112 protein-coding genes and 1 other RNA gene (2 of these 113 cut by a window edge) are annotated in these 110,484 nt (G+C 62.5%); 44 read left to right on the top strand and 69 right to left on the bottom strand.

The window, feature by feature from the left end; translation table 11 throughout:
- Positions 1-133, top strand: partial view of an ATP-dependent RNA helicase DbpA gene (gene dbpA / locus AC5P6A_RS07335; protein ID WP_134730497.1) — the end only. It extends 1,244 nt beyond the left edge of the window; the window shows 133 of its 1,377 coding nt (coding positions 1,245-1,377); its start codon lies off the left edge, out of view; it ends in the stop codon at positions 131-133.
- Between the two features lie 78 nt (positions 134-211).
- Here the strand turns inward: dbpA and AC5P6A_RS07330 are convergent, their stop codons facing one another.
- The 4 genes from AC5P6A_RS07330 to AC5P6A_RS07315 form a co-directional block, all read right to left on the bottom strand.
- Positions 212-748: an adenine phosphoribosyltransferase gene (locus tag AC5P6A_RS07330; protein WP_019338396.1), complete on the bottom strand. Its 537-nt coding sequence runs from the start codon at positions 746-748 to the stop codon at positions 212-214.
- Positions 749-1,462: 714 nt separating this feature from the next.
- The gene (locus tag AC5P6A_RS07325) at positions 1,463-3,028 is read right to left on the bottom strand and encodes a protein adenylyltransferase SelO (RefSeq protein ID WP_346714727.1); all 1,566 of its coding nucleotides are present in this window, start codon (positions 3,026-3,028) and stop codon (positions 1,463-1,465) included.
- 32 nt (positions 3,029-3,060) lie between these two features.
- Complete coding sequence (locus AC5P6A_RS07320) at positions 3,061-3,750, bottom strand: glutathione S-transferase family protein (RefSeq protein ID WP_111099177.1); 690 nt, start codon at positions 3,748-3,750, stop codon at positions 3,061-3,063.
- 187 nt (positions 3,751-3,937) lie between these two features.
- Entirely contained in the window at positions 3,938-4,147 is a 210-nt protein-coding gene (locus AC5P6A_RS07315) for a cold-shock protein (RefSeq protein ID WP_004153307.1), read from the bottom strand.
- 301 nt (positions 4,148-4,448) lie between these two features.
- Between AC5P6A_RS07315 and AC5P6A_RS07310 the strand changes: the two genes are divergently transcribed.
- Complete coding sequence (locus tag AC5P6A_RS07310; RefSeq protein ID WP_021204710.1) at positions 4,449-4,937, top strand: YaiI/YqxD family protein; 489 nt, start codon at positions 4,449-4,451, stop codon at positions 4,935-4,937.
- A 6-nt stretch (positions 4,938-4,943) separates the two neighbouring features.
- On the opposite strand, the gene AC5P6A_RS07305 is transcribed toward AC5P6A_RS07310, so the two are convergent.
- Positions 4,944-5,822, bottom strand: a complete 879-nt coding sequence (locus AC5P6A_RS07305) for a pseudouridine synthase (RefSeq protein ID WP_021204711.1) — start codon at positions 5,820-5,822, stop codon at positions 4,944-4,946.
- 125 nt (positions 5,823-5,947) lie between these two features.
- On the opposite strand from AC5P6A_RS07305, the gene AC5P6A_RS07300 reads away from it, so the two are divergent.
- The 3 genes from AC5P6A_RS07300 to AC5P6A_RS07290 all read left to right on the top strand — a co-directional run bounded on the left by AC5P6A_RS07300 (position 5,948) and on the right by AC5P6A_RS07290 (position 9,838).
- Positions 5,948-6,496, top strand: a complete 549-nt coding sequence (locus AC5P6A_RS07300; RefSeq protein ID WP_164145478.1) for a YaeQ family protein — start codon at positions 5,948-5,950, stop codon at positions 6,494-6,496.
- Positions 6,493-7,677 (top strand): BaiN/RdsA family NAD(P)/FAD-dependent oxidoreductase, encoded by a 1,185-nt coding sequence (locus tag AC5P6A_RS07295; RefSeq protein WP_155029383.1) that lies wholly within the window; start codon positions 6,493-6,495, stop codon positions 7,675-7,677. Before AC5P6A_RS07300 ends, AC5P6A_RS07295 begins: the two co-directional genes overlap by 4 nt.
- Positions 7,678-7,768: 91 nt before the next feature.
- A complete protein-coding gene (locus AC5P6A_RS07290) occupies positions 7,769-9,838 on the top strand; it encodes an EAL domain-containing response regulator (protein ID WP_346714726.1) in 2,070 nt (689 codons plus the stop codon).
- A 113-nt stretch (positions 9,839-9,951) separates the two neighbouring features.
- Here the strand turns inward: AC5P6A_RS07290 and fabV are convergent, their stop codons facing one another.
- The 6 genes from fabV to queA form a co-directional block, all read right to left on the bottom strand.
- On the bottom strand, positions 9,952-11,211 hold the full coding sequence (gene fabV / locus AC5P6A_RS07285; RefSeq protein WP_111099175.1) for an enoyl-ACP reductase FabV: 1,260 nt from the start codon (positions 11,209-11,211) through the stop codon (positions 9,952-9,954).
- Positions 11,212-12,005: 794 nt separating this feature from the next.
- Positions 12,006-12,986 carry a protein translocase subunit SecF gene (gene secF, locus AC5P6A_RS07280; protein WP_021202635.1) on the bottom strand — a complete coding sequence of 327 codons (981 nt, stop codon included), beginning with the start codon at positions 12,984-12,986 and terminating at the stop codon, positions 12,006-12,008.
- A 15-nt stretch (positions 12,987-13,001) separates the two neighbouring features.
- On the bottom strand, positions 13,002-14,858 hold the full coding sequence (gene secD / locus AC5P6A_RS07275; RefSeq protein ID WP_019661260.1) for a protein translocase subunit SecD: 1,857 nt from the start codon (positions 14,856-14,858) through the stop codon (positions 13,002-13,004).
- Between the two features lie 61 nt (positions 14,859-14,919).
- Complete coding sequence (gene yajC / locus AC5P6A_RS07270) at positions 14,920-15,264, bottom strand: preprotein translocase subunit YajC (RefSeq protein ID WP_006434333.1); 345 nt, start codon at positions 15,262-15,264, stop codon at positions 14,920-14,922.
- A 133-nt stretch (positions 15,265-15,397) separates the two neighbouring features.
- Positions 15,398-16,528 carry a tRNA guanosine(34) transglycosylase Tgt gene (gene tgt, locus AC5P6A_RS07265; RefSeq protein WP_134735403.1) on the bottom strand — a complete coding sequence of 377 codons (1,131 nt, stop codon included), beginning with the start codon at positions 16,526-16,528 and terminating at the stop codon, positions 15,398-15,400.
- Positions 16,529-16,765: 237 nt separating this feature from the next.
- The gene (gene queA / locus AC5P6A_RS07260) at positions 16,766-17,842 is read right to left on the bottom strand and encodes a tRNA preQ1(34) S-adenosylmethionine ribosyltransferase-isomerase QueA (RefSeq protein ID WP_019661258.1); all 1,077 of its coding nucleotides are present in this window, start codon (positions 17,840-17,842) and stop codon (positions 16,766-16,768) included.
- A gap of 211 nt (positions 17,843-18,053) precedes the next feature.
- Between queA and AC5P6A_RS07255 the strand changes: the two genes are divergently transcribed.
- Both AC5P6A_RS07255 and AC5P6A_RS07250 read left to right on the top strand, forming a co-directional pair.
- Positions 18,054-19,550 carry an aminotransferase class III-fold pyridoxal phosphate-dependent enzyme gene (locus AC5P6A_RS07255; protein ID WP_134735404.1) on the top strand — a complete coding sequence of 499 codons (1,497 nt, stop codon included), beginning with the start codon at positions 18,054-18,056 and terminating at the stop codon, positions 19,548-19,550.
- A gap of 183 nt (positions 19,551-19,733) precedes the next feature.
- Complete coding sequence (locus AC5P6A_RS07250) at positions 19,734-20,327, top strand: LOG family protein (RefSeq protein WP_019661256.1); 594 nt, start codon at positions 19,734-19,736, stop codon at positions 20,325-20,327.
- A gap of 20 nt (positions 20,328-20,347) precedes the next feature.
- Here the strand turns inward: AC5P6A_RS07250 and AC5P6A_RS07245 are convergent, their stop codons facing one another.
- Positions 20,348-23,191 carry a bifunctional diguanylate cyclase/phosphodiesterase gene (locus AC5P6A_RS07245; RefSeq protein WP_188249812.1) on the bottom strand — a complete coding sequence of 948 codons (2,844 nt, stop codon included), beginning with the start codon at positions 23,189-23,191 and terminating at the stop codon, positions 20,348-20,350.
- 247 nt (positions 23,192-23,438) lie between these two features.
- Here AC5P6A_RS07245 and AC5P6A_RS07240 point away from each other — a divergent pair, with 247 nt between their 5' ends.
- The 5 genes from AC5P6A_RS07240 (at position 23,439) to AC5P6A_RS07220 (ending at position 27,625) form a co-directional block, all read left to right on the top strand.
- The gene (locus tag AC5P6A_RS07240; protein WP_229301621.1) at positions 23,439-23,957 is read left to right on the top strand and encodes an RNA polymerase sigma factor; all 519 of its coding nucleotides are present in this window, start codon (positions 23,439-23,441) and stop codon (positions 23,955-23,957) included.
- Complete coding sequence (locus AC5P6A_RS07235) at positions 23,954-24,958, top strand: hypothetical protein (RefSeq protein WP_346714724.1); 1,005 nt, start codon at positions 23,954-23,956, stop codon at positions 24,956-24,958. Before AC5P6A_RS07240 ends, AC5P6A_RS07235 begins: the two co-directional genes overlap by 4 nt.
- Positions 24,959-24,998: 40 nt before the next feature.
- Positions 24,999-25,595, top strand: coding sequence for a YigZ family protein (locus AC5P6A_RS07230; protein ID WP_134730516.1), 597 nt, complete (start codon positions 24,999-25,001; stop codon positions 25,593-25,595).
- Entirely contained in the window at positions 25,588-27,360 is a 1,773-nt protein-coding gene (locus AC5P6A_RS07225; RefSeq protein ID WP_019661252.1) for an ABC transporter transmembrane domain-containing protein, read from the top strand. The genes AC5P6A_RS07230 and AC5P6A_RS07225 overlap by 8 nt, the downstream gene beginning before the upstream one ends.
- Positions 27,361-27,430: 70 nt before the next feature.
- The gene (locus AC5P6A_RS07220) at positions 27,431-27,625 is read left to right on the top strand and encodes a hypothetical protein (RefSeq protein ID WP_019661251.1); all 195 of its coding nucleotides are present in this window, start codon (positions 27,431-27,433) and stop codon (positions 27,623-27,625) included.
- Between the two features lie 231 nt (positions 27,626-27,856).
- On the opposite strand, the gene AC5P6A_RS07215 is transcribed toward AC5P6A_RS07220, so the two are convergent.
- From AC5P6A_RS07215 to AC5P6A_RS07205, 3 genes are all read right to left on the bottom strand, one after another.
- Positions 27,857-28,981: a prephenate dehydrogenase gene (locus AC5P6A_RS07215; protein WP_346475023.1), complete on the bottom strand. Its 1,125-nt coding sequence runs from the start codon at positions 28,979-28,981 to the stop codon at positions 27,857-27,859.
- Entirely contained in the window at positions 28,978-29,886 is a 909-nt protein-coding gene (gene pdxY, locus AC5P6A_RS07210) for a pyridoxal kinase (protein ID WP_019661249.1), read from the bottom strand. The genes AC5P6A_RS07215 and pdxY overlap by 4 nt, the downstream gene beginning before the upstream one ends.
- A gap of 734 nt (positions 29,887-30,620) precedes the next feature.
- Positions 30,621-31,820 (bottom strand): MFS transporter, encoded by a 1,200-nt coding sequence (locus AC5P6A_RS07205; protein ID WP_058981748.1) that lies wholly within the window; start codon positions 31,818-31,820, stop codon positions 30,621-30,623.
- A 72-nt stretch (positions 31,821-31,892) separates the two neighbouring features.
- On the opposite strand from AC5P6A_RS07205, the gene AC5P6A_RS07200 reads away from it, so the two are divergent.
- Entirely contained in the window at positions 31,893-32,690 is a 798-nt protein-coding gene (locus AC5P6A_RS07200; RefSeq protein WP_069137857.1) for an AraC family transcriptional regulator, read from the top strand.
- Positions 32,691-32,749: 59 nt separating this feature from the next.
- Here AC5P6A_RS07200 and dnaJ read toward each other — a convergent pair whose 3' ends face one another.
- The 4 genes from dnaJ to hrcA all read right to left on the bottom strand — a co-directional run bounded on the left by dnaJ (position 32,750) and on the right by hrcA (position 37,773).
- Positions 32,750-33,871 carry a molecular chaperone DnaJ gene (gene dnaJ / locus AC5P6A_RS07195; protein WP_111104896.1) on the bottom strand — a complete coding sequence of 374 codons (1,122 nt, stop codon included), beginning with the start codon at positions 33,869-33,871 and terminating at the stop codon, positions 32,750-32,752.
- A gap of 154 nt (positions 33,872-34,025) precedes the next feature.
- Positions 34,026-35,948 (bottom strand): molecular chaperone DnaK, encoded by a 1,923-nt coding sequence (gene dnaK, locus AC5P6A_RS07190; protein ID WP_021202053.1) that lies wholly within the window; start codon positions 35,946-35,948, stop codon positions 34,026-34,028.
- 181 nt (positions 35,949-36,129) lie between these two features.
- Positions 36,130-36,645, bottom strand: a complete 516-nt coding sequence (grpE, locus tag AC5P6A_RS07185; protein ID WP_019661244.1) for a nucleotide exchange factor GrpE — start codon at positions 36,643-36,645, stop codon at positions 36,130-36,132.
- Positions 36,646-36,708: 63 nt separating this feature from the next.
- The gene (hrcA, locus tag AC5P6A_RS07180; protein ID WP_019661243.1) at positions 36,709-37,773 is read right to left on the bottom strand and encodes a heat-inducible transcriptional repressor HrcA; all 1,065 of its coding nucleotides are present in this window, start codon (positions 37,771-37,773) and stop codon (positions 36,709-36,711) included.
- 115 nt (positions 37,774-37,888) lie between these two features.
- Between hrcA and recN the strand changes: the two genes are divergently transcribed.
- Entirely contained in the window at positions 37,889-39,550 is a 1,662-nt protein-coding gene (recN, locus tag AC5P6A_RS07175; RefSeq protein WP_495222268.1) for a DNA repair protein RecN, read from the top strand.
- Between the two features lie 110 nt (positions 39,551-39,660).
- Here recN and AC5P6A_RS07170 read toward each other — a convergent pair whose 3' ends face one another.
- Complete coding sequence (locus tag AC5P6A_RS07170; protein WP_019661241.1) at positions 39,661-40,578, bottom strand: LysR family transcriptional regulator; 918 nt, start codon at positions 40,576-40,578, stop codon at positions 39,661-39,663.
- A 98-nt stretch (positions 40,579-40,676) separates the two neighbouring features.
- On the opposite strand from AC5P6A_RS07170, the gene AC5P6A_RS07165 reads away from it, so the two are divergent.
- On the top strand, positions 40,677-41,921 hold the full coding sequence (locus AC5P6A_RS07165; protein ID WP_329841770.1) for an SGNH/GDSL hydrolase family protein: 1,245 nt from the start codon (positions 40,677-40,679) through the stop codon (positions 41,919-41,921).
- 58 nt (positions 41,922-41,979) lie between these two features.
- Here the strand turns inward: AC5P6A_RS07165 and fur are convergent, their stop codons facing one another.
- Positions 41,980-42,396: a ferric iron uptake transcriptional regulator gene (fur, locus tag AC5P6A_RS07160; RefSeq protein ID WP_014646807.1), complete on the bottom strand. Its 417-nt coding sequence runs from the start codon at positions 42,394-42,396 to the stop codon at positions 41,980-41,982.
- 103 nt (positions 42,397-42,499) lie between these two features.
- Between fur and AC5P6A_RS07155 the strand changes: the two genes are divergently transcribed.
- The gene (locus AC5P6A_RS07155; RefSeq protein WP_005409234.1) at positions 42,500-42,892 is read left to right on the top strand and encodes an outer membrane protein assembly factor BamE; all 393 of its coding nucleotides are present in this window, start codon (positions 42,500-42,502) and stop codon (positions 42,890-42,892) included.
- 36 nt (positions 42,893-42,928) lie between these two features.
- Here AC5P6A_RS07155 and AC5P6A_RS07150 read toward each other — a convergent pair whose 3' ends face one another.
- The gene (locus tag AC5P6A_RS07150; RefSeq protein WP_329841768.1) at positions 42,929-43,186 is read right to left on the bottom strand and encodes an RnfH family protein; all 258 of its coding nucleotides are present in this window, start codon (positions 43,184-43,186) and stop codon (positions 42,929-42,931) included.
- A gap of 3 nt (positions 43,187-43,189) precedes the next feature.
- Positions 43,190-43,615, bottom strand: a complete 426-nt coding sequence (locus AC5P6A_RS07145; protein WP_329841767.1) for a type II toxin-antitoxin system RatA family toxin — start codon at positions 43,613-43,615, stop codon at positions 43,190-43,192.
- Positions 43,616-43,672: 57 nt separating this feature from the next.
- Here AC5P6A_RS07145 and smpB point away from each other — a divergent pair, with 57 nt between their 5' ends.
- Positions 43,673-44,176 (top strand): SsrA-binding protein SmpB, encoded by a 504-nt coding sequence (smpB, locus tag AC5P6A_RS07140; RefSeq protein WP_111099305.1) that lies wholly within the window; start codon positions 43,673-43,675, stop codon positions 44,174-44,176.
- Positions 44,177-44,337: 161 nt separating this feature from the next.
- Here smpB and AC5P6A_RS07135 read toward each other — a convergent pair whose 3' ends face one another.
- Positions 44,338-44,910 (bottom strand): hypothetical protein, encoded by a 573-nt coding sequence (locus AC5P6A_RS07135; RefSeq protein WP_329841765.1) that lies wholly within the window; start codon positions 44,908-44,910, stop codon positions 44,338-44,340.
- A 219-nt stretch (positions 44,911-45,129) separates the two neighbouring features.
- Between AC5P6A_RS07135 and ssrA the strand changes: the two genes are divergently transcribed.
- The 3 genes from ssrA to AC5P6A_RS07120 all read left to right on the top strand — a co-directional run bounded on the left by ssrA (position 45,130) and on the right by AC5P6A_RS07120 (position 47,460).
- Positions 45,130-45,483: a transfer-messenger RNA gene (ssrA, locus tag AC5P6A_RS07130) on the top strand.
- 144 nt (positions 45,484-45,627) lie between these two features.
- Entirely contained in the window at positions 45,628-47,133 is a 1,506-nt protein-coding gene (locus tag AC5P6A_RS07125; protein ID WP_329841764.1) for a site-specific integrase, read from the top strand.
- Positions 47,134-47,181: 48 nt separating this feature from the next.
- Positions 47,182-47,460, top strand: coding sequence for a hypothetical protein (locus AC5P6A_RS07120; RefSeq protein WP_329841762.1), 279 nt, complete (start codon positions 47,182-47,184; stop codon positions 47,458-47,460).
- A 116-nt stretch (positions 47,461-47,576) separates the two neighbouring features.
- Here the strand turns inward: AC5P6A_RS07120 and AC5P6A_RS07115 are convergent, their stop codons facing one another.
- Positions 47,577-49,874: an AAA family ATPase gene (locus AC5P6A_RS07115; protein WP_329841761.1), complete on the bottom strand. Its 2,298-nt coding sequence runs from the start codon at positions 49,872-49,874 to the stop codon at positions 47,577-47,579.
- Between the two features lie 311 nt (positions 49,875-50,185).
- Here AC5P6A_RS07115 and AC5P6A_RS07110 point away from each other — a divergent pair, with 311 nt between their 5' ends.
- Positions 50,186-50,575, top strand: coding sequence for a GIY-YIG nuclease family protein (locus AC5P6A_RS07110; protein WP_495222267.1), 390 nt, complete (start codon positions 50,186-50,188; stop codon positions 50,573-50,575).
- Between the two features lie 121 nt (positions 50,576-50,696).
- Entirely contained in the window at positions 50,697-50,900 is a 204-nt protein-coding gene (locus AC5P6A_RS07105) for a hypothetical protein (protein WP_329841759.1), read from the top strand.
- Here the strand turns inward: AC5P6A_RS07105 and AC5P6A_RS07100 are convergent.
- From AC5P6A_RS07100 to AC5P6A_RS07085, 4 genes are all read right to left on the bottom strand, one after another.
- A complete protein-coding gene (locus tag AC5P6A_RS07100) occupies positions 50,889-51,338 on the bottom strand; it encodes a hypothetical protein (protein WP_329841758.1) in 450 nt (149 codons plus the stop codon). The genes AC5P6A_RS07105 and AC5P6A_RS07100 overlap by 12 nt on opposite strands.
- Before the next feature lie 9 nt (positions 51,339-51,347).
- Positions 51,348-51,722, bottom strand: a complete 375-nt coding sequence (locus AC5P6A_RS07095) for a hypothetical protein (protein WP_329841757.1) — start codon at positions 51,720-51,722, stop codon at positions 51,348-51,350.
- The gene (locus AC5P6A_RS07090) at positions 51,719-52,144 is read right to left on the bottom strand and encodes a hypothetical protein (protein WP_329841756.1); all 426 of its coding nucleotides are present in this window, start codon (positions 52,142-52,144) and stop codon (positions 51,719-51,721) included. Before AC5P6A_RS07090 ends, AC5P6A_RS07095 begins: the two co-directional genes overlap by 4 nt.
- Positions 52,145-52,205: 61 nt before the next feature.
- On the bottom strand, positions 52,206-52,868 hold the full coding sequence (locus AC5P6A_RS07085) for a hypothetical protein (protein ID WP_329841755.1): 663 nt from the start codon (positions 52,866-52,868) through the stop codon (positions 52,206-52,208).
- Positions 52,869-53,213: 345 nt separating this feature from the next.
- On the opposite strand from AC5P6A_RS07085, the gene AC5P6A_RS07080 reads away from it, so the two are divergent.
- The 3 genes from AC5P6A_RS07080 (at position 53,214) to AC5P6A_RS07070 (ending at position 54,918) form a co-directional block, all read left to right on the top strand.
- Entirely contained in the window at positions 53,214-53,480 is a 267-nt protein-coding gene (locus AC5P6A_RS07080) for a hypothetical protein (RefSeq protein WP_329841754.1), read from the top strand.
- 551 nt (positions 53,481-54,031) lie between these two features.
- Positions 54,032-54,523, top strand: a complete 492-nt coding sequence (locus AC5P6A_RS07075) for a hypothetical protein (protein ID WP_329841753.1) — start codon at positions 54,032-54,034, stop codon at positions 54,521-54,523.
- A gap of 107 nt (positions 54,524-54,630) precedes the next feature.
- The gene (locus AC5P6A_RS07070) at positions 54,631-54,918 is read left to right on the top strand and encodes a hypothetical protein (RefSeq protein ID WP_329841752.1); all 288 of its coding nucleotides are present in this window, start codon (positions 54,631-54,633) and stop codon (positions 54,916-54,918) included.
- A gap of 57 nt (positions 54,919-54,975) precedes the next feature.
- Here AC5P6A_RS07070 and AC5P6A_RS07065 read toward each other — a convergent pair whose 3' ends face one another.
- Together AC5P6A_RS07065 and AC5P6A_RS07060 are read right to left on the bottom strand one after the other, a co-directional pair.
- On the bottom strand, positions 54,976-55,347 hold the full coding sequence (locus AC5P6A_RS07065; protein WP_329841751.1) for a hypothetical protein: 372 nt from the start codon (positions 55,345-55,347) through the stop codon (positions 54,976-54,978).
- Positions 55,344-55,730, bottom strand: a complete 387-nt coding sequence (locus AC5P6A_RS07060) for a hypothetical protein (protein ID WP_329841750.1) — start codon at positions 55,728-55,730, stop codon at positions 55,344-55,346. Before AC5P6A_RS07060 ends, AC5P6A_RS07065 begins: the two co-directional genes overlap by 4 nt.
- Positions 55,731-55,892: 162 nt before the next feature.
- Between AC5P6A_RS07060 and AC5P6A_RS07055 the strand changes: the two genes are divergently transcribed.
- Positions 55,893-56,570 (top strand): hypothetical protein, encoded by a 678-nt coding sequence (locus AC5P6A_RS07055; RefSeq protein WP_329841749.1) that lies wholly within the window; start codon positions 55,893-55,895, stop codon positions 56,568-56,570.
- Between the two features lie 58 nt (positions 56,571-56,628).
- On the opposite strand, the gene AC5P6A_RS07050 is transcribed toward AC5P6A_RS07055, so the two are convergent.
- From AC5P6A_RS07050 to AC5P6A_RS07020, 7 genes are all read right to left on the bottom strand, one after another.
- Positions 56,629-57,024 (bottom strand): hypothetical protein, encoded by a 396-nt coding sequence (locus AC5P6A_RS07050; protein ID WP_329841747.1) that lies wholly within the window; start codon positions 57,022-57,024, stop codon positions 56,629-56,631.
- Entirely contained in the window at positions 57,021-57,359 is a 339-nt protein-coding gene (locus AC5P6A_RS07045; protein ID WP_329841745.1) for a hypothetical protein, read from the bottom strand. The genes AC5P6A_RS07050 and AC5P6A_RS07045 overlap by 4 nt, the downstream gene beginning before the upstream one ends.
- A gap of 268 nt (positions 57,360-57,627) precedes the next feature.
- Positions 57,628-58,200 (bottom strand): DUF6988 family protein, encoded by a 573-nt coding sequence (locus AC5P6A_RS07040; protein WP_425507690.1) that lies wholly within the window; start codon positions 58,198-58,200, stop codon positions 57,628-57,630.
- Positions 58,201-58,401: 201 nt separating this feature from the next.
- The gene (locus AC5P6A_RS07035; protein ID WP_329841741.1) at positions 58,402-58,803 is read right to left on the bottom strand and encodes an H-NS histone family protein; all 402 of its coding nucleotides are present in this window, start codon (positions 58,801-58,803) and stop codon (positions 58,402-58,404) included.
- A 100-nt stretch (positions 58,804-58,903) separates the two neighbouring features.
- The gene (locus AC5P6A_RS07030; protein ID WP_346714721.1) at positions 58,904-59,410 is read right to left on the bottom strand and encodes a hypothetical protein; all 507 of its coding nucleotides are present in this window, start codon (positions 59,408-59,410) and stop codon (positions 58,904-58,906) included.
- A gap of 5 nt (positions 59,411-59,415) precedes the next feature.
- Positions 59,416-59,994 (bottom strand): nucleotide-binding protein, encoded by a 579-nt coding sequence (locus AC5P6A_RS07025; protein ID WP_329841739.1) that lies wholly within the window; start codon positions 59,992-59,994, stop codon positions 59,416-59,418.
- A gap of 76 nt (positions 59,995-60,070) precedes the next feature.
- Positions 60,071-60,688: a hypothetical protein gene (locus tag AC5P6A_RS07020; protein ID WP_329841737.1), complete on the bottom strand. Its 618-nt coding sequence runs from the start codon at positions 60,686-60,688 to the stop codon at positions 60,071-60,073.
- Positions 60,689-60,886: 198 nt separating this feature from the next.
- On the opposite strand from AC5P6A_RS07020, the gene AC5P6A_RS07015 reads away from it, so the two are divergent.
- The 3 genes from AC5P6A_RS07015 to AC5P6A_RS07005 all read left to right on the top strand — a co-directional run bounded on the left by AC5P6A_RS07015 (position 60,887) and on the right by AC5P6A_RS07005 (position 65,420).
- Complete coding sequence (locus AC5P6A_RS07015) at positions 60,887-62,488, top strand: type 4 pilus major pilin (RefSeq protein WP_495222266.1); 1,602 nt, start codon at positions 60,887-60,889, stop codon at positions 62,486-62,488.
- Positions 62,489-62,611: 123 nt separating this feature from the next.
- Positions 62,612-64,630 (top strand): YadA family autotransporter adhesin, encoded by a 2,019-nt coding sequence (locus tag AC5P6A_RS07010; protein ID WP_329841733.1) that lies wholly within the window; start codon positions 62,612-62,614, stop codon positions 64,628-64,630.
- A gap of 121 nt (positions 64,631-64,751) precedes the next feature.
- Positions 64,752-65,420, top strand: coding sequence for a hypothetical protein (locus tag AC5P6A_RS07005; RefSeq protein ID WP_346714718.1), 669 nt, complete (start codon positions 64,752-64,754; stop codon positions 65,418-65,420).
- Between the two features lie 28 nt (positions 65,421-65,448).
- Here AC5P6A_RS07005 and AC5P6A_RS07000 read toward each other — a convergent pair whose 3' ends face one another.
- The 5 genes from AC5P6A_RS07000 to AC5P6A_RS06980 all read right to left on the bottom strand — a co-directional run bounded on the left by AC5P6A_RS07000 (position 65,449) and on the right by AC5P6A_RS06980 (position 69,402).
- A complete protein-coding gene (locus tag AC5P6A_RS07000) occupies positions 65,449-65,691 on the bottom strand; it encodes a hypothetical protein (RefSeq protein ID WP_329841730.1) in 243 nt (80 codons plus the stop codon).
- A gap of 121 nt (positions 65,692-65,812) precedes the next feature.
- Positions 65,813-66,286 (bottom strand): hypothetical protein, encoded by a 474-nt coding sequence (locus AC5P6A_RS06995; protein WP_329841729.1) that lies wholly within the window; start codon positions 66,284-66,286, stop codon positions 65,813-65,815.
- Positions 66,287-66,388: 102 nt separating this feature from the next.
- Positions 66,389-67,375, bottom strand: coding sequence for an ArdC family protein (locus tag AC5P6A_RS06990; RefSeq protein ID WP_329841727.1), 987 nt, complete (start codon positions 67,373-67,375; stop codon positions 66,389-66,391).
- On the bottom strand, positions 67,372-67,629 hold the full coding sequence (locus AC5P6A_RS06985) for a hypothetical protein (RefSeq protein ID WP_329841725.1): 258 nt from the start codon (positions 67,627-67,629) through the stop codon (positions 67,372-67,374). Before AC5P6A_RS06985 ends, AC5P6A_RS06990 begins: the two co-directional genes overlap by 4 nt.
- A gap of 126 nt (positions 67,630-67,755) precedes the next feature.
- Positions 67,756-69,402, bottom strand: a complete 1,647-nt coding sequence (locus AC5P6A_RS06980; protein WP_329841724.1) for a DUF5906 domain-containing protein — start codon at positions 69,400-69,402, stop codon at positions 67,756-67,758.
- Between the two features lie 750 nt (positions 69,403-70,152).
- Between AC5P6A_RS06980 and AC5P6A_RS06975 the strand changes: the two genes are divergently transcribed.
- Positions 70,153-70,590 (top strand): hypothetical protein, encoded by a 438-nt coding sequence (locus tag AC5P6A_RS06975; RefSeq protein ID WP_329841723.1) that lies wholly within the window; start codon positions 70,153-70,155, stop codon positions 70,588-70,590.
- Positions 70,591-70,641: 51 nt separating this feature from the next.
- Here AC5P6A_RS06975 and AC5P6A_RS06970 read toward each other — a convergent pair whose 3' ends face one another.
- The 5 genes from AC5P6A_RS06970 to AC5P6A_RS06950 all read right to left on the bottom strand — a co-directional run bounded on the left by AC5P6A_RS06970 (position 70,642) and on the right by AC5P6A_RS06950 (position 75,584).
- On the bottom strand, positions 70,642-71,097 hold the full coding sequence (locus AC5P6A_RS06970; protein ID WP_329841721.1) for an outer membrane lipoprotein: 456 nt from the start codon (positions 71,095-71,097) through the stop codon (positions 70,642-70,644).
- Between the two features lie 133 nt (positions 71,098-71,230).
- Positions 71,231-72,880: a hypothetical protein gene (locus tag AC5P6A_RS06965; protein ID WP_329841720.1), complete on the bottom strand. Its 1,650-nt coding sequence runs from the start codon at positions 72,878-72,880 to the stop codon at positions 71,231-71,233.
- A gap of 21 nt (positions 72,881-72,901) precedes the next feature.
- On the bottom strand, positions 72,902-73,426 hold the full coding sequence (locus AC5P6A_RS06960; RefSeq protein WP_329841719.1) for a hypothetical protein: 525 nt from the start codon (positions 73,424-73,426) through the stop codon (positions 72,902-72,904).
- 554 nt (positions 73,427-73,980) lie between these two features.
- Entirely contained in the window at positions 73,981-74,523 is a 543-nt protein-coding gene (locus AC5P6A_RS06955) for a DNA N-6-adenine-methyltransferase (RefSeq protein ID WP_329841718.1), read from the bottom strand.
- 137 nt (positions 74,524-74,660) lie between these two features.
- Positions 74,661-75,584, bottom strand: coding sequence for a hypothetical protein (locus tag AC5P6A_RS06950; RefSeq protein ID WP_329841717.1), 924 nt, complete (start codon positions 75,582-75,584; stop codon positions 74,661-74,663).
- Between the two features lie 341 nt (positions 75,585-75,925).
- Here AC5P6A_RS06950 and AC5P6A_RS06945 point away from each other — a divergent pair, with 341 nt between their 5' ends.
- Entirely contained in the window at positions 75,926-76,408 is a 483-nt protein-coding gene (locus tag AC5P6A_RS06945) for a hypothetical protein (RefSeq protein WP_111099304.1), read from the top strand.
- Positions 76,409-76,422: 14 nt separating this feature from the next.
- Here the strand turns inward: AC5P6A_RS06945 and AC5P6A_RS06940 are convergent, their stop codons facing one another.
- A complete protein-coding gene (locus AC5P6A_RS06940) occupies positions 76,423-76,884 on the bottom strand; it encodes a methyltransferase family protein (protein ID WP_308305738.1) in 462 nt (153 codons plus the stop codon).
- A gap of 144 nt (positions 76,885-77,028) precedes the next feature.
- Between AC5P6A_RS06940 and AC5P6A_RS06935 the strand changes: the two genes are divergently transcribed.
- The 6 genes from AC5P6A_RS06935 to AC5P6A_RS06910 all read left to right on the top strand — a co-directional run bounded on the left by AC5P6A_RS06935 (position 77,029) and on the right by AC5P6A_RS06910 (position 82,312).
- Positions 77,029-79,041, top strand: a complete 2,013-nt coding sequence (locus AC5P6A_RS06935; protein ID WP_134730629.1) for an esterase/lipase family protein — start codon at positions 77,029-77,031, stop codon at positions 79,039-79,041.
- Positions 79,042-79,125: 84 nt separating this feature from the next.
- Entirely contained in the window at positions 79,126-79,998 is an 873-nt protein-coding gene (gene hchA, locus AC5P6A_RS06930; RefSeq protein WP_049483081.1) for a glyoxalase III HchA, read from the top strand.
- 5 nt (positions 79,999-80,003) lie between these two features.
- A complete protein-coding gene (locus AC5P6A_RS06925; protein ID WP_111104704.1) occupies positions 80,004-80,708 on the top strand; it encodes a PA1136 family autoinducer-binding transcriptional regulator in 705 nt (234 codons plus the stop codon).
- Between the two features lie 87 nt (positions 80,709-80,795).
- Positions 80,796-81,032, top strand: coding sequence for a hypothetical protein (locus AC5P6A_RS06920; protein ID WP_032955425.1), 237 nt, complete (start codon positions 80,796-80,798; stop codon positions 81,030-81,032).
- A gap of 59 nt (positions 81,033-81,091) precedes the next feature.
- Positions 81,092-81,319 (top strand): hypothetical protein, encoded by a 228-nt coding sequence (locus AC5P6A_RS06915; RefSeq protein ID WP_227200225.1) that lies wholly within the window; start codon positions 81,092-81,094, stop codon positions 81,317-81,319.
- A 138-nt stretch (positions 81,320-81,457) separates the two neighbouring features.
- Positions 81,458-82,312 (top strand): endonuclease/exonuclease/phosphatase family protein, encoded by an 855-nt coding sequence (locus AC5P6A_RS06910; protein ID WP_043399271.1) that lies wholly within the window; start codon positions 81,458-81,460, stop codon positions 82,310-82,312.
- 19 nt (positions 82,313-82,331) lie between these two features.
- Here AC5P6A_RS06910 and AC5P6A_RS06905 read toward each other — a convergent pair whose 3' ends face one another.
- Complete coding sequence (locus tag AC5P6A_RS06905; RefSeq protein WP_021203970.1) at positions 82,332-82,595, bottom strand: hypothetical protein; 264 nt, start codon at positions 82,593-82,595, stop codon at positions 82,332-82,334.
- Positions 82,596-82,735: 140 nt separating this feature from the next.
- On the opposite strand from AC5P6A_RS06905, the gene AC5P6A_RS06900 reads away from it, so the two are divergent.
- Positions 82,736-83,113 (top strand): VOC family protein, encoded by a 378-nt coding sequence (locus AC5P6A_RS06900; protein ID WP_111104702.1) that lies wholly within the window; start codon positions 82,736-82,738, stop codon positions 83,111-83,113.
- 41 nt (positions 83,114-83,154) lie between these two features.
- On the opposite strand, the gene AC5P6A_RS06895 is transcribed toward AC5P6A_RS06900, so the two are convergent.
- The 6 genes from AC5P6A_RS06895 to AC5P6A_RS06870 all read right to left on the bottom strand — a co-directional run bounded on the left by AC5P6A_RS06895 (position 83,155) and on the right by AC5P6A_RS06870 (position 90,982).
- Positions 83,155-84,576 (bottom strand): efflux transporter outer membrane subunit, encoded by a 1,422-nt coding sequence (locus AC5P6A_RS06895; RefSeq protein ID WP_019661226.1) that lies wholly within the window; start codon positions 84,574-84,576, stop codon positions 83,155-83,157.
- On the bottom strand, positions 84,570-85,307 hold the full coding sequence (locus AC5P6A_RS06890; protein ID WP_021203972.1) for an SDR family oxidoreductase: 738 nt from the start codon (positions 85,305-85,307) through the stop codon (positions 84,570-84,572). Before AC5P6A_RS06890 ends, AC5P6A_RS06895 begins: the two co-directional genes overlap by 7 nt.
- 64 nt (positions 85,308-85,371) lie before the next feature.
- A complete protein-coding gene (locus AC5P6A_RS06885; protein WP_099494590.1) occupies positions 85,372-88,542 on the bottom strand; it encodes an efflux RND transporter permease subunit in 3,171 nt (1,056 codons plus the stop codon).
- A gap of 127 nt (positions 88,543-88,669) precedes the next feature.
- The gene (locus tag AC5P6A_RS06880; RefSeq protein ID WP_019661223.1) at positions 88,670-89,896 is read right to left on the bottom strand and encodes an efflux RND transporter periplasmic adaptor subunit; all 1,227 of its coding nucleotides are present in this window, start codon (positions 89,894-89,896) and stop codon (positions 88,670-88,672) included.
- 91 nt (positions 89,897-89,987) lie between these two features.
- Positions 89,988-90,758 (bottom strand): SDR family NAD(P)-dependent oxidoreductase, encoded by a 771-nt coding sequence (locus AC5P6A_RS06875; RefSeq protein WP_180877721.1) that lies wholly within the window; start codon positions 90,756-90,758, stop codon positions 89,988-89,990.
- Positions 90,755-90,982, bottom strand: coding sequence for a hypothetical protein (locus AC5P6A_RS06870; RefSeq protein ID WP_019661221.1), 228 nt, complete (start codon positions 90,980-90,982; stop codon positions 90,755-90,757). Before AC5P6A_RS06870 ends, AC5P6A_RS06875 begins: the two co-directional genes overlap by 4 nt.
- A 146-nt stretch (positions 90,983-91,128) precedes the next feature.
- Between AC5P6A_RS06870 and AC5P6A_RS06865 the strand changes: the two genes are divergently transcribed.
- On the top strand, positions 91,129-92,160 hold the full coding sequence (locus AC5P6A_RS06865) for a LysR family transcriptional regulator (protein WP_005409107.1): 1,032 nt from the start codon (positions 91,129-91,131) through the stop codon (positions 92,158-92,160).
- 222 nt (positions 92,161-92,382) lie between these two features.
- Here AC5P6A_RS06865 and AC5P6A_RS06860 read toward each other — a convergent pair whose 3' ends face one another.
- The gene (locus AC5P6A_RS06860; protein ID WP_005416156.1) at positions 92,383-93,078 is read right to left on the bottom strand and encodes a YiaD family glycine zipper/OmpA-like lipoprotein; all 696 of its coding nucleotides are present in this window, start codon (positions 93,076-93,078) and stop codon (positions 92,383-92,385) included.
- Positions 93,079-93,218: 140 nt separating this feature from the next.
- Positions 93,219-94,634, bottom strand: a complete 1,416-nt coding sequence (locus tag AC5P6A_RS06855) for a cryptochrome/photolyase family protein (protein WP_180877720.1) — start codon at positions 94,632-94,634, stop codon at positions 93,219-93,221.
- A 109-nt stretch (positions 94,635-94,743) separates the two neighbouring features.
- On the opposite strand from AC5P6A_RS06855, the gene AC5P6A_RS06850 reads away from it, so the two are divergent.
- A complete protein-coding gene (locus tag AC5P6A_RS06850; RefSeq protein ID WP_019661219.1) occupies positions 94,744-95,328 on the top strand; it encodes a hypothetical protein in 585 nt (194 codons plus the stop codon).
- Between the two features lie 19 nt (positions 95,329-95,347).
- Here AC5P6A_RS06850 and AC5P6A_RS06845 read toward each other — a convergent pair whose 3' ends face one another.
- Genes AC5P6A_RS06845 through AC5P6A_RS06830 form a run of 4 tightly spaced genes read right to left on the bottom strand, consistent with a single transcriptional unit; the run spans position 95,348 to position 100,965 of the window.
- Positions 95,348-95,962, bottom strand: a complete 615-nt coding sequence (locus AC5P6A_RS06845; RefSeq protein WP_021203979.1) for an inorganic diphosphatase — start codon at positions 95,960-95,962, stop codon at positions 95,348-95,350.
- Between the two features lie 10 nt (positions 95,963-95,972).
- Positions 95,973-97,322, bottom strand: coding sequence for a purple acid phosphatase family protein (locus tag AC5P6A_RS06840; RefSeq protein WP_258009955.1), 1,350 nt, complete (start codon positions 97,320-97,322; stop codon positions 95,973-95,975).
- A 14-nt stretch (positions 97,323-97,336) separates the two neighbouring features.
- On the bottom strand, positions 97,337-98,455 hold the full coding sequence (locus AC5P6A_RS06835) for a phytase (RefSeq protein WP_164145085.1): 1,119 nt from the start codon (positions 98,453-98,455) through the stop codon (positions 97,337-97,339).
- Positions 98,452-100,965: a TonB-dependent receptor gene (locus AC5P6A_RS06830; protein ID WP_495222294.1), complete on the bottom strand. Its 2,514-nt coding sequence runs from the start codon at positions 100,963-100,965 to the stop codon at positions 98,452-98,454. Before AC5P6A_RS06830 ends, AC5P6A_RS06835 begins: the two co-directional genes overlap by 4 nt.
- A gap of 218 nt (positions 100,966-101,183) precedes the next feature.
- On the opposite strand from AC5P6A_RS06830, the gene upp reads away from it, so the two are divergent.
- The gene (gene upp / locus AC5P6A_RS06825) at positions 101,184-101,816 is read left to right on the top strand and encodes a uracil phosphoribosyltransferase (protein ID WP_005409099.1); all 633 of its coding nucleotides are present in this window, start codon (positions 101,184-101,186) and stop codon (positions 101,814-101,816) included.
- 186 nt (positions 101,817-102,002) lie between these two features.
- The gene (locus tag AC5P6A_RS06820; RefSeq protein WP_019661214.1) at positions 102,003-102,296 is read left to right on the top strand and encodes a PsiF family protein; all 294 of its coding nucleotides are present in this window, start codon (positions 102,003-102,005) and stop codon (positions 102,294-102,296) included.
- Positions 102,297-102,336: 40 nt separating this feature from the next.
- Here the strand turns inward: AC5P6A_RS06820 and AC5P6A_RS06815 are convergent, their stop codons facing one another.
- The 6 genes from AC5P6A_RS06815 to rsmD form a co-directional block, all read right to left on the bottom strand.
- The gene (locus AC5P6A_RS06815) at positions 102,337-103,224 is read right to left on the bottom strand and encodes an MBL fold metallo-hydrolase (protein ID WP_019661213.1); all 888 of its coding nucleotides are present in this window, start codon (positions 103,222-103,224) and stop codon (positions 102,337-102,339) included.
- A gap of 119 nt (positions 103,225-103,343) precedes the next feature.
- Positions 103,344-105,074, bottom strand: a complete 1,731-nt coding sequence (gene ggt / locus AC5P6A_RS06810; RefSeq protein ID WP_155029341.1) for a gamma-glutamyltransferase — start codon at positions 105,072-105,074, stop codon at positions 103,344-103,346.
- Positions 105,071-105,352, bottom strand: a complete 282-nt coding sequence (locus AC5P6A_RS06805) for a YfhL family 4Fe-4S dicluster ferredoxin (protein ID WP_010484376.1) — start codon at positions 105,350-105,352, stop codon at positions 105,071-105,073. Before AC5P6A_RS06805 ends, ggt begins: the two co-directional genes overlap by 4 nt.
- A gap of 132 nt (positions 105,353-105,484) precedes the next feature.
- Complete coding sequence (locus AC5P6A_RS06800; RefSeq protein WP_010484374.1) at positions 105,485-105,976, bottom strand: hypothetical protein; 492 nt, start codon at positions 105,974-105,976, stop codon at positions 105,485-105,487.
- Between the two features lie 60 nt (positions 105,977-106,036).
- A complete protein-coding gene (gene coaD, locus AC5P6A_RS06795) occupies positions 106,037-106,546 on the bottom strand; it encodes a pantetheine-phosphate adenylyltransferase (protein ID WP_005416145.1) in 510 nt (169 codons plus the stop codon).
- Between the two features lie 26 nt (positions 106,547-106,572).
- Entirely contained in the window at positions 106,573-107,151 is a 579-nt protein-coding gene (rsmD, locus tag AC5P6A_RS06790) for a 16S rRNA (guanine(966)-N(2))-methyltransferase RsmD (RefSeq protein WP_164145082.1), read from the bottom strand.
- A gap of 675 nt (positions 107,152-107,826) precedes the next feature.
- Between rsmD and htpG the strand changes: the two genes are divergently transcribed.
- Complete coding sequence (gene htpG, locus AC5P6A_RS06785) at positions 107,827-109,719, top strand: molecular chaperone HtpG (protein ID WP_058980285.1); 1,893 nt, start codon at positions 107,827-107,829, stop codon at positions 109,717-109,719.
- 177 nt (positions 109,720-109,896) lie between these two features.
- Here the strand turns inward: htpG and AC5P6A_RS06780 are convergent, their stop codons facing one another.
- Positions 109,897-110,196, bottom strand: a complete 300-nt coding sequence (locus tag AC5P6A_RS06780; protein ID WP_021203986.1) for a hypothetical protein — start codon at positions 110,194-110,196, stop codon at positions 109,897-109,899.
- 129 nt (positions 110,197-110,325) lie between these two features.
- Between AC5P6A_RS06780 and ftsY the strand changes: the two genes are divergently transcribed.
- A protein-coding gene (ftsY, locus tag AC5P6A_RS06775; protein WP_019661208.1) for a signal recognition particle-docking protein FtsY crosses the window boundary here: on the top strand, positions 110,326-110,484 show its beginning. It continues 1,122 nt past the right edge of the window; 159 of the gene's 1,281 nt are visible here — the first part of the coding sequence; it begins with the start codon at positions 110,326-110,328; its stop codon lies off the right edge, out of view.

Here is a 110,484-nt window from a genome sequence, read left to right as displayed (position 1 = left end):
GTTCATCGGCAAGATCGCGATCTTCCCGACCCGCTCCTACGTGGCGATCGCCCGTGAGCAGGCCAACAAGGCCGTGGCCAGGCTGGAAGCCGGCAAGATCAAGGGCCGTCGTTTCCGCGTGCGGATGATGTAAGGAACAGGGTGGTCGCCGGGCGTGGCCCGGCGCTACCGGCATGCCGTGTGTAGCGCCGGGCCACGCCCGGCGACACGCTCAGAACACCAGTTCGGTGTGCAGTGGCAGGTCCGCTTCCCAGCGTGCGCGGCCGCCGAGTCCGTCCAGTTCGACCAACACGCCGGCACCCACCACCTCGACACCCAGGCGGCGCACCAGCGACAAGGCAGCGACCAGCGTACCGCCGGTGGCCAGCACGTCATCGATGATTGCTACGCGGGCACCGGCCGGCAGCGCATCGGCGTGCACTTCGATGCAGTCGCTGCGGTATTCGAGCGTGTATTCCTCGCGCAGCACCTGGCCCGGCAGCTTGCCCGGCTTGCGCACCGGCACGAAGCCCACGCCCAGTTCCAGCGCCATGGCGGCACCGAGGATGAAACCACGCGATTCGATACCGATCACCGCGTCCAGCTTCTGGTCGCGCCAACGGTCGGCCATCGCGGTGATGGCACCGCGGAAGTCCTCGCCATGGGCGAGCAGCGGCATGATGTCCTTGAAGAGGATGCCGGGCTTGGGGAAGTCGGCGATGTCGCGCAGGCGGGAGGCCCACTGCGGAGCGACGAGGGCGTCGGTCATGTCACGTTGGCTATCTGATGGCGGCATAGGGTACCTGTTCCGGGCGCCGGCTGCCTGTTGGGGTGTTCGGCCGGGCTGCGCCCGGCACCTGCAGAGGCCACCGCGCAAGCAAAAGCGAAAACAAAAGCCGCATTCCGAGGGATGGCGGGGTGGGTCCGGTTGCGGGGGGCGCTGCAAGTACGTCCGTCTAGGCTTGGCAGCCGCTTGCTCGTGTGCGCTTTCCTGCGCACACGGCAAGACCGGGGTTGGGCGTCCTGCCCAACCCGCCCGAGGCATGCCTCGGGCCCATGCGGCTCACGCCCCCGCAACCGGACCCACCCCGCCTTCGACAGATTCCTGCGATCTGTCGTAGATCCACGCCATGCGTGGATGAACTTTCATCGAAATCGAATATTTCGAGAATTGAACGAAAAGCATCCACGCATGGCGTGGATCGACCGTGTCGACCAAGGTCGACACCTACCCACAGCAGCGGGAATCTGTCGGAGGTGGGGCGGTGTGGGGCTGCAGGACCGTTGGCGCCATGGATGGTGCCATCGAGCCCCCAAGGATGGGTTTACGGCGTGTCCTGCAGCCCCACACCGCCCCGCCAGACCATCGACAATCCAGAGCCGCTTTGGCTCTGGCTTTGGCTCTGGCTTTGGCTCTGGCTTTGGCTTTGGATTCGGCCCTTGCCTCTGCAGGTGCAGGGCGCAGCCCTGCCGAAACCCACCCTCAGGAACTGCAGGACAGCATCGAGCAGCCGGCGCGGTTGTCGGCCCACGCCGGGCGCTTGCCGGCAAAGTGCTCCAGCCCGGCGCGTTCGGTATACGGGTCACGCAGTACGTCCTGCAATGCGTGAACACCGCCCAGGTCGCCCTGCTCGGCGCGATCGATGGCCTCCTGGGCCAGCCAGTTGCGTAGCACGTACAGCGGATTGGCCGCGGCCATTTTCGCCGTGCGCTCGCTGGCCGACAGCGGATCCACGCGCAGTCGCGCCGCGTAGTCCTGCAACCACTGCTGCAGCGGTGCCTGCACCGACTGCTGGCGCGCCTCGTCGTAGTACACCGCGTCAAGCACGCCCACATCGGGCGACGTTGGATCAACGCGCATCAGCGCGCGCCAGGCCAGCGTCATGTCCATGCTGCCGTCCTGCATCAGCTGCTGCCAGCGCAGGTAGAGCTGCAGGTCCTCATCATCCGCCGCTGCCAGGCCGAGCTTGGCCGCTGCATCGCGACGGGTGCAGGCAACGAACGTGGACTGGTACGCCGCCAGTCCCGCTTGCAACGGTTCGACATCGGCAAACAATGGCGACAACGCCTGCGCCAGTCGGCTCAGGTTCCAGTACGCCACCTGCGGTTGGGTGCCGAAACGATAGCGCCGGCCTTGGGCATCGGTGGTGTTCGGCGTCCAGTCCGGATCGAAGTCCTCGACCCATCCATAGGGACCGTAATCCAGCGTCAGGCCTAGCACGGACAGGTTGTCGGTGTTCATCACGCCATGCACGAAGCCGACGCGCATCCAGTGCGCGATCATCTCGGCAGTGCGCACCGCGATCTGCGCGAACCAGTCACCGTACAGCGCCTCGCCCTGCCCTTCGAGCTCCGGAAAGTCGCGGGCGATGCACGCGTCGACCAGCTGCCGCAACAAGCCAGTTTCACCACGCGAGGCCGGCAGTTCGAATGAGCCGAAGCGCAGGAACGACGGCGATACACGGCACACGATGGCGCCGGGTTCGGCGCGGGGATGACCGTCGTAGAACATGTCACGCACCACGTCTTCGCCGGTGCCGACCAGCGACAACGCGCGCGTGGTCGGCACGCCCAGGTGATGCATCGCCTCGCTGCACAGGAATTCGCGGATCGACGAGCGCAGCACCGCGCGGCCATCGGCGCCCCGCGAATACGGGGTGGGGCCGGCACCCTTCAGCTGCAGCTCCCAATGACACCCATCGGGTGCGACCAGTTCGCCCAGTGAGATCGCGCGGCCATCACCCAGCTGCCCCGCCCAGTGGCCGAACTGATGCCCGCCATAATTGGCCGCCCACGGCTGCATGCCGGGGTACAGCGCATTGCCACCGAACACATCGGCGAAGCCATCGCTCTCCACTTCATCGGCATCGAAGCCGAGCATCGCGGCCACCTCCGGCGACCAGGCCAACAGCGTGGGCGCCGCCACGGGCGTCGGCATCACCGGCGACCAGGCGGCGCCCAGCACTTCACGCCTGCGCGGGCCGGACTCTGGGTCACCCGGCAGGGCATTCAGCAGGCGATTGTCGAAACGGGGGCTGTCGTTATCCATGGTGTAGAAGATGGGGGCGACGGCCGACGGCCTCAATTGCCGCTCAGCGCCTGCAGATGTCCACCGTGGGCCTCGGCGCGCTGGTAGGCCGGGCGCTCGCCAATGCGCTTGAGGAAGCCGCGCAGCGCCGGCTTGTCGTCGAGGCCACCGCCGCGCGCGGCCGCAGCCTGGATCGGAAAGCTCATCTGGATGTCGGCTGCGCTGAACCGATCACCCGCGAACCACGGGCTCTCGGCCAAGCGGCGCTCCATCCAGTCCAGGTGCAGGCGCCGCTGCGGACCAATGAAGCCGCGTTCGGCCTTGTCGGCGATGCTGCGCGCGATCGGGCGGGCGAAGAACGGCATCGGCGCGTTGCGGATGCGGCCCATCACCAGGGTCAACAGCAGCGGCGGCATCGCTGAGCCTTCGGCGTAGTGCAGCCAGTAACGGTAGGCGATGCGCTCGGCGCCATCGGCCGGTGTCGGGGACGGCGACAGCTGGCGTTGGGTGTCATAGCGATCCGCGAGGTAGTCGAGGATGGCGCCGGACTCGGCCAGTACCAACTCACCGTCCTGCAGCACGGGGGACTTGCCGAGCGGATGCACCCTGCGCAGCTCGGGCGGTGCCAGCAGCGTCTTCGGATCACGGGGATAACGGCGCAGTTCGTAGTCCAGCCCCAGCTCCTCCAGCATCCACAGCACGCGCAGGGAACGGGAGTTTTCCAGGTGATGGACAATGCGCATGGGGATGATCCTTGGGGAGGCCCACATCGTACCGCGCGCAGTGCATGCCCTTTGTAGAGTCGAGCCATGCTCGAGTGGCTTTGAGAGCAGTCGAGCGTGGCTCGACTCTACAAAAAAACAACGGGCAATAAAAAACGCCGGAAGCTCTCGCTTCCGGCGTTCTGGCTACCAAACGGCAGCAGACGGATTAGACCGCCTGCACCTGGTCAGCCTGCATACCCTTCTGACCCTGGACGGCGATGAAGGTAACCTTCTGGCCTTCCTGCAGGGTCTTGAAGCCGGTGCCCTGGATGGCACGGAAGTGCACGAACAGGTCCGGGCCGCTTTCCGGGGTGATGAAGCCGAAGCCCTTGGCGTCGTTGAACCACTTGACGGTGCCGGTCTGACGATCAGACATTTGACTAACTCCTGAAACACATGTTGAAAAAATCGCAGCCACCGGGTATCGGGGCCGAGACTGAGTTGCAGGCGTTGGTAAAGCGGATCGATGAGCGGATCGTGAGATCAACTGCACCAGGCCACGATTCACGGTGACCCTAGCAAACACAGTGGGGCCAACGATACGCGTGTTTTCTGCAAAAAGCGATAGCCGGGGCGTTCATGGGCTGGCCCCGCCCCCTAGACGTGGCAAGGGCTGGCAGCCGGTCGAGGCTAACCCTGAGCCCCCATTCAGGATTTTCCTACCCTACACTGGGTAAATGACTGAAGCTGAAACCCAAGCTGAACTGGCCCTCCCCCGTATCTGGGTGGACGCGGACGCCTGCCCCGCCGTCATTCGCGACATCCTGTTCCGGGCCGCTGAACGGGTCGGGATCGAACTGACCCTGGTTGCCAACCAGTGGATCCGCACCCCGCCGTCGCGCTGGTTGCGCTCGATCCAAGTCCCCCAAGGCCTGGACGTGGCCGACAGCGCCATCGTCGAACGGGTCGCCGCCGGAGACCTGGTCGTCACCCAGGACATCCCGCTGGCCGCGCTGGTGCTGGAGAAGAAGGCCGTGGCGCTGAACCCGCGCGGTCAGCTGTACACCCCGAACAACATGGCCGAGCGGCTGTCGATGCGCAATTTCATGGAAGAACTACGCGGCGCCGGGGTCCAGACCGGCGGCCCCCCACCACTGGGCCAGCGCGACCGGCAGCTGTTCGCCGCCGAGCTGGACCGCTGGCTGGCGCGGCGCCCGGCCCGCTGAACGGGCCTAGTCGCCCTGACCCGGCAGCACCAAGCGGTGCTGGCTGCGGAAGCGCCGTCGCTCCCCGCTCAACGGATCATTGAAGGCCAAGCCCTGCGCCAGCAGCTGCAGGGGCGGCTCGTCCGCCCCCTCCGGGCGCACTCTGAGCTGCGGATACAGGTCGTCGCCCACGATGGGCGCACCCAGCATCGCCATGTGCACCCGCAGCTGGTGCTTGCGGCCGGTTTCCGGCAGCAGCCGGTAGCGCCAGATCGCCCCCTCGGCTTCGACCAGTTCGACCCGGCTGCGCGCATTGGGCTCGCCCGGCACTTCAGCCATGCGGAAGAACGGCTCGTCTGGCGCCAGCCGGCTGTGCCGCAGCAGCGGGAACGCCAGCCCAGGCAGCGCCGGTGCCAGCGCCTCGTAGGTCTTTTCAATGCGGCGCTCGCGGAACAAGCGCTGATAGGCATCGCGTGTCGCCGGCTGGGTCGAAAACAACACCAGCCCCGCCGTGAGCCGGTCCAGGCGGTGCAGTGGTACCAGATCCGTGTTGCCGGTGCGGGCGACCAGGCGCGACAGCAGGGTTTCGCGCACATACCCACCGGCCGGCGTTACCGGCAGGAAGTGCGGCTTGTCGGCCACCAGCAGGTGCTCATCCAGATGCAGGAGGGTCTCGGCGAAGGGAATCACCGGCTCGTCGGCAACCTCGCGGAAGTACTGGATTTCCAGCCCCACCTGCCAGGGCATGTCCGGCGCCAGTGCCCTGCCCTGCGCATCCTGCACACGGCCTCGGGCGAAGCGGTCCTGCCATTGCGCGCGACCGATGCGCGGGAAACGCGCGCACAGGCCATCGAGCAGGCTGGGCCAGTGGCCGGGGGGCAGCTGCAGGTGGCTGGGCAGGGTCATGGCGTCCATTCCGGCCACGGGAAAGAGCGCCAAGAGTGCCACCGTTGACGCTGCGCAGACAGCCCGGCAACGGACACCCTTCGAGCAAACCTCTATCATTGACGTCTTTAGTCCACGGATCCCCCATGGCTCTTACCGCCACCATCCGCAAGGCCGAACTGCAGATCAGCGACATGGATCGCGGCTACTACGCGACCCACAACCTGACCCTGGCCCAGCACCCGTCCGAGACCGACGAACGATTGATGGTGCGCCTGCTCGCCTTCGCTCTCAATGCCAGCGATCGCCTGGAGTTCGGCCGCGGCCTGAGCACCGACGATGAGCCGGACCTGTGGGAACACGACTACACCGGCGACATCCTGCAGTGGATCGACCTGGGCCATCCGGACGAATCGCGCATCCGCAAGGCCAGCAACCGCAGCCGACAGGTGCAGGTGGTCAATTACGGCGGCAACGCCTCGGAAATCTGGTGGGGCAAGCAGGGCAAGGGCCTGGCGCGCTTCGACAACCTGTCGGTGGTTGACCTCGATGGTGCCTTCGTCGAACTGTGGGGCCAGCAGATCCAGCGCGCGATGCGCTGGAGCGTGCTGATCCAGGACGGTGAAGTGCAGCTGCTCAACGATCAGATGCAGCTCGACGTGATCCCGAACTGGCGCAAGCGCGCCAAGGCATGAGCACGATCCGCTGCGACGTGGTGGTCATCGGCGCCGGCGCGGCCGGGCTGATGACCGCGATCACGGCTGGCCAGCGCGGTCGCCAGGTGCAGGTGATCGACCATGCCAACAAGGTCGGCAAGAAGATCCTGATGTCCGGCGGCGGCCGCTGCAATTTCACCAACACCGGCACCACCCCGGCCAACTTCCTGTCGGCCAACCCGCACTTCTGCAAGTCGGCGCTGGCGCGCTACACGCCCTGGCACTTCATCGAGCTGGTCAGCAAGCACGGCATCGCCTATCACGAAAAGGAACTGGGCCAGCTGTTCTGCGACATTTCGTCCAAGCAGATCGTGAAGATGCTGGTGGACGAATGCCAGGCGGCCGGTGCCCAGATCCGCACCGAATGCAGCGTGCAGCGCATCGAGCACGGCAGCGATGGTTTCCGCGTGCACACCACCCATGGCCTGTTCCACTGCGCCTCGCTGGTGGTGGCCACCGGCGGCCTGTCGATTCCGAGCATGGGCGCCACCGGCTTCGGCTACGAGATTGCCCGCCAGTTCGGCCACGAGGTGTTGCCGACCCGCGCAGGACTGGTGCCGCTCACGCTCAGCGGCAAGCACCAGGAGCGGCTGGCCGATCTGAGTGGTGTCGCCCTGCCGATCGAGGCACGCTGCAACGGCAAGCGCTTCCAGAACTTCATGCTGCTGACCCACCGCGGCGTGAGCGGCCCGGCGATCCTGCAGATTTCGTCGTTCTGGCAGCCCGGCGATGCGCTGGAGCTGGACCTGTTGCCGGGCCAGGATGCGGGCGAGTGGCTGCGCCAGATGAAGCGCGAGCGGCCCGCCGCCGAGCTGCGCACCGTGCTGGGCGACGTGATGCCCAAGCGGCTGGCGCAGCGCCTGTGCGAGCACTGGCTGCCGGACCGCCCGGTGCGTCAGCTGGACGAGCCGGTACTGCGCCAGGCCGCGCAGCTGCTGGGCGCGTTCCCGCTGGTGGCCAGCGGCACCGAGGGCTATCGCACCGCCGAAGTCACCCTGGGCGGCGTGGATACCGCCGAGGTGTCGTCCTCGACGATGGAATCCAAGCGCGTACCCGGCCTGCATTTCGTCGGCGAGGTGCTGGATGTGACCGGCTGGCTGGGCGGCTACAACTTCCAGTGGGCCTGGGCCAGCGGCCACGCGGCCGGTGGCGTGGTGTGAACCACATCGCCGTTCGTTGCGCGCAAGGGGTGCGCGCATGGACGGTTCGCCGCGCATCGTGTATCTAGATTCGCAGATTGGGGAGCAGTGCATGCAGAACGCGAACGACATCACCATCCGCCTGCTGATCGTCGATGACAGCGGCGAGAATGCCGAAGCCATCGTCAGCACCCTGCGCAACAGCGGCATCGCGGTGCGTCCGTGGCGCCCGCAGGATGCTGCCGAGCTGGCCCAGGTGCTGGCCAGCCAGGCCATCGACCTGGTGCTGGCCTCGCCTTCGCAGGGCATTCCGCTGCCGCTGGTGGCCCAGCATATTGCCGCCAGCGGCAAGGATATTCCGCTGGTACTGCTGGCCGAGCGCATCGACGAAGACGAACTGGTACAGGCCAGCAGCCATGGCATCCGTGCCCTCGCCCTGCGCCAGCGTTCCGAGCACCTGCTGGCCGTGGTCCGTGACCAGTGGGTGGACCTGCAGGCACGGCGTGGCCTGCGCCGCATCGAGGCGCAGATGCGTGAGACCGAGCGCCGCTGCGATGCGCTGATTGCCTCCTCGCGCGATCCCATCGCCTACGTGCATGAAGGCATGCACATCCGTGCCAACGACGCTTACCTGGAGATGTTCGGTTACGAGCATTTCGACGATATCGAAGGCATCTCGCTGCTGGACATGGTTGCCGCGCAGCACGTGGAAGGCTTCAAGCAGCTGCTGAAGGGCCTCAGCCGCGGCGAAGCGCCGCCGCCGCAGTACCAGCTTGACGCGCGCCACCAGGATGGCAGTGCGTTCCCGGCGACGATGGAATTCACCGCCGCCACCTACGAGGGCGAATCCTGCCTGCAGGTGGTGCTCCGCCGCCGCATGGAGTTCGATCCCGAGTTGGCACGCGAGGTCGAGGACCTGCGCCAGCGTGACCAGGTGACCGGCCTGCTCAACCGACCGACCTTCATGCTGCAGTTGGAAAGCGCAGTGGCCCAGGCCGGGCGCAGCGAGGGCCAGTTCGGACTGCTGCTGATCGAGCCGGACCACTATGCGCGCCTGCTGCCAGACATCGGCCTGGCCTCGGCCGATACGCTGATCGGCGCCCTCGCAGGCCTGCTGGCCGAAGTAGTTGGCGCGGACGCGCAACTGGCCCGCTTCGGCGAACACAATTTTGCCGTGTTGCAGGCCGGGCCCTACGCGCAGACCGTGGCGCTGGCCGAGCGCATCCGCGAAGCCTACGCCGCACACGTCTTCAGCATCGGCGCGCGTTCGGCCACGGTAACGGTCAGCATCGGTGGCGTGCAGGTGGGCGAGAAGATCGCCAGCATCGGCCAGGTGCTGGCACGCGCGAGCGAATGCACGCAGGCCGCCGCCGAATTGGGCAACACCTGCCGCATCTTCGACCCGGCCGCCGCCGACCGGGTCGAGGAAGAGCGCGTGCTGCGCTGGGTCGCCCGCATCCGCGAGGCGCTGGCTGGCGACGGCTTCCAGCTGCACTACCAGCCGGTGCTGAACCTGCAGGGCGAGCCACTGGAGCTTTACGAGGCCTACCTGCGCCTGGAACACAATGCCGAACTGCTGAGCCCGACCGCGTTCCTGGGCATCGCCGAAGAACACGGGCTGCTGGCCGACATCAACCGCTGGGTGGTCTCGCAGGCGATCGCGGTGCTGGGTGAACGCGCGCGTGCGGGTCATGCCACCCAGGTGCTGGTGAAGGTCACGCCGGAATCGTTCGATGACCCGCAGATGATCGCCACCCTGCGCCGCGAGCTGCAGGCGCAGGGTGTACCCGGCGAACGGCTGTGGCTGCATGCGCCGGAAGCGAAGGTGTTCACCCACCTGCGCAGTGCGCAGCAGTTCCTCGCCGAAGTGGCGCCACTGGGCTGCCGCATCGGCCTGGAACAGTTCGGTTCCGGGCTGGATTCGTTCCAGCTGCTCGCCCACTTCCAGCCGCAGTTCCTCAAGCTGGACCGCGGTTTCACCAACGATCTGGCCGCCACTCGCGAGAACATCGATCGCATCAGCCAGATCACCGCACGCGCGCAGGAGGCCGGTATCCGCACCATCGCCGAGTTCGTCAGCGACGCCAATTCGATGACCCTGCTGTTCAGTGCCGGCGTGGATTACGTGCAGGGCGATTTCGTCGGCCCGGCGTTGCCGGAGATGGGTTTCGAGTTTGGGTGATGCCTCTCTGTAGAGCCGAGCCATGCTCGGCTGCGGGACTCAAGCGAGGAGCAGCCGAGCATGGCTCGGCTCTACACAAAGAGAAGGCCGGCTTTCGCCGGCCTTTTCGTTGATCAGGTCATGTCGACCAGGTTGTCGATCTTCACGTCCGGATTGACGTCGGCCTCGTAGTCGACGCCCTCCACGCCAAAGCCGAACAGGCGCAGGAAGTCGGCCTTGTAACCAGCCAGGTCGCTGATTTCGTACAGGTTCTCGTTGGTCACCTGCGGCCACAGCGCGACCACCTTGCCCTGCACGTCCGCCGCCATTTCCTTGTAGTCGGCACGCAGGCGGCCTTCCTCGTCGACCAGCGCAACGGTGTGGCCATCGCCATCGACCAGATCGTGGCGCAGGCGGTCGACCGCCGTGCCATCGGCCCTGCCGCCGTAAAGGATGTCGTACAGCACGTCGAGCTGCTCGATGCAGCCTTCGTGAGTACCCTTTTCCTTCATCACCTTGAACAGCAGCGACAGGTACAGCGGCATGGTCGGAATGGCCGAGCTGGCCTGGGTCACCACGGCCTTCAGCACCGACACGCGCGCGTCGCCGCCGATTTTCGCCAGCTTCTCGCGCAGGCCCAGCACCTTGGTGTCCAGGTCCTTCTTGGCGGCGCCGATCGAGCCGTTCCAGTAAATCGCCTGGGTGATCTCTTCGCCCACGTAGGTGAAGGCCGTGGTGGTGCAGCCGTTGGCCAGCACGCCGGCATCGGCCAGCGCGTCGATCCACATCTGCCAGTCTTCGCCACCCATCACCGCAACGGTGCCGGCGATCTCTTCCGGCGTGGCAGGCTGCAGAGTGGTCTCGGTGATCACTTCCTTGTCGGTATCCAGGCCACGCAGGGTGATCGGCTCGCCGATCGGCTTCAGCGTGGAGCTGATGATCTCGCCGGTCTTGGGGTGCTTGCGGCGCGGTGCAGCCAGGCTGTACACGACCTGGTCGACCTGGCCGAGATCGGCCTTGATCATCTCGATGGTTTTCGCCTTCACCTCATCGGAGAAGGCATCGCCGTTGATGCTCTTGGCATACAGGCCGGCTTCGTCGGCGTACTTGTGGAACGCGGCCGAGTTGTACCAGCCGGCGGTACCCGGCTTGGATTCACTGCCCGGGCGTTCGAAGAAGATGCCCAGCGTTGCCGCGCCACTGCCGAACGCGGCGGTAATGCGTGCGGCCAGGCCGTAGCCGGTGGAGGCGCCGATCACCAGCACGCGCTTGGGGCCGTTCTGGATCGGCGGGCGCGCGCGGATGTAGTCGATCTGCTGCTTGACCGCGGCTTCGCAGCCGGTCGGGTGGGTGGTGACGCAGATGAAGCCGCGGACGCGCGGTTTGATGACCATGGATACCTCGGGTTGGCAGATGCGGCGCACGGGGCGCTCAGCAGGAATATGGGCGCGCGCCTGTGCGCGCGAACCGCAGGATCGTAGTGTGCGGGGGCCGAATGCACAACCGACGCTGGCGTAGGGTGGGGTTTCTTTGCAGGGTTGCACCCTGCACCTGCGGTAGTGCCGGCCGCTGGCCGGCAACCTCAACAGCAACGTCAAAAGCCGGGCTACTGAGGGATGCCGGGGTGGGTCCGGTTGCGGGGGACGCCGTTAACCCGTCCATAGGGGCTTGGCCGCGGCATCCATGCCGCGGACACCCCCGCAACCGGACCCACCCCGCCTTTGACAGTCTTCCGCGATCTGTCGGAACAGCTCTTGGGGTCAGATCCGTTTTTCGAAGGAAAACGGATCTGACCCCAGAATTGTTTCGATATCTGACAAATGTGTCGACCAAGGTCGACACCTACCCACAGCCGTGGGGATCTGTCAGAGGTGGGGCGGTGTCGGAGTGCGGGGTGTCAGCCGCATGGGCCCGAGGCATGCCTCGGGCGGGTTGGGCAGGACGCCCAACCCCGGTCTTGCCGTGCGCGCAGGACTGCGCGCACGAGCAAGCGGCTGCCAAGCCTACAGGGACGTACTTGCGGCGCCCCCGCACTCCGACCCCGCCCCACCAATCCACGGAATGCCGCTGTTGCTGTTGCTGTTGCTGTTGCTGTTGCTGTTGCCTCTGCAGGTGCAGGGCTGCAAGCCCTGCCAACAAAAAACCCCGCTTGCGCGGGGTTCTCTGCGTGTTGCGTGCAGCGGGACGCTTACGGGCGACGGGCCAGGGCCTCGACGTCCTTCGCCTTCGGCAGCAGGTCCTGCTTGCTGACGCGCAGGAAACCGATCGTCAGCATCGGCACCGCCACCAGGATCGAGGACAGCACCACGATCACCGCACCGATCATGTGCGTCTCGGCCAGGCCTTCCATCGAGCTGCCACCGTACAGGTACAGGGCCAGCGCGGACAGGAAGAACATCACCGCGGTGATCACCGTACGCGACAGCGTCTGGTTGATCGAGCGGTTCAGCACTTCCATCGAGTCCACGCGCAGGCTGCGGAAGTTCTCGCGGACGCGGTCGAAGACCACGATGATGTCGTTGATCGCAAAGCCCATCACCGAGAGCAGGCCGGCCAGCACGGTCAGGTCGAACTCACGGCCCAGCAGGGACACGTAAGCCACCGTCACGATCAGGTCGAACATCGCCACGATGCTCGCGGTGACCGCGAACTTCCATTCGAAGCGCACCGCGATGTAGATCAGGAAGCCGGCCAGCATGAAGATGGTGGCGTACAGGCCATTCATCGCCAGGTCCTTGCCGATCTGCGGGCCGACGAACTCGTTGCGCAGCACGGTGGCCTGGTTGTCAGCCGTGGACAGTGCCTTCACCACGGCAGCTGCAGTGGCCTTGTCCTCGGCAGCGGCATCACCGGTGCCCGGCGCATGCTCGCCGTGCGGCGCCAGGCGGATGAGCAGATCGGTGTTGCCACCGACGCTCTGCACCTGCGCGCCTTCGAAGCCGTTCTGCTCGAGCTTGGTGCGGACCTGCTCGACGTCCACCGCCTTGTCGAAGCGGGCTTCGATCAGGGTGCCGCCGGTGAAGTCCAGTGCGTAGTTGAAGCCCTTGATGCCGATGATGGCGACCGAGGCCAGGAACACCACGATGGTGACTGCCATGGCGACATGGCGCCAGCGCATGAAGTCGATCTTGGTGTCGTTCGGGAGGATGTGCAGCGGAAACAGTTTCATGTGCGTGTCGTCCCGTCAGATGGCCACGTTCTGGAGCTTCTTGCGGCGGCCGTAGATCAGCGTCGCCAGCGCACGCGACACGGTGATCGCGGTGAACATGGAGGCGAAAATACCGATGATCATGGTCAGCGCGAAGCCCTTCAGCGGACCGGTACCGAATGCAAACAGCGCCACACCGACGATCAGGCCGGTCAGGTTGGCGTCGAGGATGGTGCCCGAAGCACGCTCGTAACCGGTCACGATCGCGGTCTTGCCCGGCACGCCGGCACGCAGCTCTTCTCGGATACGCTCGTTGATCAGCACGTTGGCGTCCACCGACAGGCCGACCGACAACGCCAGGCCGGCGAAGCCCGGCAGGGTCATGGTCGCGCCGAACAGCGACATCACCGCCACCACGATCAGCAGGTTGAACAGCATCGCCGCCGACGTGATCACACCGAACATGCGGTAGTAGATGCTGAAGAACACCAGGGTGAACAGGAATGCGAACACGACCGCGCGCATGCCGTTCTTGACGTTCTCGGCGCCCAGGCTCGGGCCGACCACGCGCTCTTCGACGAAGTCCATCGGCGCAGCCAGCGAACCCGACTTCAGCAGCTTGGCCAGGTCCTCGGCTTCCTTCTTCTGCAGGCCGGTGGTCTGGAAGTTCTTGCCGAACACACCATTGATGTTGGCCACCGAGATCACTTCCTCGTTGACCTTGAAGCCACGCACTTCCTGGCCGTCGACGACGGTCACGGTCGGCACGCGCTCGGTGTAGACCACCGCCATCGGCTTGTTCACGTTGGCGCTGGTGAAGTCGAACATGCGCTGGCCGCCGACATTGTTCAGCGTCACGCTGACGGCCGGAGAGCCACTGTTCGGATCGGTCACCGCCTGCGCGCCGACCATCTGGTCACCGGTGACGATCACGCGCTTGTTCAGCAGCACCGGGCCCAGGCCGTCACGACGCTGGTACACCTTCGCCTCCGGCGGGATGCGGCCGGAATTGATGGCGTCCTGCGCATTGCCCTCGACCACCGCGCGGTACTCCAGGGTGGCGGTGGCGCCGATCATGCGCTTGGCTTCGGCGGTGTCCTGCACACCCGGCAGCTGCACGACCACGCGGTCCGCACCCTGCCGCTGGATGATCGGTTCGGCCACGCCCAACTGGTTCACACGGTTGCGCAGGGTGTTGATGTTCTGCTCGATGGCGCCATTGGCGATCTGGGTGATCTCGGTCTCCGGCACGGTGACCGTGATGCGGTTGCCACTGACGTCATAGCCCAGCGTCGGCTGCGCCTTCACCAGGGCGGCGCGCGCACGCTGCGCGGCGTCGTCGCCGGCGGACGGGCTCAGGTTGGCCACGATGCTGTTGTCGGCACGGCGTTCCACCGACTGGTACGGAATGCGGGCGTCGCGCAGCGTGCTGCGCACGTCTTCGGTATAGGCGTCCAGACGCTTGTCGAGGGCAGCCTTCTGGTCGACCTGCAGCACGAAGTGCACGCCGCCCTGCAGGTCCAGGCCGAGCACCATCGGGCGGCCACCGAGTTTGGCCAACCAGTCCGGCACGGTCGAGGCCAGGTTCAGGGCCACGGTGTAGTTCTCGCCGACGGTGTCACGCAGGGCGTCGCTGGCGGCGGACTGCGCCTTCAGGTCCGGCAGGCGGACGATCAGGCTTTCCCCTTCCTTCTCGGCGCCGACGGGAGTGATACCGGCCTTTTTCAGGTCGGCCAGCACACGGTCGCGCAGCGCATCATCGATCTGCCCGCCACGGTTGGCGGTGATCTGGACGGCCGGGTCCTTCTGGTAGATGTTGGGCAGCGCATACAGCGCACTGAGCGCCAGTACGATCAGGATGACGACGTACTTCCAGCGTGGAAATTCGAGCATTGCTTGGGTCCCGCGCGGCGCCATCCCCGGCGCCGCGGTTGTGCATCGGAAAGGGGGTGGCTTACTGGGCCGACTTCAGGGTACCGGCCGGCAGCACGTTGCCGACAGCGCCCTTCTGCACGCGGATGCGCACGTTGTCAGCCACTTCAATGGTGATGAAGTTGTCGCCGATGTCGGTGACGATGCCGGCGATGCCGCCGTTGGTCAGCACTTCATCGCCACGCTTGATCTTCTCCAGCATGGCCTTGTGCTCCTTCTGCCGCTTCATCTGCGGGCGGATCATCAGGAAGTACATGATGGCGATCAGGATGATCGGGAACAGCAGCGTGGTCAGGCCCATGCCCTGCGGTTGGCCGCCGGCGGCCTGGGCGTGGGCGGCGGGAATCAGGAAAGCAAGCAGGTTCATCGTTGGTCCTTTGGTTGGGCGGCGCTCCCGTCCCTTGAGGGGCGGGGGTGTCGACCGCGGATCTGGGTCAGCCTTGAAGTATGCCACGGCCCCGGGCGTTCGTCCTTGGACCGTTTGGCAGGGGGCGTCCGGGTTAGAGGGGCGGGGCCACCGCCCCGCGTGCCGCGTAGAAAGACTCACGGAAGGCCAGGAAGGTTCCCGCCTCGATGGCCGCACGGATGTCGGCCATGAGCTTTTCGTAATAGAACAGGTTGTGCAGGGTGCCCAGCATCGGCGCCAGCATCTCGTTGCAGCGGTCCAGGTGGCGCAGGTAGGAACGGGTATAGCCACCGGTGCAGGCCACGCAGCCGCAGCCCGGCTCGATCGGGTCCATGTCGCGCGCGTACTGGGAATTACGGATGCGGACGGTGCCGAACGAGGTGAAATAATGGCCGTTGCGCGCATTGCGGGTCGGCATCACGCAGTCGAACATGTCCACGCCACGTGCGACACCCTCGACCAGGTCCTCCGGCCGGCCCACACCCATCAGATAGCGCGGACGGTCGCTTGGCAGCTCCGGGTCCAGGTGGTCGAGCATGGCGTTGCGCTCGTGCTCCGGCTCGCCCACGGCCAGGCCGCCGATGGCATAGCCGTCGAAGCCGATCGCCTGCAGGGCATCGGCCGAACGGCTGCGCAGATCGGTGTGCACGCCCCCTTGGACGATGCCGAACAGGGCCGCGTCGTTGCCGAGCTCGTCATGCGCGTTGCGGCTGCGCTGGGCCCAGCGCAGGCTCAGCTCCATCGAGCGGCGCGCCACATCCTCGGTGGCCGGATAAGGGGTGCACTCGTCGAAGATCATCACCACGTCCGAATCGAGCACCTTCTGGATCTTCATGCTCTCTTCCGGGCCCAGGAACACGCGGGCACCATCGGTGGGCGAGGCGAAGGTCACGCCCTGCTCGGTGATCTTGCGGCGGTGGGCCAGCGAGAACACCTGGAAACCACCCGAATCGGTCAGGATCGGGCCATCCCAGCGGCAGAAGCCATGCAGGCCGCCGTGGTCGGCGATGATGTCCAGGCCCGGGCGCAGGTACAGGTGGAAGGTGTTGCCGAGGATGATCTCGGCGCCCAGCGCCCGCACCTGGTCCGGCAGGATGCCCTTGACCGAGCCATAGGTCCCCACCGGCATGAAGGCCGGCGTTTCCACCGTGCCACGCGGGAAGGTCAGGCGGCCACGGCGGGCACGGCCGTCGCGGGTCTGGAGCTGGAACTGCAATCGGGACATGGAGCGGTCATTCGGGCAAATAGTTGCCCATTGTCTCCCAAAACCGCCCTCCCTGCTCCGGTAGCGCCGGGCCACGCCCGGCGGAGCGGTTTGCCCGGGATGGCCGGGGCTACCGGATTCATCACGCATGGTGTGGATCTACCTGGGCAGTAGAGCCACGCCATGCGTGGCTTTCCTGGTCTCCAGGCACCTGCAAGTGCGCACCAACGGTGCGCACCCACCACAAGCAGGCAGAGGTCAGCGCCCTACCCCCGCCTGCGGGAACAGCAGCATCGCGTCGCCGTAGCTGAAGAAGCGGTAGCGCTGCTCGATCGCGTGCCGGTAGGCCTCGAACACGCGTTCTTTGCCGGCAAACGCGGAGATCATCATCAGCAGCGTGCTTTCCGGCAGGTGGAAGTTGGTCACCATCGCGTCGACGCTGCGGATGCGGTAGCCCGGGGTGATGAAGATCTGCGTTTCACCGGCAAACGGCAGCAGCTCGCCATCGCGCATCGCGCTTTCCAGCGCGCGTACCACGGTGGTGCCGACGCCGATCACCCGGCCGCCGGCGGCGCGCGTGCGCCGCACCTGCTGCACCAGTTCGGCGCCGACGTTCAGCCACTCGCGGTGCATCACGTGGTCCTTCAGGTCATCGGCGCGCACCGGCTGGAAGGTGCCCGCCCCCACGTGCAGGGTGACATGGCCGAAGTCCACGCCCTTCTCCTTCAGCGCGGCCAGCAGCGGTTCGTCGAAATGCAGGCCGGCGGTCGGTGCCGCCACCGCGCCTACCTCGCGCGCGAACACGGTCTGGTACCGCTCGCGGTCGTCCACGCCCGGCTCGCGCTGGATGTAGGGCGGCAACGGCAGGCGGCCGGCATGCAGCAGCCACTGCTCCAGCGACTCCGGCACATGGAACTGCAGCACGTAGAACTCGCCATCGCGGCCCAGCACCTCGGCTTCGCCACCGGCATCCAGCGCGATGCGACTGCCGGCCTTCGGCGACTTGCTGGCGCCGACCTGCGCACGCGCCTGCTGACCGCCGAGCAGGCGCTCGATCAGGATCTCCACGCGGCCGCCGCTGGCCTTCTGCCCGAACAGGCGCGCCGGAATCACCCGGGTGTCGTTGAACACCAGCAGGTCGCCCGGCTGCAGCAGCGACGGCAGGTCACGCACCTGCAGGTCGGTGAAGACGGCAGGTGCCGGCGGTACCAGCAGCAGGCGGCTGGCGGAGCGTTCGGCCAGGGGAGCCTGCGCGATCAGTTCAGCCGGCAGGTCGTAGTGGAAATCGGACTTCTTCAAGGCAGTGGGCGGCAACAGGTCGACAATGGCGCGCATTGTACGTCCAGCGTCTGCGAGCCGGCGCGCTTCGCGGCGAACGTCGCGCAAAATGCTGCTATGCAGCAGGTTTCTGCGGGGTTATCGCGCAAAAAAACAAGTGCTAGCATCGAGTTGGAAGTCCGCTGCACGAGCCTGCCCCCAAGCGCGCGTGATGACGCGCGTTTTGCATTTGAAGGCCCGTGCGACCCATCGTTTCAGGAGATCTGCAATGAGCTTCATCGAACGCCTCGCCCCCCTGCGCGCCCAGCCCGGCACCCGCCTCACCTCCGGCCTGGACGACGCCACGCTGACCGCCCTGTCCGCCAACCACCCGCAGCTGATCGCCGCGGTGGACGCCGCCGCCGAGGAATTCGCGCGCGTGCAGGCCGACCTGGGGCCGCTGCTGGCGCAGGACGAACAGGCGCAGATCGACGCGATGCAGGATGGTTTCGTCAACTTCTACGCCGATGACGCGGTGACCCCGTACGTGGCACTGGCTGCGCGCGGCCCGTGGGTGGTCACCCTGAAGGGCGCCGTGCTGTACGACGCTGGCGGCTACGGCATGCTCGGCTTCGGGCACACCCCGGACGCCGTGTTGGAGGCAATGGCCCGCCCGCAGGTGATGGCCAACATCATGACACCCAGCCTGTCGCAGCAGCGCTTCATCACCGCCCTGCGCGCCGAGATCGGCCATCGCCGTGGCGGCTGCCCATTCGCCCGTTTCATGTGCCTGAATTCCGGCTCCGAAGCGGTCGGCCTGGCCGCGCGCATCGCCGACGTCAACGCCAAGCTGCAGACCGACCCGGGTGCGCGCCACGCTGGCGCTGCGATCAAGCGCGTGGTGGTCAAGGGCAGCTTCCATGGCCGTACCGACCGCCCTGCCCTGTATTCCGATTCCAGCCGCAAGAGCTACATGCAGCACCTGGCCAGCTACCGTGGCGAGGATTCGGTGATCACCGTGGCGCCGTACGATGAGGCCGGCCTGCACAAGGTGTTCGAGGACGCCGCACGCAACCAGTGGTTCATCGAGGCGGTGTTCCTGGAGCCGGTGATGGGCGAAGGCGACCCGGGCCGCTCGGTGCCGCCGTCGTTCTATGCCGTGGCCCGCGAACTGACCCGTGCGCATGGCAGCCTGCTGCTGCTCGACTCGATCCAGGCCGGCCTGCGCGCGCATGGCGTGCTCTCGGTGGTCGATTACCCGGGCTTCGAAGGCTTGGACCCGCCGGACATGGAAACCTATTCGAAGGCGCTGAACGCCGCGCAGTACCCGCTGTCGGTGCTGGCGGTGACCGAGCATGCCGCGCAGCTGTACCGCAAGGGCATCTACGGCAACACCATGACCAGCAACCCGCGTGCGCTGGACGTGGCCTGCGCCACGCTGGCCCAGCTGACCCCACAGGTGCGCGCCAACATCGCCGAACGTGGCGCCGAAGCCGTACGCAAGCTGGAGCAGCTGAAGAACGAGCTGGGCGGCCTGATCACCAAGGTGCAGGGTACCGGCCTGCTGTTCTCCTGCGAGCTGGCGCCGCAGTTCAAGTGCTACGGCGCCAATTCCACCGAAGAATGGCTGCGCCAGCACGGCATCAACGTGATCCACGGTGGCGAGAACTCGCTGCGCTTCACCCCGCACTTCGGCATGGACAGCGAGGAGCTGGACCTGCTGGTGGGGATGGTCGGCCGTGCCCTGCGTGAAGGCCCGCGCCGCGAACAGGCCGCTGCCGCGTAAGCCTGCTTGGCGTTTGTAGAGTCGAGCCATGCTCGACTCGGCCTTTGCCGCGATCTGAACGAAGAGCAGCCGAGCATGGCTCGGCTCTACAGAAGGGCTCATAATCCAAGGACACCCCGTCCCCGACCGCCCTGCGGTTGGCGACGGGGCGTTTTCGTTTCCGGCCAAGAGACAGGAAGATCCATGAAATCGATCTGTGTGTACTGTGGTTCCAACGCTGGCAGCAAGCCGGCCTACACCGAACGCGCCATTGCCCTGGGCGACCGCATTGCCCGCGACGGCCTGCGCCTGGTGTATGGCGGCGGCAACGTCGGCCTGATGGGAACCGTGGCCAATGCCGTGCTCGCCGCTGGCGGCGAGGTGACCGGCGTGATCCCGCGCCAGCTGGCCGACTGGGAAGTGGCCCACCGCGGCCTGACCGAACTGGAGATCGTCGGTTCGATGCATGAGCGCAAGTCGCGCATGTTCGATCTTGCTGACGGCTTCGTCGCCCTGCCCGGCGGCTTCGGCACCATGGAAGAGATCTTTGAAATGCTGACCTGGCGCCAGCTGGGCATCGGCAACAAGCCGTGCGCCTTCCTCGATGTGGAAGGTTTCTACGCCCCGCTGATCGGCATGATCGATCGCATGGTGGAAGAGCGCTTCCTGCACCCGGACCAGCGCCAGGACCTGTGGTACGGCTCGGACATCGAAGCGATGCTGGAGTGGATGCAGAACTACCAGCCGGCCCAGGCCTCGAAGTGGATCGACGAGAAGCGTCGCGCTGCCCTGCGTTGATGCAGCCGCACGCGGTGGGCTCAGGCCGCCGCGTGCGACCACGGGGCGGGCCGCCCCAACAGGTAGCCCTGGCCGTAGTCGCAACCCAGTTCGCGCAGGGTCTGCCGCTGCGCCTCGGTCTCGATTCCTTCGCCGATGGTTTCGATGCCCAGCGTGCGCGCCAGCGACAGCACGCCCTCGACCAGCGCGCGCGTGCTCTGCACTTCCGGCCCATGCAGGCCAGCGATGAAACTCTGGTCGATCTTCAACGTGCTGATCGGGAAACGGTGCAGGTAGGACAGCGCGGAGAAGCCCGTACCGAAATCGTCCAGCTGCACCTGGATGCCGCGCTCGCGCAGCCCCTGCAGGATGCGCAGGGTGTGCGGGGCATCATCCAGCAGCGCCACCTCGGTTATTTCCAGCCGCAGCCGCTGCGGATCGGCGCCGTATGCATCCAGCAGGCCGAACAGGCGCCCGCTGAACTCCGCAGAGCGGAAATGCCGCGGTGATACGTTCACCGATACATAGCTGTGCCCGCCTTCGGCGAGGCCAATGATCACCTGTTCGTAGATCAGCCAGTCGACCTGCTCGATCAGGCCGCTTTCCTCGCCCAGCTCCAGGAACGCGCCGGGCAGCAGCAGGCCACGGCGCTCATGCTGCCAGCGCAGCAGCGCCTCGTGGCCGACCACTTCACCGTCGGACAAGCGCACGATCGGCTGGTAGAACGGTACGAAATCGCGGTTGTTGATCGCACGGCGCAGGTCGGCTTCCAGGTCCAGGCTGCGCATGGCTTCTTCGCGCATGTCCTCGTCGAAAATCGCACAGCGGTCATGGCCCTGCGCCTTGGCCCGGTACATGGCCGCATCCGCATCGCGCAGCAGCTCTTCTCCGGTGCGGTAGCGCGGATTCCACAGGGCAATGCCCAGGCTGCCGGACGGAAACAGTTCGCGCCCGGCGATCCACATCGATTCCTGCAACGCCAGCAGCAGCCGCTGGCCGAAATCCAGTGCCTGGGCCAGACCTTGCGGGCATTGCAGCAGCACCGCGAATTCATCACCGCCCAGCCGTGCCACCACGTCGTCGGCGCCGGCCATCGATACGATGCGCTTGGCCACTTCCTCCAGCATGCGGTCGCCGGCGGCATGCCCGATGCTGTCGTTGACCAGCTTGAAGCGATCCAGATCGAGGAACAGTACGGCGAACACCGGGCCACCCTCACGCCTGGCCAGCACCAGCGCATCCTGCAGTCGATCCAGCAGGTGCAGGCGATTGGGCAGGCCGGTCAGCGCATCGTGCATGGCCTGATGGGTGAGCCGCTGCTCGGCCCGCAGCCGCTCGCCGATCTGCCCGAGCAGCTTTTCGTTGACCTCGGCCAGCTCGCGGGTACGTTCTTCCACGCGCTTTTCCAGTTCGGCATGCGCCGAACGCAGCCGCTGCTGGTCGCGTTGACGGGCCAGGCCGGTACCGATGTTCTGGGCGACGAAGGTCAGCAGGCGCTGGTCGTGAACGCTGAACGTGCTGTTTTCGCTGTAGCTCTGCACCACGATCGCGCCGACCACTTCGTCGTCGCGCAGCAGCGGCACGCCCAGCCAGCAGTGCGAACGTGCACCGGATTCACGCACCTCGCCACTGGCCAGCAGCGCATCGATCTGCGCGCGCGAGGCCAGCAGCGGGCGCCGGTTGCGCACCACGTATTCGGTCAGGCCCCGGCTGAAGGGCCGTGGCGCGCGGCTGGCATTGTGCTCGTCCACCGAATACACGAAATCCAGGCCGTTGCCGGCCGGGTTGACCAGGGCGATGTAGAAATTGCGCGCGTCGAGCAGGCGCCCGACCACGCCGTGCACCTGCCCGTAGAACTGAGCCAGGCTGTCGGCCGACATCGCCATTTCGGCGATGTTGTACAGGGCGGTCTGCAGCTGTTCGGCACGACGACGCTCGGCTACCTCGTCCTGCAGGCTGTGGTTGGCCCGCTGCAGTTCCTGGGTGCGCCGCGCCACCTGCTGTTCCAACCGGACCTGCGCCTGGCGCCGATCCATCGCGGTCTGCACGTGCTGGGCGACGAAGCCCAGCAGTGCGCGCTCGGCCTCGCCGTAGCGGGCGGCCTGTTCATAGCTCTGAACCACGATGGCCCCGCAGACGCGGCCGTCGCGCAGCATCGGCACGCCCAGCCAGTCCAGGCTTTCGGGACCGCGCTGCGGGTCATGCTCCTGTTCCATCACCTGCGCCAGCAGTTTGCGCGAAGGGCCACTGAGCGGCTTGCCATGGCGCAGCAGCGCCACGGTCAGGCTGCGCGGCATCTCGCTGGCGTCATGGCTCTGCGTGGGATCGGCGACGAAGTCATCGACCTGATCGGCAAAGTACAGGAACCGGATCTGGTCGCGCACATCGTCGTATTCCACGATGTAGCAGTTCTCGGCATACATCAGCGTGCCGAGCACGCCATGCACGTGGCGCAGCATCTCGGGCATTTCCAGGTCGGCACCGGCCAGATCGGCAATCTGGAACAGGGCCTGCTGCAGCCGCTCGGCCTCTTCCAGTGCCTTGATCTGGCCGGCTTGGCGGCCGCGCTGCAGCGCCAGCTCCATCGCCTGCCGGGCAACCCCCCACCATGCAGGCGAAGGCGCCGCCCCGGCTACCGACAACAGCAACCGCGCACCGTCGTATTCCCAGCCATGCTGACCCTCGCCGATTCCCGGCTCCGCGGCCACCGGGCCGGCAACTGCTGGCGACGGCCAGCCGCCCTGGCCACGACCGAGCTGCGGGTCGTCCCAGCCAACGCGAACCACGGCCGTTTCCGGCAAAAGCGCATGCAACGCGCGCACCAGCGCCGTGCTCAGCACGGCCTCGTGTGGTGACTCTTCCGCCGGTTCAGCATGCGTGGACAAATGACAATCTCTTGGCGCCGTCTGTGCGTCGCCTCCCCTGAGCCGCCGAGCATAGCGCGCCACCCGGGGGGCAATGGAAGCCCGTAAACCCCGAATCGTGCACCCGTACGTTTTTCCTGCTGTCCGTAGCCCCATCCGAGCCATGACCCTCGCCCTGCCCGCCCCCGCCACCGGCTATGCGCCATCGCCCGCAGGCCTTACCCTGTACGCCGTGGAAGCCAGCGCACTGCCAACCGATGAAGCCTTGATGCTGGCCTGGGCCGGTGGCGACCTGCGCGCCTTCGAAAGCCTGTATGCGCGCCACCGCAAGCGCCTGTTCGGCTTCCTGCTTCGGCAACTGCGCGACAACGCGCTGGCCGAGGAGATCTTCCAGGACGTCTGGCAGCGGGTGATCAGCGCCCGCGCCGGCTGGCAGCCCGAGGCCGCGTTCAGCACCTGGCTGTTCCGCATCGCCCACAACCGCCTGAATGACCATTGGCGTGCCGCCCGTCATCGCCCCGCCGCGCCGGCCGACGCCGATCTGCGCCTGGCCGCGATCGAGGATGGGCAGACCCCGGAAGGCGAGCTATCCGAATTCGAGCAACGTCGCCGCATCCAGCTGGCGATGGAACAACTGCCGCCGGAGCAGCGCGAAGTGCTGCAGCTGCGGCTGGATCAGGAACTGAGCCTGGAGGAGATCGGCCAGATCACCGGCGTAGGCCGGGAAACCGTGAAATCGCGGCTGCGCTATGCGATGGACAAGCTGCGTGCGGGATTGAACGCATGAACCGAGACGAACCACTGACGCCGGAAGAACGCGAGCTGTCCCGGCTGCTCGGCCGTCGCGCCGAACAGGTACCGCCGGCTGCACTGGACACCGCCATTCTGGCCGCGGCCCGTGCCGCCGTGGATGCTCCGCCTGCCGATGCAGTGGCCTCTCCGGAGGCACCGCGCACGCAGCGCACACGCCCGCGTTGGCCGGCCGTGTTCGGCATCGCCGCCTCGATGGTGTTCGCCATCGGCATCGCCTGGCAGCTGCGTCCGGAACCGCCGCCGATTCCGGCCGGTGAGGCGGCCGTGGCTGCGGCACCGGCTGCGGCAGAAGACAGCGCGGCTGCCGATCAGGCCGCTGGCAACCGCGCAGCCGACAGCGCGGTGGTGGCAGCGGATCCTGCTACTGCGCCCGCAGCACCCGAGGCGGCCCCCGTTGCCGCCGCCCCGGCACCGGCCATCGCGCGGGCGTCCAAGCCCGTTCCGGCCGAACCCGATGAAGCGTCGGCCCAGGCAGCACGATCGATGGCTGCGGATGCGGCCGCCGATGTCTCCTTTGCGGCCCTCCCGCCCGCACCGGCAGCGGCGCAGCCTGCGCCACCTGCGCCACCGGCACCCGCCGCCTACCCGGCACCCACACCGGCACCGGCCCTCGCGCCGGCAGCGTCCGGGGCACTGAAAGCACGCGCGGCCAGCGCACCGGCCGCCAATGCAGCCGAGGTCGAGCGGGCGCAGGCGCTGGATCGGGCGGAGATCACCTCGATGAAGCGTGAGGCTCCCAGCCGTTCCGCACCGGGCATCATGCGCCGCGGCAGCGATGCGCGCCTGAGCGCGGATGCCGTGCAGGCCGAAGTGGACGCCGACGCACGACTGCCGCGCCGGCAGTGGCTGCAGAAAATCCGCACACGACGCGACGACGGCCAGCGCGATCTGGCCCGTGCCAGCCTGGAGCGCTACATGCAGCAGTACCCGGAAGCGCGCCTGCCGCGCGACCTGCGGCCGCTGCTGGACGATTGAAGCGGACGGGAACACCCGGCAACCCCGTAGAATGACGGGAATGCTCGATACCCTCGCCCAGCCGGTCAGCCACACGCTGGAAGTCAAACACAGCCGTTTCATCACCCAGGCCGCGCCCATCGACGGCGCCGCAGCGGCCATGGCGTTCCTGCAGCAGGTCGCGGTGACCGATGCCACCCACAACTGCTGGGCCTACCGGCACGGCCAGGACTATCGTTCCAGCGACGATGGCGAGCCGGCCGGCACGGCTGGACGTCCGATCCTGGCGGCGATCGACGGGCAGGGCTTCGACCGGGTGATGGTGGTGGTGACGCGCTGGTTCGGCGGCATCAAACTCGGCGCCGGTGGCCTGGTACGCGCCTACGGTGGCGCCGCCGCCGAGTGCCTGCGCACCGCCCCGCGCCTGCCGCTGGTGGCGCTGGCCCGGTTGCAGCTGCTGGCTGGCTTTGAGGACCTCGGCACCCTGCACGCCACCCTGCCCGCCTTCAGCGCGGAAAAGCGCGATGAACAGTTCGATGCCAACGGTGTGTGCCTGCGGATCGAACTGCCTGCCGATCAGGTCGACGCATTGAAAATCCGCCTGCGCGACGCCACCCGTGACCGTATCCGCATAGAAGACGACGACCAGGATGACTGACAAGGACGACGCCCCCGCTTCGACCCCGCCGCTGCGGCGCCTCGGCAGCCTGCGCACGCTGTGGCCATTCGTGCGCCGCCATAGCGGGCTGTTCACCGCCTGGCTGCTGGCCCTGGCGGTGTCTTCGGCCGCCACGCTGAGCCTGCCTCCGGCGGTGAAGCAGATGATCGATCATGGTTTCAGCAGCGGCGGCCAGATCAACCGTGCGTTCGCCCTGCTGATGCTGGTGGCGGTAGTGATGGCGTTGGGCACGGCCGCGCGCTTCTACTTCGTGTCGCTGCTTGGCGAGAAAGTCGTGGCCGACCTGCGCAGCCAGCTGTATGCCCACCTGATCCAGCTGGGCGCCGGCTTCCACGACCGCAGCCGCAGCGGAGAGCTGGTCTCGCGCCTGACTGCGGACACCGAACTGCTGCGCAGCGTGGTCGGCTCGACCATGTCGGTAGCTCTGCGCAGCACGGTCACGGTCATCGGCAGCCTGGCGATGCTGTTTGTGACCAGTCCCCGGCTGGCGGCGTGGTCGCTGCTTGGCATCCCACTGGCGGTGCTGCCGATCATCATCGGCGCACGCAAGCTGCGCACCGTCGCACGCAACAGCCAGGACCGCATCGCCGACGCCAACAGCCTGGCCAGTGAGACACTGGGAGCGGTGCGCACGGTACAGGCACATGCGCGCGAACCCTATGAACGCGGGCGCTTTGACAAGGCACTCGGTGATGCCATCGGTGCCGCTCGGCGCCGCATCGGCGCGCAGTCGCTGGTCACCGCCAGCGCCATCCTGCTCGTGTTCGGCGCCATCGTCGGCGTGTTGTGGCTGGGCGCGCACGATGTCATCGACGGACGCCTCAGTGCCGGCACGCTGGGCCAGTTCGTGTTGTACGCGCTGATCGGCGGCGGCTCGGTGGGCGCCTTGGCCGAAGTGTGGAACGAGCTGCAGCGTGCCGCCGGCGGCATGGGCCGCATCGGCGAGCTGCTGCAGGAAGACATCGAGATCCGCGCGCCGGCCCAGCCGCACGCGCTGCCGCAACCGCTGCGTGGCGAGATACGATTCGACGACGTGGTGTTCCACTACCCGCAGCGACCAGACCAGGCCGCACTGGACCACTTCAACCTGCATGTGCGCCCCGGCGAGACCGTAGCGCTGGTGGGTCCGTCAGGGGCGGGCAAGAGCACGGTGCTTTCGATGCTGCTGCGCTTCCATGACCCAGCCAGCGGCCGCATCGACGTGGACGGCATCGACGTGCGCCAGGTCGACCCGGCCGAGCTGCGCGCGCAGCTGGCGCTGGTGCCGCAGCAGCCGACGCTGTTCGCGGCCAGTGCACGAGACAACATCCGCTATGGCCGCCTGCAGGCCAGCGACGCGGAAGTCGAGGATGCCGCGCGTGCCGCCGAGGCCGATGCTTTCCTGCGCGCGTTGCCGCAGGGCTATGACAGCGAGCTGGGTGAGCGCGGTGCCCGCCTTTCCGGTGGCCAGCAGCAGCGTGTGGCGATTGCCCGCGCGCTGCTGAAGGATGCGCCGATCCTGCTGCTGGATGAAGCCACCAGCGCGCTGGATGCACAGAGCGAACACAGCGTGCAGCAGGCATTGGAACGGTTGATGGCGGGTCGCACCACGCTGGTCATCGCCCACCGCCTGGCCACCGTGCTCAAGGCCGACCGCATCGTGGTGATGGACCAGGGCCGCATCGTCGCCGAGGGCACGCATGCACAGCTGCTGGCCGAAGACGGGCTGTACGCTGAACTGGCACGCCTGCAGTTCATCGATTGATGACGTCCGGCTAACATCGGCGCGGCCAAGCTGGCCGCGCAACAGCAGCATCCGCTGAAGGAGGTGCACGATGTCGTTCCGTCAGTTCCCCGCCGTCGACAGCAACGGCGAAAGCCACATCATCATCGAGTTCAAGCCCGAAGCGAGTGGCAGCGGGCACCACTCCGAAGCTACGCCACGCTATGAGCTGGATGACGGGCGCCAGCTGGTGCGCAATGGCCGCGAATTCACGACAAGCGGCGGTGAGCTGAGGCTGACGATCTGAGGCTCGCCGGGCATGGCCCGGCGCTACCGGATTTCATTCCGCCCCGCTCTGGTGGGCGTCGACCTTGGTCGACATGCTTTTTGCCAAAGGCGGTCGAGCATGGCTCGATGCTACAAAAAAGCATGGTCAATTTTTGACCAACCATCTTGACAGCCTTGGCTGCCAAAGGCTGCGCGCGGTTATCCACATGTTTGCTCAGAATTCATCCACACCACCTGTGGATGAATGTGTTCAACCCAGCACCCGTCCGATGCCGCTGGCGTCCACCTCGGCCGCTGCCCGACGGATCGCCGTCGGATCACTGCCGGCCACGAATCCGATACGGAAATGCACCTCGCCCCCGGGCGTGCGTGAGGAATGGATCGAGGCCAGGCTGATGCGGTGCTGCTCGAACACGTTCAACAGTTCACGCAGCGAGCCCGGCCGGTCCTCCGGCAAATGCACCGACAGCGCGTTGCGCTCGGTCAGGTCCGCCAACAGGTAACCCACGCGTTCGAACGTGTAGTTGCCGTCAGCCAGTTCCTGCTCGCCGAAGGCAGTGCGATTGGCCAACAACAGCTGCTCACGGAATGCACTGCGTGCAGTGTCGTCGCCCTGCCCGACCTGGGCCTGCAGGGCCTGCAGCTGGCCGACCAAGCGCTCCAGCATCGGCGCCACGTACGGGTTGCCGAACTGGATGTCCTCGTAGATCGCGGGGTTCAGCGACAGGATGCGCGAGATGATCGCCGTATCCAGTTCGAACGATGCCGACCGGTACGGCATCATCGCGGCCAGGTCGCCCAGCTGCGGCTGGTACTGGCGCAGCACGCCGGCCTGGGCCAGGTGGGTGGCATGCACCATCGCCTGCACCAGCGCCATCATCTGGTCGTGATGCTGCGGCGTGGCGCGCACGCACTCAGCCTGCAACGCCGTGCACAGCGTATCAACCCACGGTTGCCAGTGCCGCAGCCGCGCTTCGCAGACCACCATCACCCGGCCCTTCAGGGTCGGCGCCTTGGGCGGCGCGGTCATCGGGTGCAGGCCGACCACTTCGGCTTGAGAGCCCAACATCGCCTGCACCGGCGCTTCTTTTACCGAGGTCACGTCCAGCCACAGCCGGTCCTGCTCGCGGCCGGCCGACTGCTGCACGTACGCGGCAATCAGCGCCGGCGTATGCCGGATCGGTGCCGAGAACACCAGCACGTCAGCCTGCGCCAGCAGCTGTTCCGGCGTATGCGAGTCCGGATCGGCCGGATCGTGGCCGATCACCTGCAGCTGCATGTGCTGCTGGAAGAAGCGGGTCAGCCAGCGCCCGTAGGCGCCGGCACTGCCGATGATGCCGACCGTGCGCGGCGTGCGTGGGTCCAGGCCGCTCATGCCACGCGTTCGGCGCGGAAGCGCGTTCCTTCGGCCAGCGCCGCCGGCGCTGCAGCAATCACGTCGAACTCTTCGAAGCCGTTGTCGAGGGTCGCCTCCAGCGCCGCATGGGTGCCGGCAATCGCGCGCGAGATCGCTTGCTGCATCGATTCGCCGCGCAGCAGGAACGACACCACCAGCGACATCAGCACATCACCGGTGCCTGCCACGTCCACTGGCAGCAACGGCGAGGTCCAGCGCCAGGTTTCCTCGCGGCCAACGGCCAGGGTTACCAGTTCACCCGGGGTGCCGCCCACGCTGTGCGCGATCACCCAATGCGGGCCGCGATCCAGCAGCGTGCGCGCGGCGGCGATGGCATCGGCCTCGGCCAGCGCTGGCATGCCGGTCAGGCGATTGAGTTCAAAGGCGTTCGGGGTCACCAGCCAGGCATGGGGCAGCAGGCGCTCGGCGAAGATCGCTTCCAGGCCCGGTTCCACGTACGGGCCGGTGTGGGTGTCTCCGATCACCGGGTCCAGGCAATAACGCAGTTGCGGGCAGCCCGGCAGGATCGCGTCCAGCCAGTCGGCGAAGGCGGCACCGTTGGCGGTGCTGCCGAAGTAGCCGGACACCAGCATCTTCGCGCGTTGCGGCAGGCCGCGCTCGTGGCTGCCGAGCAGCAGGTCGGCGAACCAGTCGGCCGGCAGCACGCGGCCACGCGTGGTGTCGTAGAACGGCGCGTTGCTGAGCAGCACCGTCGGAATGCTTGCCACACGCACGCCCAGCGCGCGCATCGGCGGGATTGCCGCGCTGTTGCCGGCATGACCGTAGACGAGTTGCGACTGGACCGAGATGACATCGATCGGCGACGGACCGTCGGGCCGCTGGCGGCGGCCGTGGACCAGGTGGTTATCAAGGGATTCGCTCATGGCCGCATTCTACGCCCAAGGGGGTTTTCGGCAGGGCTTGCAGCCCTGCACCTGCCGAAGCTGCAAGCAACGGCAACGGCAACGGCAAAAGCGAGCTATCCGTGGGGTGGCGGGGCGGTGTCGGAGTGCGGGGACGCCGCAAGTACGTCCGTGTAGGCTTGGCAGCCGCATCCATGCGGCTGACACCCCGCACTCCGACACCGCCCCGCCTTCGACAGGTTCACGCGGCTGTTGGTAACTGCGGCTGTTGGTGGGTGTCGACCTTGGTCGACACATCTGTCAGATATCGAATGAATTCATCCACGCATGGCATGGATCTACCGTGTCGACCAAGGTCGACACCTACCAGTGCCGGACGCTGTTCCAACAGATCGCGGAAAACCGTCGAAGGCGGGGTGGGTCCGGTGGCGGGGGCGTGAGCCGCATGGGCCCGAGGTATGCCTCGGGCGGGTTGGGCAGGACGCCCAACCCCGGTCTTGCCGTGTGCGCAGGACAGCGCACACGAGCAAGCGGCAACTGAGCTTGCATGGGTGAGGGCGCTTTGCTTGCGAAGCACCGCTTCGCAAGCGCCCGAACGCACAGCCGCCAGCGGCTGGGCCGGGCCCCGGAGGGGGACTTGCAGCGTCCCCCTCAACCGGACCCACCCCGCCAACCCACGGATAGCCAGCTTCTGCTGTTGACGTTGACGTTGCCTCGGCAGGTGCAGGGCTGCAAGCCCTGCAAACCAAAACCCCTCAGTGAGCAGCAGGCCGCGACGGCGGCAGCCACGCCGCCACGATGCCCAGCAGCGGCAGGAACGCAGTCAGCTGATAGACGTACTCGATGCTGGTCTTGTCCGCCAGCAGGCCCAGCACGGCGGCACCCAGCCCGCCCATACCGAACGCGAAACCGAAGAACAGGCCGGACACCATGCCGATCCGGTGCGGCATCATTTCCTGCGCATAGACCACGATGGCCGAGAACGCCGAGGACAGCACGAAACCGATCAGCACCGCCAGCACCGTGGTCCAGAACAGATCGGCATGCGGCAGCATCAGTGCGAACGGGGCCACGCCAAGGATCGAGGTCCAGATGATCGGCTTGCGGCCGATGCGGTCACCCAGCGGGCCGCCGAGGAAGCCGCCGGCCGCGGACGCCACCAGGAATGCGAACAGGTGCAGCTGCGCCTGTGCCACGGGAATGCCGAAATGGTGGATCAGGTAAAAGGTGAAGTAGCTGCCGATGCTGGCCATGTAGAAGTACTTGCTGAAGATCAGCACCAGCAGGATCGCCAGCACCTTGGCCACGGTGCGCGGCGGATGGCGCGGCGCCGTCGAGGCGGTGCTGGCCGGGCGCGGGATGCCCAGGTGCAGCGCGTACCAGCGGCCGACATAGGTCAGCAGCGCGATGCCGATCAGGGCGGCGCCGGCAAACCACGATGCGGCATGCTGGCCATAAGGCACGATCACCGCCGCTGCAATCAGCGGGCCCAGCGCGGTACCGAAGTTGCCACCGACCTGGAACACCGACTGCGCGAAACCGTGGCGACCGCCCGAGGCCAGCCGCGCGATGCGCGAGGCTTCCGGATGGAAGATGGCCGAACCAATGCCGACCATCGCCGCCGCCATCAGCACCACCGCGTAGTTCGGTGCGAAGCCCAGCAGCAGCATGCCGCACAGGGTCGAGGCCATGCCGATCGGCAGCGAGTACGGCGCCGGGCGGCGGTCGGTAGCCATGCCGATCAACGGCTGGAAGATCGAGGCGGTGAGCTGGTAGGTCAGCGTGATCAGGCCGATCTGGGTGAAGCTGAGGTTGAAGCCGCCCTTGATCACTGGATAGATGGCCAGGATCAGCGACTGCATCATGTCGTTGACGACATGCGAGGTGGAGATGGCGGCCAGCACGCCGGGGGCCACCGGGCGTGAGGTGGTTGCGGGAGAAGCCAGGGTCGACATGGATACAGTCAGGTTGGGGGCGAGCCACGCATGCTACGGTGACCTCCCCCTCCCTTCTGCCGCGTTCGGGTCATGGCATATCGCAAAAAGGACATCCCCTGCCAGGTCCGCGAGACTGCGCCGTGGAACGAGGTTCCGGTGCACCGCCCAGTGACCTGCCGCGCCCGCCATTACAAGCCCGGGACCCACATCGCGCCCCACCGGCACCGGCGTCACCAGCTGGTGTTCGCCATGTCCGGACTGATGGTGGTGCGTGCAGACGGCGGCCGCTGGGTAGTGCCTTCAACCCGCGCGATCTGGGTCCCGGCCGGCACGGCCCATGCGGTGGACTGCATCGCCGAAGTACACATGCGCAGCCTGTACGTGGAGCCGGACTTCGCGCCGCAGCTGCCGGACGAAGCGTTCGCGGTACAGGTGGCGCCGCTGCTGCGCGAGCTGCTGCTGGCCGCCAGCCTGATCGAGACCGCGCATGTGGACGACAGCCGCGACGGCCGCGTGGTGCGCCTGCTGCTGGACGAGCTGCACCGCATGGACGTGCTGCCGCTGCACCTGCCCTCGCCCACCGACCCGCGCCTGCAGCGGATCTGCCAGCACATCCAGAAGCATCCCGGCGACGACGCCACGTTGCAGGATTGGGCGCAGGCGCTGCAGGTAGACGTGAAAACCATCCAGCGCCATTTCGCCAGCGAACTGGGCATGACCTTCGGGCAGTGGCGACAACAGGCGCGGCTGCTGGCCGCACTGGAACGGCTGGCGGTCGGTGACAAGGTCATCGATGTCGCGCTGGCGATGGGTTACGACAGCCCGAGCGCGTTCACCAGCATGTTCAAGCGGCAGCTGGGGCAGACACCTGCGGCGTTTTTCCGCTGACCGCATACGAAAGCGCCGGGCATGGCCCGGCGCTACCGTTCAATGCTTGCGTTGAGAACTCAGGACGTCATGCGGTCCCAGAAGCCCTTCACGCCATCGATGAAGGTGGCCGACTTCGGCGAATGCTTGCGCGCTTCCTCACCGACGAAGGTGGCTTCGAACTGCTCCAGCAGCTTGCGCTGCTCGTTGGTGAGGTTGACCGGGGTCTCCACCACCACACGGCAGTACAGGTCGCCCTCGCTGCGGCTGCGCACCGAACGTACGCCCTTGCCACGCAGGCGGAACAGCTTGCCGGTCTGGGTCTCGGCCGGGATGCGGATCTCCGCCTCGCCGCCGAGCGTGGCCACGCGCACGGTGTCACCCAGTGCCGCCTGCGAGATGCGGATCGGCACTTCGCAGTGCAGGTCGTCGCCATCGCGCTGGAAGATCGCATGCTCGCGCACGCGCACTTCCACGTACAGGTCACCCGGCGGCGTACCGGCCGGACCGGCTTCGCCCTCGCCCTGCAGGCGGATGCGGTCGCCGGTATCGACGCCGGCCGGCACCTTCACCGACAGCACCTTGTCTTCCTCGACGCGGCCGTTGCCGTGGCAGGTCTTGCAGGGCTTGGCGATGATCTGGCCACGGCCGCCGCAGTTGTGGCAGGCCTGCTGCATGGCGAAGATGCCGCGCTGGATGCGCACCTGGCCACGGCCGTGGCAGACGTTGCAGGTCTCGACCTTGCCGTCCTCGGAGCCACTGCCATCGCAGTCGCTGCACTCGGCCAGGGTCGGAATCTCGATGCGGCGCTCGACGCCGCGCACGGCTTCTTCCAGGTCCAGCTCCATCACGTAGCCGATGTCGGCGCCGCGACGGGCCTGGCGCGGACCACCGCCGCCACCAAAGATGTTGCCGAAGATATCGCCGAAGATATCGTTCATGTCCGGGCCGCCCGGACCACCGCCGCCCATGCCGTGCTCGAACGCGGCGTGGCCGTGGCTGTCGTACATGCGGCGCTTGTTGCCGTCGGACAGTACTTCGTAGGCTTCCTTGCACTCCTTGAAGGAGGCCTCGGCCGCCGCATCACCCGGGTTGCGGTCCGGGTGGAACTTCATCGCGCAGCGACGGTAGGCCTTCTTCAGCTCGTCGTCGGTGGCGGTGCGGGCAACGCCCAGCACTTCGTAGTAATCGCGCTTGCTCATATCGTGAATCGGGTTCCGGAACGTCGGGATTCGTCAAAGCGGAAGAGCGGAACCAGGTCCGCTCTTGCGTCGGGCGCCCCGACACGCCGGTGGGCGGTCAGGACCCTGATGCGACAACGGGACGCTGGTGGCCAGCGTCCCGCGTCGGTCCGGATCAGGACTTCTTGTCGTCCTTGACTTCGGTGAACTCAGCGTCGACCACGTCGTCCTGCGCCTTGCCGGCATTGCCGGCGTCGGCACCCGGGGCACCGCCCTGGTCGGCCGAAGCAGCGGCGAACAGCGACTGGCCAGCTTCTTCCAGTGCCTTCGACTTGGCTTCGATCTGTGCCTTGTCGTCGCCCTTCATCGCGGTTTCCAGGTCAGCCAGCGCTGCCTCGACCTTGCCGATGACATCGCCGCCGACCTTGCTGCCGTGCTCGGTGATCGCGCTGCGGGTGCCGTGGATCAGGGCGTCGGCCTGGTTGCGGGCCTGCACCAGTTCCTGGAACTTCTTGTCTTCTTCGCGGTTGGCTTCCGCGTCGGCGACCATGCGCGCGATCTCCTCCTCGGACAGGCCCGAACCGGCCTTGATCTCGACCTTCTGTTCCTTGTTGGTCTTCTTGTCCTTGGCCGACACATGCAGGATGCCGTTGGCGTCGATGTCGAAGGACACTTCCACCTGCGGCAGACCGCGCGGGGCCGGCTCGATGCCGGACAGGTCGAACTTGGCCAGCGACTTGTTGAAGCGGGCCTGTTCGCGCTCACCCTGCAGCACGTGCACGGTCACGGCCGACTGGTTGTCCTCGGCGGTGGAGAACACCTGCGAGGCCTTGGTCGGGATGGTGGTGTTCTTCTCGATGATCTTGGTGAACACGCCACCCATGGTTTCGATGCCCAGCGACAGCGGGGTCACGTCCAGCAGCAGCACGTCCTTGACGTCGCCACCCAGCACGCCGCCCTGGATCGCCGCACCCAGTGCCACGGCCTCGTCGGGGTTGACGTCCTTGCGCGGTTCCTTGCCGAAGAACTCGGTCACCGCCTGCTGCACCTTCGGCATGCGGGTCTGGCCGCCGACCAGGATCACTTCGCTGATGTCGCTCGAACGCAGGCCGGCATCGTTCAGGGCGACGCGGCACGGCTCGATCGACTTCCTGATCAGGTCATCCACCAGCGCTTCCAGCTTGGCGCGGGTCAGCTTGATGTTCAGGTGCTTCGGACCCGACGCGTCGGCAGTGACGTACGGCAGGTTCACTTCGGTCTGCTGGGCGCTGGACAGCTCGATCTTGGCGCGCTCGGCAGCGTCCTTCAGGCGCTGCAGGGCCAGCGGATCCTTGCGCAGGTCGATGCCCTGGTCCTTGTTGAACTCTTCAACCAGGTACTCGATGACGCGGTTGTCGAAGTCTTCGCCGCCCAGGAAGGTGTCGCCGTTGGTGGCCAGCACTTCGAACTGCTTTTCACCGTCGACGTTGGCGATCTCGATCACCGAGACGTCGAAGGTGCCGCCGCCCAGGTCGTACACCACGATCTTGCGATCCTTGTTGTCGCCCTTGTCCAGGCCATAGGCCAGCGCGGCCGCGGTCGGCTCGTTGATGATGCGCTTGACGTCCAGGCCGGCGATGCGGCCGGCGTCCTTGGTCGCCTGGCGCTGGCTGTCGTTGAAGTAGGCCGGCACGGTGATGACCGCTTCGGTGACCTTCTCACCGAGGAAGTCCTCGGCGGTCTTCTTCATCTTTTCCAGCACCTTGGCCGAGATTTCCTGCGGCGCCATCTTCTTGCCGTCGCTGGTGGCCACCCAGGCGTCGCCATTGTCATGGGCCAGGATGCTGTACGGGACGTGGGCGATGTCCTTCTGCACCTCGCCATCGGTGAACTTGCGGCCGATCAGGCGCTTCACCGCGTAGAAGGTGTTCTTCGGGTTGGTCACGGCCTGGCGCTTGGCCGAGGCACCGACCAGGACTTCGCCGTCCTTGGTGTAGGCGACGATCGACGGGGTGGTGCGATCGCCTTCCGAATTCTCGATGACGCGGGCCTTGCCGCCGTCCATGATCGCCACGCACGAGTTGGTGGTGCCGAGGTCGATACCAATGATCTTGCCCATGGGGGAGACTCCTGAGGATACTTGTTGGGGTCAGTCCGGCCGTTCGGCCGGTGGATGAATACGATGTGGGGGAGGCTCGTGGAACATTCAAGCCATCCTCCGAACGCTGTGTTTCCGGTCATCCGGCGCGTTCAGCGTCGGGTCGGGTGGCGGTGGCTGTCCGCCGCCCGGCCCCGCGGGATCACTCGGCGGCCACCACCACCAGCGCCGGCCGCAGCAGGCGCTCGTTGAGCAGGTAGCCCTTCTGGAACACGGTCACCACGCTGCCCGGGGCGGCGCCCGGGGTCGGGGCCTGGCTGATCGCCTGGTGGTGTTCCGGGTTGAACGGCTGGCCGATCGGGTCCAGCAGGACCAGGCCGTTGTCGGCAGCGACCTTGAGCAGCTGCTTGTAGGTAAGCTCCAGGCCTTCGCGCAGCGGGTGCGGGTCGTCGCCGGCGGCCTTCAGGCCGGCGTCCAGGCTGTCGAACACGGGGAGCAGATCGCCCAGCAGCTTCTCGTTGGCGAACTTGCGGGCCTGTTCGATGTCACGGGCAACGCGCTTGCGCTGGTTCTCCAGGTCGGCGCGCTCACGCAGGGCATCGGCCTTGACCTGTTCGATTTCGGCGCGCAGGCGCTCGACTTCGTCGTTGACGCCGGCGGTGGCGGCCGCATCGGCGGCACTCTGCTGGGATTCGATATCTGGCTGTTCGTGGTTCATGTCTGGGTCCCTGGCGGTCAAACTCCGCCTCCAACCACCCTAGTGTGGGCGGGATGCTGCGTTTCAAGCGTCGGATGTTCCCGGCGTGCGCGAGGCCGGTGAAAAGGCCGCGCCGAGCACATCGGCCGTGGCCTGGACCAGCGGGATCACGCGGTCGTAGGCCATCCGCTTGGGACCGATCACGCCCAGCACGCCCAGCACCTGGCCGTTGGCGGTGTACGGGGCGGTGACCAGCGAGACGCCCTGCAGCGGCATCATCCCGGTCTCCTCGCCGATGAAGATGCGCACGCCCGGCGCCTGGATGGTCCGCTCCAGCAGCTGCAGGATCTCGCGCTTGCTGGAGAACAGCTCGAACAGTTCGCGCAGGCGCTCCAGGTCAGACAGGTCCTGCACCCCCATCAGCCGGGTCTGGCCGGCCACCAGCATGTCGTCGGCCGGCGGCTGCAGGGCCTGTTCGGCCAGTTCGATGCTGTGCGCCAGCAGCTGTTCCAGTTCGGACCGGGCATCGCGCAGTTCCAGCAGCAGGCGGGTGCGGATCTCGGCCAGCGGCAGGCCGGCGAAATGCGCATTGAGGTAGTTGGCGACCTGCTCCAGCTGCCCCGGCGCAAACTCCTGGCGGGTCTCAATGACCCGGTTCTGTACCTCGTTGTCGGCGAACACCAGGATCGCCAGCACCCGCCGTCCGTCCAGCGCCACGAAATCGATCTGGCGGAAGGCGAACTGCTCCCGCCGCGGGGCGCTGACCACGCCGACGAAGTGGCTCATCGCCGACAACAGTTCCGAAGCGCTGCCGAGCAGGGCCTGGGTGCTGCCACCGCCGGCCAGCTCCTGGCGCAGCCGGGCCAGCTCGCCCTCGCCCGGCGGCTGCATCTGCAGCAGGCTGTCGACGAATACCCGGTAGCCGTGCGCGGTCGGTACCCGCCCGGCCGAGGTATGCGGCGAGGCCAGCAGGCCCAGGTCCTCCAGGTCGCCGAGGATGTTGCGGATGGTGGCCGGGCTGACCTCCAGCCCGGCCACGCGTGCCAGCGTCTGCGAGCCCACCGGCTCACCGTCCTGGATATAACGCGCGATCAGCGTGCGCAGCAGATGGCGCGCACGCGGGGCAAGCTGGTCGGGAGAACCGTGCATGGAATCAACCTGTGAGACACGGACACTAGATAATGGCGGCGCATCACCTTGGCAAGTCATTGGACCTCCCGCGCCCGCGTGCTAGCGTTGCGCGGCTGCTGATACCCCCTTACCCATGCTCAGACATCTTTCGATCAAGGATTTCGCCGTCGTCCGCGCTACCGAACTGGAGTTCGGGCCAGGCATGACCGTGGTTTCAGGCGAGACCGGCGCCGGCAAGTCGCTGATGGTCGACGCGCTGGGCTTCCTGTCCGGCCTGCGCGCCGACAGCGGCGTGGTCCGCCATGGCGCCGCCCGCGCCGAGCTTTCCGCCGAATTCGCGCTGGAGCAGCTGCAGGCCGCCCGCCAGTGGCTGGCCGACAACGAGCTGGACGACGAGGACCAATGCCAGCTGCGCCGCGTGATCCGCGCCGACGGCGGTTCCCGGGCCTGGATCAACGGCCGCCCGGTGACCCTGGCCCAGCTGGGCGACCTGGCCTCGTTGCTGGTGGAGATCCACGGCCAGCACGAACAGCAGGCCCTGCTGACGCGCCCGTCGCAGCTGGCGCTGCTGGATGCCTATGCCGGCAACGAGAACGAACGCCGCCAGGTACGGCGCGCCGCCGCGGCCTGGCAGGCACTGGTCGATGAATCGCTGGCGCTGTCGCAACAGGGCGACGTCAGTGACCGGATCGGCTTCCTCGAGCACCAGCTGCGCGAACTGGACCGGGAAGACCTTGAGCCGGAATCGATCGCGGCACTCGGCGCCAGCCACCGTCGCCAGGCCCACGCCAGCGCCCTGCTGAGTGCCTGCCAGGCGGCCAGCAACCAGCTCAACGGTGACGACGGCAGCTCCGCGCTGGACCTGTTGCAGCAGGTGCGCCACGAGCTGTCGCGCCTGATCGAACACGACCCACGGCTGGGCGAGGTGGACGGCCTGATCGAGAATGCCTCGATCCAGCTGCACGAAGCCCTGTCGCTGCTTGACCGCGTGCACGACGATCTGGATGCCGACCCGGAACAGTTCGAGGAGAACGAGCGCCGCCTCGGCCGCCTGCACGACCTGGCCCGCAAGCACCGCGTGCCGATGGACGAGCTGGGCGCGCAACGCGAGCGCATGCATGCCGAAGTGGAGCAACTGCGCGGCGCCGACGAGCGCCTGCAGCGCCTGGCCGGCGAGATCGACAAGGCCGCCGCCGCCTGGCGCGTGCAGGCTGAAGTGCTGACCGCCAGCCGCCGCAGCGCCGCCGCCGAACTGTCGGCCACCACCACCAGCATCATCGCCGAACTGGGCATGGGCGGCGGCCAGTTCCTGATCGAACTGGAGCCGCAGGACGCCGACAAGCCGGATCCGCAGGGCGCCGAACGGGTGGAGTTTCTGGTGGCGGCCAACGCCGGCCAGCCGCCGCGCGCCCTGCGCAAGGTGGCCTCGGGCGGTGAACTGTCACGCATCTCGCTGGCCATTGAAGTGGCCGCGCTGGATCTGGACGCGGTGCCGACGATGGTGTTCGACGAAGTGGATTCAGGCATCGGCGGCGCGGTGGCCGACATCGTCGGCCAGAAGCTGCGCGCACTGGGCGAGAAGCGCCAGGTGCTGTGCGTGACCCATCTGCCGCAGGTCGCCTCCAAGGGCCATGCCCATTACCGGGTCAGCAAGGCGCCGGTGGAAGGCATGACCCAGAGCGCCGTGGAAAAGCTGGACAGCAAGGCGCGCGAAGAAGAGCTGGCGCGCATGCTGGGTGGCGTGGAAGTGAGCAAGGAAGCGCGCGCCGCCGCGCGCAAGCTGCTGCAGGTGTAACGCCGCCCGAGCCGGGCATAGGCCCGGCTTCCGCGCGGTAGTGCCGGCCGCTGGCCGGCAACCCAACACGGGTGGGCGAAGATCGTGAGGTTGCCGGCCAGCGGCCGGCCCTACCCCCGTGGCTGCGTCAGATCGACCTGTTCCACCAGGAAATCGAGGAACGCGCGTACCCGCAGCGGCAGGTAACCGCCCTGCCCCAGGAACACTGCGTGTACTTCTTCCAGGTCACCCGGATTGGCCTCTTCCAGCACCGGCAGCAGGCGCCCGGCGGCGACGTCGTCCTGCACCTGGAACGCGGCCAGGCGGGCCATGCCCAGACCACCCAGCACCAGCTGGCGCAGTGCATCGCCGTTGCTGGCACGGGCGTTGCCGCTGGGCAGCACCATCCGCTCTCGCCCCTCCTGCAGCAGCGGCCAGCCCTGCATCGCACGCGCGTGGCCGATGTCCAGCCGGTTGTGCGACTGCAGTTCGTCGGCGTTGCGCGGCATCCCGTGCCGCTGCAGGTACGCCGGCGCGGCCACGATCATCATCCGCGTCGCGCCCAGCCGTCGCGCCACCAGGCTGGAGCTCTTCAGCGGACCGGCCCTTACCGCAACGTCGGTGCGCTGCTCCAGAAGGTCGATCACTTCATCATTGAGGGTCAGGTCCACCCCCACCTGCGGGTTGCGCGCCAGGAACGCCGGCAGCAGCGGCAACAGGAAATGCTGGCCGAACGGCACGTTGGAGTTGACCCGCAGGCGTCCACGCGGTTCGGCATGGGCACTGGCGCAGCGCTCTGCTTCTTCCAGATCGGCCAGCACCCGCAGGCCCCGCTCGTAGAACGCGCAGCCTTCCGGGGTCAGCTGCAGCTGGCGGGTGGATCGCTGCAGCAGTCGCGTGCCCAGCCGCTGCTCCAATCGTGCCACGAGCTTGCTCACCGCAGACGGCGTCATGTCGAGCGTGCGCGCGGCGGCGGAGAAGCCGCCGGTCTCGATGACCCGCACGAACACTTCCAGCTCGCCGGATCGGTTGATGTCGGGTCGCGCCATGACGATGAATCCAGTTCACAGATGATTATCCATGCGCAGTCTAGTTCACAGATGGCCGGAGAATCACCATGGCGATTCCTCCTTCCCGGGATTGCCCGATGAACCGCTTGAGCCAGTTCACCGCCGCCGCATTGATTGCCCTGTCCGGCGCTGCCAGCGCGGCCACGGCCCCGCACTGGGTCGCCAGCTGGCAGGCCAGCCCGCAACCGGTCTGGGGCGCGGATTTCCTCTTCCCAACCCTGGTTCCGGCCGCGCTGCATGACAAGACTTTCCGCCAGACCGCGCGCATCAGCCTGGGCGGGGCGCGGCTGCGGGTGCGGCTGAGCAATGCCTACGGTACCCAGCCGTTGCGGATCGGAGCGGCCAGCATCTCCGCACGCATGGGCGGCGCGCCTCACCCGCTCAGCTTCGACGGCCAGCCCAGCGTGGTGATCGGTCCCGGCCAGGAACGGCTGAGCGATCCGCTGGCGCTTGCCACGGATGACCGGCAGGCGCTGCAGGTCAGTGTCTTCGTGCCGGGGCCGGCGGCGGTCCAGACGTTCCATTGGGACGGTCGCCAGACCAGCTGGATCGCCGCTGGCGACCAGAGCCGGGCCAAGGCGCTGCGCGCTGCCAGCAGCACCACCGCGCGCCTGCTCCTGGCCGGTATCGAGGTCGAGGCCAACGCCAGCGCGCGCAGCGTGGTGGTGATCGGCGACTCGATCACCGATGGCGCCACGGCCAGCCTCGACCAGGACCAGCGCTGGACCGACCATCTGGCCGCGCGCCTCGCCCCGCGCAGGGTGGCGGTGGTCAATGCGGGCATTTCCGGCAATCGGCTGCTGAGCGACGGCATGGGTGAGTCCGCCCTGGCCCGTTTCCAGCGCGATGCACTGGATCAACCCGGCGTGGCGAGCGTCATCGTGCTGATCGGCATCAACGACATCAGCTGGCCCGGCACGGCGTTCGCCCGGGGCCAGGCCAGGCCAACGCTGGCCGAACTGCAGGCGGGCTATCGCACCCTGGCAGAACAGGCCCGCAGGCGTGGTGTGCGGATAATCGGCGCCACCCTGCCACCGTTCGCTGGTGCCCTGCCCGGCACGCCGCTGGACGACTACTACCACCCGGACAAGGACGCCCTGCGGCGGCAACTCAATGCCTGGCTGCGTACGGACAGCCCGTTCGACGCGGTGATCGACCTGGACGCGGCGCTGCGCGACCCGGCCGAGCCGTTACGGATGGCCGCCGCCTACGACTCCGGCGATCACCTGCATCCGGGTGATGCAGGGAACCGGGCGATGGCCGAGGCGGTGGACCTGGACCTCCTGATGGGATCATCCAGGCGTGGCGGGAATCTACCGTAAGCAACGAAAAACCCCGGGCAGGCCCGGGGTTTCGTCGCATCCAGCGGGCCTGAACGGCCTACTTCCGCTTCTTGCGCACGTACAGCACCAGCGAGTGCTCTTCCAGCTCGTAGCCATGGTCGGCCGCGATCTTGCGCTGCAGCTCCTCGATCTCATGGCTCTCGAACTCGATGATCTTGCCGCTGTCCACGTCGACCATGTGGTCGTGGTGGCCACCACGGTCCAGTTCGTAAACGGCCTGGCCGCCCTCGAAATTGTGCTTGAGCACGAGGCCGGCAGCCTCGAACTGGGTCAGCACCCGGTAGACGGTCGCCAGGCCGATCTCGTCGCCATGCTCGAGCAGCTGGCGGTAGATGTCCTCGGCGGTCATGTGATGCTGGTGGTGCTGGGCATTGCGCTGCTCGAGCAGCGCCAGGATCCGCATCCGCGGATGGGTCACCTTCAGGCCGACTTTACGCAGGTCGTGGGTTTCCATAGGTCTCCGTTCATTGGCGATTTAGCGCCAGCTGCCTCGGATTGGGTCGCGGTGGCACGCCGGGAGTGTATCATCGGTTTGATTTCCCCAACCGCCAGTCCCGATGCGCAATCTCCTGTTGGTCGCCGCCGTCGCCCTGTCCACCACCGGGTGCGGCATCATCTACAAGCAACCCATCTATCAGGGCAACCTGATCCGGGAAGATGCCGTGGCCAAGCTGCAGGTCGGGCAGAGCAAGCAGCAGGTCACCGCGCTGCTGGGCACCCCGTCCATTCCCGACCCGTTCCACGCTCAGCGCTGGGACTACACGTCCAGCCAGCGCGTGAACCGCCTGGGCCGTACCGAAGTGAAGAACTTCGTGGTGTTCTTCGAGAATGACACCGTGACCCGCTGGGAGGGCGATTACTTCCCGGGCAACGACAAGGCCCTGGCCCAGCAGACCGTGCGCCAGTTCGGCCGCAACCTGCCCAAGGACAAGAAGAAGAAGGGCCGTTAAGCGCCCAGCCCCGTCCGCAGGGACGGGTTGCCGGGATCAACCGCCGAGCGCGCGACGCCGGCGGTTGTCCTTGGGATCGGCCAGCAGCGGGCGCAACAGCTCGACGCGGTCGCCATCCAGCAGCACCTGCTGCGGACGCGCCAGGACGCCGTGCACGGCAGCGGCCGGACAATCGGCACTGCCTTCCAGCGCGGCGGCGGCAATGGCATCGGCCACGGCGGCACCCTCCTCCAGTTTCAGTCGGCGCGACAGCACCTGCTGCGGCCAAGCCAGTACCACTTCGACCTCGATCACCGCTCAGTCCTCGTCGGCGACGCGGACGAAATCGTTGACCATCCGATCGGCCAGGCCCTGGAAGCCGATCGCCAGCGCCGGACCGAGCAGGCGCGAGCTGGGCTCGAACTCCAGGGTGAGGGTGACCTTGCAGGCGTCCTCGGCCAGCGCATGGAATTCCCAGCGGCCGTGCAGCCGCTTGAACGGGCCATCGCGCAGCTGCATATCGATGCTGTGCGGTCGCCGCAGCGTGTTTTCGGTCTGGAACCAGGTGCTGAACGAACCCAGGCCCAGGTCCAGGCGCGCCACCAGGCGGTCCTCGCCCTGCTCCATGATCTGGGCAGCCGAGCACCAGCGGAAACGGCGCGGATAGGCCTGGACATCATTGACCAGGTCGAACATGCGCGCGGCCGAATGTTCGACCAGGGCGCTGCGGCGGATAGTAGGCATGAATACAGGACGTTTCGGCAATCGACCGGGCGGGCCCGAATCGGAGACAATACGGAAATGAGCAAGAACAGCGGCAAGGATAAAGCAAAGAGCGCGACGGCCAACAAAACCATCGCGTTGAACAAGCGTGCCCGCCACGAATACCACATCGAAGAGCGCTTCGAGGCCGGCCTCGCCCTGCAGGGCTGGGAGGTCAAGTCGATCCGCGCAGGCCGCGGCAACATCATCGACGCCTACGCCTATGTGAAGCGCGGCGAGATCTACCTGATCGGCGCACAGATCACCCCGTTGATTCAGGCCTCCACCCACGTGGTGGCCAATGACCGCCGCGAGCGCAAGCTGCTGCTGCACCGGAACGAGATCGACAAGCTGATCGGCAAGGTCGAGCGCGACGGCTACACGATCGTGCCTACCGCGATGTACTGGAGCAAGAACAAGATCAAGCTTGAGATCGCACTGGCCAAGGGCAAGCAGAACCACGACAAGCGCGATGCCGCCAAGGACCGCGACTGGGCGATCGAGAAACAACGCGTGATGCGTCGCGGCAACCGCGACGCGTAAGGCGGCTGCGCAGCACCCTGTAGAGCCGAGCCATGCTCGGCTGCTTTGGCTTTCTGTAGAGCCGAGCCACGCTCGGCTGCTTTGGCTTTCTGTAGAGCCGAGCTGTGCTCGACTGCCGTGAAGCAGTCGAGCATAGGCTCGGCTCTACAACACGATGCGGCTCAGCTGGCCAGAACGCCCTGCCTGCGCATCCTCGGCGCCAGCGCCGCATGCGTCACCGCCAGGTGCATCACCACCGAAAGTTCCGGAGCGTGGCGATCATCACCGGCGCGCCACTGCTGCGCCAGCCGCGCGGCGTCGACGGGCAGCAGGGCCAGCAACTGGGCGTCGTCCAGCGCATCGGCGGAAGCCTGCAACTGTCGCGCAACTTGCCGCGACTGCCACACATGCACGCCAATGCTGAGGCTGGCCAGCGACATCAAGGTCAGGGCCAGGCCATGTTCGAACCACTGTGACAGTACATCCGGGCCCCACAGCAGCGCGGCGAGCACCGCCAGCGCCGGCAGCCGCCAGCCCAGCCAATGCAAGCGCCCACGCTGCGGCCAGTGCACCACCACCGCACTGGAGACCAGCGCGGCTGCCGCCGTCGCCGGCAGCTCGGTCGGCCAGGTGGCCGCCAGCAGCACCGCCAGCACCGCCCAGACCCAGCCGGGCGGCAACGCGCGCCGCTGGTAGTCGGCCCCGACGGGTCCAACCAGCTGTCGCAGGCTGCGTTGTTGGCTTGCCTCTGTCACCCACAGTCTCCCTGTCTGTCCTGGCTTGGATGGTCGTCGCCAGTGTGTCGCAAATTCGTGCCCATGACGTTACCAATCCGCTATGACGGAGGCTCTACAACTTGTTGTGGATTGCCACGGTGACTGTTCAGCTGTTTTGGCGTAGCATTGGCAGCGTTGGGCAGGCCCCGCTCGTGGCAACACGGCATTGGCCCTGTACATTGCAGCACTGTAGAGACCGGGGGTGCATTGGTTTCGACGGGGGTTGTGAAGTCGCCTGGCGCATGCCGAGGGGGTAGCTTTCCTCGTAAATCCAGCTGCAAAACTCTAGTTGCCAACGACGACAACTACGCTCTGGCCGCTTAAGGCCTAAGCCTCGAAACCGCTTGTGTCCATGCTCGCGGTGTAGAGTCACTATCATGGAATCGCGCTGGGCGGCTGCCTGTCAGCCCGGCACTAGAACACAACAGGCTGGTTCCCGGATGCGCTTTGCGCACCGTGCTGTTCGGGGACGAGATCCAACGGTGAGCTAAGCATGTAGTGCTGGGGATGGAGTGCCTTCGGACGGCGGTTCAATTCCGCCCACCTCCACCAATCAACTGTCCAATCATGCTGTAACCGATTGATTTGACAGATTTTAGCGGAACAAAAAGTACCTCAATCGACCTTCCCAAAGGTATCGTTTGAGGTATTTTTTTGCCTAAACCTTTCTTCTTGCAGCGGCCCACTGGCCTCTACGTGCGCTTCCTGATCCCTCAAGACCTCCGGGCCGTGGTGGGGTCCCGCTTCCTCGTGAGGAGCCTAAAAGGCCTGACCGGGGACAGAGCCAGGCTGGCTGCTGCTCAGCTGGGTATGGCACTCTCCCAGCAGTTCGAGCGATTGCGCCTTCAAGAAGACGATATGAAGAAGAAGCCCCCTATTCTGGACTTCGGCATCCAGGCCGTGACGCTGCGCAATGGGGTGCAGTTGAAGGGCATCGACATTGCTAACAGGAAAGACGCCAAGCTCTTTGCGGACTTCGTGCGTGACATCGACAGCGATGACGATGAAGAGTTCGCTGATGACCCCTTGATGGCGGCTGCTCACGGGAGAGCCCCGAGTCGCCCTACCCCGACTGCTCCGCCCCCTCCAGTCTCTCCGCCGATCTCTGAGCGATTGGAGATCTACGTGGAGGATATGAAGCGGGTTGGCCGGGCACCCAAGAACATCTTGGACACCCAGTTCACGCTGGGGCTCTTTATCGAGCTAGTGGGCGACCTCCCCATCGGTCAAATCCAGTCGGCGCACTTCCGCAGTTTTTTTGATCTGATGGAGTCTTGGCCTGCCAACGCTTCTAAGAAAAAGGAGTTTGTTGGGCTGTCGCCTGCAGAAGTAATCGCCAAAGCTCGGCTCGGGGACTACACCCTTTTGGAGTCCCGGACGAAGGAAAAACATCGAGACCGCCTGGCCACGTTCTTCAATCAAATGGTACGGGAGGGAGTCATTGACCGCGCGCCCCACTTGGGCATGATGCCCCCCCGAAAAGCTGAATCCGAAAAGATTAGTCGCACTCCGTTTGACGCCTCCGAGATCGAACTTATTTTTGGACCGGCATTTCAGGCTTGGGCATCCAAGTGGCCGCATCGTTTTTGGGGAACCATCCTGGGCTTTGCGACGGGGGCACGAGTAAACGAAATCGGACAGCTCTACATCCAGGACGTGGAGGAGACCCATGGGGTGGTGGGTATCCATATCCGAGCGTCAAAGCCTGATCAACGCTTGAAGAACGCCTCATCGTCACGGTTCGTTCCACTGCCCCAGCAAGTGTTGGATGCCGGATTCTTGGCGTTCGTGGAAGACGTGCGGCGCACAGGTAATGACCGGCTTTTCCCAAATCTGCCCCTAGATAAGAACTCGGGCTATGGCGATGCCCTGAGTGACCAGTTCCGAGCGTATGTCAAAAAGTTAGGCATCACCGGTCGGTTGAAGTCGTTCCACTGCTTCCGCCACACTCTCATCACCGCCCTGCATAACGAGCACGGATTCCCCGCTGCTGTTGTCCAGGAAGTGACCGGTCACGAGCGCAGCATCCCGAACGGGCTTTCGCACTACGTCCAGCCCAACACCCTGAAAGCTCGTCAAGAAGCTGTGGATGCCTACGGACCGCCCGCTCTGCTCCCAGCTTATGAACCAGGAATGTTCGACGCTGAGCTAAAAAGAGCAGTAATCGTTTCCAATCGCAAAAGGCATCTTGACAGACCCTAGAAGTCGATCAAGGATCAGAACATCTCAGTAAAAACAGGGAGGTGTTCTGTGAAACCAGCATTTATTGCACGTCCGCATCAACTCGGCGTCGTCTTTTTGACGCTGCTTATTCCCTTTGTCGGGCCCTTCGTGTTCATCACGATGCTCTTTACCTATTTCTTCTACACCAATCCGCGCCAGCGTCTCAACCCGCTGCCTGATCATGTGCGGAAGCGACAATGGAAGACGCTGGGGATTTGGTCGCTGGCGTTGTTCGCCGCCTTCTACATCTTCCTGCTGGGCATTCCGCAGATGCTCCTAGTCCACGGCTGGTCCGCATTCTTCTAACCGCCCTGCTTTCGTCCTGGTGCCCTTAGCCCCGCCTCTTAGGCGGGGCTTTTTTTATACGACCACCAAATGCCAACGGTGAGAGATGGCCAGTTACGCGCAATTAGACCCGGTCACTATTGCGCTGAGACCACCACAACCATCTCTTCATAGTGCTTCTTATCCACTTCTTCCATCCACCTGAAGATGTCGCCGATCACACTGTGACTTTCGCCCGCAAGATTTTCAGCAGACTCATCAGTAATTTCGATCACATCACTGTGTGAATACTTATTGATGAATCGGTATATCTTTTCCTTCACTTCTGGCGTAGTGACAGCGCACCCCTTCAGTCCATCATCCATCAACTGACTGATGTTGCCGCGCCGCTTTGGGAACTTGAAGGTAAAGAATGACTCCACGAGCTTCCTGGAAAGATTGGCCGTCAAAAACGCCTCGTCTCTGTTGAGGCTTGCATGGGACCTGTATTCAAACAGCTTTTTAAAAATGTAGTGATACTCCGATCCGTAGTTTTTCAATGAGTCGTCGGCATCAACCAGCTTGGAGCTTCGTGGGGAACCAGGTGAGGCATCGAGCTGATAAAAGAAACTGACATCCGGCTTATCCTTCCCCTTGTTTTTTCCTGCGAACCAATCCCTTACCAACTTAAAATAAGTGAAGTTGTGAGTCAGGACAAACAGCTGCCGAGCGTCCTGGCACTGCGTTCGCAAGAAAGAGTATGCATGGAAGAGGTGATTTGAATCAAAGCTTGACACAGGATCATCGACCACCACCACGGCATCAGAGATCTTATTGCCGTTTTCCCGGAGCTTTGTGATGAAATAAACAAAGGCAATTGCGGTCTTCTCACCCTCGCTCAAGTTTCCGTCATGTTCGCCCACTCCATTCCTGATGATCTCGTATCCCTTTTTATCCTTGTTGAACTTTAGGCAAAGCTCAGACCTCCCGATGAACTTGTGCAGCGTATCGTTGAATTCATCCGCGCCGACAGTCTCATTCGACAGTGACGCCTCAATGGCGTCTATTTCCTGCTGAAGCGCTGCAACCTCAGCGCCCGCCGCCTTAGCCTCTGACTCCAATTGCTGACTTTTGAGTTCATTTGCAGAATAGTCGAACTCTTGAATCTCCGCCGCTGCGTAATGGAGCTCCAGAGCCTTCTTGCTCTTGGTTGTCTCCGCTTTAAAGTTCGCAGTCTTTTTGTTGTGGAGGGCCACGAGCGAGGTAAGAGAAGCCAAAACAGAATTGAACTTCAGAAGATCCGCAGCCGTCATGTCAGTAACTGCAATATTTGTGCGCATGGGATCTTCTATTTTCGCCAGAAGCGCCGCCTTCCACGCGGCCACTTGCGTGTCAATCTTATTGACAGCGGCGTCGTATTCGACCTTTAGTCCTTCAAAATCAGTAGAAAACTCTTTGTAGAAGTCCGCCGACGCAGGAAGACTATGTGTCGGAGCACCTTGTGACTCTATCCATGTCGCAGCGCTCTGAAGTCTGGCCTGGAAATCCGTGAACTCCTTGCTGAAGTGCGCAGCGAGGGATGAAGCGCGCTCAGGCGTGAATGGAGAAGCGCAGAACTCACACGCTTTAGAATTATGCTTCTCGTGAAGATCCAGGCCCGTCTGCACCCACTCACGAATGTCAGGATTATCAGAGAGCCGCTGAATAGCCTGATTGACTGCCGTTGTCGCAATCAAGTCCCTGATCCGAATTACAGCCTTGCTGTAATACTCCGGATCAACTGGATTACTGGAAAAAGCTATCGCAGGCATCTGATCCGGCCTTGCGGAATTAGTTAACTTGATGACCGCCTTATCATCAAGAATCGAACCGGGATCAACCACGCCAGCCTCATTATCCTTAATGAAGTTCGCCAGTTTGCGACGATCATAATTCAGGTAATAGCTGTCGGCGGTATCGATAGACTGAAGGCCGAGTTTCATCTTTCTCGCGGCATTAGTCATGAATTTCTCAAGGGAATCTCGGACCTTTGCAGCCTCAACACCCTTGTCAAGATAAAGCTTATTTTTCTTGCCAAGCTTGCCGTTCAACTCTTCCAGCTTCTTAACCTCATCTATCTTCTCCTTGGCAATGAGAAGGATGCTGTTTACTGACTTATCCCAATCGATGTTCTTCTGAATGAAACCCTGATTGAAGACATGAATATTGAGCAATGTCCCGGAAACATTTTTATCCGTGATCGAGGAACCATCCTCAAGAGCTAGCGAAAACTGCCCGCCAGCAAATCTCGGCACCACAGCCCGTGCCTCTACAGAGGCAAACAGACTTGAGAGCGTAGACTTCCCGGTTCCGTTCCAACCGTAAACAAGATTATAGCGTCCGAACTTTTTGATCGAAGTCCCGTCAAAATCCTTGAAGATTCCGAAGCTCTTGAGATGATTAATACCGACGATCACTTACGCACTCCTTGTTTTTGAATTTGGCCGACTACGACTTCCATGCGTCTAGCTACGCGCGGCTGCAGACCTGAGGACCAAGACCAAGACCGAGACCGAGACTGAGACTGAGCACGCTCGCGCAAACCGACTGTAGCTCCGAATCGCGCACATTTCCACCACATCTATTCGGAGACTAAAGAAGCCACGGACGTATCAATAGGAAAGCATGTCAAATGTTGGTCTAATTCAGTTAGACGACCCCTTGCGCAATTAGCATTTTGCGTTACTCCTTAAAAGATGCTTATTAAAATTTTTTAAGGAGAACACGAATGCAGAAGAAATGGGGCCGCAGCCAGAAATATCACAAGAGAACCCGCTACGTTTACGCGCTCTTCTTTGACAGCGAGAGATCCGTTTATATCGGGCAGTCGGTCGATTTGAAGAAGCGTTGGGCTCAACATCGGTCAGCCGCAGGGAAATGGAACCGACACTTCCGCCCGGTGGAGCTGGCTTCTTATGAAATGACACAGCATGAAGCCGAACGGATGGAAGAACTCTGGCGCTGTAAGGCAGCGCAAATGGGCTGGCGGGTCTACGGCCTTCCCCCAGGCATCCTCATCAATCCTTATGGAAGAGCGGGCTTGTGGAAGCGCTGGAAAGCCAGGAAGTTGGAATGGAAGACAGGGATGAACCCTATTACCCCTGCCCGCTTTCCGTGAAAGGGCTTAGGGGTCGGTCTAGGCTTGATGATGGCGGCAAGCACCGCCCTTCCGTGGGCGACGTCACTGGTTAGCGGGTGAACGAAGGCCCTGACTCTCGGCGAGTGAGCTGGTGGGTCACTTGGACGACATGCTGGACCTGGTTCTGCTCTTCCCGCTGTTTGCGAAGCAGAATCGCATGTTCTCTGAGTCGCTGCATTGCATCTTTCCGAGTGGTGGGGGATTGAAAAAGTTTAATAACAAATCCGGGCAAAAAAAAGCCCCGGCAAAGGAGGCTTTTTTTCAATTACGAAACGAGAGAACGTTGCCCTTTTTAATTCACTGACTTTGCAGCTTCCTTTAACGTCTCGTCCAAAGCTGCATCGAATGCCAGATGAAAGAAATTACCGATGGAGCTGGTCTTGTCTTTGCAATACCGCTTGATGCCGTTGACATAGGAACCTTCTTGGCGGGCAATCAAAGCGAATTGAGAAGTGACTTCCTGTGCGATAGGTAGAGCTGTCTCAGCGTAGTAATCAAGAGATACGCTCAGTGCATTGAAATCATCTGCACCTTGCGTCTTCAACTCTTTCCGAATGTTGTCAGCGAGGAACTTGGCAGCAGTCTTCGGAACCTCAGTCGCAAATCTCTTGATGTTCTCTTCATCACTCTCCCTGGCACCCGCTGCCACTGCTCCGCAGGACAGCGGTTCGAACGAGTCGGCCCATGCGGAAAAGGAAGCACTGAAAAGGAGAGTCAGAACAACGTGCTTACAGAACACCATCACACCTCCTTAGTCATCGGACAGGAGCATGTTCATAACGTTCTCAACATCACCAGCGTTATTGAACGCCAAGTCGTAAAGATTATTTATTTCTAAACTAGAATCGCTTGATTCATAGATCACTCGGCCAGCACCATCCAGGATTGCGAAAACTCTTCGGAACGTCCATGACCACTCATCAATATCCGCATAGTATTTATACCGCCGTTCGAACAGCGCTAGCGGCTGCCCCTTGAACTTGGTTTGAAGATAGACCTCAATCTTGTCATCCTTACCATCTGTGAGTTGACTTGGGGCACTGCTAAACCGCCATTTGAGTTTTCCCTGGACTGTTTCCCAGGTGACCTTCTCAATCAACCGAATTGCCATATCGTGCAGGTTCATTCTTCCACTCCTATCACGTTGTCTTCCTCCAAACCTTTGAGATGCTGAATTACGCCCAGCAATTCAACATAAATGCTTTTAGTTAAAAGCTCGTCAAACTCACTTCTCTCAACTACAAGCTTCACCCTTTTTTGCAGACTGCGAATTGTTTTTGTTTTCCGACTGGGAAGCTTATCACCTACACTTTCAAGCGATGCACCTACCTTAGCCATGATGCCTCCGATCTCCATCGCTTCTTTACGAGTCATTGCGATGAGCAGATCGCTACTCCTCGTTTCAAGCTCTTTCCTTATCTGAGGCAGGCGAGCACGTCTTAGAAATTTTTTTGATAGGGAACCAGTAACGTGCCAAACCCTTAGAGTCACGAGAAAACCAACAACGGTTAATATATCCGCACCGACTGATAGTGAAAGCCCTTCCATCTGCCCTTCTCCATTACGCAATCAAAATTGCTAGAACGCTCACTCTTCAATCCCCCTCCTTTCAGAACATCGTCCTGCTAATTACCCTTCCGTCCCTCGTGTCGTAGCACAGCGCCAGAACAAGTTCAGCCTTCAAACCGTAATTGTAAAAGTAGGTGCGGTCATCCAAGGTGCTCGGTGCATTGGGCATCAACGGTTCGCCAGAAGTGAAGCGGAACCCATAAGCGAATTGCACCCGATTTTTCAGGGCCGGAGCCTCAGCAGCAGGCACGGGACAGGCGAAGCTGATTTCCAAGCCTCCATCTCGGACCCAGCGGCGAACCGATTTTGTGGACACTACTGCGTGGAACTGCATGCCCCTCACCTCTCCTGGTGCAGCAGGCAACTGTGCCAACTGACACACCTGATTACCGGTATCGTCCCAGTCGTAGCACCGCATCGTGCCAGCACGGAAGACCTCCTTGTCGGCGTCATACGTTGCATAGGGGGAACTTGGCGGGAATAGGTAGACATCACCGCTCGCCATAGGCGCTAAGGCTGTGTCCACGTCCTGGACCCGCTTCTTGTAGTCGGCAGTCGTCTCGAACTCGCCCTTCCGCAACTCGGGAAGCTTCTTGTCAAACCACTCCGCAAACATGCGTGGAGAGGTCAGCTGGACCTTGCCAGAGGCCGGGTCAAGTTCGACGTGAGAGCTGGTGGGGTTGAACGGCCAGGGACGCCACACCCAGGGCTGATGGGCCGGAGCTTGCTCGGCAGGAGCTGCTGCATCTGGGCCGGAGGCCGGAGACGCTTCCTGGCTCTGACACCCAGCCAACCCTAGTGCCAGCCCAAGGGCTAGAATAACAATGGATCGCACGAACTTCCCCTGTTCCACTGATGACCGCTCTCATTGTAAGCGCTGTGTGAAGCCAGTCACATGTCAGAAAAGTCTGACAGATGGGCCAGTCAAAAGTGCGACAAACCCAGGCTGACGCCCAAAGAAAAGGCCTCCCGGTCCGGGAGGCCTTATTTCACGCTCTTCATTTCACTCTACCTTTTACATCTTCCTACCCCGGCGGGGAGGTTTAACATGACCTTGCTCTTGCTGAGCCTTCTTCACCGCCCTCATGATCCTAATCGCCTGCCTTTCTTCCGGGGTCTTGGTGAACCAATTGCAAAAATCTTCGAAACACTCTTTGATGTAGACCACGCTCATCTTATCTCCTTTCGTTTGGGTGAGGCTTTATTATATATTAGCCGGGGCGAGAAAGCTTCAATACCAGACGCTTTTGTAGTCTCCATTCATGATCTGGAAAGCAAAGTTGACAAGTTCACAGCGCTACGAAAGAAAGACTAAAATCGATAACCGGGCAAAGTTCACAAATTTGACTGGACAGCTGCTTATTAAATTTTCCACCCCCTCCCTTTCACCCAATAAAAAAGCCCCCAGTGAGATGTAGCTAATATCAGGTTGAGTGGAGAATAGGGACTTGGCTGAAAAATTTTAATAAGCTCGTGAAAGTGCGAAGCCGCGCCATGGGCGCAACAGAGCGATAGCTGCCAGCCTTTTGCTTTTAGCCGCTTTTTCTGGCTTTTGCTCTTGTCAGAATCGGCTTACGTGCTACCAATTAATTATTAATTTTTAATTGGAGAAGCACGATGGCTAAAACATGGATCAGAAGAAGTTTGAGAGAGCAACAGAAAGGCTTATGCGCGTATTGCGATGAGCCGCTTCCTGCTAGAGCGAAAAGCTCTCTGCTCATCCCTTTGCAGATTGGTGGGTCAAAGGACGCGGGCATTGTTCTCGCGTGCAATGAGTGCTTAGGGAGCAAGAGCCAGTCAGACCTGGTGGGGTGGCTTGCTACGTCCTTCCATCGAGTGCTTTCAAAGAACGTTCCAGGCCTGCTGATGAAGCGGCTGGAAGCGGCTGAGCAGGCGGAGAACCACGAGCTACCCGTGCCTTACTCAGTGAACCGGAAAGCGGTCAGAAAAGCATTGGAAGAGCGTTGGAAGAGCCCACGAGTGAAGGTGAGAGTCGAAGACGGAACCTTGGTCTTCGATAGAGAGCAATACGGGCGCGGAGCCGCGCTGGCAGTTCTGCGGAGCCAGTTCGCAGGGGTCGTTGAGGAACGGGCTGGTGAAGTCAGAGTGCGTGTGCCGCTGCAACAACTCGAAAGAGCAATGAGCGTGCTTGCGAGCCTGAATTGTTGGGTAGTTGGACTACCCACAAATAACGACATAAGCCAGTTGAAACGCGCTAAGAAGAAGACGCCTAACCGGGGCATCAGCAGGAGGCAACGACAAGAGATGCTGATGCTGAGAGACACAGACCAGTTGACGACACTTGGGAGAGCTGATGTCGAACTCGCGTTGCTAAGAGATCGACTGAGGAGTCGGTAAGTAAACTGTTCAACACCGCCCCTTGAATTTGTGCGTTCCGCCCCAACATTGACCGAGCCGTCCGGCAGACTCAACCAACCACACCATTGACCTATAACGGGGGATTTATGTCTGATAAGGAATACGTCAAGACCTACTTGAATGCAGCAAAATCTGTCCTTTCTTCACCCAACGGGACTGCTCGTCTCTTGTCTGGATTCAGCACGTTGAAGAATGGTGCTGACGCGGGAGTGACCCCCAGCCAGATGCGCGCAATGTTTCCGGACCTGAGGAAGTATAGCGACGCAACCATTGAGGGCTTTATCGAGATGGGCAGCGATCTGGTCGAAGGCAAAACCATCATACCGAGTGCGGTCTTTGAAGATCCCGAACCGAACGTCGCTGTTGCTCAGTGATGATATCTAAGAGAGCACCGCAAGGTGCTCTCTTTCTTTTGGCGCTTTGCATGGTTTTCATAGCCTGCGTTTCCAGCGCTCTACCCCCGCTTCAAAGATCATCCGTAGCATAGTGGTCTGCGGCAGATAGAGAGCCTGGGCACGTTCAACAAAAGCGTCTTTGACTTCTTCTGTCACGCTCACCTTTTGACTCATCACCTGTTCGCTCTTCGCAGAACGTCGAATGGGAGCATCTTCGATTTCCAATCGCATCTGCTCCTCCTCGATCTGCAAGTAGTGATAGAGAATATTGCGCATGACTTGCACGAGCGGCTTTTGTTGAAGCTGCGCCAGCGCTCTTAGATCGGCGTCTAGGCTTGCGTGCAGACGAACGCTCGGGAGGGAGCAACTCAGCCGGTGAATCGGCATCTCTTCGAAGAGCGGTCTCATGCTACACACTTTTCTAGGAAGCAATGGTTGTTCATTGCTCGCTCTTCGCGCATCAGTTCTTGGAAGAATTTGTCATGAGCTGAGTAGAAGCAGTAGACAGAATTGCTGTCTTGGGAGACGTAGAAGAAGCGGTATTTGCCCATCTGCAAGCCTTTGAAGATCTGAACACCATCCAATTCTTGGCTATAAACCGCTTGATACATGTCTTCGAATGCGCGGTAGTCGAAGAAGTGTGCGAAGGCTTCTGAGCTGTATATCACTGCTTTGTCTGACACTCTTGCACCTCCTGCGACTGATGCATTGAAGAGGATGTGCAAATCACTGATGACTTTTCGCTCACTGATGTAATGCCTTGAAGATTCTTGTTGTGCAATCGCGCTCATGAGTTCTGCTCCGTGTTTTTCTGTAATATTGAGGGAGGAAGCGATAATTTGACTTCCTTCCAATCAATTTAAACCGGCGCAGAGTTTTGACAATAGCGCTAGCGCAACCGAACTAGACTAAAACGCAGAACTGGGAATATTTCACAATATTGGAGACCCCAAATGACGATACCGACGCATTGCGGCATGCCGCCGCTTCATCTAAACATCGAAGGGCTTCGCTCGCATGCCCTACTGATAACCGCATTTATTCCAGAACCAGAGGTGTCAGCCGAAAAAAGGAAATGGCGTTCGTGGCTGGTGCATTGCCTTGTCAAGACGGCACGACATTACAACGAGGCGCGGTCGTTAATACTAGCGCAGATAAGTGAGGGACGACTCTCTTTTGCCGAGACGGCAAAAGGCCAATCTTTTCCTATCTTCGACTTCGCATTTGCAATGGAAGACTGCATCACGTCGCTTGAAAAGGCAGTAGCGTGCATACAAGCTTTGTCGAAAAAAGGGGAAATGACATCCGCATTCGACCAGGCATTACATAACGAGCGGCAGTCCCTAAATGCTTTTCGCAGGCAGCAGGAACATATGCACTCTCAAATCTCCGCCGGTCAAACTGGTAATGGACCTTTTGTGGTGATGCTAGCAGACGATGGCGACGGTATGAGGCTTCGGGACCTTACGCTAGGATTCGATGCACTCTACAAGTTGATCGATGCTGTCTACCGGGACATATCGAGCCTCTTCCCGATGCACGATACTCAGTCGCCTCCGTCCTTGGGAGGGGCACCTCACCTTTCAGTGTCTATGACAACTGAGGTAATTCAAGGCGACAAGACACAATAGGACATTTGATAGGCGGAGGGCCGAACCACAGTATTGGAAGAAGCCTGGTTCACCGCACCTACCCTAAATAATCGTCAGCGGGCCTTCTCCGCTTAGCTCCCGCTTCAAGGATGTTGCGCCACAGCGTTAGCCTTTCCACTCCTAGTTCGTCTGCCTTCTGATCGAAAGCGCCCTTGGCGTCGGCGGTTAAATAGATGGGCGGAAGCGTTACCGCGCACGTCAATTCACGGATCTCTACGTCTTCCAGCTCCACCAACGCTTCTTCGGAGTCGAGATCGAGGAAGCGAATCAGGAGGTGTCGCAGCAGCGTCGTGAGCCTCACCCCTCTGCCAATCGCCCACTCCCTCAGCTCTTTACTGAGGGCTGGGTGCACTCTCACTGAACCCAGGATCTCAGTGAACTCCTGAACCGACGCGTCTGACCATACATCTGCGCTCTCCTTGACCGGCTTCATAAGAAGAACCTCTCGCCCGCATAGAAGCGTGCTAAACGGTCGAAGTCGCAGAGGAACTCGGCGTGCTTAGTGACGACCAGGAACGGTCTACGGCGGTCGGTAGCGATGTAGTGCACGCTGTGGTCAGCGCCCTCGTAACGTTGCCCTGGGCGAATCATTGAAGAGACTTCGCGGGCTTTCAGGAAGCCTTGTGCGAGCTTCTTATGAGAGCCGTCTTTGTAGAGAATGACGAAGAGCGAGACTGCTGAAATCGCTATGAAAGCAAACATCAGAGCGTCGGCAAAGTGAGGCCAAAAGTTGTCGGCGACGTTGAGTGCGAAAGTAGTGGTGTTCATAATGTTCTCCGGTTTTTAAGGGCAGAGATAAAAAGTCATCTCATACTTAGACCTTAAAACACGAAGAAAAAGACGCAAGACACGCTTTTCGACTAAAACGAAGATCCGTGAAAAAGTTCCGTTATGGATAGGTAGACTACCCACGTTTAAGGGCGGAGTCGCGCCGCAGGCGCAACCAGGATCAGCGGACCAAGCTCTTGCTTTTAGCGCTTCTTTTGAAGCACAAAAAAAAGCCCACCGTCCGGTGGGCTTAAAAAGGTCTATACGGTCAGCTACGGAGGGATTCTGGACAGCGAACCTCCCATTTTTCAATCGTCATCAATCGACTGACCTTGGATACCGCGTTCTTCCAGTCGATGATCTCTGCGGCCAACTCCTCATCCCTCGAATCCAACTTAGCCGCAAAAACCATGCCTGCCAGCGCTTCGAGACACATATGAATCAGGAAGCAAAGTATGTCAGAGACGGTTCGAACGTCAGCGCCAATATAGTCCGCCTGCCAGTGGATGCTCTCAAACCCGTTGTGGACCAAGCTGTTCAAAGCTCCTTTCGAGTTCATATAACCAGCACTAATACCATCGCAAAGCTCACTAGGCGCGCCAGCCCGACGTAGCTCCCTAATTAACCGCTCCGGATCTTTGGTATCCTTCGAGTCTTCAAAGTTCTGCAAAAGTTGCTCATCTTTAACGTAGAAGAGCCAGACACCGCGACAATAAGCTTCGAGCGTGCAGCGAAGAAGTGCACCTGGCGTATTGGCGTTACTTCTCTTCACTGCGTCTATGCTTGATTGAAGATGATCAAAGCAGACGCTGAGACAGTGCAAGGGTATCAGTGCTCGCATCTCAGCCACGCAGCTCGTGGGCATTCTTCCATATATCGAGGCCCGCCTATCCATGATCTTTGAATGAACCGCTTCCGCGAACTCGATACAGTTCGCGAGTCGAGCCTTATCAACGTCCTTTTCAAAAACGATTGGCACAAATCATCTTCCAAAAAAAGGCCCACCAAGTTAGGCGGGCTCGTGATCAAGCAGTTTTGATAATCAGGCAGCAGGCCACTTCTGCTCCGGGTTCGCTTCGCGCCACTTCTTCGCCGCGTCAGACTTCTCCCATTCCACAAAGGCGGTAGGAGTGCGGCCACGACCGCTCCACGTTTCGCCGTTGGGCAGCTTGAACTTTGCAGCCACAGGAGTCTTGCTGCCCTGATTGCTGACGGATTTACGACCCCGAGTAGCACCGGATACCACGTAACGCGCGATCTCAGCGCGCTGGCGCGAATCGAAGAACTCAGCGAAATCTTCCAGCAGACTCACGATGTTGCTGTGGGCGCTTTCGGCTTCCGCCTGACGCTCTTTGTTTTCCTGCTCCTCGATCTTGCGCAGTTCTTCCAGCAACTTCTGCTTCTGAGCTGCGAGATTGTCGAGATTGGTCTTCTTTTCTGCCATTTCTATTGCTCCAATTCCAAGCGGCTGATGGTCTGGAATCGATCCTAAAAGGGCCTGCAATTTTTAGCAAGCCCTTTCCCAAGAGAATTCGATCTTTTTTTTAATTCCGTCCGTTTCGCTTCTTCACCACCCTTCTATACAGCTGCCTTTGGCTCTTCCTGTCGTCTTCCCAAGCTTTTACAGTCAGACACTTACGTTCATCTATAAGCCGTTGAGCGGCATAAGACGCAAGACCAATGATTGAAGTTGCAATGGGCACCTCATAGTCAAACTCAGCGCCGGTCAGCTTTCGGAGCTGTTCCCGGAGCTTTGGCGGCACGGTCATCATCATCCGGTTCGCTCGTTTCCCTTCATCCGTCCGGTAGTCGTGAAGAGAGGGCTTTGAGACCAGATCTCCTGGTGTTCCAAGGAGCAGATGGACCCTCCGGCCTGTTTGCGCATTCCTCCGGGATAGAGCGGCTTCTCCGAACTGGAAATAGGTCTTCCGCCCTGGCTCGTCCCCTGCCGCCAGCTTATCTCCTGGCAACACTCCATCGAGACTCTCATGCACCACTGCTTGGTGTCTGTTCTGATGCACGACGTTGAGTGCAGCAGACAGGTCTTTCATTTTTTTCATAAGTTCACCTCCGATTTGATTTTTTGGATGATAGAGAGCGTGTCGAACTGAACGTGTCGAACCCCCCTCCCTTTGATTTGATAGATCGTTGTTCCTTCCGCATACGCGCGCGAGAATCCGGCTCGGTCAGGAATGACAACGGCTTCCGCCAGTTCGCTGCTTGCCAACCGTTCTCTATGTTCTGCTCTCGCTCGGTTCACTCGGTTTGCAACGACGATGAAGCGCTTCTTTTTCCGCTTTAAGAGGTCAATCGTGCGCAAGAACACAACGTAAGAAACAGCATCGAGGGCGGTGGGGACGATGTAGAGATCAGCCTCCGGCAGCACCTCGTTGTCGTTAAGGCGTGGGGGCGTGTCGATGACTTCCACATCGAAGCCTTTTCTGCGCGAGCGAGCGACGGTGAATGGCGTCTCATCGGCTAGCGCTGACCAAGCCAAAGCGCTGCCCTGAGGGTCCTGGTCGATCAACAGGACTCGCTTCTTCTCGATTTCTGCGAAGTAGCTTGAAAGAGCAAGACTAAGGGTAGTGCGCCCTACCCCACCTTTGGCTGATAAAAGGCATAGGCGGACGGTCATGAGTCACCTCTTTTCGGTTGAATCGGACCGATGATCAAAGCGAAGGCAACAGCGAGGATAAGGATGATGGTGAACATCAAGCGGCCTCCTTTCGTTCTTCAACGCGTTTCCCAGGCACCGGAATGCGCTCCGCATCGGATTTGATGTAGACCTTTAATGCGGGTGGAATTCTGCCGCCGCAGATCTCAGCGATGGTTTTTCCTGGTCGTCTCTCGAATTCTTTTCGCCCGGTCCACGCGTGATACCGCTTAACGACAGTTATGCCGATTTCTTGGAAGGGGTTTGCCTTGAAGTCCAGCAGGAACGCCGAAATCGCGTCCAGTTCTTCGCGTGCGTTTGCATCCGGCTCCTGGTTCCATAAGATACTGGCAAGCGCGAGGGCGGTGATGCCACGCGAATCGGCATCATTGATGAAGTCGTGCTGGGGGCGATGCAATACTGCGGTTCCAACCGCTGCTTTCACCACGTCTAATTTCTTGGTCTGCACAGCAGGCAGTAGAAGATATGAGTAGTTCATTCCCCCCCCCTGCACCAGTGCATCCAACGGGTTTTCCCTAGGCGCTTTTCGGTCATAGCGCCGCTTCAAGGCTCTCCGCTCATCGCGCTTCGACTTCTGCGATTGTTTGAGGAACGCAAAAGCGTTGTCTTCGAGCGAGAATGCGGCTTCGTTTCTGTATAAATGTTCCAACTTCATAAATCGTCTCCTGTTTTCATTTTGAATTTATGGGTAGTGCGACTACTCATAAATTCAGTTAAACAGACGACGAAAAACTGTCTAGCTTGAAAAAAGAGAGATATTTCTCAATTTTTCTGTTTAGTCAAAACATTCGCCTTGCGCTCTTGTCTCAATCGCTTTCAATAATGAAAGACAAGACAGAAAAGGGGCGCGCGAATGAAAAGACGAAAAGGGTATTCACTGACAGAGCTGCTCATTGCAACTGGCATCGTCAGTGTGATTGGCGCTGTCGCATTCGTGCTCTACCAACCCGTGAAAGCGCGTGCACAGACCCGCGCCGAAAGCGAGCGACTCAACAACCTGTCATCGGAAATCCAGCAGGCGTTTGGAGTGGTTGGAAGCTATGAAGGCGTCAGCAGTGAGCGCTTGATTGAAGAGCGCTTCATCAAGCCAGAGCACTTTGAGGGCGGCAAAATCCGAAACGCGTGGGGCGGCGTGGTTGATGCACAGCCGTTTGGCATCAAGCATTTCGGAGACGCGTTCACCCTCGATTACACGAATGTCAGCGCGGCGAGCTGCTCTGATTTCGTCTCGGCCAACGCGAGCAATGCTTACGATGTCCTGATCGATGAAACAAGCATCGTCAAGAACAACAACGATCGATTGGACGTTGCCGCGTTGACGAAAGCATGCGCGAGCGCTCGCGTTGTCAGCTTTGTCTATCACAACGAGAACGTGGGCCAGTTCATCGCATCACCGTTGAACCTTCTGCAGAGCGATCAGACGGGGAAGAACCCGCCTCAGAACACTGGGATCACTGTTCCTGATGCGGCGGTCGGTGGACAGGAAGCCACCCCGGTTCACCCATACATCCCGCAGTGCGGCCCCAAGCCAGCTCTGCCGTCCTGCGCAGGGATCAGCAATCAGGCCTGGGAAGCCACAACCTTTCCCCAGTGCTGGAACCTGATTGGCTCTTGCGCCCTGCCCGTCGCTCCGAGCCCATCTCCGGTTGTGCCGGCACTCCCCGTAGTGATTCCTCTTCCCACCCTTCCTTCCACACCCCCGGCGCTTTGCAGCGCTTCGTCTGAGTCTCAGCCTGCGGTCTGCCTTGCTGGAAGCTTCGGCAATGCGACAGCTACGCGTCAAAAAACGTGTCCAGAGGCGTGGGGGCAACCGATATGGACCTCTTGGGAGACCGATAGGAGCAGCTGTCAAAGCTGCCCAGGTAGCAGTCAAGAAGAGAGCTACCAGACCGTCACCAGAAGCGGCTCCTGCCCGTCCGGCATGACCGGTTCGATGAGGTATCAGACGCGGCTCAGAGGCACACGGAACGTCTCCTATGTCTGCCCTGCGGGCCAGACCACTCTGCCTACTCCCTCCTACACCGATTGGGCCTGGATCGAGACGGGAGAGGTGTTTTCAAAAGATGAGAGTGCGTGCAAAGCGGAAGGCCTCACGGTTGACAGCGGAAAACTCTTCATCTCAAACACGAACACGACTCGAACCATCCAGGAAGGCTTGGTTCTTGCTCAAAGCTCGGACTGGACCACTCTCGCGAGTGTGTCGAGTGATTGGCCGCAGAGCTACGGACCCGTTCGGGCTTGGGCAAACGTGAGCTTCACTTTCAATGGCTCAACGCAAGGCTTCTATCAAGCGGCAAATGGGAATACGCCGAGCCCTGGCAACTCCATCAACTATTCGGAAATGCGAACCCTCAACTTTAATGGGAAGCTGGTGGACATCGATTTCCGAACTTTCGGAACCTCTGATGGAACCGTCATCAATGGGGGAATCCGCATTCTTTACCGCGTTCGTTGATCGGTGCGCAGCACGCCAAACCGCTCCTCCTTACTCACTGCAAAACCGGCTTTGAATGCTCTTGTCAAATTGGAATTCAGTGTTAGAAATAAAGAATGTCCAACAAAAAAACAGGAGCACTCAATGAAAAACAAATTAGCGTTATCCGGTATCGCTTTGGCGATCCTTTTATCTATGTCTACCGCAAACGCCGCTGAACCTATTGAAATTGGTGAAGACGTGCGAGCGTGCCAAGACGGCATTTCCATCGGAACAAATGCCAAGAGCGATATCATTTGCGCGCAGAATGGCGGCATAGCTATCGGTAAAAACGTCAAGTCAAACAACGGCATCGTGATCGGCACTGATTCAAGTCAAAGTTATGGCAGTAACGGCAACATCATTGGCACACAATCCGTCGGCCTGGCAGATAACGTCAATATTTTTGGAAACGAGAACAATGCGACGGCTGCAAACGTGCTCGGCAATCGAAATAGAGACGTGCGAGGAAATATCGTCGGTAACGACAATAAGACGATCATGACGAACAGCTTGATTGATGATCCAAACATTTACGGTAATCGCAACGTCATCACATCCAACAATGGCGGATCAGTCACCAGCGTTTCAACCGCAGTTTTTGGGAACGACAACAGCGTCACAGGCAGCAACAACGTCGTGGTGGGCAACAAGAACATGATCGATTCCAACGGCGTTTCTGCGTCTGATTCCGTCTTCATTGGAAGCAGCATCTACACGAACAATGCGAGCGGTCAGATCAAAAACGGCGTCGCAATTGGCTACAACGCTGGAATCCAAGGGAACCGCAGTATTGCCTTGGGCGCAGGAGCGAGCGCACTCGCTGATGACTGCACCGCAATTGGCTCAGGAGCGATGTGCGTTGAATCGAAGACCACCGCGTTTGCTGAGACGCGCCTGACGAACATCGCAAACGGCGTCAGAGACACGGATGCAGCGGCGATAGGTCAGCTAGCGGGCGTTGCAAGAATCATCGGTGGCGGAACACGGTTCGAAAACGGCAACCTAGTGAGCCCCACCTGGTATTTCAGGGACAACAGCACACACACAACGATCAGCAGCGCGCTCGACAATCTAGACGAACGAATCGAGCGGGCAGGAAGCGGCGGTGCTGGACAAGACGGCTACTCGGCCTACGAATTGGCGCAACAGTATGGCTACGAGGGCACAGAGCGCGAATGGCTTGCGAGCTTGAAGGGTGACAAAGGCGACAAGGGCGATCCAGGTATTGCTGGCGCTGCTGGTGAAAACGGTCAGCCAGGGCAAGATGGTCAAGATGGCCTGAGCGGTGGTGAGAGTGCAAAGGAGAACCCCTACATCGCTATTTCTGATGACACGACCAACGGCAACAACACGCCCGCCGTGGCATCTGGCGACAACGCGATTGCGGTCGGAAACGGTGCAGTTGCGACATCCGGAGCTACCGGAGCGACGGCAGTTGGAGCTGGCGCAACCGCAAGCGGCGGTCATGCGTCGGCTTCTGGTGCGGAAGCGACAGCGGCAGGAAAGTTCGCAACGGCGAATGGTGGTGGCTCGGTGGCAAACGGCGATGCGACAACTGCGGTGGGAGGCAATTCTCGGGCATTGCAGGAAGGAGCAACAGCGGTCGGAACAGGAGCTAGCGCCAGCGCTATGGGTTCAACAGCGGTTGGCAACGTGGCAGAAGCAACGCATGAGAACTCGGTGGCGTTAGGCAATCAGACAAGAACCACCGAGAGCAACCAGGTTGCAGTCGGCGGACGCAGAGTGTCGCAGGTTGCTGATGCCCGCATCGAGCAAGGTTCAACGGATGCTGTGAACGGCGGACAGATCTACGACTTGCGGAACGAGCTGAACGACAAATGGGAAGCGACAAATCGTCGCTTCGATGGCATCGAAAAAAGGCTCAATGGCTTGGGGGCTCAAACCGCAGCGATGTCAATGATGGCTGCTTCGGGCGCAGGATTACCGGTCGGCAAGGTCGCTATCCAGGCTGGTGTCGGCTTTAATGGTGGAGCGTCAGCGATGGCCGTAGGCTACCGCGTTCGCACAAGCGAAAAAGTGAGCTTCTCCGCAGGCCTCAGCTTCGGCGGGAACGGCACGAAGCCTATGGGCGGAGTGGGCATGAGCATCATTCTTGACTGAGAGAGCAGCATGAAAATGCAAAAAATCCAAGGGAGCTTCGGCTCCCTTTTTTGTGGCTTGCTATCGCGAAGCCCCTAGTGTGAAATGCGTTCTATCTACCGGCATCGTAATGGACTACACAGTGAAAAGACTCTCCTCACTCCTCCTTGTTATTGCTCTCTCGGCGTGCAATCAGCAAAGCGAAAAGACTGCTGACGCTTCGCCAAAGCCCCAGCCTGCTCCGGTTAAAGAGCTTCCCTCGAAGAAGATCGGCGGCGTCGAGCTTGGACAACCCGCAAACCTCCAAGAGTGCGAGAAAGAGCGAGCGTTTGGCTCGATTCGATACAAGTATGAGCCAGCAAACACCCCATGCTGGCGAACAAGCATCTATGATCAGGGAGGCAAGTTGAAGCTTGACCCTCGCGAAATGCCGCAGAACACGACGGTTGAAGTGAATTTCGGTCGGAAGGCCATTCCGGACGGCATCTACTTCATCGGAAAGGTCACAACGATTTCCGGCAAGATCGAAGACGTGACGCTTGAAACGCAGGGCATTGATCGGCAGCAAGAGGTGTATGAACTGTTGGCTGCGAAGTGGGGCCAACCCACGTCTACGAACGTCGAGAAGCTTCAAAACGGGTTCGGTGCTCGCTACGACAGTGTTGAAGCCTTTTGGGCACTGGAAGGCATCTCCGTTCAATACATCGGCATGCTCAACCATGAGCAAGGCATGATCATCTTCCGTTCTGACGCGTCAAACGCTCAGATGCGCGAACGCGACAAGAAGCTGCGCGGAGCGGAATCGTTCTGACGCGAGAAGGGAGCTTCGGCTCCCTTTTTTATTGCTTCTCGTAAGCTCTGCCCGAGATCATCGCTTCGTAGAAGTCTTCCCCAACATTGGCAGCAGTTGTGACGGGTTTATAGGTTGTAGGTGACCGGACCCGTTGCCCTGTGATTTCGGCGATGCTGATCGCTATCGTATCGAGTGCCTGGAACGCTCGATCTTTGAACGCAAGCTTGGGATGATAGAGAACGAATAATAAGGTGGCGCAGCACGCGGCTGCGCGAATTAAACTGAACATGAGTGACTCCTTTTTTATTGGATGGAAGAAGGAAGCGGAAAACTAGCTTCCTTCTTTGAAAGTAGATCAGAAAAGGCGGGCGTCAACCCGTCTTTCTTTAAAAGTGTGAAATTATTCCGCTTTAAAGCGTTCGAGTGAGTTTGGAGATCTCTTGATGAACTCGCGAAGCGCTTTGCTCCAATGTAATATTCAACAGTGATGCGATGAGCTGGATCGCTCGCACATCAGTGACTGAGCTTTGGTAGCGCAGCGCGCAATGATGAATCGACAAGCAAGAGTAGAAGTAGGCTTTGGGCGTTTCGAGCGTTGGAGCCGTGAGCAGCATTCGTTCTTCTTCGCTCATCTCTGATAAGTCGGGAAACCACAGCCCCTCATCGCTCACTTGGCCTTTGGGGCGGTCATCAGGATAGTCGTCAGGCTTCTGTCTTGCTTCAAACAATACGGCGGCGCGTATCGAGGGAAGACGGTCTTCTTTCACGATCAAATCCCAAGCTCTGATCGCAGCTGATTTGGTCTTGAACTCCGAGATGCGGGATTTGTCCAGAAGCGGTGGAGCGGTTTTTTTGTGTTCTTTTTGGGTAGTCGCACTACTCATAAATGCCTCCGATTTTTAAAGGTTGAACTTTAAATATAGATCGGAAGCGCAATAGCGCAACCCATCCGCTTATTAAACTTTTCCAGTCCCACACCTCCCCTTCTACATCGCCAATCCCCTACTCTTCCGCTTCACCGCTTTTGGCGCAGGGAACTCAATCACGTTGCTCTTTTCCTCAACCTGAAACGCGTCCCGTTTTGCGAGCGCTTGCTCAACGCCCAGGAACTTGCAGATGCGCTCCGCATCCGCACAGGCTTTAAAGATGGCTCGCGGATCGTCTTGAACGACCTTGATCCAAGACTTCACGTATCCGGCGTGCCGCTCGGGCTCGTGCGGAAGATCAAGGCGCTGGCTAGCCATATACGAGAAGATTTCGGCTCTCAATTCCTCCTGCGCGTATCGCTCATCACCGAACGTTCCAAAGGTTCGATTGAGCCTGGAAGGATGTGCGGTCCAGTGCCCCAATTCGTGGAGCGCGGTGGCGTAGTAGAGATCCGCGCTCTTGAACTGCTGGATTTGAGGGAGATGGATGGAGTCGGTCATCGGTCGATAGAACGCCTGATTGCCACCGTCATGCTTGATCGAGGCTCCGGACTCGCGCAGCACGCGTTCCGCTTCCTCATGCCGCCACTGCTCTGGAATCACAGTGGGTGGCGCATAAAAGCGCTCTGGAAGTCCGGAGATCTGGGAGGCGTTGAACACGTTCGCGTAGAACACCCGTGGGCCTTTGCGGCCTTGGGTGGCTTCCTCCTCCGCATCCCCTTCTTGCTCGTTCTTCTTGTCGGGCCAGTCCCAGAACTCAACCTGAGTGGCTTTCTGCCCCTTGTTGACCTTTCCTCCCAGGTCAGAGGCTTGCTTGAACGTCATCCACGCGTTTGACTCGTATCCCTGGTAGAGCTGCTGCATGTGCAGATAAAGCGCGTTGACGCCATGGTAGTTGCGTCCAGATGTGCCGTTGACCGGCGCGAGGTTGGCGGTGTGACGCGGTTGCCCCGGCGACCAGGGGCGCTGGAAGGGAGCTAGGTCTTTCTGCATCAATTCGATGAAGAGTTGAGCAACTTTTTCGGTGTGATCGGTCATCTGGCTCATCGAATGTCTCCTTCTTTGAGAAGGATGATCTGTTGGCCGGAGCGGAGATGGGACAGTAAAAGTTTAATGAACTCCTCTTCTTCCAGCTCTGCGACCATCTGCTCGTCATTCCAGAAATGCGAAAAATCACCGTTCAGGAAGTGAACGCCATCGACTTCCATTTTTGCGATGTAGGACGTTCCAACCTCCATCGATTCCATTGCGTCTTGCAGCGTCAAAGCGCGCTCTTCAAATGCGTCGTTCTTTTCGTTCAACATAAGCACCTAAAAAAAATTCGGACAGTGCTTAACAACTAACAGAAGAACGAGATTTGGCAAGCGGACATTAAAAAAGCCCCTGGTTGAGAGGGGCTTTTTTATTGGCTGCTCATCGCTGAGTCCTCACAGTCCGAACGGAACTTCATTGAAATCATTGTGTGAAGATAGATCTATTTCCTCACCCTCTTCTTTCGTGCACCATTTTACGTTCGCAACATACGTCGGCTTATTAACACCTCCCACCCTCATCCGAACTCTCTTCTGCTCAAAGCCTGAGATGTAGCTGCTCATGCTTCTCCAAAAAATTGACGTGTCAACCGGAATGGTTTGGAAAAGCTGACAGAAGTCGAGATAGCGTTGATAGATAACCGCCTTGTCTTGAAAACCTTCACTCTTGCTCACTTTCTCCTCTTTCATCCACATCTTGATGTTGTTGGAGACCGTCTTGACTTCTTCTTTCATTGCGATGGCTTCGGCTGGCCACTGGCTTTCAGGTAAGAATCGCCCTCTTTTCACGAGACGCTGCGCCCCTTCCAGGATCCAACACAAAATAGCATCACCTTCCTCTTTGAACATCTCGATGTAATAGTCCTTTTTCCTTTGCTCCTCAGGCACGACGTTCGTCCATTTCAGAATCGTCATTCGCCGCCAAACTCCATTTGTCTTGTCTACAACAAACGGAGCATCATTGGAACAGATCAGCCACTTCGCTCGATTTCGATACGTCTTGATTGTGCTGATGTTCTTTCGCTCAACACTGATGCCGTCTTGCGCAACTATCTTTTTCCAGGTCTCTTCGCACCACTTCCCAGATGTCACTTCACTTGTCACGAGAAGCGATGCTCCGAGAATCACTTCTTTGCCGAAGCTCTTATCCAATGCGTGCAGGTCAGGTCGGGCCGGATTAGATTGATACAGACACATCAATTCAGCGAGCGTCGATTTGCCGGTGCCTCCTTCCCCCCACCACCAGACAGCCATCTGATAGTTTTGGGGAAGCAGCAGCATGGCGCACTGCTCTTGTAGAAAATCATGCATTGCAGCAGAACTGACCGCGTCATTAATGAACGCTTTGAACTTTGAATTCTCTTTAAAAGGAACAGGTCGGTATGCCTGCCCTGGCTTACCCAATTCAATGTTCAGCGAGTGCGTCAAACCAAAAGCGGGGCTGGGAGAACGAACTGAGATATCTCCCTCATCATTCATATGAATGTAGGAATTGCGGCAGGGAATCACAACTCTGTCAGGGTCAGATGCAGGAATGGGACAGCGCCAGCGGAGATGACTCTCTAAGAACTTCCACGCTTGCTCTTCGGCTTTTTTTGTGGCTTGATCTGGGGCGTGCTCGGTCAGCCATTTATTAGCCATAGTCATGCCGTCAGAGTCTGAAATATAAGCATAGTGGCTGCCGTTCCATTTATGGATCAGCGTGCCTCCTTCTTCAACCCGACCTCCCCACGCGCCCCCGTTTCTTTGAGAAAGAAGATGGTTCGCAAAGCGTAAAGGGACACTTGGGGGCTTTCTTTTCTTAGAAGAATTCTCCTCACCCTTTGCCTCTTCGGAACTCTCCTCTGTCGATAACTCAACCACTTCTGCGACCGGCGCAACCTCTTCTTCGACCAAAGCGACTTGGCCTGGCTCTTCAACTTGAATCACCGGCAAAGCAGAAGCAACCGCGCTCGATGGACCGCACTCGTCGGCAAGCGGATCTCCTTCATCAAAGAAGTTGACATCACTGAAATCAATGTTATTTTTGTTCTGTAAGTTCATGTTTTTTCCTTTTGTGTTGTGCCCGTGTTTTTTTAAGCCCCCTCTGCAAAGGGGGTTTTTTTATACCTGTGATTTTTCAACCCTGTCCGCTAAAAGCTGTCGAGCCAACTCGGACAAGGTCGTGTTCTCACGCCTTGCCTGTTCGCTGAAACGCTGCAATTCAGACATTGAAACTCGGAATTGAAAAGTGGCTCGTTTTGAATCGTCTTGCTTACTCATGAATTTACTCCGTTTATAGTTGGCTATGTAATGACAATACATTTATACAAATAGAAGTCAATTCATTTTAGAGAGATTTTATTTTTAATCGTTAGAAATGAGAAGTACCGCTCAATTAATACAATAATCAATTTGAACAATTGACCCTAGTTCAAATTTTAAGTGATCTGGGTGATCTGGGTATGATCCGGGTTAAAAAGAGCAACCCAGATCGGGCTTAGCCCTAGTGGCACAAAGCTTTTAAGAGCACTGATCTGGGTGATCTGGGTTAAATACCCATTACTAATATATTTGAACCAACGAAAGCGACCAGGTATTGGCGCTTTTGTAGAATACATATATAGCGACTTGGGCCACTGGACCCGGATCACCCAGATCACTCAACGGAAAGTATTGGCGTGCAAGGCTCTCCGGCGTTCTGGGCTAGCTTTTTGGCAACCCAGATCACCTAGATCACCCAGATCACCTGCTTCGTTGCTTGGACGTGCCCAGCGTGGGAGAATCGGCCCTAGTTCAGGGAAGGCTCCAAATATGCTCGGATGGTTCAAAAAGAAAGACCCGTTCCAAATCAACGATTCGAGGGCGGGAGATGTTGCGAAAGATGCAGCAACGTTGCTCTACATGCCGCTCATGATGTGTAAGAGCTACCCCAACTTTCACGGGCGTCTGGAAGACCCGGAAGTGCGGGGATACATGGTCGGCTTCTTCGATGCTGCGTCCCAAGCAACCCAGTTGTCGCTTCCCAACGACTCTCAGTTCTTTACCTTTGTTGGTCTGTGCCACAAGCTGTTGCTCAATGAAGTGCTGTCTGACCCTGGCACTTACGCTATGTCGTCGTTGCTGATGCAGCATATACCAGCGTTTGATAGAGGCCAGAAGTTGGGCGGGAGCGAATACTTCGAGTTCATCAAATCTAGACGCCCGCCGATGGGACTAGGCCGCTTGATCGGCCAATACGACCAGGAATAAAAAAAGCCCCCCGATTTGGGGGCTTCGTTCTTTCTGCAACTCATATATCGATTACCTCAGAGGGGTTACCCGTATCTGATTGCCTCGACCTGATACGAACACGTGGTCGCCAGGGCGAATCACTTGGTCATCGTCCTGCACGACAGAGAAGATATCGCTCTTCCCTTCTAACCGAATGTAGATTTCCACGGCTCTGCGCTTCGTCACTTGCCGCTGCACCGCTGTGCCGATGGCTCCGCCTGCCAGCCCTGCAATCGTTCTCTCGGTGCCGCTGCGGTTTTTGCTGAGCAAGTAGCCGGTAGACGCCCCCACCGCTGACCCTGTGTTGAGCCGGTAGCTTTGGCCTTGAATGCGAACTTCTTGAACATAGAGCACTTCCCCCAACTTCACGTTCTGCTGTGAGAGCGCTTGTTGCTTGCCGTAAACGCGAGCAGACGTGTCCGATGCTTGGGAAAGGCCTGGGACAGACAAAGCGACAGCTAAGATAAGTGCACTGATTGATTTCATTGACATACAACCTCCAAATTAAGAGTGGGATATTCCACTCTTTGAAGCTATTTCAGAACGGATTTTTGTCAATGAAAGGGCAACAAAAAAGCCCCGATAAAGGGGCTTTTAGCAACTCGCAAGTGCAAGTGTTTCATCTCAAATGAATCACACGATCCTGCGGCGTGGCAGTTCTAAGCAAAGCGAACTGGGTGAGCGTAATTGTGCGGTTGACCTGATCGAACTCGCAGACTTCCGGAAGCGCTGAAAGCGCAAGAACGGGGGACAGTCGGTGCCAAGCCAAGAAATTCCGCGCCAGCCAACCTCTGACCGCTAGGAACAGCACTCTGGAATGAGGAGCATGGAGCTTTCCGGAACTATCGACCGCGATTCCTGTGAGGCAGAAGCGCACCACGTTCGCCACCCCCATCCCAGCTAGTCCTCCATTGACTTGAAGCATGTCGAAGAGGCGGCGGCGAACCCGTTGCAGAACCGTCTTACCAGCCCAACTGTCAAATTGAGGAGAGGTAAACGTGCGTTGAGTGACGATCTGTGTCAAATCCAAAGCTGTCCAGTAATCGACTCGAAGCGCCGCCACGTTTAACACCTGGACGACGATCAAATTCACCCAATCGTCCAGCATGTCTAGCGACGCGGCCGCATGGGCTTCCGACACACCGTGCCAGCGAAGTGCTGCAACGCCGCTCTCCACAAATTGCATGACGACCCGTAGTTTTTCAACGCTCTCATGGCTAAGAACATCATCGCTTCCGGTGACAGATGTCAGGCCCTCTGCTGCGTCACCCATGATAGAGAAGACAGGGGTGAGGGCAGTAGGGCGCTCGTTCAACCTCATCATCGAGAACCCGTTGTAAGCAGTGATAGCCAGCGCTGCATACAATCGCAGTTCTTTTGAAGACCAAGTTCTCGTAGCTTCAAAATCGACACGAAGGAGATCGGGCTGCGCTTTCAGAAGTGAGTAATCGCTGAGCATCGTCCGAATGATTGAACGCTCGAACACGATAAAACCTCCTGCCCTAGTGCGATTTTCCGTGTAGAAAGCGGAGTCTTTGTCTGCAATTCCTTCTTCTATCAAGCAACGCCCAAGTGGTCCAATGGGAACCTGATAGCGCCACGTTGATCTCACCGCTTCAAACAGATCGACGGCTGCGCCAGGGCAACTTCTCACGATGACTCTACACAGCCGTCGATCAGAAAGGATGCCGTAAATGTCGTTTGCGCTCGATTCCAGCTGCGGCAGGCGGCGTCGTTCTTTTGGCGTTCTCGCAAAGTAAGCCTCGTCTAGTCTAGTGGCCTGCTCAGCGAGCGTTTTCGCATACCTCCGAACCTCGTCCGCCACGATTGCGAGTTCTTGTGGAGAGCCGTTCGAGATTGTTTCAAAGAGCTGATGGTGGATCTTCTTTCCCGTTCGAGACGTAAGAGCTGGGGGCGAAATGACCGCATACCAGACCCATACGAAGAAGCTGAGGAGGAACATCGCAGCGAGCACAAATTGCCAAGAAGAGGCCGTTAGAGGTCCGCCGCTGGGGACCAACCAACCCTCTGCTCTCCATAGATCGGTGAGAAGTGCCAGGACTGAGACGCTTAGCACCACTACTGATGAGAGGCGAACAACAGGAATCGGCGCTGTGGCGATGCGGAACTTGAACCGGAAGTCAGCAATTGTCCAGGCGACCACGATCAGAGCCAGGCCCGCCAACAGTTCTGCAAATCCGAAAATCTTCGGAGAAGCTGGGTCTAGGTGGAAGAAACACACCGGACCAATGCAATGTTCAAGCGCCATCCTTTGCCACCCTAATAAGGTTTAGAAGCGTTCCGTTTTTACAGTGCTCTGCGAGCTTGTCTGCGAGATCTTGGTGATGGTCGAATCGAGGTGCTGAGACAACGCAAACTGCTCTCTCAACTGAGACAGCGCATCATACTTCTCCCAGATCTTCTCCCAAGCCGCTTCTGATTGGGTGGCGAGAATGCTCATCCGTTTGACATTGGTGGACTTAGATTGACTCTGGTTCAGATGCACAGTAGGAATTGGCGCTTTTGCGGTGCCTCCCGAGTTAGCCCCGCTCTGCCTTATCGGAGCATCTTGTTTTGAAAACGCTTCAATTAGACCGATGAGCGTCGCTACAGGAATTAACCAACGCCCTCCACTTCTCTTCAACCCGGCCAGCGCCACACTTTTCCCGAAGCCCCTTATCCTACTCTCGGAGATAGCTCTTAACTCAACAAAAGCAAATACTAACGCAATCTCCGATACCGCCAGGGAGGACCGCCCCGGAAACGCCGCTTTAATTATCTGCTCGACTGAAGTCGAAATATTCTGAAATATCATTGGTTTAACTCAATAATAGCAGGACGACAGTTGTTATCAGCAAAAACCGAACTTGCAGGACTATCACACTATAGCTGCTCGGCTCCCTAGCAAGCGACTCTGGTGGTCATAATCTATTATATTCAACAAACCCACGCAAGCTGGAGGCAGCTCAGTGCTTTTAAGAAGGAGATAGACTGAATAACGACCTTCAAATACGCCACCCCATTGACAACATGCGACTTTGAATTAGATTAAAGAAGTCAACGGATTTTTATCTCCTATTTTCCCGCTGACGCCGCCCCATCCGTGGGGATGTGGTCTTTTAAAGAGGAACCACAACTGCCCCCTTACGGGGGCTTTTTCATGGGCGCTAGAAAAGCTATTGACAAAAACGGATTCGCGTTCCATGTGGAAAAGAGGCAACCCGTGAAGCGCTGAACCCTCAAATAGAGCAAAAATTCAAGCGAGGCTTTGCGCTACAAATATGAAACACCAGAAAAGAAAAAAGGCCCCGTCGCTGGGGCCCTTTCAGTTCGACTGGCTCATCGCCAATTCCTTATTTCAGTGAAGCGTTACAGATCCAGATCAAGCCGCATCTGACTCATCCGATGGAGCGACAAAAAGTGGCCTCTGATATCACCGTTCTCCCAAGCTTTTCTTAATCGCCGCTCGGCTTCTGCGCCGTAAGCAACAAACATCGATCCGGTAGGGCACGCATCGCCCTCTACTCCATCTTTATTGCAGAACCTCAGTCGACCTTCGGTGAACAGCACTGCTCGGCAATTCGAGTGTCCGAAAACGAACCGGTGTGCCCATTTGGTATCTGTTCTAGCGAAGACCAGTGAAATGTTGTTCCCGTGCTCTGCCGCTTTTTCCATCCAGAGTTCTTGGCCTCTCCCGTAAGGCGGATTATGCCAAACGAAATCTTCGACCGACCAAGGAGTTGCTAAGCCATCATCCGTTGGAGTCAACATGATCTTTGCCGTCTGCCAGGGCATGCCTTCTTGGGGTGTGCACGGGTCCAAGTCAAAAGGCCCCAATAGATCAATGATAGATTTTGGAGTCAACCAAGTCGTGGTGGTCTTTTCTGCTACTGCGTAATTCACTTTGCTCATTCAAATTCCCGTAATGCGATAAATCGCGGAAGTTGAATATTATTCCTTTCATTTATTTAAATCAACATTTAACCTAACAAAAATACATCTCAACCTTAATGCATGATAAACAATTGGCTTAAATAAATTTCCCAGTGCTAGAACTCAAAGTCCTTTGCCTGGGCAATTAGCTCGTCCAACTCATTTGCAAAGCCTTTAACCAAATCAGCCAGATCCCTAATTTCCTTTTCAGTCACTTGTCGTTGAACACCCTCCACAGTCTGTCCGCTTCGGTGAACAATGTCGTGACGGATTTTCAAAGGCTCTATAAAACCTTTGACGCTAGGTAGGCGGACACCAAGTCCATGGTCGAAGAGCGGGCTGACCGTGCTCCACCGGTGCCACACGGTCGTTTGCATGTGAGACCGAATTTCGGTCCTCGCATAAGCAATGGGATCACCAATATCCAGAATCGCATGGATATTTATTGTTTTATCCCGAAAAACGGGGTGCTTTTTCATGAGTCGCTTTACAACAACATCATTGTTTTCGACCCAATAGGCAAGGGTCTCCCAAAGGAAGGTTTCCAGGCAACTGATGACAGAGGCGAAGACAAGCTTTCGGGCAGTGATCTCGGCAGAATCATCTCCACCCAGTCCCAGAATTGCATTGATTTCGCCTAATCGCTGTTCTAGCCGAACAGTTGGCTCATTGCGCTCATCAACAAAGACATCTTCGTCAGGGTTGTAGTAGGTCAGCTGTGTGGGTGCCCAATCATGCCCAACGACAGAAACCAAATATTCGGCAAGCGCCTGGATCAAGTCATCATCTACTAGGCCCTCAAACCTCGCCATGAGCTGTTCATGGGCATCGTAGGGACCGCCGTTAACGTAATAGAAGTCCCCAATCTCGCTGCTGTAGGGCGTCTCGTTCGCCGGATCGCAGTAGCGTTCAAGGAACCAGCGCTGCATCGCTTCGATAATCTGAGCGTTTGTCGCCTCTTCGGAAGCGAGCCACTGGTCATTGACTTCATAGGTGTCGAGATCCGTGAAGGCCTGATCGGGTGCTCTCTCATCTGCCATCACTGCTGCCTCGCCTGAGTGTTGTCCGTTCCAGTATCGGCCATACCCAGCTCTTGCGCCTGCCTACCGTGGCGATCTAGGATCAGGTATCGATTGAGGTATCGCCGATTGGCCACACTTCCGCAAAATGTGAGTAGTGGAATCAATGGGTTACGGGGTTTTTGTGTATCCTCCGCCCACCTCCACCATCTGTATGGCCTGTCGAGGCCGCAAGAAGCCGGATCTCCCGTCAACCGGGGTTCCGGCTTTTTTGTGCCTGCACGTCGCGGAGGATGTGTGGCGCATAATCGGGATGACAACTCCAACAGCCCCTCACCCCGCGATCGCCAGAAGGATCTGCCATGAAAGCCCCCCTCGCGATGTCCCTGCTCCTCACCGCCCTGGCCGCAGCCCCAGCCACGCACGCCTCCACACCCACCATCGCGCCGCCAGGCACCGCAACGTTGGAAGCCCTGCTGTCCTGCAGACCTGGCTCCAACTTCAGCGAGGCCGAAGCCATCGATGCCCTGCAGGCAGCCGGCCTGGCCAAGAAGCCGGGCGGTACATTCGAACCGGAGGACAAGCCGGTCGCGCTGTTTGGCGGCACGGTCACCAGTGCCGATGTGAACGTGGCCGAAGGCGAGAGGAGCCTCTTCGTGTACTTGAACGGTGTCGATGCCAAGCGCCTGGCCAAGGCCTGGTCGGTGACCGAAGTCAACGAGCACGCCAATACCGAAGAACCGTCGTACGCGAAGCGCATCGACAAGCGCCATACCCTGCACGTGATCGCGGGCGACGATTACGAGGGCTATTCGGCCGCAGTGAAATGCCAGATCAGCCGCTGATGGCGTAGCCAACGCTACAGCCAGCGCGGCACGCGACGACGGTACTGCGCGTACGCCGCGGGAAAGCGCGCCATCAGTGCCCGCTCCTCCGGCAGGATCTGCAACCGCGTGATGTACGCCAGGAACAGCGGGACCACGATCAGCGCGATCAGATGCTGCAGGTACACCATGGCTCCCAGCAGAACCAGCGCCTGGCCCAGATACATCGGATTCCGTGTGCGGCGGTAGACCCCGCTGGTAACCAGCACGCTCGAGGCCGAAGGTCGCAGAGGATTGACGGTGGTGCCTGCCCGCCGGAAGGAGACCTTGGGCAGCAGGTTGAGCACCACACCGAGCGCCATCGTCAGACCCGCCAGTAGCGCCGGCACCGGTGCCCGAAAGGCAGAACCCGGCCACAGCCTGCACGCTGCATAGCCGACAGCTGCACACAGCAGCATCACCACGGGCGGGGGAACACGTGTTTCCAGCCAGGTCATCACGATCACCAAGCACGTTCCACCACAGTGTCACACGGGAATGCCCGGATCGCACGGCGGACGCATCGCCAGGCCCAATCCGGCCAGTGGATTCCACTTTGACAGACCGACCGCTAGAGTGGCGCCTCCGCGCAGGAGGATCGCATGGCTACCACGGGCTTGGGCTTGATCGGCCGCACGACCCTCATCATCACCGCGCTGCTCAGCCTGGGAGGTTGCGCGACGCTGCGGCAGTTCGGGCCTTCGGTGCAGGTCGCCTCGGTCACGCCCGGCCAGTACATCGCGCTCAAGCGCGGTGACATCCTCACCTCCGGCAAGCTCAGTGCGGCGACCACGGAGACGCTGCGCGTGGCCGGCCTTGATGAAGGTGTCTGCGCCAAGCCCGGCCTGCCCTGCATCGAAGCGATGGAAGCCAGCATCGTCGTGCGCGAGGAGGACAAGCGCTCCAGCCTGGCCGAGCTGTGGCTGCAGTATGCGATGACCCTGCCGGCGCCGAAGCGCGAGTACTCCGCCTCGGGTCGCGCCAAGACCGCAATCAACGAGTTGGATGCCGACTTCCAGCCGCGCCTGGACGCATGGATGCAGGTCGCGCGCCAGGCCTACGCCTACCTGTTCTTCACCGAGCGCACCGCCAACCAGCGCGGCTTCGAAGACCGCCAGACCCAGGTGCGCGACTATTACAACCTGGCCGTGCAGGAGGCGTCGGTGCAGCTGTACGACGCCTACGCCACCGGGCGCGTGCACAACGATGCCAACCATCTCCAGCTGGGCCGCTGGACGTTCGTGCTGGCCCCTCCAGGGGAAGCATCGGCGTTGGACGAGCGTACACCGACCGAGCTGGTACCCGCCGCCTCGCTGTCGTTCACCGGCACGCTGCGCAGCGTGCACCGCCGCGATGGCTTCGGTGCCGAACTGGTGGCCGTGATGGATGACCCGGCCGCAACCACGCCCAGCACTACGCCGGCAGCGGTGCAGGCAAGCCCTTCCGCCACGCAGAGCTGGAGCGAGATGCCTTCGCCATCGATGACGGTGCTGCTGCGCTTCTCGGGAAAGAACCTGTGGGAAGTGCTGCACGATGACGAGCCGGAGCTGGAGATTCACGATCCCTACCAGGTTTCGGAAGTAACCCTGCACGGCCAGCACGTGCCATTGGCGGCCAACTTCACCGCCGGCTATGCGTTGTGGCTGGCCCGTTCCAATTTCAGCCGGCAGTCGCTGCGCTCGCTGTTCGGGGGCAAGGGCGGCATCGACACGCCGCATCTGTACATGATGCAGCCCTACGATCCCAACCGTCGCGTACTGCTGATGATCCATGGCCTGGCCAGCAGTCCGGAAGCCTGGGTCAACGTGGCCAACGAACTGCTGCGCGACGACGAGATCCGCCAGGACTTCCAGGTCTGGCAGTTCTACTACCCCACCAACATGCCCATCGCGATGAGCCACGATGCGATGCGCCACACGCTGGATGAGGTGTTCAAGCATTTCGACCCCAGCGGCAAGGCGCAGGCTTCGCATGACATGGTCCTGGTCGGGCACAGCATGGGTGGGGTGATCGCGCGGTTGATGGTTTCCTCTTCCGGCGATCATCTGGTCGATACCCTGCTGGCAACCGCGCAGATGACGCCGGCACAGCGTGAACTGCTGCGCACCAAGGGCGCACCGGTGCTGACCTTCCTGCCGGAACCGGCAGTGTCGCGGGTGGTGTTCATCGCCACGCCACACCGCGGCACCGATGTGGCGGGCACCCGCCTGGGCCGCTGGATCGGTCGCCTGGTGCGGTTGCCGCTGACCGTGCTGGAAGACGTTGCCACCATCGCCAACGACGGCCAGATCGACCGCTCCGACGGCAAGCACGGCTACCAGATGAACAGCATCCAGAATCTGGACAAGGACGATCCCTTCGTCCGCGCCGTGGCAGACCTGCCGATGTCGCCGAAGGTGCACTACCACTCGATCATCGCGCGGGCAAAGGCCGATGGTCCGCTGGGAAAGACCAGCGACGGGCTGGTGCCCTACTGGAGCTCGCACCTGCCGCATGCGGACTCGGAGAAGGTGATCGTCTCCGGGCACAGCGTGCAGGAAGCCACGCCGGCCATCGTCGAACTGCGGCGGATCCTGCATGAGGACATGCAGCAACACGGAAACCAGGCCAATTAGCCGTGGGCAGCTGAGGGAAATCCCTCATCGCGCGTGCGCACCCACCCTCCTATGCTGGCCTCACATTTCCCGCAGGAGATCTGCATGAACACGCAAGAGCCCAGCCGCCAGCCCAGTCCCGACCCGGCCGAGCGCGATGCTTTCTTCCCGTCGCCCTACTCGCTGTCACAGTTCACATCGCCCAAGAGCAACCTTTCCGGTGCCGACTACCCGGATGCGCGCCGCGATGGCCGCTGGAAGGTGCTGATGATCGCTGCCGACGAACGCTATCTGCCAACTGCCAATGGCCACCTGTTCTCCACCGGCAACCATCCGGTGGAGACCCTGCTGCCGATGTACCACCTCGACAAGGCCGGCTTCGGCATCGATGTAGCCACGCTGTCGGGCAACCCCGCCAAGTTCGAATGGTGGGCATTTCCGAACGAGGACAAGGAAATCGGCGGGCTGTACGAGCGTTACGCCTCGTGCTTCCGCCAGCCGCTGCCACTGGACGAGGTGGTTGCCGGGCTCGATGCGGATTCGGACTATGCTGCAGTGTTCATCCCCGGTGGCCATGGCGCCCTGATCGGACTGCCGCAGAGCCGCGCGGTGAAGTCCGTCCTGCATTGGGCGATGGCCCAGCAACGCCACATCATCACCCTTTGCCACGGTCCGGCCGCACTGCTGGCTGCGGGCGTGGACGAGGCCGATGGCGGTTCGCTGTTCCGCGGCTACCGCATCTGCGCCTTCCCCGATGCGATGGACCGGCAGACGCCGGAGATCGGCTACATGCCTGGACAGTTGCCGTGGTTCTTCGGTGAGCGCCTGGCACAGCGGGGCGTGCAGATCGTCAATGACGGCATCGATGGCAGCGTGCTGCAGGACCGCCTGCTGCTGACCGGCGACAGCCCGTTGGCTGGCAATGCGCTGGGCAAACTGGCTGCACGCGCCCTGCTCGACGCCTTGGCCGGGCGCTGAGCCGGATGACCGAGCTGGTGCAGGCGCTGCTGGAGCTGGAACGCGCCAGTTCGCTGAGCGCGGTGGGTGCAGTCCTGCGAGGCATCGCGGCACCGCTCGGCTTCGACCGCGTGCTGGTGTTTGCCACCGGCACCGGGCTGGAGCGGGGTACGCAACGCGTGTACTGGATCGAGGGCGACTGGTTCGGCGATGGCAGCGATACCGACCTTGCGCGCTACCTCCACGCCTGCCCCGTCAATCGCCACGTGCTGGACAGCAACGCGCCGTTCTTCTGGAGCAAGCGCCTGGGCGTTCGCGGCGAGCGCTACCAGGTGGTGAAGCAGCCTCGCGGCGAAGGCCTGCATGGGCTGCAGGTGCCGGTGTTCGGCATCACCGGCCTGGAAGGCGCGGTCAGCGTTGCCGGTACGTCAATCGACGCGTCGGCCAACGCGCGCCTGCGGCTGGAAGCTGCTGCAACCGCAGCATTCCGGGCCGCGCGCCGTCTGGCCGAATCACCTGCCGAGCGTTCGGGAAGCGCACTGAGCAACCGCGAGCGCGAAGTGCTGCGCTGGGTCGCCGCCGGGCGCCGGCAAGCTGAGATCGCGGCCACGCTTGGGCTTTCCACGCGCACGGTGGAGAACCACCTGCGCCACGCGCGGCAACGGCTGGGTGTGGCGACCACCGCGCAGGCAGTGCGTGCCGCCAGCCGTCGCGGCGAGATCGAAGACTGATCGCGGCGAGGCACTTCCGGAGCTCTGGTTCGCGTGTTACACACGCCATGCGCATGTGCGCGATTGCAGAAAGCAAGGATGATGCTTATGAAACTGCAACTGGCCTCGATGGCCGCATTGATGTTGGCATTGGGTAGTGGGATACCGGCGACTGGCCACGCGGCCGGGTCCCCCGGATCGACGACCGATTGCGTGCCCGTAAGACTTGGGCCCAACCTCGTGCATCAGCGCTGCACCGTCACCCGCACTCTGGCAGACGGCACCGTTTTCACGTCGGTGTACTGGATAGACGAGAACGGTCAGTGGTACCTCCCGGCAGACTGATCTGCATCGGACACCGACTACGGCTACAAGGAGTGTGATCAATGACGCTGCACAATCGAATGACCGCTTTTTCTTTCGCTGCAGTAGTTGCACTTGCGGCCCTGGTGCCCTCGCCGCCGGCGAATGCAGCCGAAGAGGTCGGCCTGCAGGAGGAGTGCGTGCCCTTCCGCATCAGCGGCAACGTGTTCCACCAGCGTTGCACGCTGTACGTGGTCCATGACGACGGCACCCGCGTGGCCAGCGACCACTACAACCGCGACGAGAACGGGATGATCTACGACCCCTGATCGGGCAAGGGGCATCTGCCGGGCGGAGCGTCCAGCGCCCGCCCGGCGTCTCCAAGTCGCCCGTCCCGGCATACCACTGCCCCCGCCTTCCATGGCATGCTCCATGAAACCGTTTTCATGGGATGGAGGGATTCCACGATGTTGTCGCGTTTCCGTCGCCCGGCGCTGAGTGCGCTGCTGGCGCTTGCTCTGCCTGCCGTTGCCTGGGCCGTCACGCCGGCGCCGTTGAAGGTGATGTCATTCAACGTCCGTACCCCGGCTGACACCGAGCCGGGCAAGCGCTGGCCCGACCGCCGTGATGCGATGGTCAAGGTGATCCTCGACGCGCACCCGGCAGTGATCGGCACCCAGGAACTGGTGAAGGAACAGGCCGACTACCTGTCAGGGCACCTGCCCGGCTACCGCTGGTTCGGTGAAGGCCGCCGCGGTGGCAGCGGCGATGAGCACATGGGCGTGTTCTACGACAGCAAGGTGCTGGCCATCGAGGAATCCGGCAACTTCTGGCTTTCGGATACGCCGGACGTCCCTGGCAGCATCAGCTGGGGCAACCTGTACCCGCGTATGGTCACCTGGGCCCTGTTCCGGCGCCTGGACGATGGCCGTCGCTTCTACTTCCTCAATACCCACCTGCCCTACCGCGACGAGGACGAACCGCGCCGGGTGAAGGGTGCCGAGCTCATCGGCAAGCGCCTGCAGGCCATGCCGGACGACCTGCCGGTGGTGTTGACCGGTGACTTCAACAGCGAGCCCGGCGGTGACACCTACAGGGCGTTCACCCGCCTGCTGCAGGACACCCGTACCCAGGTGAAAACACCGCAGGGTCCGCGCCCGACCTTCCACGACTTCACCGGCAAGGCCACCGTGCAGCTGGACTGGGTGCTGGTGCGTGGCTTCCGTGCGCGCAGCTTCCTTACCGATGATCGTCGCATCGACGGCGTGCTGCCGTCGGATCATTTCCCGCTGGTGGTCGAGCTGGACTGGCCGAAGCCCTGAATTCCCGCGGCAGCCGTGGCTACGGCGGCGGCTGCCGCGACAACAGCCGGTACAACGCCTGGTGCTGGTTGCGCGCCTGGCAGATGCGGGCGCCGACGGCAAGGAACACGGCGACACCGATCAGCCCGAGCCCCAGCATCGGATCGGGCAGTCGCAGGAAACCGATCGCAGCGGCCATCGTCGCCAGCACCAGCAGCACAACGACCGCCACCGAAAGGCCCGCACCGGGTGGCCCCGGGTCGCCAAACAGCATGCGCTGGGTATCCCGCCTGTCATCGCTCATCGTGTGTACTCCCTGGAATCTGCCCCACTAGTTACACGGCGGACACGGCTTCCGGCAGAGTCAGAAACGTCACGACTGTGACAACGTCCACAGCAGACGCCGCGCTACCCTGCCCCTGTTCCCGAACTGTGGAGAAACGCATGGCACACCAGAGTCGCCTGGCCGGTTTCATCATCGATTGCGAGGGCATTCCCGCCGACGAAGGCGCCCGCTTCTGGGCCGCCGCGCTTGGCCTGCAGGCGCAGCCCGCCCGTGCCGAAGACGCCGCCGAGTACGCCGACCTGCTCGGTGCTCCGGCGGGCCTGGACGTTGAAGTCCAGCGCGTCGATCACCCGTCACGGGTGCATCTGGACATCGAGAGCGACGACATCGATGCCGAAGCCGACCGCCTGGAGAAGCTCGGCGCGCGACGGATAGGCTTCGTCAAGCGCTGGTGGGTGATGGAAGCACCAACCGGCCATCGCTTCTGCATCGTGCGCATGCGCGAGCGTGAGGTACCGGCCAACCACTGGCCCTGAAAGAACAAGGGGACGGAAGTCCCTGCTTCCGTCCCCTGCGGTTACTGCGCCTGCGCCACGCTTGGCGGCTGCGGTGATTGACCCCAACCACCCAGCGCCTTGTACACACCCACCACGCTGACGTTGACGTCGGCCTCGGCCGCCGCCAGCGCATCATCGGCTGCCAGCTGGGTCCGCTGCGCGTCCAGCAGGGTCAGGAAGTCCTCCGATCCCTCGCGATAGCGGATCTGCGCCAGCGATTCGGCACGCCGAGCCGCCTGCGCCTGCTCCACCACGATTGCCAACCGTGCCTGCTGCTTGGAATAGCGGGTCAGCGCGTTCTCGGTGTCCTCCAGGGCGAGCAGTACCGCCTGTTCGTACTGCGCGGCCACGCCTTCGGCTTCAGCCTTGCTGGCACGCAGGCGCGCACGCACGGTGCCGAAGTCGAACGCGGCCCAGCTCAGCGAGGGCGTCAGCGACCAGGCCTTGTTGCTGCCATTGACCAGGCCACTGGCATCGCCGCCGAGGAAGCCGACGAAGCCTGACAGCGACAACCGCGGGAACAGGTCCGCTGTGGCCACGCCCACGCGTGCGGTCGCGGCAGCCAGGCGACGCTCGGCCATACGCACGTCTGCACGCTGGCGCAGCAGTTCGCGGGTATCACCCAGCGGCAAGGCCTTGGCGAACGCCGGGACTTCCTGCGGCGCCAGCATCGCCGTCAGCACTTCCGGGCGCTGGCCCAGCAGCACGGCCAGCCGGTTGCGCGACTGCGTCTCGGCTACTTCCAGCAGCGGGATATCGGCCTCGATCGCCTTCAGGCGGGCGCGGCTGCTCTGCACGTCCAGTTCGCTGCCGGCCCCAAGTTCCCAGCGTGCTTCGGTCAGCTTCTGCGTATCGCGCAGGTTCTCCAACGTGTGCTGGGCCACTGCGATGCGCTTCTGGGTGCCACGCAGTTCGAAGTAGTTGCGCGCCACTTCAGCGGCAACCAGCACCTGCGCGTCGGCCAGGTTGGCCTGCTCGGCGTCCAGGTCGGCGCGCGCGGCTTCTGCAGCACGGCGCTTGCGGCCGAACAGATCCAGTTCCCAGCCGGCGTCGAAGCCGAGCTGGTAGCTTTCACTGAACACCCGCTGCCCACCCAGCTGCGGATCGGGTTGCTTGCGGCGGTCGTAACTGCCGCCTGCGGTGATGTGCGGGGCCTGATCGAAACGGCTTTCGACGAACACAGCACGGGCCTGGCTGACGCGGGCCACGGCCACGCGCAGGTCCAGGTTGTCCGACAGTGCGCCGTGCACCAGCTCCTCCAGCACCGGATCGTCGAACTGCGCCCACCAGCTGGCCACCGGCGAGACGGAACTGAAGACCGGCTGCTGCGCGCTCTTCAGCACCACCGGCTCCTGTACCGGGGCCTTGTAGTTCGGGCCGACGCTGACACAGCCTGCCAGCACCAGGCTGGAGACGGCCATCGCCAACGTGCGGATCACCATGGCAGCACCTCGCCCAGGTAGGTGAAGCTGCCGCTGGCACCGGACTCACCGATCAGCGCCATTTCCACGCTGGAACGCGCGCCTTCGCTGATTTCGATCTCGCCATTGCCGCCGTTCATGTCGGTCTTTACGTAACCCGGATGCACGGTATTGACCTTGATCGGCGTGTTGCGCAGCTCATAGGCCAGGCTCAGGGTCCAGCTGTTCACTGCGGCCTTGGACGCGTTATAGGCCGGGATCTTGAAATCGTAGATGCCCGAGGTCGGGTCGGCATGCAGGGTCTGCGAACCGAGCATGCTGGACACATTGACGATGCGCCCGGACTTGGCCTGCCTGATCAGCGGCAGGAAGGCCTGGGTGACTGCCACCAGCGCATAGACGTTGGTGTCGAAGGTGCGCTTCCAGGTCTCGAGCGATTGCTCCGACGGCGCCTGCGCGGGATTCTCGATCATGATGCCGGCATTATTGACCAGGATGTCGAGGCGGCCATGGCGCTGGCGCACCTGCTCGACTGCCTCGGCGATGCTGGCCGCGTCGGTCACGTCCAGCTGCAGGGCTTCCACCGGCAGGCCCTCGGCCTGCAGCTTCAGGGCCAGCTCCACCGCCGTTTCGCGCTTGCGACCGGCCAGCAGCGTGTGCACGCCCGCCTGGGCCAGCTGGCGCACGGTTTCCAGGCCGATGCCACGGGTAGCGCCAGTGACCAGCGCGATCTTGTTCTGATGGGTGTTCATGGATTCATGCCTCGTGAGGGAAAAGCCGCCGCCGGCCGGTAGCCGGCGGCGGCGGGGTTCCATGTCAGTGATGGATGGTCGGTTCGCCATGCTGCACCAGCTGGCCGCCACCGTTGCGGGTAACCAGCTTGCGCAGTGCCACGTAGAACACCGGGGTGAGGAACAGGCCGAACAGGGTCACGCCCAGCATGCCGGCGAACACGGTGATACCGGTTACCGAGCGCACCTCGGCGCCTGCGCCGTGCGACAGCACCAGCGGCACGGTGCCGGCGATGAACGCGATGGAGGTCATCACGATCGGGCGCAGACGCAGGCGGCAGGCTTCCAGCGCGGCTTCAACGATGCCCTTGCCGCCCATCTCCAGCTCTCTGGCGAATTCGACGATCAGGATTGCGTTCTTGCACGCCAGGCCCATCAGCACCACCAGGCCGACCTGCACGAACACGTTGTTGTCACCACCAGTCAGCCACACGCCGAACAGCGCCGACAGCAGGGTCATGGGCACGATCAGGATCACCGCCAGCGGCAGCGACCAGCTCTCGTACAGCGCGGCCAGCACCAGGAAGGCCAGCATGATCGCCACCGGGAACACGATGAAGGCGGCCTTGCCCTGGGTTGCCTGCTGGTAGCTCAGGTCGGTCCATTCGGTGGTCATGCCGACCGGCAGTACCTTGCCGGCGATCTCGGTCAGCTTGGTCATCGCCTCGGCCGAGGACAGCAGGCGCGGGTCGGCCTCGCCGGCCAGGTCCGCTGCCGGGTAGCCATTGAAGCGCAGCACCGGATCCGGGCCGAAGGTCTGCTTGATGGTGACCATCGAACCGATCGGCACCATCTCGCCACGATCGTTGCGGGTGCGCAGCTTGCCGATGTCCTCGACCGTCTCGCGGAACGGACCGTCGGCCTGGGCGATCACCTGCCAGGTACGGCCGAACTGGTTGAAGTCGTTGACGTAGGCCGAACCCAGGTAGGTCTGCAACGTGTCGAACAACTCAGTGAGCTGCACGCCCTGTGCCTTGGCCTTGACGCGGTCCACCTCGGCATCCAGCTGCGGCACATTGGCCTGGTAGCTGGAAATCGGGAAGGCCATGCCCGGGGTCTGCGCAACGGTACCCTGCATCGCCTGCACGGCATTCTGCAGTGCGCCGTAGCCCAGGTTGCCGCGGTCCTCGATGAACATCTGGTAGCCGTTGCCGTTACCCAGGCCGAGGATCGGCGGCGGCATCATCGCGAACGCGAAGCCCTCCTGCAGGCCAGCGATCTTCTGGTTGATCTCGGCGTTGATCTGCGCGGCAGTGCGGCCATGGCGCTCGGCGAACGGCTTGAGCGGAATGAACGCCACACCGGTGTTGGGCGTGTTGGTGAACTGCAGTGCATTCAAACCCGGGAACGAGATGGTGTGGGCCACACCATCGGTTTCCTGGGCGATCTTGGCCACCTTGCGCAGCATTTCATCGGTGCGTGCGATCGACGAACCTTCCGGCAGCTTCACGCCCGCAATCAGGTACAGCTTGTCCTGGGTCGGGATGAAGCCCGGCGGCACCAGCTTGAAGATCACGCCGGTACCGACCAGCAGGATCGCGTAGACCACGAACACCGCACCACGACGGCCGAGGATGCGGGCCACGCCACGTTCGTACTTCTCCGAGCTGGACTTGAAGAAGCGGTTGAACGGACGGAACACCCAGCCGAACAGGCGGTCGATCAGGCGGCTCGGGCCGTCCTTCGGCGCACCATGGGCCTTCAGCAGGCGCGCGGCCAGGGCCGGCGACAGGGTCAGCGAGTTGATCGCCGAGATCACCGTGGAGATGGCGATGGTGACGGCGAACTGCTTGTAGAACTGGCCGGTGACACCGGACAGGAACGCCATCGGCACGAACACGGCGCACAGCACCAGCGCGATCGCCACGATCGGGCCGGACACTTCGCGCATGGCCTGGTGTGCCGCCGCAGTGGGCGACAGGCCTTCCTCGATGTTGCGCTCGACGTTCTCCACCACCACGATCGCATCGTCGACCACGATGCCGATCGCCAGCACCAGGCCGAACAGGCTCAGCGTGTTGATCGAGAAACCCAGCAGGTACAGCGCGGCAAAGGTACCCACCACCGACACCGGCACCGCGATCAACGGAATGATCGACGCACGCCAGGTCTGCAGGAACAGGATCACCACCAGCACCACCAGGGCGATCGCTTCCAGCAGCGTGGAGACCACGGCCTTGATCGAATCGCGCACGAAGATGGTGGTGTCATACACCGCTTCGTACTTCACATCGGCCGGCATGGTCTTCTGCATCTCGTCCATCGTCGAGATGACCTGGTCGCGGATTTCCAGCGCGTTGGCACCCGGCGACTGGAAGATGCCGATACCCACCGCATTCTTGCCGTCCAGCTGCGAGCGCAGGGTGTAGTCGCCCGCGCCCAGTTCCAGGCGGGCCACGTCGGACAGGCGCACGATCTCGCCATCCGTGCCGCTCTTGAGCACGATGTCACCGAATTCCTTTTCGGTCTTCAGCCGGCCCTGGGCATTGATGAGGGTCAGGAACTTGCTGTCCGGCAGCGGTTCGGCGCCGAGCTGGCCGGCCGACACCTGCACGTTCTGCTCGCGCATAGCGCGCACCACGTCGCTGGCGGTCAGGCCGCGCGAAGCCACCTTGTCCGGATCCAGCCAGGCACGCATGGCGTAGTCGCCGCCACCGAAGATCTGCGCGTCACCCACGCCCGGAATACGCGCCAGCGCATCCTTGACGTGCAGGCGCGCGTAGTTGCGCAGGTACAGAGTGTCGTACTTGCCTTGCGGCGAGGTCAGGTGCACCACCATCAGGAAGGTGGGCGACTGCTTCTGCGTGGTCACGCCCTGCCGGCGCACGTCCTCGGGCAGGCGTGCCTGTGCCTGCGCCACGCGGTTCTGCACCTTCACCGCCGCCGCGTCCGGGTCGGTGCCCGGGCGGAAGGTGACGGTCATCTGCAGCACGCCGTCCGAGCCGGCAACCGACTTCAGGTACATCATGCCTTCGACGCCGTTGATCGCCTCTTCGAGCGGGGTAGCAACGGTCTCGGCAATGACCTTGGGGTTGGCGCCCGGATAGACCGTGCGCACGACCACCGACGGCGGCACCACTTCGGGGTACTCGCTGATCGGCAGGATTGGAATCGTGATCAGGCCTGCGGCGAAGATCACGATCGACAGCACCGCCGCGAAGATCGGCCTGTCGATGAAGAAGCGGGAAAAGTCCATGGAGGAATTCCTGGGAAAGGCATTCGGCGGGCAACAGCCGCCCCGCCCCTCGCCAATATGACGAAGGCAGGGAAGGCTGCCGCTGGCGCCGGCAGCTAAGCGGGGACGCGGATCAGGAGCGGGCGGATCAGTGGTTCAGCGCAGCGGTGGCATCGCGGCCCGGTGCGGGCTTTGCGGCCGGTGGCTGCATGGCCACCGCCTTGGCCTGCACCGGCATGCCCGGCATGAAGACCTTCTGCACACCGTCGATGATGACCTTGTCACCTGCGGCCAGGCCATGCTCGACAATGCGCAGGCCGTCGGCGGTACGACCGAGCTGGATGTCGCGGCGCTGGGCCTTGCCATCCTTGTCGACCACATAGACGTACTTGCGGTCCTGGTCGGTCAGCACGGCCTTGTCGTCGATCAGCAGGGCCTGGAACTGGCCGCTGCCAAGCAGCTGCACGCGGGCGAACAGGCCCGGTGTGAACTGGCGGTCGGCGTTGTCCAGCAGCGCACGGACGCGGATGGTACCGGTGCTGCGCGCCACCTGGTTGTCGAGGAAATCGACCTTGCCCGAGTGCGGATAGCCCTCTTCCCCCGACAGGCCGACCTTCACCGGCAGCTCGCTGTCCCGCTCGCTCGGGCGCTCGCCCTTGCGCGCCATCTGGGCGTAGCGCAGGAAAGTGCTCTCGTCGGCATCGAAGTAGACGAACACCGTGTCCAGCGAGACCAGCGTGGTCAGCACGCTGGCGCTGTCGCCAGCAGTGACCAGGTTGCCGGCGGTGACCATCGCGCGGCCGGCACGGCCGTCAATCGGCGCGCGCACCTTGGTGAATTCCAGGTTGAGCCGGGCTGCATCCAGGGCCGCCTGCGCGGCCTGCACGGCAGCCCCCGCCTGGTCGGCAGCCGCGCGACGCTGCTCGGCGGTCTCGGTGGAGATCGCCTGCTGCTCGGACAGCCGCTTGGCACGCTCTGACTCGCTGCGGGCCAGGCTGGCCTGGGTGCGGGCACGGGCCAGCTCGGCGGCTGCGCGGTCGTACTCGGCCTGGTAGCTGCGGGCGTCGATGGTGAAGAGCACATCGCCCTTCTTCACTTCCTGGCCTTCGACGTAGTTGACCTTGTCGATGTAGCCGGACACGCGCGGGCGCAGTTCAACGCTCTGTACCGCTTCGACGCGGCCGCTGAACTCGTCCCACTGGCTGACCTGCTTGACCAGCACCGGCGCGGCGCTGACCTGCGGCGGCGGCGGTGCACCGGCCTCTTCGGCATGGCCGCCGCTGCAGGCCGCCAGCACGGCCGCGGCGAGGATCGACACGCCAACCATCGCAATGCGATGGCCGAAACGATGTGGGGTGGTATTGGGGGAAGTCATGGCATGCATCCGTACGGAGGGGTGGTACAGCAATATGGGAACGTGTTGCAAAAAACGGCGGCGCATACTGCGACCTCAACCTTGGTCGAGGTCAAGCGACGCCTGCGGTATCGCGCCACAAAGGGGGAACTTCCAGGTGCAGCAGGCCGCGTGGCAGTTCGGCATCGCTGCTGTCGCAGCGGACGATGGCGCGGTTGTCCCGGCAACCATCGAGCAGCGAGACCACGCGGCGGCCGACCAGCAGCGAGCTGGGCCACTCGATGCAGGCGTTGGCCGCGTTGGCCGGGGTACACACCGGGCTGCAGACTTCCAGCATCTGCGCGCGCACGCCCAGCGCCTGCGCTTCCTGATGCACCACCTGCGCGTACATGCGCAGCGCGGCGGTAGTGATCGAGGTCTCGCCGTAGCCCGCCCAAGGCTTGGCGCTGGCCGGGCTGCCGATCATCACATAGCGCCGCGCATGCACGTTGTCCTGCAACAACGGCAGCAGGTGGCGCACCGAATGCACATGCGGCATCAGGTCGGCCTGCATGGCCCCGAGCAGCTCCTCGCCGTTGCGGTCGATCACCCGGCCGCGACGGTAGGGCCCGCCCATGGCCGCGATCACCGCGGCCAATGGACGCGGTCGCTGCCCGATGCGTTCGGCCAGGGCGCGTGCCGAGCCGTCATCGCTGAGTGAACCCAGCAGCGTCTCCAGGCCCGGCTCATCGGCGAACTGCTCATGCAGCGCAGCCAGCCGGCCCGGATCGCGACCAACCACCAGCACCGGACTGCCGGCTTCCAGCAAGGCGCCGACCACGCCCTGGCCCACGGCACCGGTACCACCAAGGACCAGAACTTCGGGCGTCAGTATCCCATTCACGGGACATTTCCTCCCAAATCCGGGATAGTCCCGATCCGGCGCAGCCGGTCACCCTTGTGGGGGGCCAAGCGGATGGCGCCGCCACGCTGCTGACGCATGGGCGCGGTAAACTCACGAAAGTCCTTGTGTACCAAGGAACTCGGACGGGCTTCGACGGTCATCGCCAGGTCCAGGGTGCTCTGGCCGGCGTTCCGGAGTCGGGCAAGAATGTTGCGCAGGCTCATGGCGGACGGGCTCCAATTAACGAATGGCGCCACGATAGACCTCAAACCTTTACTTGATTAGTCCTGATTAAGGGGAATAATCATCCCGCTCCCGGTCCAATCGTTCTGTCACGATTGTCCCATCCCCGACGTCCAGGATCCCGACCATGTCCCACGATCTCAACGAGACGCTGATCTTCGTCAAAGTGGTCGAGCAAGGCAGCTTCATTGCCGCTGCCAAATCGCTCGGCCTGCCCAAGACCACGGTCAGCCGCAAAGTGCAGGAGCTGGAAACGCGCCTGGGCGCGCGCCTGCTGCACCGGACCACGCGCCGCCTCGGCCTGACCGAAGCTGGTTCGATCTACCACGAACATTGCCAGCGCATCGCACGCGAGCTTGAAGAGGCCGAAAGCGCGGTGAGCCAGCTGCAGTCCGGCCCGCGCGGCTGGCTGCGCTTCACCGTGCCCTATTCGATCGGCATCACCTGGATCGCCCCGCTGCTGGGCCAGTTCCATGCGCAGTACCCGGAGATCCGCCTGGACATGCACATGGGCAACGAAAAGCTGGACCTGATCGCCGGTGAAGCGGACCTGGCGCTGCGCGTGGGTGCCCTGCCCGATTCCAATCTGGTCGCGCGCAAGCTGGGCAGCCTGCGGACGCAGGTGTTCGCCAGCCCGGCCTACATCGAGCGCTACGGCGAGCCGCTGCATCCGGAAGAACTGCAGTTCCATCGCATCCTTGCGATGCGCAAGCCGTACCACACCGGCAACTCGCCGCGCTTCACCTGGCAGCTGGGCGAGAACGGTGGGGAACTGCGCGACTTCCCGGTTACCCCGCTGATGACCGCCAACGACATGTCTGCGTTGAATGGTGCATTGGTCTGTGGCGAAGGCCTGCTGCTGACCGGCGACGTGATGGCCAAGCCGTTCGTTGAATCGGGCATGGTGCGCCGCGTGCTGGCCGGCTGGACCGGCCCGGAAGTAGACTTCAACGCCGTGTTCGCCGGCGGCCGCCTGGTCTCGCCAAAGGTGCGTGCGTTTGTCGACTTCCTGGTCGAGAAGCTCAACTTCGACGCCAATTACATGCTGGCGCAGTGCCCGGGTGCGAAGCTGGCGCAGCAGCAGAAGGAAAAGGAAGACGCCGCTCTGGAAAGCAGCGGCAAGCGGATCCTGGAGAAGGTGGCCGCTTCGGCGGCGTAGCCGGGGGTATCCACGCATGGCGTGGCTCTACCCGGGCGCGCGATGCCGGTTTCTGTAGAGTCGAGCCACGCTCGACTGCCTCTGGTGAGTCGAGCACGGCTAGACTCCGCATACGCCATCGGCGTGCCGAGCAACGCTCGGCACCCACAAAAATGCCGCCTGCAAGGGCGGCATTTTCGCTCCGGCCGATGGCCGGACCGGCTCAAGCAATAACGCTACGCGTTACTGCTTGAGCGGAATCACCCGAATCTCGACGCGGCGGTTCTTGGCACGGCCGGCGTCGGTGCTGTTGTCGGCAATCGGATACGCCTTGCCGGCGCCCAGCGTTTCGATACGTACGCTCTGCACGCCCTGGCCGATCAGGTACTGGGCGACCGAGTCGGCGCGTTCCTTCGACAGTCGGTTGTTCACAGCGTCGCTGCCGATGCTGTCGGTGTGGCCGACCACTTCGATCATGGTCTGGTTGTACTCACGCAGCGTACCGGCGACGCCGTTGAGCGAGCCGTAGAACTGCGGCTTCAGGGTGGCCTTGCCGAAGTCGAAGGTGATGCCGTCCGGCAGGTTCAGCATGATGTTGTCGCCCTGGCGCTGCACATCGATGCCGGTGTTGGCGGTGCGCTCGCGCAGCGCGCGTTCCTGGCGATCCTGGTACTGGCCGACCGCGGCGCCGCTGAGCGCACCGATACCGGCACCGATCAATGCGTGCTGACGGCGCTCGGTGGCGCTGTCGCCGGTCAACAGGCCGGCAGCCACGCCGATGGCGGTACCGATCAGCGCGTTACGACCAGTGCGGTTCTGCTGCTCGGTCGGATTGCCGTACTGGTCACTCTGCACGTAGGAGCCGCCGGTGGCGCAGGCCGACAGGACGGCCGCACTCATCAGGGCCAGTGCGACGTTGCGGGTGGTGTTGCGGATCATGAGGTTCTCCTTGGTTTCCGGACGGGCCGGCGGCTTGCGGGCGCAGAGAGAATAAACAGCCCGATGCGACGTCGGGATGATGATCCGGTGCGCCGACAGGGCCGCGTTCAGCTAACTGACCGGATCGCTCGGGTCACCCTTTACCCCGCCCCCGACTGGCGGTATGCCGCCAATGCGGCGTCGCGGCCCGCGGCCAGGTCCACCAGCGGCGCACGCGGATAGCCCGGGGCATGCGCCGCCAGCAGCAGCGGATGCTGCCACGGCGCAAACCGGGCCTTCACCGGCAGCGCGGCCAGTTCGGGCACCCAGCGGCTGATGTACCGTGCCTGCGGATCGAATTTCTCGGCCTGAGTCACGGGGTTGAACACCCGGAAGTACGGAGCGGCATCGGCGCCAGTCCCGGCCACCCATTGCCAGCCCATGGTGTTATTGGCCAGGTCGGCGTCGACCAGGGTGTCCCAGAACCAGCGCGCGCCATGCAGCCAGTGCGCGCGCAGGTGCTTGCACAGGTAGCTGGCCACGATCATCCGCACCCGGTTGTGCATGTAGCCGGTGTGCCACAGCTCGCGCAGGCCGGCATCGACGATCGGCACGCCGGTATTGCCGCGCTGCCAGTCGTGCAGCTGCGTGGCACTCGGAGTGGCCCACGGGAAACGGTCGAAGCGCGGGTTGAGGTTGTCGGTCGGCGTCTTCGGGAAGTGATGCAGCAGGTGGTAGGCGAAGTCACGCCAGCCCAGCTGGCGCAGGAAGCCGTCGATGTCGGCATCGGTGGCCGCACTGCGCAGCCCTTCCAGGGCTTGCGCGATGCGCCACGGCGCGATCTCGCCGAAGTGCAGATGGGGCGACAACCGCGAGGTCCCGACACGGTCCGGCAGGTCACGCTGCTCGCGATACCCGCGAAGGGCACCGTCTTCAAAGACGGACAGTGCTTCCAGCGCACCGGCTTCACCCGGCTGCCAGTGCTCCCAGAAGCCGGTATCCCAGTCCAGCGTCGGTGCCAGCTGGAGATCATCCAATGCCAGGCTGTCGACCGCGTGCGGCGCCAGTGCTTCCGGTGCAGCCTGCAGTGCCGGCAGGCGCCAATGACTGAGTACATTGCGCCAGTACGGCGTAAATACCTTGTACGGCTGGCCCTGCTGGGTGGCAATGTCCCAGGGTTCGAACAACAGGCTGCCATTGCAGCTCTGCGCGTCGATGCCCTGCTCGCGCAGCGTGCGCTTGATGGCCGCGTCGCGGGGCTGGGTGGCCGGTTCGTACTTGCGGTTCCAGTACACCGCCTCGGCGCCCGCCTGCTCGATCAGCAACTGCAGGGCCGGCAGGCTATCGCCGCTGCGCAGCACCAGCGAGGAACCCCGCGCGCGCAGGTCCGCATCCAGCGCGGCCAGTGAACGGTGGCGCCAGGCATCGGAGGCCGCACCGGGCACCCATTCGCCTTCCTCGTGCGGCGCGTGGATGTAGACCGGCACCACATCGTGACCTGCATCCAGCGCGGCCTGCAGGGCCGGATTGTCCTGCAGCCGCAGATCACGGCGGAACCATACCAACGCTACCGACACAGGCACTGCCTTCGTTGTGGAAGGCGCACATGATAGCCAGCGGTGGTGAAGGCGATGCGCGCAGACGCTGTCTGCTAGGCTGCACGGCCGCTACCCGTTGGACTCTGACATGGAAGATCTGCACGCCTCATTCGCCCGCTTCGGGCTGCTGCATGCCCAGCACGAGCGTGACTGGCAGGGCCCGTTCCCGCTGCCCCCCGTACTGGCACGTTTTTACGCGCAGGTGGGGCCGCTGGGCGAACAGATCAATGCCAGGGTTGGCCGCGCCGGCATCACCGTTCCCGGCCTTGATGTCTGGATACCGCCACTGCAACGCCTGTGGAGCCAGCAGGCCGGCTATCGATGGCACGGCGTCAGCGGCGAACGGATCAACGACTGGCCATCGAACTGGCTGGTGATTGCCGATCGCAGCGCCGATCCGTTCATCCTCGACCTGGACGATGGCCGTGTACTGTTCAGCCATCACGGTGCCGGCCTGCTGGATGCCGGCGAGATCACCGCCGATGTGCCGACCCTGATGGCGGCTCTGGCTGCAGCGGGCACCGTATACCTCGATGCCGGCGATGACCTCTACAACGACGATGATGATGGCGGCATCCGCCCTGAACACCAGGAGGCAGCAGTACAGGCGGTGGCCCGGGTACTGGGCGACCGCCTGCAGGCCGAATCGTTCATCGAGACGTTGCTGGACTGAATCCACGCATGGCGTGGATCTACTTTTCGAAGCGCTTCATCGCTTCGCTGATCAGTGCCCTCGCCTCGGCGGCGTTGCCCCAACCGTTGAGCTGCACCGGGTTGCGCCCGGCCGGCAGGTCCTTGTAGACCCGGAAGAAGGCCTCGATGCGCTGGCGCTCGACCTCCGGCAGATCCTTCAGATCGCGGATCGTGGCGTAGGTCGGGTCGACCTTGTCGGTCGGTACGCCGATGATCTTCTCGTCGTGCTCGCCGCCATCGATCATCTTCAGGTAACCGATCGGCCGGAAGCGCACGATCACGCCCGGATGCAGGGGTTCACGGGTCAGCACCAGCGCGTCCAGCGGATCGTTGTCGCCAGCCAGCGTGCGCGGCATCGAACCGTAGTTGGCCGGATAGGCGACCGGCATCGACTGGAAGCGATCCACATGCACCAGGCCGTCTTCCTTGATCTCGTACTTGGTGAAGCTGCCGGCAGGAATCTCCACCGCCAGGTGAACTTCATCCGGGGCCTGCTTCGGCTGGTCGGCCAGGAACGGGTGCAGCACGGTATCGGCAGCGGTCACTGCACTGGCCAGCAACAGCAGTGCCGCACCGATGGCAGCGAGAGGAACGATACGGCGGTGTGTGGTCATCGGCATCTCCTCATTCCCAGCAGCGGTCGGTACGACCCTTGGCCGTCTGTGCGCGCGGGCAGTCGCGTGGCGTAATGCGGCCTTCGGTCAGCTCCGTGCGCTGCTTGCCCCCCTTGGCATCGCGGCGCAACTCGAAGGCATCGTAGAGACGACCGGTCACGGTACGCGCCTCATAGCGCAGGCGCTGCGGATCGATGTTCAACACCTGGAACAGCTGGGTGTCCTCGGCCACCGGATCCATCGTCTTTCGTGCCTCGTCGGAGAGACGGTACTGCTTGGGCCCGGCCACGGTCACCACGTACTGCGGGGTTGCGGCCTGCCCTTCGCCACGGCGGCCGTAGGTGTGATCGTGGCCCTGCAACACCAGGTCAACATTGTGGCGGCGCACCACCGGCAGCAGCACGTCACGCAATGCGGCGTTCTCGCGGCCTTCGCGCGGCGAATAGAACGGCTGGTGCAGCAGCACGATGGTCCACGGCTGGGGATTTCCGGTCAGCACCTTGTCCAGCCATTGTGCCTGTGCCGTGGCGGTGCCCAGGTCGAGTGCTGACGTGCCATCGACCACGGCCACGCGCACGCTCTGCGCGTCGAACCAATAGCTGGTCTGCTGTGCAGCGGTGGCACCATTTCCCGGCAGTGCGAACGTCAGCGGCCAGTGCCTGCCCAGCACGCGGCGTTCCTGCGGAGTGTCCTCGAACTCCTCGAAATACTCGTGGTTGCCGATCGCCGGCGCCACCAGGGTCTCCTGCGCCAGCCAACTGGTCGCAGCGAACCACTCACCCCACTCGCTGTCATCGGCACCATCACCTCCACTGACCAGATCGCCAGCGAACAGGCTCATGCGCGCCTCGGGTGCGGCCTTCTGCGCGGCGCGCACCACTCGGCTGACATGGCTGACGTTCTTGTTCTGGGTGTCGCCAAAGTACAGCAGGGTCAGCGGCTGGTCGGCGGCGGCCAGCGTACGCAGCTGGTTCCAGGCGCTCCAGCTGCCGTTGCCCTGCACCCGGTAGACGTACTGGGTATCCGGCCGCAGGCCGCTGATGTCGGCGCGATGATGATGCGACAGACCGTTCTCGGTCTGTAGCGAACGGGTCGTTGCGCGCACCTGGCGGATGCCCTCAATGGCGGGCGAATCCGCGGCGGGGGCAATCTCCAGCAGCGGTGCCTGCACGCTGCCGTCGGTACGCCAGGCCACGGCGAACCCATGGCTGGGATCGGCCGACGGGGAGGCGACGATGCGGTCCGGTACCGTCGTCGCCGCGTAGTGGCGGCTGCCCGCCGGCACCTGGGTATTGGCTTCGGCTGCTGCGAACGACAGCGACGGGAGGGCCAGCAGCAGGCCCAGTGCCAACGTAGGCATCACGCAGTGCCGGCTCATGCACCACACTCCAGCGGTAGCGCCAGCTGCTTGGCGATGCTCTCCCAGTCGAAGGCCACCACGCCCTGGTCGTCGTGCACGGCGTACAGCGCACCATGCGGGAAGCGCGCGCTGGGTTGCTGCATCATCCAGATGCCATCGGTGTTGGCCACGGTATTGCCTTGGAACGCGCCGACCGGTTTCAGCGTGTGCCGGTCGAACAGGTGGAACACGCTGCGCTGCTTGCCCTGTTCGGTGGTGATCCACCAGCCGTCCTTGCCACAGGTGCGCAGGGTCACGCCTTCGGCCTGTGCCTTGAAAACGTCGCGGCCGAAGGTGGTGCCGGTGAAGCGGCCCGCCAGGGTGTAGACCTTGAACTCGCTGGCGTAGCTCTCGTCCTCTTCGGCGATCAGCAGGCGGTCGTTCTCGGGATCGCCCCAGATCGACTCGACCACGCGCAGCGCACCGGCCTCGGTGGTGTCACCGATGCTGGCGACAAGCTTCGCGTCGACCTTCGCGCCATTGCGGGACACGTGGTACTGGCGCACGCGCTTGTCCAGCTCGGCCAGCGGCGGCAGGATGTCACGCCCCTGCGCATCCTCGCCGTTGTCCCAGGAGTCGGTGACGTAGACGCTGTAGCCATCGGCACGGCGGTCGACCCACAGCCCGTACGGCTTGCGCAGGTCGTCGGCAGCGAACGTCGCCAGCGGCGTGAAGTACGGCAGGCTCAGCACCTGCACACGGTGATTGTCGCGCTCCACGATCCACAGCAGGTCGTCGATCACCGCGATACCGTTTGGGCGGTCGAACTGCCCCGGTGCGGTGCCGCTGCTGCCGACGTCACGCAGGTGCTGCCCGGTGCTGCCGTCGTAGACCACCAGCTTGTCGGTGGCCTTGGCGGTGGCGATCAGCCACAGCGCGCCGTCCGGCGCGCGCCAGGCTGCAGGCGAGTCGATGTTGTCGGCCGGGGTCATCGGTGACAGGAAGGCCTCGGCGATGGTGGTCACCACGCGCTCGCCCCCGGCGGCCGGCGCGGCTACTCCCGCAACCGGATCGGTGCCGGTGGCCGGCGTGCAGCCGGCGACCAGCGCGGCTGCCAGCGCGGCGGCCAGGACGGTGAAGCCACGCCCCCTCACAGCGCCACCTTCAGGCCCAGCGCATAGGTGCGGCCGTACTCTTCCATCTGCAGGGTGCGCGAACGGGTGCCCTGGTAAAGCTCCAATGGCTTGTCCAGCAGGTTCTGCGCTTCGAAGTACACGCTCACGCGCGGGGTGAACTTGTAGTCAAGCGAGAAATCGAGCTGGGTGTTGGGTGCCACGTAGATGTCGAACGCGCGGCCCTTGCCGATGCTGTCCAGATACTCGCTGCGGTACACGGCCGCCAGGCGCGTGCTTACACCATACTTTTCATAGCCGATGTGTGCGCTGTAGACATGCTTGGAAGCGCGCGGCAGCGTGAAGTCCTCGCCCGCACGGTCCTTGATGCCGGCATCGAACTCGGTATCCAGCCAGGTGCCACTGGCGCCGACCAGCAGGCCATCCAGGCCCTCCGGCAGGAAGGCCAGCTGCTGCTGCCAATTGAATTCGGCACCACGCACGGTGGCCTTACGGCCATTGATCGGTTGGGTCACGTCGTATCCGCCGTAGGCCGGATCATTGGTGCGCACGGTCTCCACGATGTAACCGTCGATCGATTTATGGAACAGGCCCAGCGAAACGATGCCATTGCTGCCGATGTACTTCTCCACCGAGAGGTCGATGTTCTTCGACTCGTACGGGTCCAGGTCCGGGTTGCCCAGGCGCACTTCCTCGTCACCCCGGCTGTAACCCACGCGCGGCGAAACGTCGCCGAAGGACGGGCGCGAAACGGTCTTGTTGGCCGAGGCGCGCAGCACCCAGTCATCGGCCGCGTCATAGCGCAGGTGCAGGCCCGGCAGCACGTTGGTGTAGCTGCTGTTGGCCACGCGCGGGGCAACGGTGAAGCTGCGGCCGTTGGCAGCGACGTCCACCTGGTTGCCGATCGCCTTGAACTGCGTGTTTTCCACGCGAACACCGCCGATGATGCGCAGTGCGCCCACGTCCCAGGTACCCATGGCATAGCTGGCGAAGATGTCCTCGCTTGCCACGTAATCCTCTTCCAGCGACGTCATCGCATTGCCACCGGCGTCCTGCGGGCGGGCGCTGTACTGGCCGCCGTTGGCAGCCCAATAGGCACGCATCGCGGGCGAATCCATGCCGTCACCGATATCGCCGTGGCGGTGTTCCGGCGAGGTGGTGGTCCAGCTCGACAGCGCCACCTTCGGGCCGACACGCAGTTCGCGCTCGTCCACATTCACATCGCGGTCGCGCCAGCGGCCCAGCAGGCCGAACTTGATGCTGCTGCTGTCGCCGTCGAAGCGCACGTTGACCTGCGCGCTGTGCTCCTTGTCGTTCACCTGCTTGGGCGATAGCACGAAGCGGTCGAACGCGTAATTGCTGTTGTCCAGCCACTGCGGGTTGTCGAAGCTGTAGCTGGGCAGCCGGCTGCTCTGGTCCAGGCTGCCGTTGAACGCCTTGCCGTTGAGCTTGAAACGCGCCTCCATCTCGTCGTTCACGCGCTCTTCGGTACGGGTGTAGCCGATCCGGTAATCAACCACGGCGTTGTTCAACTTGTTCTCGCCGCCCAGGCTGGCCGCGAAGGCGTTTTCCTTCTTGGTGCGATAGCGCATGCGCTTGTCGATGGAATCCTTCGGCATGCCGTCCAGGCGGTACTGGTCGGTGCCGGTCTTGACCATCTTCGCGTCATCGAAGTTGAAGATCACGCGCTGACGGGTCTCCGCATCATCGAACTGACTGTACAGCGTGCGCAGGTAGTACTTGCTGTTTTCGTTCGGTCGCCAGTCGAGGTTGAGGTTGGCGCCGATGCGCTTGCGCTCGATCTCGTACTTGCGGTGCTGCAGGTTGATCGCGGTGACGTCGCCAGGTGCGGCGTCATCCTCGCCGTCGTACTCCACTTCGGTGTTGTCCGACTCGAACTTCCGCTTCTGGTAGTTCACGCCCAGGGCCACGCCGAAGGTGTCGTTGAACACTTCGCTGTAGTTGAAGGCGGCCTTGGGGCTGGTCTCGCCGGACAACTGCTGGTGGCTGCCTTCGATCTTGCCACGCAGGCTGCGACCGTCGCGGTCGAAGGCCGAGGCCGATTCCACCAGCACTGCGCCACCGATGGCGTCGCCGGGCATGTCCGGGGTCGGCGACTTGACCACGCGCAGGCGCTCGGTGGAGTCGGACGGGATAACGTCCAGTGGCGCGGCGCGGCTGGAATCTTCCGGCGTGCCGACGGCGATGCCATCCACGCTGACGCTGTTGAGATTGGCATCCAGGCCGCGGATGACCACGAAGCGGCCCTCGCCCTGGTCGCGGGTCACGCTGATGCCCGGCAGGCGCTGCAGCGACTCGGCCACGTTCTTGTCCGGGTACTGGCCCAGTGCGTCGGAAGACACTGCATCCTCGATGGCGTCGCTGCTGCGCTTGAGGTCGACTGCGCGGATCTGCGACTCGAGCTGGGCGCGTACTTCGATGCGGTCCAGGTCGACCGCGTCGGCGGCCACGGCGCCGGTGGCGGCTACCGCCTGCTGCCCGGCCGCCTGCAGCGGTGCTGCGGCCCCCATTGCCAGGGTCAGGGTGATGGCAACGGCCAACGGAGTCTTGATATGCACTGGGAATCCCCATTCCTGTTAAGAATGGGTCTGCACGATATGTCCGCAAGGTTGCATGGCCATGACATGCACCTGCACATTTCCGGTCACGCCGCTCCGGGGCCGGTTTGGGATTCGACACGCCAATCCGGCAAAATGGCCTCCTCTCTCTCCTTTCCCCCTTCCCGACCATGAAGATCGTCGAAGTGCGCCACCCGCTGGTGCAGCACAAGATCGGCCTGATGCGCAATGCCGCGCTCAGCACCAAGGATTTCCGCGAACTGGCCAACGAGCTGGGTACCCTGCTGGCCTACGAGGCCACCGCCGACCTGGACACCGAGCCGCACACCCTGCCCGGCTGGGCCGGCCCGGTGACGGTTCAGCGCATTGCCGGCGCCAAGATCACCGTGGTGCCGATCCTGCGTGCCGGCCTGGGCATGCTCAGCGGCGTGCTGTCGCTGATCCCGGCCGCCCGTGTCAGCGTGGTGGGCCTGCAGCGCGATGAGGAAACCCTGCAGCCGGTGCCCTACTTCGAGCGCCTGACCGGCCGCCTGGAAGAGCGCGACGCACTGATCCTCGACCCGATGCTGGCCACCGGCGGCACGCTGATCGCCACCATCGACATGCTCAAGCGCGCCGGCGCCCGTCGCATCAAGGGCATCTTCCTGGTGGCCGCGCCCGAAGGCATCGAAGCAGTCAAGGCCGTGCATCCGGACGTGGAGATCTACACCGCGGCCATTGATGCCCAGCTCAACGACAAGGGCTACATCCTGCCGGGCCTGGGCGACGCCGGCGACCGCATCTTCGGAACCCGCGTCGGGTAATCCCGGTGAACGGGTCGGGTCCCTCTCCGCAGGAGAGGGCTCTGATCCGCCAACCACTCGCGGGCGCGCTTCGCCGCGGCACGTGAACGCCCGTGGACGCGGGCGTGGCCGACGCGTGATCCTTCACGTGGCCTTACCGGTCGGAAGCGAATGCTCCGCGCACCCGCCACCGCTTGGAGCATTCCGATGAAAGCCGCTTTCCTGCTGGCCGCCGTCCTGCTGGTTGGCCTGCCCCTGGCTGCGAACGCCACCACCCCGCAGCAGCAGCGCATGGCCGAATGTTCGGCCAAGAACAAGGGGCTGAAGGGTGATGCCTACAAGACCGCGCAGAGTTCCTGCCTCAGCGGCCACGCCGCCGAAACCAAGGCGGTCAATCCACAGCAGGAACGCATGCGCAAGTGCAATGCCGACGCGGGTGCGAAGAAGCTGGCAGGCGATGCGCGCAAGACCTTCATGAGCAGCTGCCTGAAGGCGTCGTAACGAGAGTGATGTAGAGCCGAGCCCACGCTCGGCTCTGCCGTTAACCCAGGGCGCGCGCCTTCAGCTCGCCCTGTTCGTGCAGGGTCACGAAACGTCCCTTGTCATCACGGCCCAGCTGCGCCAGCGCCACCTGCGGGTCGTGGGTGAAGAACAGCCGCACGTTGCGCGCCAGCTTGTCTTCAAGGAACTGCCGCTTCTCGTCGATCAGCAGCTCGGCGTTGCGGTCGTAGCCCATGGTGATCGGCACGTGAACCCATGAGCGCCCCGGGATCAGGTCGGCACAGAACACCACGCCACCGTGCGCATCTTCACCGGCATGCGCATGACCAACGATCTCGGCCAGCATCAGCCCCGGCGTATGCCCGTCGCTGTAGCTGAAGCGCACGCTGCGGCCAAGTGCCTTCGAGTACTCCCCCTCCACCACTTCCAGGCGGCCACTGGCCTGCAGCAGGCCGGGCAGCTCAGGAATGAAACTGGCCCGATCGCGCGGGTGTGGCTGCACGGCGCGCTGCCAGTGCTGCGCACCGACCACATAGGTTGCGTTGGGGAACAGCAGCTCGGGCTCGCGCCCTTCGCTCCATGCCGCCAGCAGGCCGCCAGCATGATCGAAATGCAGGTGGCTGAGCACCACCACGTCGATGTCCTCGTGCTCGAAGCCGGCTTCGCGCAACGAATCGATCAGCACGTGCTGGCTTTCCTGCACGCCGTAGCGCTCGCGCATGCGCGGATCGAAGAACGCCCCGATACCGGTTTCAAACAGCACGGTCTTGCCTTCCAGCGGACTGGCAAGCAGCGCACGGCAGGCCAGCTCGATGCGATTGAGCTCGTCCGGTGCCGCCCATTTTTCCCACAACGCGCGCGGCGCGTTGCCGAACATCGCGCCGCCATCAAGGCGTTGCGAGTTTCCACGAATAGACCAGAGTTTCATGTGTCGATTATCGGCGCCGGACCGTTAAATAATCGCTAGAAAGCAAACGGAAAACCCCGCCGGCGAAGACGGGGTTTCGATATCCGCCGAAGTGCCGGCCAGTGGCCGGCACTCCCACGTCAATGGGCCGGCACGACCTGGGCACTGCCCACCGGATTGCGCGGGTCGCTGCCGCCGAACAGTCGGTTCGCCTTGCGGTCCCATTCCACGGTCTGCAGGTTGCCCCACACGTGGCTGGAACCGCGGCCGCCTGCGGCGACATTGCCCGGCAGGTCGATCTTGTGGCCCATCGCCTGCAGCTGCTTCACCGTCGCCGCGTCGAATGCATCGTCCTCAGCTTCGATCAGGTCCGGCAGCCACTGGTGGTGATAGCGCGGCAGCGCAGCAACCTGCTGCGCGTCCAGGCCGGCGTCGTAGCCGAGGATGCCCAGCAGCACCATGGTGATGATGCGGCTGCCACCCGGGGTGCCCAGCACGATCACCTTGTCGCTGTTTTCCATGAAGGTCGGCGTCATCGAGCTGAGCATGCGCTTGCCCGGCTTCGGCGCATTGGCCTCGTAGCCCATCACGCCGAATGCATTGGGCGTGCCTGGTTTCAGCGCGAAGTCGTCCATCTCGTTGTTCAGCAGCACGCCGGTGCCCTTCGGAATCAGGCCCGAGCCGTACAGCAGGTTGACGGTCTGGGTGGCGCCGACGCGGTTGCCGTCACGGTCGATGATCGAGAAGTGCGTGGTCTCGTCATCTTCCAGTGGCGTCGGGTTGCCCGACAGCAGGTCGCTGGGCGTGGCCTTCTCCGGATGGATGGTCGCGCGCAGGCCCTGCGCGTAGTCCTTGCTGGTCAGCACCTTCTGCGGGATCTGCACGAAGTCCGGATCGCCGAGGAAGAAGGTACGGTCGCGGTAGGCACGGCGCATCGATTCCACCACCAGGTGGGTGCGGTGCGCCGGGTCCATCTTCCTGATGTCCCAGCCTTCCAGGATCTGCAGCATGCTGGCCAGCGCGATGCCTCCGGATGACGGCGGCGGCGCGGTGGTGATCTTCCAGCCGTTGTAGTTGAACACGATCGGTTCGCGCTGCTTCACGCGATAACCGGCCAGCTCTTCAGCGGTCCAGTTGCCGCCGGCCTGCTTCACGCCGGCCAGCAACAGCTTTCCGGTCTGGCCCTTGTAGAAGCCATCGAAGCCACCCGCAGCCAGCCGCTCCAGCGTCTGCGCCAGTTCCGGCTGCTTGAACAGGTCTCCGGTAGCGATCGGCGTTCCGTTACGCAGGTAGACCTCGCGCGTGCCGGGATAGCGCTCCATCACTTCACGGCGCGAGGCATAGCCCTTGGCCATGCGCTCGTACACCGGGAAGCCTTCACGTGCGATGCGGATGGCCGGCTGCAGCGAGGCCGACAACGGCAGCCTGCCGTGCCTGGCCGACAGTTCGACCAGCGCTGCAGGCAGGCCCGGGATGCCGGCCGACCAGGCGCCGTTGACCGAGCGGTCACGGTCCAGGTTGCCCTGCTTGTCGAGGAAGGCCTGCGGGGTCGCGGCGGCCGGCGCGGTCTCGCGCGCGTCCAGCATCACGTCCTTTCCGGTGGCCGCATCGTGCAGCAGGAAGAAGCCGCCACCGCCCAGACCGGAACTGATCGGCTCGACCACCGCCAGCGTGGACGACACCGCCACTGCTGCGTCGAAGGCGTTGCCGCCCTGGGCCAGGATGTCGATACCGGCCTGGGTGGCCAGCGCATGGCCGCTGGCAATGGCGGCGCCATCAGGGCGCTCGGCACGGACCGGGCTGCCGGCCCAGGCAATCGGGCTCAGCAGCAGGCCGAGCAGCAACAGGGGGCGAACGATCAGCGTCTTCATTCGGATGGGGGCTCCGCGTAGAGTTCGGGGTGATCGTGCTGCAGCTGGCGCAGCTTGGCCAGCAGCTGGTCTTCCGTTTCCACGATCTCCGGGTCCGGGTCGATGCACTCGACCGGGCAGACGACCACGCACTGTGGCTCGTCAAAATGACCGACGCATTCGGTACAGCGCGCAGGGTCGATCACGTAGATGGTTTCACCCATCGAAATGGCCTGGTTCGGGCAGGCCGGCTCGCAGACGTCGCAGTTGACGCAGAGCTCGTTGATTTTCAGCGACATGGCGATACTCCTCGCCCGCGCCTTGGGACAAAGGACCGGCCAGCGCGGGCGCGCGGGCCGGTCAGGTCATCAGCGGCATCCTTGCGGGGTGCCGCCCGGGCCATGCCGGAGCATGGCCGCCATGGCTCGGTATTACTTGGCTTCGACGAAAATGTACTCGGCGCCGGTCGGCTGGACCGCCGCCTGCACGCGGGCGTTGTCGGCCGACTGGCCGATGAAGACGACGCGCACGCCCTTCATCGAATCCGGCGCCACGTCCTTGAACACAGCCTGGATCATGTCAGCCATCTTGCCCGAGGCCGACGAACCGAAGGCCAGCATGTTGCCCGGCTGCACGCCACGGGCCACCGCCTGGGTCGCGCTCTCGGTCTGGCGCTCGTACTTGGCCTGGAAGTCCGGGTCCGATTCCGGCGAGAGGTAGTACAGGAACGGGCTGTTGCTGATGTTGCCCATGTTCTGGATGGCCACTTCCTGCAGGTACTTCTTCCAGCCGGCATCGTCATCCTTGGACGGCGCGACCAGGGCCTGCTTGGCCTCGTCGACAGGAGCGGCCTCTTCCTTCTTGCAGGCGGTGAAGGCCAGGGCCAACGAAGCGATCAGCATCGCGCGCATGGTGGTGTTCATGGGTTTCCTCCCGGAATGGTGCGTGGTGGTGTACGTAATGGGGTGCGGGTACAGCGGGGCTTACGACTGTGCCGCCTTCGCTTCGCGGACCTTGCGCAGGGCTTCGAGCACCGCGGCCGGCACGAAGCCGGACACGTCGCCACCCAGGCGGGCGATCTCGCGGACCAGCGAGGACGAAATGAAGCTGTGCTGCTCGGCCGGGGTCAGGAACAGGGTCTCGACCTCGGGGATCAGGTGGCGGTTCATGCTGGCCATCTGGAATTCGTATTCGAAGTCGGACACCGCGCGCAGGCCGCGCAGCAGCACCCCGCCCTGCACCGAACGTACGAAATGCGCCAGCAGGGTATCGAAGCCGATGACCTCGACATTGCCGTGATGGGCCAGGGCGCCGCGTGCCAGCTGCACGCGCTGCTCCAGCGGCAGCGCCGGGCCCTTGGACGGGCTCTGCGCCACGCCGACCACGACTTTTTCGAACAGCGGCGCGGCCCGGCTGACCAGGTCGATATGACCGTTGGTGATCGGATCGAATGTGCCGGGATACACGGCAATGCGGCGGTTGGCCACGGTCATGGGCGGGTGCAGATGTTCAGATGAGGTCAAAGTGTAGCAGTGGCGCGGCGGTACAGGGCAAAGCGCACCTCGCGGGTGCCGCCCTCGCGGTGCAGCAGCCAGTCCGACGGCAGCACCGGCACGTGGCCGGCCGGCGATTCCAGGTACAGCCAGGCATCGGCAGCCAGGTGCCGCGGCAGCTGGGCCAGCACGTCCTGCCAAAGCCCGTCGGCGAACGGTGGGTCGATGAACACCAGATCGGCCTGCTGCGCCTGCGCCCCCTGCAGCCAGCGCAGGGCATCGGCCTGCACGACGGTGACCTGGTCGGCGGCCTGCAGCTTGGCCACGGCCGCGGTCAGATTGCGTCCCAGCTGCGCGTCGCGCTCGACCAGAGTGGCGTGGGCGGCGCCGCGCGAGACCGCCTCCAGGCCCAACGCGCCACTGCCGGCGAACAGGTCCAGCACCCGCGCGCCGCCCAGTCTGGGCATCAACCAGTTGAAAAGGGTCTCGCGCACGCGGTCGCTGCTGGGCCGAAGCCCTGGCAGGGTCGGCACCGGCAGGCGGGTATTGCGCCAGCGCCCGCCGATGATGCGGACCTGACCGTCATTGCCCCCACGGCCGCTCACCGGCGCCCCCGGCGGGTATTCGAGAATTTCAGCATGAGCGGGATTGTAGTTCGGCCGGGCGGCGCCCGGGGACGCGCCAACGCATGCGCGCTGTCGCTCCCACGCTTCGCTGCGCGAAACGCGGGCCCCACTTACCAGCTTCCATACCCCCGCCGCTTCGCGGCCGCCCCCTGACTCAGGGGGCTCTACCCCAGACGCGATCCGATGCTCGACATACAGGCGGGGTCAGATCCGTTTTCCGTGGGAAAACGGATCTGACCCTGGATTGGATTTCGATATCTGAGAGATTTCATCCACGCATGGCGTGGATCCACTGGCTGCCAGCCAACTGTCGAAGGCGGGGCACTGTGGGTTTGCGGGGTGTGAGCGGCATGGATGCCGCGACCAAGCCCCCAAGGGTGAGGGCGCTTTGCTTGCGAAGCACTGCTTCGCAAGCGCCCGAACGCACAGCCGCCAGCGGCTGGGCCGGACCGCGGAGCGGGGTTTACGGCGTCCCCGCAAACCCACAGTGCCCCGCCATCCCACGGATAGCCCGCTGTTGCTTCGGCTGTTGCTCTGGCCTCTGCGGGTGCCGGGCGCAGCCCGGCCGACCAACCCCTTGATTTCGGGACAATCAGCCATACCCCTTGGCGAGGCCGCACGCGCTGGCGCGGCATTGCACATGGAGCCCTATCGATGACCGACACCATCCAGACCGAAACCCTTGGCTTCCAGACCGAAGTCAAGCAGCTGCTTCAGCTGATGATCCACTCGCTGTACTCCAACAAGGAAATCTTCCTCCGCGAGCTGGTCTCCAACGCCGCCGACGCCGCCGACAAGCTGCGCTTCGAGGCCCTGACCCAGCCGGCGCTGCTGGAAGGCGACAGCGAACTGCGCGTGCGCGTCAGCTTCGATCCCTCCGCCCACACCATCACCATCGACGACAACGGCATTGGCATGAGCCGCGCCGAAGCCATCGCCCACCTGGGCACGATTGCCAAGTCCGGCACCGGCGACTTCCTGCGCCAGCTGTCCGGCGACCAGAAGAAGGATTCGCAGCTGATCGGCCAGTTCGGCGTCGGCTTCTACAGCGCCTTCATCGTTGCCGACGAAGTGGAAGTGACCTCGCGCCGCGCCGGCCTGGCCGCAGGCGAAGGCGTGCGCTGGACCTCGCGCGGCGAAGGCGATTTCCAAGTGGCCACCGTCGACAAGGCCGAGCGCGGTACCCGCATCGTGCTGCACCTCAAGGACGGCGAGCACGGCTTCGCCGATGGCTGGCGCCTGCGCAGCATCCTCAAGAAGTACTCGGACCATATCGGCCTGCCGATCCAGATGCCGAAGGAAGGTGGCGAAGAAGGCGCCGCGGCCGAATGGGAAACCGTCAACCGTGCCAGCGCGCTGTGGACCCGTCCGCGCACCGAGATCAGCGACGCCGAGTACACCGAGTTCTACAAGCACGTTGCACACGATCACAGCGATCCGCTGGCGTGGAGCCACAACAAGGTCGAAGGCAAGCTGGAGTACACCTCGCTGCTGTACGTGCCTGGCCGCGCGCCGTTCGACCTGTATCACCGTGATGCGCCCAAGGGCCTGAAGCTGTATGTGCAGCGCGTGTTCGTGATGGACCAGGCCGAGCAGTTCCTGCCGCTGTACCTGCGCTTCATCAAGGGCGTGGTCGATTCCAACGACCTTTCGCTGAACGTCTCGCGCGAGATCCTGCAGTCCGGCCCGGTCATCGATTCGATGAAGGCCGCGCTGACCAAGCGTTCGCTGGACATGCTGGAAAAGCTGGCCACCGACAAGCCGGAGCAGTACGCCACGTTCTGGAAGGAATTCGGCCAGGTGCTGAAGGAAGGCCCGGCCGAGGACTACAACAATCGTGAGAAGGTGGCCGGGCTGCTGCGCTTCGCCTCCACTCGTGGCGACGGCGATGCACAGACTGTGTCGCTGGCCGATTACCTCGGCCGCATGAGCGAAGGCCAGGACAAGATCTACTACCTCACCGGCGAGAGCTACAGCCAGGTACGCAACAGCCCGCACCTGGAAGTGTTCCGCAAGAAGGGCGTGGAAGTGCTGCTGCTGACCGACCGCATCGACGAGTGGCTGATGGGCTACCTGACCGATTTCGACGGCAAGGGCTTCGTCGACATCGCCCGCGGCGACCTCGACCTGGGCGCGCTGGAAACCGAAGCGGACAAGCAGGAACAGGAAGCGGCGGCCAAGGACAAGCAGGGCCTGGTCGAGCGCCTGAAGACGGTACTGGGCGATGACGTGGCCGACGTGCGCGTCTCGCACCGCCTGACCGATTCGCCGGCGGTGCTGGCCATCGGCGAGCAGGACCTGGGCCTGCAGATGCGCCAGATCCTCGAAGCCAGCGGGCAGAAGGTGCCGGACAGCAAGCCGGTGCTGGAGATCAATCCGGGCCATCCGCTGATCGCCAAGCTGGATGCAGAAGCCGACGGCGCACGCTTCGATGATCTCGGCCGGGTACTGTTCGACCAGGCCGCACTGGCCGCCGGTGACAGCCTGAAGGACCCCGGCGCCTATGTGGCGCGCCTGAACAAGCTGCTGCTGGAGTTGTCGGCCTGATCGAGGCGGTGGTCGCCGGGCATGGCCCGGCGATGCTCTGGTTGGTGCCAACCTTGGTTGGCACTGCAGCAGAGGCCAACCTTGGTTGGCGCCCCAAAAGCGTGCCAACCAAGGTTGGCACCTACTCAGGGGGGCGAGCGTGTCAACCCAGGTTGACACCCACCAAAGCCGGGCGGCTCAGACCTCCCGATCCAGCAGCGAACCCAGCATCTGGTCCTGGCGCCGTATCACCGTGGCATTGGCGGCGAAGGCCACCACCTCGGCTTTCGCCGCCAGCAGGTCCCCCAATGGCGCGCCAGCATCGGCGTCGGCAGGGGTCATCGCGGCCTGCACCCCGCCCTGCTCCGCCTCACTGCGCAGCAGTTGCAGGCGTCGGGCATCAGGAGTCGCCAGGTTGGCCACGTTGTGCGCGGCCACCTGCACGCCCTGGTGGGCCGCGCGCATCCCGCCGAGAGCGATTCCCATCACGTCGTTCATGGCGGTCTCCGGGCCGCGCTGCGCAGCCCTTCGGACCGGTTAACGGCCGGCGGGCCGCGACCTTGAGTCCACATCAGCCCGACAGGCCCGAGTGGTAGCATATCCCCCTGATTTCAGCGCCTTTTGCCAATGCTCAGTTTTTTCCGCCGCAAGAAGCCCCAGGATGCCCCCGCCACGGAGGCACCCAAGACCCAGCACTACTCGGCTGAAGAGCTGGCGGCGGCGTTCCCGTCAGCCGCCCCGGCCGAAGACGCCGCCACGATCCCGGTAGTCGAAGCCGCAGCACCG

This window comes from Stenotrophomonas sp. YJH_SMC_20, assembly GCF_059367845.1.
This window is presented reverse-complemented; position numbering and strand designations above follow the sequence as displayed.

What these genes read in the sequence shown, in the direction of transcription:
- grpE (WP_019661244.1), bottom strand. Translation starts at nt 36,645, where the DNA reads ATGAACCACGAACAGCCAGATATCGAATCCCAGCAGAGTGCCGCCGAT.
- AC5P6A_RS06995 (WP_329841729.1), bottom strand. Translation starts at nt 66,286, where the DNA reads ATGAGTAGTGCGACTACCCAAAAAGAACACAAAAAAACCGCTCCACCG.
- AC5P6A_RS07025 (WP_329841739.1), bottom strand. Translation starts at nt 59,994, where the DNA reads ATGACCGTCCGCCTATGCCTTTTATCAGCCAAAGGTGGGGTAGGGCGC.
- AC5P6A_RS07315 (WP_004153307.1), bottom strand. Translation starts at nt 4,147, where the DNA reads ATGTCTGATCGTCAGACCGGCACCGTCAAGTGGTTCAACGACGCCAAG.
- AC5P6A_RS07230 (WP_134730516.1), top strand. Translation starts at nt 24,999, where the DNA reads ATGCTCGATACCCTCGCCCAGCCGGTCAGCCACACGCTGGAAGTCAAA.
- AC5P6A_RS07300 (WP_164145478.1), top strand. Translation starts at nt 5,948, where the DNA reads ATGGCTCTTACCGCCACCATCCGCAAGGCCGAACTGCAGATCAGCGAC.
- secF (WP_021202635.1), bottom strand. Translation starts at nt 12,986, where the DNA reads ATGAAACTGTTTCCGCTGCACATCCTCCCGAACGACACCAAGATCGAC.
- ggt (WP_155029341.1), bottom strand. Translation starts at nt 105,074, where the DNA reads ATGAAGACGCTGATCGTTCGCCCCCTGTTGCTGCTCGGCCTGCTGCTG.
- AC5P6A_RS07070 (WP_329841752.1), top strand. Translation starts at nt 54,631, where the DNA reads ATGTCTGATAAGGAATACGTCAAGACCTACTTGAATGCAGCAAAATCT.
- AC5P6A_RS07305 (WP_021204711.1), bottom strand. Translation starts at nt 5,822, where the DNA reads ATGACCCTGCCCAGCCACCTGCAGCTGCCCCCCGGCCACTGGCCCAGC.
- AC5P6A_RS06840 (WP_258009955.1), bottom strand. Translation starts at nt 97,322, where the DNA reads ATGCCTACGTTGGCACTGGGCCTGCTGCTGGCCCTCCCGTCGCTGTCG.
- pdxY (WP_019661249.1), bottom strand. Translation starts at nt 29,886, where the DNA reads ATGAGCGAATCCCTTGATAACCACCTGGTCCACGGCCGCCGCCAGCGG.
- AC5P6A_RS07050 (WP_329841747.1), bottom strand. Translation starts at nt 57,024, where the DNA reads ATGAAGCCGGTCAAGGAGAGCGCAGATGTATGGTCAGACGCGTCGGTT.
- AC5P6A_RS07060 (WP_329841750.1), bottom strand. Translation starts at nt 55,730, where the DNA reads ATGAGCGCGATTGCACAACAAGAATCTTCAAGGCATTACATCAGTGAG.
- AC5P6A_RS07000 (WP_329841730.1), bottom strand. Translation starts at nt 65,691, where the DNA reads ATGTTCAGTTTAATTCGCGCAGCCGCGTGCTGCGCCACCTTATTATTC.
- AC5P6A_RS06870 (WP_019661221.1), bottom strand. Translation starts at nt 90,982, where the DNA reads ATGAGCCTGCGCAACATTCTTGCCCGACTCCGGAACGCCGGCCAGAGC.
- htpG (WP_058980285.1), top strand. Translation starts at nt 107,827, where the DNA reads ATGACCGACACCATCCAGACCGAAACCCTTGGCTTCCAGACCGAAGTC.
- AC5P6A_RS07310 (WP_021204710.1), top strand. Translation starts at nt 4,449, where the DNA reads ATGACTGAAGCTGAAACCCAAGCTGAACTGGCCCTCCCCCGTATCTGG.
- AC5P6A_RS07170 (WP_019661241.1), bottom strand. Translation starts at nt 40,578, where the DNA reads ATGGCGCGACCCGACATCAACCGATCCGGCGAGCTGGAAGTGTTCGTG.
- AC5P6A_RS06910 (WP_043399271.1), top strand. Translation starts at nt 81,458, where the DNA reads ATGTTGTCGCGTTTCCGTCGCCCGGCGCTGAGTGCGCTGCTGGCGCTT.
- AC5P6A_RS07200 (WP_069137857.1), top strand. Translation starts at nt 31,893, where the DNA reads ATGGCATATCGCAAAAAGGACATCCCCTGCCAGGTCCGCGAGACTGCG.
- AC5P6A_RS07080 (WP_329841754.1), top strand. Translation starts at nt 53,214, where the DNA reads ATGACCTTGCTCTTGCTGAGCCTTCTTCACCGCCCTCATGATCCTAAT.
- AC5P6A_RS06890 (WP_021203972.1), bottom strand. Translation starts at nt 85,307, where the DNA reads ATGAACACCCATCAGAACAAGATCGCGCTGGTCACTGGCGCTACCCGT.
- AC5P6A_RS06960 (WP_329841719.1), bottom strand. Translation starts at nt 73,426, where the DNA reads ATGATATTTCAGAATATTTCGACTTCAGTCGAGCAGATAATTAAAGCG.
- AC5P6A_RS07045 (WP_329841745.1), bottom strand. Translation starts at nt 57,359, where the DNA reads ATGAACACCACTACTTTCGCACTCAACGTCGCCGACAACTTTTGGCCT.
- AC5P6A_RS07155 (WP_005409234.1), top strand. Translation starts at nt 42,500, where the DNA reads ATGCGCAATCTCCTGTTGGTCGCCGCCGTCGCCCTGTCCACCACCGGG.
- AC5P6A_RS06945 (WP_111099304.1), top strand. Translation starts at nt 75,926, where the DNA reads ATGAAAGCCCCCCTCGCGATGTCCCTGCTCCTCACCGCCCTGGCCGCA.
- AC5P6A_RS07330 (WP_019338396.1), bottom strand. Translation starts at nt 748, where the DNA reads ATGACCGACGCCCTCGTCGCTCCGCAGTGGGCCTCCCGCCTGCGCGAC.
- AC5P6A_RS07250 (WP_019661256.1), top strand. Translation starts at nt 19,734, where the DNA reads ATGAAATCGATCTGTGTGTACTGTGGTTCCAACGCTGGCAGCAAGCCG.
- fur (WP_014646807.1), bottom strand. Translation starts at nt 42,396, where the DNA reads ATGGAAACCCACGACCTGCGTAAAGTCGGCCTGAAGGTGACCCATCCG.
- AC5P6A_RS07065 (WP_329841751.1), bottom strand. Translation starts at nt 55,347, where the DNA reads ATGAGACCGCTCTTCGAAGAGATGCCGATTCACCGGCTGAGTTGCTCC.
- AC5P6A_RS06940 (WP_308305738.1), bottom strand. Translation starts at nt 76,884, where the DNA reads ATGACCTGGCTGGAAACACGTGTTCCCCCGCCCGTGGTGATGCTGCTG.
- AC5P6A_RS06830 (WP_495222294.1), bottom strand. Translation starts at nt 100,965, where the DNA reads ATGGGGGCCGCAGCACCGCTGCAGGCGGCCGGGCAGCAGGCGGTAGCC.
- hrcA (WP_019661243.1), bottom strand. Translation starts at nt 37,773, where the DNA reads ATGCACGGTTCTCCCGACCAGCTTGCCCCGCGTGCGCGCCATCTGCTG.
- AC5P6A_RS06935 (WP_134730629.1), top strand. Translation starts at nt 77,029, where the DNA reads ATGGCTACCACGGGCTTGGGCTTGATCGGCCGCACGACCCTCATCATC.
- AC5P6A_RS06905 (WP_021203970.1), bottom strand. Translation starts at nt 82,595, where the DNA reads ATGAGCGATGACAGGCGGGATACCCAGCGCATGCTGTTTGGCGACCCG.
- AC5P6A_RS07295 (WP_155029383.1), top strand. Translation starts at nt 6,493, where the DNA reads ATGAGCACGATCCGCTGCGACGTGGTGGTCATCGGCGCCGGCGCGGCC.
- AC5P6A_RS07040 (WP_425507690.1), bottom strand. Translation starts at nt 58,200, where the DNA reads ATGCGAGCACTGATACCCTTGCACTGTCTCAGCGTCTGCTTTGATCAT.
- AC5P6A_RS06990 (WP_329841727.1), bottom strand. Translation starts at nt 67,375, where the DNA reads ATGAGCCAGATGACCGATCACACCGAAAAAGTTGCTCAACTCTTCATC.
- smpB (WP_111099305.1), top strand. Translation starts at nt 43,673, where the DNA reads ATGAGCAAGAACAGCGGCAAGGATAAAGCAAAGAGCGCGACGGCCAAC.
- AC5P6A_RS06850 (WP_019661219.1), top strand. Translation starts at nt 94,744, where the DNA reads ATGGAAGATCTGCACGCCTCATTCGCCCGCTTCGGGCTGCTGCATGCC.
- AC5P6A_RS06880 (WP_019661223.1), bottom strand. Translation starts at nt 89,896, where the DNA reads ATGACTTCCCCCAATACCACCCCACATCGTTTCGGCCATCGCATTGCG.
- AC5P6A_RS07010 (WP_329841733.1), top strand. Translation starts at nt 62,612, where the DNA reads ATGAAAAACAAATTAGCGTTATCCGGTATCGCTTTGGCGATCCTTTTA.
- coaD (WP_005416145.1), bottom strand. Translation starts at nt 106,546, where the DNA reads ATGACCGTGGCCAACCGCCGCATTGCCGTGTATCCCGGCACATTCGAT.
- AC5P6A_RS06895 (WP_019661226.1), bottom strand. Translation starts at nt 84,576, where the DNA reads ATGGTGATCCGCACGTTGGCGATGGCCGTCTCCAGCCTGGTGCTGGCA.
- AC5P6A_RS06970 (WP_329841721.1), bottom strand. Translation starts at nt 71,097, where the DNA reads ATGAAATCAATCAGTGCACTTATCTTAGCTGTCGCTTTGTCTGTCCCA.
- AC5P6A_RS06860 (WP_005416156.1), bottom strand. Translation starts at nt 93,078, where the DNA reads ATGATCCGCAACACCACCCGCAACGTCGCACTGGCCCTGATGAGTGCG.
- AC5P6A_RS06885 (WP_099494590.1), bottom strand. Translation starts at nt 88,542, where the DNA reads ATGGACTTTTCCCGCTTCTTCATCGACAGGCCGATCTTCGCGGCGGTG.
- queA (WP_019661258.1), bottom strand. Translation starts at nt 17,842, where the DNA reads ATGCGCGCCATTGTCGACCTGTTGCCGCCCACTGCCTTGAAGAAGTCC.
- AC5P6A_RS06900 (WP_111104702.1), top strand. Translation starts at nt 82,736, where the DNA reads ATGGCACACCAGAGTCGCCTGGCCGGTTTCATCATCGATTGCGAGGGC.
- AC5P6A_RS07020 (WP_329841737.1), bottom strand. Translation starts at nt 60,688, where the DNA reads ATGAAGTTGGAACATTTATACAGAAACGAAGCCGCATTCTCGCTCGAA.
- AC5P6A_RS07325 (WP_346714727.1), bottom strand. Translation starts at nt 3,028, where the DNA reads ATGGATAACGACAGCCCCCGTTTCGACAATCGCCTGCTGAATGCCCTG.
- AC5P6A_RS06865 (WP_005409107.1), top strand. Translation starts at nt 91,129, where the DNA reads ATGTCCCACGATCTCAACGAGACGCTGATCTTCGTCAAAGTGGTCGAG.
- AC5P6A_RS07240 (WP_229301621.1), top strand. Translation starts at nt 23,439, where the DNA reads ATGCTGGCCTGGGCCGGTGGCGACCTGCGCGCCTTCGAAAGCCTGTAT.
- AC5P6A_RS07015 (WP_495222266.1), top strand. Translation starts at nt 60,887, where the DNA reads ATGAAAAGACGAAAAGGGTATTCACTGACAGAGCTGCTCATTGCAACT.
- tgt (WP_134735403.1), bottom strand. Translation starts at nt 16,528, where the DNA reads ATGTCCCGATTGCAGTTCCAGCTCCAGACCCGCGACGGCCGTGCCCGC.
- AC5P6A_RS07165 (WP_329841770.1), top strand. Translation starts at nt 40,677, where the DNA reads ATGAACCGCTTGAGCCAGTTCACCGCCGCCGCATTGATTGCCCTGTCC.
- AC5P6A_RS07220 (WP_019661251.1), top strand. Translation starts at nt 27,431, where the DNA reads ATGTCGTTCCGTCAGTTCCCCGCCGTCGACAGCAACGGCGAAAGCCAC.
- AC5P6A_RS07235 (WP_346714724.1), top strand. Translation starts at nt 23,954, where the DNA reads ATGAACCGAGACGAACCACTGACGCCGGAAGAACGCGAGCTGTCCCGG.
- dnaJ (WP_111104896.1), bottom strand. Translation starts at nt 33,871, where the DNA reads ATGAGCAAGCGCGATTACTACGAAGTGCTGGGCGTTGCCCGCACCGCC.
- AC5P6A_RS07110 (WP_495222267.1), top strand. Translation starts at nt 50,186, where the DNA reads ATGCAGAAGAAATGGGGCCGCAGCCAGAAATATCACAAGAGAACCCGC.
- AC5P6A_RS07030 (WP_346714721.1), bottom strand. Translation starts at nt 59,410, where the DNA reads ATGAAAGACCTGTCTGCTGCACTCAACGTCGTGCATCAGAACAGACAC.
- AC5P6A_RS06805 (WP_010484376.1), bottom strand. Translation starts at nt 105,352, where the DNA reads ATGTCGCTGAAAATCAACGAGCTCTGCGTCAACTGCGACGTCTGCGAG.
- yajC (WP_006434333.1), bottom strand. Translation starts at nt 15,264, where the DNA reads ATGAACCTGCTTGCTTTCCTGATTCCCGCCGCCCACGCCCAGGCCGCC.
- AC5P6A_RS07205 (WP_058981748.1), bottom strand. Translation starts at nt 31,820, where the DNA reads ATGTCGACCCTGGCTTCTCCCGCAACCACCTCACGCCCGGTGGCCCCC.
- AC5P6A_RS07255 (WP_134735404.1), top strand. Translation starts at nt 18,054, where the DNA reads ATGAGCTTCATCGAACGCCTCGCCCCCCTGCGCGCCCAGCCCGGCACC.
- AC5P6A_RS07090 (WP_329841756.1), bottom strand. Translation starts at nt 52,144, where the DNA reads ATGGAAGGGCTTTCACTATCAGTCGGTGCGGATATATTAACCGTTGTT.
- dnaK (WP_021202053.1), bottom strand. Translation starts at nt 35,948, where the DNA reads ATGGGCAAGATCATTGGTATCGACCTCGGCACCACCAACTCGTGCGTG.
- AC5P6A_RS07075 (WP_329841753.1), top strand. Translation starts at nt 54,032, where the DNA reads ATGAAGCGGCTGGAAGCGGCTGAGCAGGCGGAGAACCACGAGCTACCC.
- AC5P6A_RS06980 (WP_329841724.1), bottom strand. Translation starts at nt 69,402, where the DNA reads ATGAACTTACAGAACAAAAATAACATTGATTTCAGTGATGTCAACTTC.
- AC5P6A_RS07215 (WP_346475023.1), bottom strand. Translation starts at nt 28,981, where the DNA reads ATGAGCGGCCTGGACCCACGCACGCCGCGCACGGTCGGCATCATCGGC.
- AC5P6A_RS07145 (WP_329841767.1), bottom strand. Translation starts at nt 43,615, where the DNA reads ATGCCTACTATCCGCCGCAGCGCCCTGGTCGAACATTCGGCCGCGCGC.
- AC5P6A_RS06815 (WP_019661213.1), bottom strand. Translation starts at nt 103,224, where the DNA reads ATGAAACTCTGGTCTATTCGTGGAAACTCGCAACGCCTTGATGGCGGC.
- AC5P6A_RS06920 (WP_032955425.1), top strand. Translation starts at nt 80,796, where the DNA reads ATGAAACTGCAACTGGCCTCGATGGCCGCATTGATGTTGGCATTGGGT.
- AC5P6A_RS06845 (WP_021203979.1), bottom strand. Translation starts at nt 95,962, where the DNA reads ATGACCACACACCGCCGTATCGTTCCTCTCGCTGCCATCGGTGCGGCA.
- recN (WP_495222268.1), top strand. Translation starts at nt 37,889, where the DNA reads ATGCTCAGACATCTTTCGATCAAGGATTTCGCCGTCGTCCGCGCTACC.
- AC5P6A_RS07055 (WP_329841749.1), top strand. Translation starts at nt 55,893, where the DNA reads ATGACGATACCGACGCATTGCGGCATGCCGCCGCTTCATCTAAACATC.
- AC5P6A_RS07095 (WP_329841757.1), bottom strand. Translation starts at nt 51,722, where the DNA reads ATGAACCTGCACGATATGGCAATTCGGTTGATTGAGAAGGTCACCTGG.
- AC5P6A_RS07100 (WP_329841758.1), bottom strand. Translation starts at nt 51,338, where the DNA reads ATGGTGTTCTGTAAGCACGTTGTTCTGACTCTCCTTTTCAGTGCTTCC.
- AC5P6A_RS07225 (WP_019661252.1), top strand. Translation starts at nt 25,588, where the DNA reads ATGACTGACAAGGACGACGCCCCCGCTTCGACCCCGCCGCTGCGGCGC.
- AC5P6A_RS06780 (WP_021203986.1), bottom strand. Translation starts at nt 110,196, where the DNA reads ATGAACGACGTGATGGGAATCGCTCTCGGCGGGATGCGCGCGGCCCAC.
- AC5P6A_RS06975 (WP_329841723.1), top strand. Translation starts at nt 70,153, where the DNA reads ATGCTCGGATGGTTCAAAAAGAAAGACCCGTTCCAAATCAACGATTCG.
- hchA (WP_049483081.1), top strand. Translation starts at nt 79,126, where the DNA reads ATGAACACGCAAGAGCCCAGCCGCCAGCCCAGTCCCGACCCGGCCGAG.
- AC5P6A_RS06800 (WP_010484374.1), bottom strand. Translation starts at nt 105,976, where the DNA reads ATGAACACCACCATGCGCGCGATGCTGATCGCTTCGTTGGCCCTGGCC.
- AC5P6A_RS06820 (WP_019661214.1), top strand. Translation starts at nt 102,003, where the DNA reads ATGAAAGCCGCTTTCCTGCTGGCCGCCGTCCTGCTGGTTGGCCTGCCC.
- AC5P6A_RS07290 (WP_346714726.1), top strand. Translation starts at nt 7,769, where the DNA reads ATGCAGAACGCGAACGACATCACCATCCGCCTGCTGATCGTCGATGAC.
- AC5P6A_RS07035 (WP_329841741.1), bottom strand. Translation starts at nt 58,803, where the DNA reads ATGGCAGAAAAGAAGACCAATCTCGACAATCTCGCAGCTCAGAAGCAG.
- upp (WP_005409099.1), top strand. Translation starts at nt 101,184, where the DNA reads ATGAAGATCGTCGAAGTGCGCCACCCGCTGGTGCAGCACAAGATCGGC.
- AC5P6A_RS06915 (WP_227200225.1), top strand. Translation starts at nt 81,092, where the DNA reads ATGACCGCTTTTTCTTTCGCTGCAGTAGTTGCACTTGCGGCCCTGGTG.
- fabV (WP_111099175.1), bottom strand. Translation starts at nt 11,211, where the DNA reads ATGGTCATCAAACCGCGCGTCCGCGGCTTCATCTGCGTCACCACCCAC.
- AC5P6A_RS06955 (WP_329841718.1), bottom strand. Translation starts at nt 74,523, where the DNA reads ATGAGCAAAGTGAATTACGCAGTAGCAGAAAAGACCACCACGACTTGG.
- secD (WP_019661260.1), bottom strand. Translation starts at nt 14,858, where the DNA reads ATGCTCGAATTTCCACGCTGGAAGTACGTCGTCATCCTGATCGTACTG.
- AC5P6A_RS07320 (WP_111099177.1), bottom strand. Translation starts at nt 3,750, where the DNA reads ATGCGCATTGTCCATCACCTGGAAAACTCCCGTTCCCTGCGCGTGCTG.
- AC5P6A_RS06965 (WP_329841720.1), bottom strand. Translation starts at nt 72,880, where the DNA reads ATGGCGCTTGAACATTGCATTGGTCCGGTGTGTTTCTTCCACCTAGAC.
- AC5P6A_RS06950 (WP_329841717.1), bottom strand. Translation starts at nt 75,584, where the DNA reads ATGGCAGATGAGAGAGCACCCGATCAGGCCTTCACGGATCTCGACACC.
- AC5P6A_RS06925 (WP_111104704.1), top strand. Translation starts at nt 80,004, where the DNA reads ATGACCGAGCTGGTGCAGGCGCTGCTGGAGCTGGAACGCGCCAGTTCG.